General features: G+C 72.0%; 96 protein-coding genes, 1 tRNA gene and 1 pseudogene (1 of these 98 running past the window's edge). 19 read left to right on the plus strand and 79 right to left on the minus strand.

Going from position 1 to position 115,343, the window contains the following annotated elements; all coding sequences use genetic code 11:
- Nucleotides 1-711 precede the first annotated feature (711 nt).
- From GD632_RS08550 to uvrA, 11 genes are all read right to left on the minus strand, one after another.
- Nucleotides 712-1,068 carry an RNA polymerase-binding protein RbpA gene (locus tag GD632_RS08550; protein WP_152190973.1) on the minus strand — a complete coding sequence of 119 codons (357 nt, stop codon included), beginning with the start codon at nucleotides 1,066-1,068 and terminating at the stop codon, nucleotides 712-714.
- Between the two features lie 15 nt (nucleotides 1,069-1,083).
- Complete coding sequence (secG, locus tag GD632_RS08555) at nucleotides 1,084-1,326, minus strand: preprotein translocase subunit SecG (protein WP_152190975.1); 243 nt, start codon at nucleotides 1,324-1,326, stop codon at nucleotides 1,084-1,086.
- A 151-nt stretch (nucleotides 1,327-1,477) separates the two neighbouring features.
- Entirely contained in the window at nucleotides 1,478-2,263 is a 786-nt protein-coding gene (gene tpiA / locus GD632_RS08560; RefSeq protein WP_152190977.1) for a triose-phosphate isomerase, read from the minus strand.
- A 4-nt stretch (nucleotides 2,264-2,267) separates the two neighbouring features.
- The gene (locus GD632_RS08565) at nucleotides 2,268-3,458 is read right to left on the minus strand and encodes a phosphoglycerate kinase (protein WP_152190979.1); all 1,191 of its coding nucleotides are present in this window, start codon (nucleotides 3,456-3,458) and stop codon (nucleotides 2,268-2,270) included.
- 96 nt (nucleotides 3,459-3,554) lie between these two features.
- Nucleotides 3,555-4,562, minus strand: coding sequence for a type I glyceraldehyde-3-phosphate dehydrogenase (gap, locus tag GD632_RS08570; protein WP_152190981.1), 1,008 nt, complete (start codon nucleotides 4,560-4,562; stop codon nucleotides 3,555-3,557).
- Nucleotides 4,563-4,787: 225 nt separating this feature from the next.
- On the minus strand, nucleotides 4,788-5,768 hold the full coding sequence (whiA, locus tag GD632_RS08575; RefSeq protein ID WP_152190983.1) for a DNA-binding protein WhiA: 981 nt from the start codon (nucleotides 5,766-5,768) through the stop codon (nucleotides 4,788-4,790).
- A 91-nt stretch (nucleotides 5,769-5,859) separates the two neighbouring features.
- A complete protein-coding gene (locus tag GD632_RS08580) occupies nucleotides 5,860-6,858 on the minus strand; it encodes a gluconeogenesis factor YvcK family protein (RefSeq protein ID WP_193311412.1) in 999 nt (332 codons plus the stop codon).
- On the minus strand, nucleotides 6,855-7,823 hold the full coding sequence (gene rapZ / locus GD632_RS08585; RefSeq protein ID WP_152190988.1) for an RNase adapter RapZ: 969 nt from the start codon (nucleotides 7,821-7,823) through the stop codon (nucleotides 6,855-6,857). Before rapZ ends, GD632_RS08580 begins: the two co-directional genes overlap by 4 nt.
- Before the next feature lie 4 nt (nucleotides 7,824-7,827).
- The gene (uvrC, locus tag GD632_RS08590; protein ID WP_152190991.1) at nucleotides 7,828-9,933 is read right to left on the minus strand and encodes an excinuclease ABC subunit UvrC; all 2,106 of its coding nucleotides are present in this window, start codon (nucleotides 9,931-9,933) and stop codon (nucleotides 7,828-7,830) included.
- Nucleotides 9,934-9,938: 5 nt separating this feature from the next.
- Nucleotides 9,939-10,424: an OsmC family protein gene (locus GD632_RS08595; RefSeq protein WP_152190994.1), complete on the minus strand. Its 486-nt coding sequence runs from the start codon at nucleotides 10,422-10,424 to the stop codon at nucleotides 9,939-9,941.
- A 47-nt stretch (nucleotides 10,425-10,471) separates the two neighbouring features.
- Nucleotides 10,472-13,312: an excinuclease ABC subunit UvrA gene (uvrA, locus tag GD632_RS08600; RefSeq protein WP_152190997.1), complete on the minus strand. Its 2,841-nt coding sequence runs from the start codon at nucleotides 13,310-13,312 to the stop codon at nucleotides 10,472-10,474.
- Nucleotides 13,313-13,396: 84 nt separating this feature from the next.
- Here uvrA and GD632_RS08605 point away from each other — a divergent pair, with 84 nt between their 5' ends.
- Nucleotides 13,397-14,038 carry an MBL fold metallo-hydrolase gene (locus GD632_RS08605; RefSeq protein ID WP_152191000.1) on the plus strand — a complete coding sequence of 214 codons (642 nt, stop codon included), beginning with the start codon at nucleotides 13,397-13,399 and terminating at the stop codon, nucleotides 14,036-14,038.
- Between the two features lie 48 nt (nucleotides 14,039-14,086).
- Here the strand turns inward: GD632_RS08605 and GD632_RS08610 are convergent, their stop codons facing one another.
- The 8 genes from GD632_RS08610 to polA form a co-directional block, all read right to left on the minus strand.
- Entirely contained in the window at nucleotides 14,087-15,097 is a 1,011-nt protein-coding gene (locus tag GD632_RS08610) for a TerC family protein (RefSeq protein ID WP_152191002.1), read from the minus strand.
- Between the two features lie 199 nt (nucleotides 15,098-15,296).
- The gene (gene uvrB / locus GD632_RS08615; protein ID WP_152191004.1) at nucleotides 15,297-17,390 is read right to left on the minus strand and encodes an excinuclease ABC subunit UvrB; all 2,094 of its coding nucleotides are present in this window, start codon (nucleotides 17,388-17,390) and stop codon (nucleotides 15,297-15,299) included.
- A gap of 355 nt (nucleotides 17,391-17,745) precedes the next feature.
- Nucleotides 17,746-18,348 carry a dephospho-CoA kinase gene (gene coaE / locus GD632_RS08620; RefSeq protein ID WP_152191007.1) on the minus strand — a complete coding sequence of 201 codons (603 nt, stop codon included), beginning with the start codon at nucleotides 18,346-18,348 and terminating at the stop codon, nucleotides 17,746-17,748.
- A gap of 1 nt (nucleotide 18,349) precedes the next feature.
- Nucleotides 18,350-18,964: a pyroglutamyl-peptidase I family protein gene (locus GD632_RS08625; protein ID WP_152191009.1), complete on the minus strand. Its 615-nt coding sequence runs from the start codon at nucleotides 18,962-18,964 to the stop codon at nucleotides 18,350-18,352.
- Between the two features lie 77 nt (nucleotides 18,965-19,041).
- Nucleotides 19,042-20,544 (minus strand): 30S ribosomal protein S1, encoded by a 1,503-nt coding sequence (rpsA, locus tag GD632_RS08630; protein WP_152191011.1) that lies wholly within the window; start codon nucleotides 20,542-20,544, stop codon nucleotides 19,042-19,044.
- A gap of 172 nt (nucleotides 20,545-20,716) precedes the next feature.
- The gene (locus tag GD632_RS08635; protein ID WP_152191013.1) at nucleotides 20,717-21,742 is read right to left on the minus strand and encodes a 6-phosphofructokinase; all 1,026 of its coding nucleotides are present in this window, start codon (nucleotides 21,740-21,742) and stop codon (nucleotides 20,717-20,719) included.
- A gap of 161 nt (nucleotides 21,743-21,903) precedes the next feature.
- Entirely contained in the window at nucleotides 21,904-22,695 is a 792-nt protein-coding gene (locus GD632_RS08640; protein ID WP_152191015.1) for a class I SAM-dependent methyltransferase, read from the minus strand.
- Nucleotides 22,696-22,714: 19 nt separating this feature from the next.
- The gene (polA, locus tag GD632_RS08645) at nucleotides 22,715-25,393 is read right to left on the minus strand and encodes a DNA polymerase I (protein ID WP_152191017.1); all 2,679 of its coding nucleotides are present in this window, start codon (nucleotides 25,391-25,393) and stop codon (nucleotides 22,715-22,717) included.
- A 79-nt stretch (nucleotides 25,394-25,472) separates the two neighbouring features.
- On the opposite strand from polA, the gene GD632_RS08650 reads away from it, so the two are divergent.
- Entirely contained in the window at nucleotides 25,473-25,907 is a 435-nt protein-coding gene (locus GD632_RS08650) for a PaaI family thioesterase (protein ID WP_152191020.1), read from the plus strand.
- A 3-nt stretch (nucleotides 25,908-25,910) separates the two neighbouring features.
- Here GD632_RS08650 and GD632_RS08655 read toward each other — a convergent pair whose 3' ends face one another.
- Entirely contained in the window at nucleotides 25,911-26,531 is a 621-nt protein-coding gene (locus GD632_RS08655; protein ID WP_226924773.1) for an ANTAR domain-containing response regulator, read from the minus strand.
- 184 nt (nucleotides 26,532-26,715) lie between these two features.
- On the opposite strand from GD632_RS08655, the gene GD632_RS08660 reads away from it, so the two are divergent.
- Nucleotides 26,716-26,792 (plus strand) — tRNA-Leu (locus tag GD632_RS08660).
- Between the two features lie 12 nt (nucleotides 26,793-26,804).
- Here the strand turns inward: GD632_RS08660 and GD632_RS08665 are convergent.
- The 3 genes from GD632_RS08665 to GD632_RS08675 form a co-directional block, all read right to left on the minus strand.
- Entirely contained in the window at nucleotides 26,805-27,986 is a 1,182-nt protein-coding gene (locus tag GD632_RS08665) for an NAD(P)/FAD-dependent oxidoreductase (RefSeq protein ID WP_152191022.1), read from the minus strand.
- A gap of 69 nt (nucleotides 27,987-28,055) precedes the next feature.
- A complete protein-coding gene (locus GD632_RS08670; protein WP_152191024.1) occupies nucleotides 28,056-28,937 on the minus strand; it encodes a manganese catalase family protein in 882 nt (293 codons plus the stop codon).
- A 78-nt stretch (nucleotides 28,938-29,015) separates the two neighbouring features.
- Nucleotides 29,016-29,729, minus strand: a complete 714-nt coding sequence (locus GD632_RS08675; protein ID WP_152191027.1) for a hypothetical protein — start codon at nucleotides 29,727-29,729, stop codon at nucleotides 29,016-29,018.
- 105 nt (nucleotides 29,730-29,834) lie between these two features.
- On the opposite strand from GD632_RS08675, the gene GD632_RS08680 reads away from it, so the two are divergent.
- From GD632_RS08680 to GD632_RS08690, 3 genes are all read left to right on the plus strand, one after another.
- Nucleotides 29,835-31,073: a sensor histidine kinase gene (locus GD632_RS08680; RefSeq protein ID WP_193311413.1), complete on the plus strand. Its 1,239-nt coding sequence runs from the start codon at nucleotides 29,835-29,837 to the stop codon at nucleotides 31,071-31,073.
- The gene (locus GD632_RS08685; RefSeq protein ID WP_226924760.1) at nucleotides 31,057-31,743 is read left to right on the plus strand and encodes a response regulator; all 687 of its coding nucleotides are present in this window, start codon (nucleotides 31,057-31,059) and stop codon (nucleotides 31,741-31,743) included. Before GD632_RS08680 ends, GD632_RS08685 begins: the two co-directional genes overlap by 17 nt.
- Nucleotides 31,744-31,868: 125 nt before the next feature.
- Complete coding sequence (locus tag GD632_RS08690; RefSeq protein ID WP_152191031.1) at nucleotides 31,869-32,087, plus strand: hypothetical protein; 219 nt, start codon at nucleotides 31,869-31,871, stop codon at nucleotides 32,085-32,087.
- A 60-nt stretch (nucleotides 32,088-32,147) separates the two neighbouring features.
- Here GD632_RS08690 and GD632_RS08695 read toward each other — a convergent pair whose 3' ends face one another.
- Nucleotides 32,148-33,023, minus strand: coding sequence for a DUF1353 domain-containing protein (locus tag GD632_RS08695; RefSeq protein WP_193311414.1), 876 nt, complete (start codon nucleotides 33,021-33,023; stop codon nucleotides 32,148-32,150).
- A gap of 78 nt (nucleotides 33,024-33,101) precedes the next feature.
- Between GD632_RS08695 and GD632_RS08700 the strand changes: the two genes are divergently transcribed.
- A complete protein-coding gene (locus tag GD632_RS08700) occupies nucleotides 33,102-33,812 on the plus strand; it encodes a hypothetical protein (RefSeq protein WP_152191035.1) in 711 nt (236 codons plus the stop codon).
- Nucleotides 33,813-33,918: 106 nt separating this feature from the next.
- Here GD632_RS08700 and pyk read toward each other — a convergent pair whose 3' ends face one another.
- The 20 genes from pyk to GD632_RS08800 form a co-directional block, all read right to left on the minus strand.
- Nucleotides 33,919-35,343: a pyruvate kinase gene (pyk, locus tag GD632_RS08705; RefSeq protein ID WP_152191038.1), complete on the minus strand. Its 1,425-nt coding sequence runs from the start codon at nucleotides 35,341-35,343 to the stop codon at nucleotides 33,919-33,921.
- Between the two features lie 71 nt (nucleotides 35,344-35,414).
- The gene (locus GD632_RS08710; RefSeq protein WP_152191040.1) at nucleotides 35,415-36,911 is read right to left on the minus strand and encodes a glutamate synthase subunit beta; all 1,497 of its coding nucleotides are present in this window, start codon (nucleotides 36,909-36,911) and stop codon (nucleotides 35,415-35,417) included.
- Complete coding sequence (gltB, locus tag GD632_RS08715; RefSeq protein WP_152191042.1) at nucleotides 36,904-41,475, minus strand: glutamate synthase large subunit; 4,572 nt, start codon at nucleotides 41,473-41,475, stop codon at nucleotides 36,904-36,906. Before gltB ends, GD632_RS08710 begins: the two co-directional genes overlap by 8 nt.
- A 308-nt stretch (nucleotides 41,476-41,783) precedes the next feature.
- Nucleotides 41,784-42,212: a transcription antitermination factor NusB gene (gene nusB, locus GD632_RS08720; protein WP_152191044.1), complete on the minus strand. Its 429-nt coding sequence runs from the start codon at nucleotides 42,210-42,212 to the stop codon at nucleotides 41,784-41,786.
- Between the two features lies 1 nt (nucleotide 42,213).
- Nucleotides 42,214-42,777 (minus strand): elongation factor P, encoded by a 564-nt coding sequence (efp, locus tag GD632_RS08725; protein WP_152191047.1) that lies wholly within the window; start codon nucleotides 42,775-42,777, stop codon nucleotides 42,214-42,216.
- A 28-nt stretch (nucleotides 42,778-42,805) separates the two neighbouring features.
- Nucleotides 42,806-43,177, minus strand: a complete 372-nt coding sequence (locus GD632_RS08730) for a hypothetical protein (protein WP_152191049.1) — start codon at nucleotides 43,175-43,177, stop codon at nucleotides 42,806-42,808.
- On the minus strand, nucleotides 43,174-43,791 hold the full coding sequence (locus GD632_RS08735) for a hypothetical protein (protein WP_152191051.1): 618 nt from the start codon (nucleotides 43,789-43,791) through the stop codon (nucleotides 43,174-43,176). Before GD632_RS08735 ends, GD632_RS08730 begins: the two co-directional genes overlap by 4 nt.
- 47 nt (nucleotides 43,792-43,838) lie before the next feature.
- Nucleotides 43,839-44,915 (minus strand): 3-dehydroquinate synthase, encoded by a 1,077-nt coding sequence (gene aroB / locus GD632_RS08740; protein ID WP_452176649.1) that lies wholly within the window; start codon nucleotides 44,913-44,915, stop codon nucleotides 43,839-43,841.
- Entirely contained in the window at nucleotides 44,915-45,460 is a 546-nt protein-coding gene (locus GD632_RS08745) for a shikimate kinase (protein ID WP_152191056.1), read from the minus strand. The genes aroB and GD632_RS08745 overlap by 1 nt, the downstream gene beginning before the upstream one ends.
- Nucleotides 45,457-46,668 (minus strand): chorismate synthase, encoded by a 1,212-nt coding sequence (gene aroC / locus GD632_RS08750; RefSeq protein WP_152191058.1) that lies wholly within the window; start codon nucleotides 46,666-46,668, stop codon nucleotides 45,457-45,459. Before aroC ends, GD632_RS08745 begins: the two co-directional genes overlap by 4 nt.
- Nucleotides 46,669-46,727: 59 nt before the next feature.
- On the minus strand, nucleotides 46,728-47,249 hold the full coding sequence (locus GD632_RS08755; protein WP_226924761.1) for a prepilin peptidase: 522 nt from the start codon (nucleotides 47,247-47,249) through the stop codon (nucleotides 46,728-46,730).
- Between the two features lie 55 nt (nucleotides 47,250-47,304).
- Nucleotides 47,305-48,240, minus strand: coding sequence for a shikimate dehydrogenase (locus GD632_RS08760; RefSeq protein ID WP_319633110.1), 936 nt, complete (start codon nucleotides 48,238-48,240; stop codon nucleotides 47,305-47,307).
- Nucleotide 48,241: 1 nt separating this feature from the next.
- A complete protein-coding gene (gene mltG, locus GD632_RS08765; RefSeq protein ID WP_152191062.1) occupies nucleotides 48,242-49,411 on the minus strand; it encodes an endolytic transglycosylase MltG in 1,170 nt (389 codons plus the stop codon).
- Entirely contained in the window at nucleotides 49,408-49,902 is a 495-nt protein-coding gene (gene ruvX, locus GD632_RS08770; protein WP_152191065.1) for a Holliday junction resolvase RuvX, read from the minus strand. Before ruvX ends, mltG begins: the two co-directional genes overlap by 4 nt.
- Nucleotides 49,899-52,595, minus strand: coding sequence for an alanine--tRNA ligase (gene alaS / locus GD632_RS08775; RefSeq protein WP_152191067.1), 2,697 nt, complete (start codon nucleotides 52,593-52,595; stop codon nucleotides 49,899-49,901). The genes ruvX and alaS overlap by 4 nt, the downstream gene beginning before the upstream one ends.
- Nucleotides 52,596-52,631: 36 nt before the next feature.
- Nucleotides 52,632-52,865, minus strand: a complete 234-nt coding sequence (locus GD632_RS08780) for a hypothetical protein (protein ID WP_152191069.1) — start codon at nucleotides 52,863-52,865, stop codon at nucleotides 52,632-52,634.
- The gene (locus tag GD632_RS08785) at nucleotides 52,865-53,212 is read right to left on the minus strand and encodes a DUF948 domain-containing protein (protein ID WP_152191072.1); all 348 of its coding nucleotides are present in this window, start codon (nucleotides 53,210-53,212) and stop codon (nucleotides 52,865-52,867) included. The genes GD632_RS08780 and GD632_RS08785 overlap by 1 nt, the downstream gene beginning before the upstream one ends.
- 108 nt (nucleotides 53,213-53,320) lie before the next feature.
- The gene (gene rpsD / locus GD632_RS08790; RefSeq protein WP_152191075.1) at nucleotides 53,321-53,953 is read right to left on the minus strand and encodes a 30S ribosomal protein S4; all 633 of its coding nucleotides are present in this window, start codon (nucleotides 53,951-53,953) and stop codon (nucleotides 53,321-53,323) included.
- A 363-nt stretch (nucleotides 53,954-54,316) separates the two neighbouring features.
- Nucleotides 54,317-55,654, minus strand: a complete 1,338-nt coding sequence (locus GD632_RS08795; RefSeq protein ID WP_152191077.1) for a replication-associated recombination protein A — start codon at nucleotides 55,652-55,654, stop codon at nucleotides 54,317-54,319.
- Between the two features lie 185 nt (nucleotides 55,655-55,839).
- Nucleotides 55,840-57,300, minus strand: a complete 1,461-nt coding sequence (locus GD632_RS08800) for a threonine/serine exporter family protein (RefSeq protein WP_226924762.1) — start codon at nucleotides 57,298-57,300, stop codon at nucleotides 55,840-55,842.
- Nucleotides 57,301-57,385: 85 nt separating this feature from the next.
- Between GD632_RS08800 and GD632_RS08805 the strand changes: the two genes are divergently transcribed.
- On the plus strand, nucleotides 57,386-59,647 hold the full coding sequence (locus GD632_RS08805) for an MMPL family transporter (RefSeq protein WP_152191080.1): 2,262 nt from the start codon (nucleotides 57,386-57,388) through the stop codon (nucleotides 59,645-59,647).
- A gap of 136 nt (nucleotides 59,648-59,783) precedes the next feature.
- Here GD632_RS08805 and GD632_RS08810 read toward each other — a convergent pair whose 3' ends face one another.
- Both GD632_RS08810 and aspS read right to left on the minus strand, forming a co-directional pair.
- Nucleotides 59,784-60,509 (minus strand): GNAT family N-acetyltransferase, encoded by a 726-nt coding sequence (locus tag GD632_RS08810; protein ID WP_152191082.1) that lies wholly within the window; start codon nucleotides 60,507-60,509, stop codon nucleotides 59,784-59,786.
- A gap of 1 nt (nucleotide 60,510) precedes the next feature.
- Entirely contained in the window at nucleotides 60,511-62,301 is a 1,791-nt protein-coding gene (aspS, locus tag GD632_RS08815; protein ID WP_152191084.1) for an aspartate--tRNA ligase, read from the minus strand.
- Nucleotides 62,302-62,426: 125 nt separating this feature from the next.
- On the opposite strand from aspS, the gene GD632_RS08820 reads away from it, so the two are divergent.
- Nucleotides 62,427-63,806, plus strand: a complete 1,380-nt coding sequence (locus GD632_RS08820; RefSeq protein WP_152191086.1) for an MFS transporter — start codon at nucleotides 62,427-62,429, stop codon at nucleotides 63,804-63,806.
- Nucleotides 63,807-64,062: 256 nt separating this feature from the next.
- Nucleotides 64,063-65,835, plus strand: a complete 1,773-nt coding sequence (locus GD632_RS08825) for a DEAD/DEAH box helicase (RefSeq protein ID WP_152191088.1) — start codon at nucleotides 64,063-64,065, stop codon at nucleotides 65,833-65,835.
- A 57-nt stretch (nucleotides 65,836-65,892) separates the two neighbouring features.
- Here the strand turns inward: GD632_RS08825 and GD632_RS08830 are convergent, their stop codons facing one another.
- From GD632_RS08830 to GD632_RS08845, 4 genes are read right to left on the minus strand one after another with little or no spacing between them, the layout of a single operon-like run.
- On the minus strand, nucleotides 65,893-67,467 hold the full coding sequence (locus GD632_RS08830; protein ID WP_152191090.1) for a GTPase: 1,575 nt from the start codon (nucleotides 67,465-67,467) through the stop codon (nucleotides 65,893-65,895).
- Nucleotides 67,464-69,209 (minus strand): dynamin family protein, encoded by a 1,746-nt coding sequence (locus GD632_RS08835; RefSeq protein WP_152191092.1) that lies wholly within the window; start codon nucleotides 69,207-69,209, stop codon nucleotides 67,464-67,466. Before GD632_RS08835 ends, GD632_RS08830 begins: the two co-directional genes overlap by 4 nt.
- A gap of 2 nt (nucleotides 69,210-69,211) precedes the next feature.
- Nucleotides 69,212-70,540: a histidine--tRNA ligase gene (gene hisS, locus GD632_RS08840; RefSeq protein ID WP_152191094.1), complete on the minus strand. Its 1,329-nt coding sequence runs from the start codon at nucleotides 70,538-70,540 to the stop codon at nucleotides 69,212-69,214.
- 39 nt (nucleotides 70,541-70,579) lie between these two features.
- Nucleotides 70,580-71,290: an MBL fold metallo-hydrolase gene (locus tag GD632_RS08845; RefSeq protein WP_152191096.1), complete on the minus strand. Its 711-nt coding sequence runs from the start codon at nucleotides 71,288-71,290 to the stop codon at nucleotides 70,580-70,582.
- A 154-nt stretch (nucleotides 71,291-71,444) separates the two neighbouring features.
- Here GD632_RS08845 and GD632_RS08850 point away from each other — a divergent pair, with 154 nt between their 5' ends.
- Both GD632_RS08850 and GD632_RS08855 read left to right on the plus strand, forming a co-directional pair.
- Nucleotides 71,445-72,242, plus strand: a complete 798-nt coding sequence (locus GD632_RS08850; RefSeq protein WP_193311416.1) for a peptidylprolyl isomerase — start codon at nucleotides 71,445-71,447, stop codon at nucleotides 72,240-72,242.
- On the plus strand, nucleotides 72,235-74,070 hold the full coding sequence (locus tag GD632_RS08855) for a DUF349 domain-containing protein (RefSeq protein WP_319633111.1): 1,836 nt from the start codon (nucleotides 72,235-72,237) through the stop codon (nucleotides 74,068-74,070). The genes GD632_RS08850 and GD632_RS08855 overlap by 8 nt, the downstream gene beginning before the upstream one ends.
- Before the next feature lie 20 nt (nucleotides 74,071-74,090).
- Here GD632_RS08855 and GD632_RS08860 read toward each other — a convergent pair whose 3' ends face one another.
- From GD632_RS08860 to GD632_RS08975, 24 genes are all read right to left on the minus strand, one after another.
- Complete coding sequence (locus tag GD632_RS08860) at nucleotides 74,091-74,660, minus strand: hypothetical protein (RefSeq protein ID WP_152191099.1); 570 nt, start codon at nucleotides 74,658-74,660, stop codon at nucleotides 74,091-74,093.
- Nucleotides 74,661-74,755: 95 nt separating this feature from the next.
- Nucleotides 74,756-77,056 carry a RelA/SpoT family protein gene (locus tag GD632_RS08865; protein ID WP_152191101.1) on the minus strand — a complete coding sequence of 767 codons (2,301 nt, stop codon included), beginning with the start codon at nucleotides 77,054-77,056 and terminating at the stop codon, nucleotides 74,756-74,758.
- A gap of 47 nt (nucleotides 77,057-77,103) precedes the next feature.
- A complete protein-coding gene (locus tag GD632_RS08870) occupies nucleotides 77,104-77,640 on the minus strand; it encodes an adenine phosphoribosyltransferase (RefSeq protein WP_152191103.1) in 537 nt (178 codons plus the stop codon).
- Entirely contained in the window at nucleotides 77,640-78,716 is a 1,077-nt protein-coding gene (secF, locus tag GD632_RS08875; protein WP_152191105.1) for a protein translocase subunit SecF, read from the minus strand. The genes GD632_RS08870 and secF overlap by 1 nt, the downstream gene beginning before the upstream one ends.
- Complete coding sequence (gene secD, locus GD632_RS08880; protein ID WP_226924764.1) at nucleotides 78,713-80,680, minus strand: protein translocase subunit SecD; 1,968 nt, start codon at nucleotides 80,678-80,680, stop codon at nucleotides 78,713-78,715. Before secD ends, secF begins: the two co-directional genes overlap by 4 nt.
- A gap of 31 nt (nucleotides 80,681-80,711) precedes the next feature.
- Nucleotides 80,712-81,125, minus strand: a complete 414-nt coding sequence (gene yajC, locus GD632_RS08885; RefSeq protein WP_226924765.1) for a preprotein translocase subunit YajC — start codon at nucleotides 81,123-81,125, stop codon at nucleotides 80,712-80,714.
- Nucleotides 81,126-81,229: 104 nt separating this feature from the next.
- Nucleotides 81,230-82,252 (minus strand): Holliday junction branch migration DNA helicase RuvB, encoded by a 1,023-nt coding sequence (gene ruvB / locus GD632_RS08890; protein ID WP_152191108.1) that lies wholly within the window; start codon nucleotides 82,250-82,252, stop codon nucleotides 81,230-81,232.
- The gene (gene ruvA, locus GD632_RS08895; RefSeq protein WP_152191111.1) at nucleotides 82,245-82,844 is read right to left on the minus strand and encodes a Holliday junction branch migration protein RuvA; all 600 of its coding nucleotides are present in this window, start codon (nucleotides 82,842-82,844) and stop codon (nucleotides 82,245-82,247) included. Before ruvA ends, ruvB begins: the two co-directional genes overlap by 8 nt.
- 53 nt (nucleotides 82,845-82,897) lie before the next feature.
- Nucleotides 82,898-83,476 (minus strand): crossover junction endodeoxyribonuclease RuvC, encoded by a 579-nt coding sequence (ruvC, locus tag GD632_RS08900; protein WP_152191114.1) that lies wholly within the window; start codon nucleotides 83,474-83,476, stop codon nucleotides 82,898-82,900.
- A 52-nt stretch (nucleotides 83,477-83,528) separates the two neighbouring features.
- Nucleotides 83,529-84,287 carry a YebC/PmpR family DNA-binding transcriptional regulator gene (locus GD632_RS08905; protein ID WP_152191116.1) on the minus strand — a complete coding sequence of 253 codons (759 nt, stop codon included), beginning with the start codon at nucleotides 84,285-84,287 and terminating at the stop codon, nucleotides 83,529-83,531.
- A 55-nt stretch (nucleotides 84,288-84,342) separates the two neighbouring features.
- Entirely contained in the window at nucleotides 84,343-84,948 is a 606-nt protein-coding gene (pdxT, locus tag GD632_RS08910; protein WP_193311417.1) for a pyridoxal 5'-phosphate synthase glutaminase subunit PdxT, read from the minus strand.
- Between the two features lie 30 nt (nucleotides 84,949-84,978).
- On the minus strand, nucleotides 84,979-85,512 hold the full coding sequence (locus GD632_RS08915) for an NUDIX hydrolase (RefSeq protein WP_226924766.1): 534 nt from the start codon (nucleotides 85,510-85,512) through the stop codon (nucleotides 84,979-84,981).
- Nucleotides 85,509-86,459, minus strand: a complete 951-nt coding sequence (gene pdxS / locus GD632_RS08920; protein WP_405002529.1) for a pyridoxal 5'-phosphate synthase lyase subunit PdxS — start codon at nucleotides 86,457-86,459, stop codon at nucleotides 85,509-85,511. The genes GD632_RS08915 and pdxS overlap by 4 nt, the downstream gene beginning before the upstream one ends.
- Before the next feature lie 89 nt (nucleotides 86,460-86,548).
- The gene (locus tag GD632_RS08925) at nucleotides 86,549-87,607 is read right to left on the minus strand and encodes an aminotransferase class V-fold PLP-dependent enzyme (RefSeq protein ID WP_152191122.1); all 1,059 of its coding nucleotides are present in this window, start codon (nucleotides 87,605-87,607) and stop codon (nucleotides 86,549-86,551) included.
- A gap of 81 nt (nucleotides 87,608-87,688) precedes the next feature.
- Entirely contained in the window at nucleotides 87,689-88,918 is a 1,230-nt protein-coding gene (locus GD632_RS08930; RefSeq protein WP_152191124.1) for a PrsW family intramembrane metalloprotease, read from the minus strand.
- 79 nt (nucleotides 88,919-88,997) lie between these two features.
- Nucleotides 88,998-89,588: a hypothetical protein gene (locus tag GD632_RS08935; protein ID WP_152191126.1), complete on the minus strand. Its 591-nt coding sequence runs from the start codon at nucleotides 89,586-89,588 to the stop codon at nucleotides 88,998-89,000.
- Nucleotides 89,585-90,778 (minus strand): glycosyltransferase family 4 protein, encoded by a 1,194-nt coding sequence (locus GD632_RS08940; RefSeq protein ID WP_152191129.1) that lies wholly within the window; start codon nucleotides 90,776-90,778, stop codon nucleotides 89,585-89,587. The genes GD632_RS08935 and GD632_RS08940 overlap by 4 nt, the downstream gene beginning before the upstream one ends.
- A complete protein-coding gene (locus GD632_RS08945; protein WP_152191131.1) occupies nucleotides 90,778-91,728 on the minus strand; it encodes a phosphatidylinositol mannoside acyltransferase in 951 nt (316 codons plus the stop codon). The genes GD632_RS08940 and GD632_RS08945 overlap by 1 nt, the downstream gene beginning before the upstream one ends.
- Nucleotides 91,725-92,345 carry a phosphatidylinositol phosphate synthase gene (gene pgsA / locus GD632_RS08950; protein WP_319633112.1) on the minus strand — a complete coding sequence of 207 codons (621 nt, stop codon included), beginning with the start codon at nucleotides 92,343-92,345 and terminating at the stop codon, nucleotides 91,725-91,727. Before pgsA ends, GD632_RS08945 begins: the two co-directional genes overlap by 4 nt.
- Nucleotides 92,339-92,905: an HIT family protein gene (locus GD632_RS08955; protein WP_226924767.1), complete on the minus strand. Its 567-nt coding sequence runs from the start codon at nucleotides 92,903-92,905 to the stop codon at nucleotides 92,339-92,341. The genes pgsA and GD632_RS08955 overlap by 7 nt, the downstream gene beginning before the upstream one ends.
- Complete coding sequence (gene thrS / locus GD632_RS08960) at nucleotides 92,902-94,959, minus strand: threonine--tRNA ligase (protein WP_152191134.1); 2,058 nt, start codon at nucleotides 94,957-94,959, stop codon at nucleotides 92,902-92,904. Before thrS ends, GD632_RS08955 begins: the two co-directional genes overlap by 4 nt.
- Nucleotides 94,960-95,070: 111 nt before the next feature.
- Nucleotides 95,071-95,541 (minus strand): GNAT family N-acetyltransferase, encoded by a 471-nt coding sequence (locus GD632_RS08965; protein ID WP_152191137.1) that lies wholly within the window; start codon nucleotides 95,539-95,541, stop codon nucleotides 95,071-95,073.
- Nucleotides 95,542-95,563: 22 nt separating this feature from the next.
- A complete protein-coding gene (locus tag GD632_RS08970; protein WP_226924769.1) occupies nucleotides 95,564-96,172 on the minus strand; it encodes a class I SAM-dependent methyltransferase in 609 nt (202 codons plus the stop codon).
- 115 nt (nucleotides 96,173-96,287) lie between these two features.
- Nucleotides 96,288-96,908, minus strand: coding sequence for a maleylpyruvate isomerase N-terminal domain-containing protein (locus tag GD632_RS08975; RefSeq protein ID WP_152191140.1), 621 nt, complete (start codon nucleotides 96,906-96,908; stop codon nucleotides 96,288-96,290).
- Nucleotides 96,909-97,551: 643 nt separating this feature from the next.
- Here GD632_RS08975 and GD632_RS08980 point away from each other — a divergent pair.
- The 3 genes from GD632_RS08980 to GD632_RS08990 all read left to right on the plus strand — a co-directional run bounded on the left by GD632_RS08980 (nucleotide 97,552) and on the right by GD632_RS08990 (nucleotide 101,456).
- Nucleotides 97,552-99,927 (plus strand): AAA family ATPase, encoded by a 2,376-nt coding sequence (locus tag GD632_RS08980; RefSeq protein WP_152191142.1) that lies wholly within the window; start codon nucleotides 97,552-97,554, stop codon nucleotides 99,925-99,927.
- Nucleotides 99,928-100,042: 115 nt separating this feature from the next.
- Nucleotides 100,043-100,345: a type II toxin-antitoxin system RelE/ParE family toxin gene (locus GD632_RS08985; protein ID WP_152191144.1), complete on the plus strand. Its 303-nt coding sequence runs from the start codon at nucleotides 100,043-100,045 to the stop codon at nucleotides 100,343-100,345.
- A gap of 13 nt (nucleotides 100,346-100,358) precedes the next feature.
- On the plus strand, nucleotides 100,359-101,456 hold the full coding sequence (locus GD632_RS08990; RefSeq protein WP_152191147.1) for a HigA family addiction module antitoxin: 1,098 nt from the start codon (nucleotides 100,359-100,361) through the stop codon (nucleotides 101,454-101,456).
- Between the two features lie 276 nt (nucleotides 101,457-101,732).
- Here GD632_RS08990 and GD632_RS08995 read toward each other — a convergent pair.
- Nucleotides 101,733-101,861: pseudogene (locus tag GD632_RS08995) on the minus strand (transposase); the annotation flags it as partial.
- A 209-nt stretch (nucleotides 101,862-102,070) separates the two neighbouring features.
- Between GD632_RS08995 and GD632_RS09000 the strand changes: the two are divergent.
- Nucleotides 102,071-102,580 carry a hypothetical protein gene (locus GD632_RS09000; protein ID WP_152191150.1) on the plus strand — a complete coding sequence of 170 codons (510 nt, stop codon included), beginning with the start codon at nucleotides 102,071-102,073 and terminating at the stop codon, nucleotides 102,578-102,580.
- A 122-nt stretch (nucleotides 102,581-102,702) separates the two neighbouring features.
- Here the strand turns inward: GD632_RS09000 and GD632_RS09005 are convergent, their stop codons facing one another.
- A complete protein-coding gene (locus GD632_RS09005) occupies nucleotides 102,703-105,465 on the minus strand; it encodes a class I SAM-dependent DNA methyltransferase (protein WP_152191153.1) in 2,763 nt (920 codons plus the stop codon).
- Nucleotides 105,462-108,743, minus strand: a complete 3,282-nt coding sequence (locus GD632_RS09010; protein WP_193311418.1) for a helicase-related protein — start codon at nucleotides 108,741-108,743, stop codon at nucleotides 105,462-105,464. Before GD632_RS09010 ends, GD632_RS09005 begins: the two co-directional genes overlap by 4 nt.
- A gap of 419 nt (nucleotides 108,744-109,162) precedes the next feature.
- On the opposite strand from GD632_RS09010, the gene GD632_RS09015 reads away from it, so the two are divergent.
- Entirely contained in the window at nucleotides 109,163-109,459 is a 297-nt protein-coding gene (locus GD632_RS09015; protein ID WP_152191156.1) for a hypothetical protein, read from the plus strand.
- A 40-nt stretch (nucleotides 109,460-109,499) separates the two neighbouring features.
- Here GD632_RS09015 and GD632_RS09020 read toward each other — a convergent pair whose 3' ends face one another.
- Both GD632_RS09020 and mobF read right to left on the minus strand, forming a co-directional pair.
- On the minus strand, nucleotides 109,500-109,916 hold the full coding sequence (locus GD632_RS09020) for a hypothetical protein (RefSeq protein ID WP_152191159.1): 417 nt from the start codon (nucleotides 109,914-109,916) through the stop codon (nucleotides 109,500-109,502).
- Nucleotides 109,917-110,122: 206 nt separating this feature from the next.
- Entirely contained in the window at nucleotides 110,123-113,641 is a 3,519-nt protein-coding gene (gene mobF / locus GD632_RS09025; protein ID WP_226924775.1) for a MobF family relaxase, read from the minus strand.
- Nucleotides 113,642-113,925: 284 nt separating this feature from the next.
- Here mobF and GD632_RS09030 point away from each other — a divergent pair, with 284 nt between their 5' ends.
- Both GD632_RS09030 and GD632_RS09035 read left to right on the plus strand, forming a co-directional pair.
- Nucleotides 113,926-114,660 carry a hypothetical protein gene (locus GD632_RS09030; protein WP_152191163.1) on the plus strand — a complete coding sequence of 245 codons (735 nt, stop codon included), beginning with the start codon at nucleotides 113,926-113,928 and terminating at the stop codon, nucleotides 114,658-114,660.
- Nucleotides 114,642-115,343: the 5' portion of a hypothetical protein gene (locus tag GD632_RS09035; RefSeq protein ID WP_152191165.1), read on the plus strand. The gene runs 198 nt beyond the window's last position; 702 of the gene's 900 nt are visible here — the first part of the coding sequence; the start codon lies at nucleotides 114,642-114,644; the stop codon falls past the right edge of the window. Before GD632_RS09030 ends, GD632_RS09035 begins: the two co-directional genes overlap by 19 nt.

Consider the following 115,343-nt stretch of genomic DNA (forward strand, 5'->3'; position numbering starts at 1 on the left):
CGCCTGCACGGCGAGATCGGCCTCCTCCCACCCGCCGAGCTCGAAGCAACCTACTACCGTCAGATCAACGCCCCGGTGAAGGCCGAAGCGTCAGTTCCGAGCCTCCACTAAACCCGGCACGAGACAGAGTTACCGCCGACAGCTGAGTTGTCGCCGACAGCCGACTCGCCGGCGACAGCCGACCTACCCCCGACAGCCGACTTGCCGGCGACAGCCGACCTACCCCCGACAGCCGACTTACCGGCGACGGAGGGTTATCGCGGTACACGTGCCGCAGAAAGCGCACGCGTCGCCGGGCCCACGCTCCAGTGACCCTCAGCATCCGGCCGGCGGGCGGGCGGATGCGGCATCCGGTGCAGACGCGGGCGTGACCGCGCGCCGTGTCACCGGACGCTGGGCGACAGTGCAACGCGTGCGCCCGTCGCGGCACGCGCGATCGGCGACAACTTGGGTATCGGCGGCAACTCGGCTGTCGGCGACAACTCGGCTGTCCGCAACTCAGCTGTCGCCGACAACTCGGCTCTCGGCGACAACTCGGCTGTCGGCGACAACTCGGCTGTCGGCGGCAACTCGGCTGTCGGCGACAACTCGGCTCTCGGCGAGAACTCGGCTGTCGGCGACAACTCGGCTGTCGACGACAACTCGGCTCTCGGCGTCTGGGGCGGCCGGCGGCCGCCGAGAGCTGAGGGGAAGAGCTGGGAGCCGCGCTGGTCAGCGCGTGCTGCCGCCGCGGCGGGCGCGCAGGGCGGTGAGGGCCTCCTCGAGGAGGGCCTCACCGTCGGCGTCGGTGCGACGCTCCTTCACGTACGCGAGGTGCGTCTTGTACGGCTCGTTGCGCGGCGGCTCCGGCGGCGCCTCGCGGTCCTGGCCGGCGGGGAGCCCGCAGCGGGGGCAGTCCCAGGTCTCGGGGATGACGATCTCCGGCTCCTTGGCGAAGCTCGGGCTCGTCTCGTGGCCGTTGGCGCACCAGTAGGACATCCGCACCCGCGGGGCGGCCTCGCCGCGCTCGGCCTCGCCCATGGGCCCCGCACCGACGCGGGACCCCCGGATCGCACTTCCTCCAGCCATGGTGGTTCTCCCTGCTCAGACGAAACGCTGCATGAGGCCGAGCAGGACGATGGTCATCCCCCACAGCAGGGAGATGCCGATCGTGATGCGGTTGAGGTTCCGCTCGGCGACCCCGGAGGAGCCGATCGAGGAGCTGATCCCGCCACCGAACATGTCGGAGAGGCCACCGCCCTTCCCCTTGTGCATGAGGATGGACAGGATGAGGAAGATGCTGGTGAGGACCAGCAGCACCTCGAGAACGATCCGGAGGGCATCCACGAGCCGGAGGCTCCTTTCGGTGAACGGGCGGGCGGCGGCGCAGCCGCACAACTCGTCAAGGATAGGTGATGACGGCCTCGTCGTGGACCAACTTGGCCGAGACACGCCACGGTCCCCGGTCGCGGGACGCGCCCGGGGACCGTGGCGGGTGTCAGGCGTGCTGCTGGTAGCGGACGATCGCCGCGAACTCCTCGGCCTGGAGGCTCGCGCCCCCGACGAGCGCGCCGTCGACGTCGTCCTTGACCATGATCGAGGCGACGTTGCCGGACTTCACCGAGCCGCCGTACAGGACGCGGACGGAGTCGGCGACCTCCTGGCCGTAGAGCTCGGCGAGGCGGCCGCGGATCGCGCCGCAGACCTCCTGCGCGTCCTCCGGGGTGGCGACCTCCCCGGTGCCGATCGCCCACACGGGCTCGTAGGCGATGACCGTCTTGGCGGCGGCCTCCGCGTCGAGCCCGGCGTAGGCGCCGTCGACCTGCGCGAGGGTGTAGGACACCTGGTCGCCCGCCTGACGGACGTCCAGGCCCTCGCCCACGCAGATGATCGGGCAGATGCCGTGGGCCAGGGCGGCCTTGGCCTTGGCACCCACGAGGGCGTCGTCCTCGGCGTGGTACTGACGACGCTCGGAGTGCCCGACGACGGCGTAGCTGACGCCGAGCTTGGCGAGCATCGCCGCGGAGATCTCGCCGGTGTAGGCGCCCTTCTCGTGCGCGGAGACGTCCTGGGCGCCGTAGCGGACCTCGAGCTTGTCGCCGTCCACGAGGGTCTGCACGGAGCGCAGGTCGGTGAACGGCGGCACGACGACGACCTCGACGGCCGAGTAGTCGTGCTCCTTGTCCTTGAGCTCCCAGGCGAGCTTCTGCACGAGGTGGGTGGCCTCGTGGTGGTCGAGGTTCATCTTCCAGTTGCCCGCCATGAGCGGGGTGCGGTTCGTCATGGGCTCAGTCTTCCAGAACCGCGACGCCGGGCAGGACCTTGCCCTCGAGGAACTCGAGGCTGGCGCCGCCACCGGTGGAGATGTGGTCGAACCTCTCCTCGTCGAACCCGAGCACGCGGACCGCGGCGGCGGAGTCGCCGCCGCCGACGATCGTGAAGCCGGCGGCGTCCTGCATCGCCTGCGCGACGGCCTTGGTGCCGGCCGAGAAGGCGTCGAACTCGAAGACACCCATCGGGCCGTTCCACACGATCGTCTTCGCGTCGGCGATCTTCTCGGCGAACAGGCGGCCGGAGTCGGGTCCGATGTCCAGGCCCATCTGGTCGGCGGGGATCGCGTCGGCGGGGACGACGGTGGCGGGGGCGTCGGCCTTGAACTCCGGCGCCACGACGATGTCGGTGGGCAGGACGATCTCGACGCCGTTGGCCTCCGCGTCGCGCAGGTAGCCCTTGACCGTCTCGACCTGGTCCTCCTCGAGGAGGGACGTGCCGACGTCGTAGCCCTTGGCGGCGAGGAAGGTGAAGACCATGCCGCCACCGATGAGGAGGCGGTCGGCCTTGGTGAGGAGGTTGCCGATGACGCCGAGCTTGTCGGAGACCTTCGAGCCACCGAGGACGACGACGTAGGGCCGCTCCGGGTCACCGGTCGCGCGGCTCAGCGAGTCGATCTCCTTGAAGACGAGCTGCCCGGCCGCGTGCGGGAGGCGCTGGGCGACGTCGTAGACGCTCGCCTGCTTGCGGTGGACGACCCCGAAGCCGTCCGAGACGTAGGCGTCGGCGAGGAGGGCGAGCTCGTCGGCCAGCGCGCCGCGCTCGGCGTCGTCCTTGGAGGTCTCCCGGGCGTCGAAGCGGATGTTCTCCAGGAGGAGGACCTGGCCCTCCTCGATGTACTGGGCCTTGGCCTTGGCGTCCTCGCCCACGGTGTCCTCCGCGAGGAGCACCTCGCGGCCGAGCAGCTCCCCGAGGCGCTTGGCGACGGGCGCGAGGGAGTACTTCGGCTCCGGCGCGCCCTTGGGGCGCCCGAGGTGTGCCGTGACGATGACCTTCGCCCCGGCGTCGAGCAGGGCGGTGAGGGTGGGGAGGGCGGCGCGGATGCGGCCGTCGTCGGTGATGGTCGCCCCGTCGAGCGGGACGTTGAAGTCGGAGCGGACGAGGACGCGCTTGCCGCGCAGGTCGCCCAGGGTGTCGATGGTCTTCATGGCTCTCCTAGGAGTCGGTGCGGACGCACGAACGTCCGCGCGCCGCGTTCGGCGGCACGCGGACGTCCGTGTTCACTGCTGGGTGGAGGCGAAGCCTCAGAGACGCTCGCCCACGTAGCTGGCGAGCTTGACCAGCGAGCTGGAGTAGCCGAACTCGTTGTCGTACCAGCTGAGGACCTTGACCTGGTCACCGATCACCTTGGTGAGGCCGGCGTCGAAGATCGAGGTGTGCGGGTCACCGACGATGTCCTGGGAGACGATCGGGTCCTCGGTGTACTTGAGGATGCCCTGGAGCTCGGGGGTCTCGGCGGCGGCCTTCATCGCGGCGTTGACCTCCTCGACCGTCACCTCCTTCTCGACCGTGAGGGTGAGGTCGGTGGCCGAGCCGGTGGGGGTCGGCACGCGCATGGCGTAGCCGTCCAGCTTGCCCTTGAGCTCGGGGAGCACGAGGGAGACGGCCTTGGCCGCACCGGTGGTGGTCGGGACCATGTTGAGAGCGGCGGCGCGGGCGCGACGCAGGTCCTTGTGGGGGCCGTCCTGGAGGTTCTGGTCGGCGGTGTACGCGTGGATCGTCGTCATGAGGCCACGGACGATGCCAAAGTTCTCGTGCAGGACCTTGGCCATCGGGGCGAGGCAGTTGGTCGTGCAGGAGGCGTTGGAGAAGATGTGGTGCTGCTCGGCGTCGTAGTCGGTGTGGTTGACACCCATGACGAAGGTGGCGTCCACGTCCTTGCCGGGCGCGGAGATGATGACCTTCTTGGCCCCGGCGTCGAGGTGCGCCTTGGCGGAGTCACGGTCCACGAAGCGGCCGGTGGACTCGATGACGATGTCGACACCGAGGTCGCCCCACGGGAGCTGGGCGGGGTCCTTCTCCGCGGAGACGTGGATCTTGCGGCCACCGACGGTGATGGACTCCTCGTCGTAGGAGACCTCCTCGTCGAGCACACCCATGATCGAGTCGTACTTGAGGAGGTGGGCGAGGGTCTTGTTGTCGGTGAGGTCGTTGACGCCCACGATCTCGAGGGCCGAGCCGCTCTTGAGCGCGGCCCGGAAGAAGCTGCGGCCGATGCGGCCGAAGCCGTTGATACCGACGCGGATGGTCACTATGTCCTCCTCTAGTGCGCCGCTCGGCGCACACACAAGTCGACTGTCGAAGTAGCGCCCGAGGGGCGCCGTGGCGGGGCCCGCCGTGGAGACTGGGCCACCATCAGCACCAAACCTACACCGCGACAAAAGGGGTCGCAGGGACGTAGGTCCGACGTGGACACGACCGATGTGTCCGCTCTGGGCGAACCCTCCCCCGCCGTGGTGACAGGGGTCACTCCCGCCTCAAAGGTCGTACATGTCCGGTGTGAGGACGGCCTCGGTGTCGCCGATGCCGAGCTCCTGGGCGCGCTTGTCCGCCATGGCGAGCAGCCGGCGGATCCGGCCCGCGATCGCGTCCTTGGTGAGCGGCGGGTCGGAGAGGGCGCCGAGCTCCTCGAGACTCGCCTGCTTGTGCGCCAGACGCAGCTGACCGGCCTGGAGGAGGTGGTCGGGCACACCCTCGCCGAGAATCTCGAAGGCCCGCTCGACGCGGGCGCCGGCCGCGACGGCCGCGCGGGCCGAGCGGCGCAGGTTCGCGTCGTCGAAGTTCGCCAGGCGGTTGGCGGTCCCGCGCACCTCTCGGCGGGTGCGGCGCTCCTCCCAGATGAGGACGGCGTCGTGCGCGCCCATGCGGGTGAGGAGGGCGGAGATGTCGTCGCCGTCGCGGACGACGACGCGGTCGACGCCGCGGACCTCGCGCGCCTTGGCGGACACGTCCATCCGGCGGGCGGCGCCGACGAGCGCGAGTGCGGCCTCCGGGCCCGGGCAGGTGATCTCGAGCGCCGAGGAGCGCCCGGGCTCGGTGAGCGAGCCGCGGGCGATGAAGGCCCCGCGCCATGCGGCCACGGCCTCACCCACGCCGCCGGACACGACGCCGGGCGGGAGCCCGCGGACGGGTCGGCCGCGGCCGTCGAGCAGGCCGGTCTGGCGGGCCAGGGACTCCCCGTCCTTGACGACGCGCACGACGTAGCGGTTGCCGCGCTTGAGCCCGCCGCCGGAGACGACGACGACGTCGCTGGAGTGGCCGTAGATCTCCGCCATCGACTGGCGCAGGCGGCGTGCCGCCACGCCGAGGTCGAGCTCGGCCTCGATGACGATGCGTCCGGAGATGATGTGCAGCCCGCCCGCGAAACGCAGCGTGGCCGCGATCTCGGCCTTGCGCGCGGACATCTTGTCCACCTGCAGCCTGGCCAGCTCGTCCTTGACGGACGCCGTCAACGACATGGCCGACTTCCTCCCGCTCACCGTGCTCCCTCGTCCCACGGCCCCCGGTCGGGGGCCAGCCTGCACCTTCTCATGCCCTGCGGCCCGATCCTCACGGGGACCCCGTGGCCTCGCCCACATCGCCCAGCACGTCGTCGAACGCGTCGCGGTAGGCAGCGGCGAGCCGCAGGGGGTCGTGGCGGGGCGTCCCGTCGCCGGCCCGCACCTGCCGCAGCAGCACCCGCGCCCCCAGCGCCCGCGCGGCGGAGAGCAGCCCGTCGATGTCGTCGACGGCGGCCGGGTCGGCGAGGACGACGTCGATGCGCAGGTCCGGCGCGTGCTCGACGAGCGTGCGCAGGTGGTCGGCGGCCGACATGCCCTCCGTCTCCCCCGGCTGCGTCGAGAGGTTGAGCGTGACGGCGCGCCGCGCGTCGGTCTCGGCCAGCGCCCGGGCGAGGTCGGGGACGAGGAGGTGCGGGATGACCGACGTGTACCAGGAGCCGGGACCCAGGACGACCCACTCGGCCTCGCGCACGGCACGGACGGCCTCCGGGTGGGCCGGCGGCTCGTCGGGGATGAGGCGGACCGAGCTGATGTTGCCGCTGGTGACGGCGACCCGGGACTGGCCGCGCACCACCCGCTCCTGCTCCGAGCCGCCCATCCGGACGCGCGCCTCGATGTCGAGCGGGACCGCCGCCATGGGCAGCACCCGGCCCCGGGCGCCGAGGAGCCGGCCCACCCAGTCCAACCCGGCGACCTCGTCGCCCAGCAGGTCCCACAGGGCCACGATGAGGAGGTTGCCCAGCGCGTGCCCGTCGAGCGGGCCGGACGAGCTGAAGCGGTGCTGGAGGACGTCACGCCACGTGAGGCCCCACTCCGAGTCGTCGCAGAGGGCGGACAGCGCCATGCGCAGGTCCCCGGGAGGCAGCGCGCCGAGCTCGTGGCGCAACCGGCCGGAGGACCCGCCGTCGTCGGCGACGGTGACGACGGCGGTGAGGGCGCTGCACACGTGGCGCAGCGCCCCGAGGGTGGCGGCCAGGCCGTGCCCGCCCCCCAGCGCCACGACGCGTGGCCCCCGCCCGCCCGCCGAGGGCCACTGCTCGGCGCTCACTCCCGCCCCACGTCGCGGTGGAGGGTGCGCACCTGCAGCCCGCGGCTGCGCAGCTCCTCGCCCATCGCCTCGGAGACGGCCACCGACCGATGGCGCCCGCCGGTGCAGCCGACGGCGATCGTCACGTTGCTCTTCAGCTCGCGCTCGTAGCCGGCGAGCACGGGCTCGAGGGCGTCGACGTAGCGGTCGATGAACTCCTGGGCGCCGGGCTGGTCGAGGACGTACCGGTTGACCGCCTCGTCCTTGCCGGAGAGGTGCCGCAGCTCGGTCACCCAGTACGGGTTGGAGAGGAAGCGGACGTCGACGACGTGGTCCGCGTCGAGCGGCAGGCCGTGCTTGAAGCCGAAGGAGACCAGGGTGATCTGGACGGGCTGGGCCCCCGCCTCCCCCACGCGCTGGCGGATGTGCCGGGCGAGGTCGTAGGGGCTGAACGTCGTCGTGTCGATGATCGCGTCGGCGCGGCGACGCAGCTCGGCGAGCAGCTCGCGCTCCTCGGCGATGCCGTCGAGGATGCGTCCGTCACCCTGCAGGGGGTGGGTGCGGCGGACCTGCTCGTAGCGGCGCACGAGCTCGGCGTCGTCGGCCTCGAGGAAGATGATGCGGTAGTCCAGGCCGTGGTGGCGCAGGTCGTCGAGGACGCTGAGGAGCTCGGCGAAGAACTCCCCGCTGCGGACGTCGACGACGGCGGCGAGCCGCTTCACCCCGCCCCCGGAGGCGGTCATGAGGCGGGCGAGCGGCTCGAGCATCCGCGGCGGCAGGTTGTCGACGACGAACCAGTCCATGTCCTCGAGGGTGTTGGCCACCCGGGTGCGGCCGGCCCCGGACATCCCGGTGATGATGAGGAGCTCGCGTCGGTCCGCCTCGGGCGGCGCCGTCTCCGCCTCGAGCAGCGGGATGCCCTCCGGGACGGTCTGCGGTGCTCGCTCGTCGCCCTCACCCGGGCGCTGTCCTCCTGAGGTGCTCATCACCCTAGGATGCCAGGCCCGGCCCGTCCCCGTCGGCGTGCTCGGCGGCTGGGGCCCCGTCCGCGGCCTCGGCACCGGTGTCCGTGGCCGCGGCGTCGGGCGTGGCCCCGGTGGGCGCGCTCACCTCGTCGGCCGAGGGGCCCGTCGGCGCGGTGGGCGCCGTCCGCAGCGCGTCGACGACGGCCTGCGCCGTGCGTGGACCGACGCCCTTGACGGCCGCGATCTCCTCCGCCGTCGCCCTGCGCATGCCGGCGACCGACCCGAACTGGGCGAGGAGCGCCTTGGCCCGGGTGGGGCCGAGCCCGGGGACGTCGTCGAGGACCGAGCGGGTCATCGCCTTGCTCCGCCGTCCGCGGTGCGCGGCGATGGCGAAGCGGTGGGCCTCGTCGCGCAGCCGCTGGAGGAGGAAGAGCCCGGGACTGGTGCGGGGCAGCACGAGGGGGAAGTCCTCGCCCGGCAGCCACACCTCCTCGAGCCGCTTGGCCAGACCGACGAGGGCGACGTCCTCCACCCCGAGCTCCTCGAAGACCCGCTGCGCCGCCGCGACCTGTGGCTGACCGCCGTCGACGACGACGAGGTTGGGCGGGTAGGCGAAGCGGGTGGGACGCCCCGTCTCGGGGTCGACGGGGCCGGACACGAGCGGCTTGCCGTCGTCGTCGACCGCGCCCTCGCGCGCGGCGCGGTAGTGGCGGAAACGGCGGGTGAGCACCTCGGCGATGGCCTCGGTGTCGTCCCGCGCGCCGCTGCCGTCCGCGCCGCGGACGACGAACCGGCGGTAGGCGTTCTTCCGCGGCAGGCCGTCCTCGAAGACGACCATGGAGCCCACCTGGTGGGTGCCCTGGGTGTGGGAGATGTCGTAGCACTCGATGCGGAGGGGTGCCTCCTCGAGGTCGAGCGCCTCGGCGAGGTCGGCCAGCGCCTGCGACCGGGTGGTGAGGTCACCGGCCCGCCGGGTCTTGTGGAGCACGAGGGCGTGCTCGGCGTTGCGCTGCACGGTCTGCGCGAGGGCCCGCTTGTCCCCGCGCTGCGGCACCCGCACCGACACGGCAGAACCGCGCAGCCCGCTGAGCCAGTCCGTCACCTGCGGGAGGTCGGCGGGCAGGACGGGCACGAGCACCTCCCGCGGGACGGCCGAGGTGCGGGCCGACTCGGCCTCGTCGTCGGCGTCCGCGCCGAGGTCGCCGTAGACCTGCTGGAGGAGCCGCTCGACGAGCTCCGCGTCGGTGGCCTCCTCGACCTTCTCCACCACCCAGCCGCGCTGGCCGCGGACCCGTCCGTCACGCACGTGGAAGACCTGGACGGAGGCCTCGAGCTCGTCGGAGGCCATCGCGAAGACGTCGGCGTCCGTCCCGTCGGGCAGGACGACCTCGTTCTTCTCCACGACCCGCTTGAGCGCACCGAGGTCGTCGCGCAGGCGGGCGGCGCGCTCGAAGTCGAGCTCGCCGGCGGCGGCTTTCATGTCGCTCTCGAGACGGCGCACGAAGGGGCGGGTCTGACCACCCATGAACGCGCAGAAGTCCTCCGCGAGGCGGCGGTGGTCCTCCACGGAGATCCGCCCGACGCAGGGCGCCGCGCACTTGTCGATGTAGCCGAGGAGGCAGGGGCGCCCGGAGCGCTCGGCGCGCCGGTACACGCCGTTGGAGCACGTGCGGACCGGGAAGACCCGGAGCATGAGGTCGACGGTCTCGCGGATCGCCCACGCGTGGCCGTAGGGGCCGAAGTAGCGGTTGCCCTTGCGGCGTGCGCCGCGCATCACCGTGGCGCGAGGCACCGTCTCGGACATCGTCACCGCGAGGTACGGGTAGGACTTGTCGTCGCGGTACTTGATGTTGAAGCGCGGGTCGTACTCCTTGATCCACGAGTACTCGAGCGCGAGGGACGCGACCTCGGTCTCGACGACCGTCCACTCGACGGAGGCGGCCGTCGTCACCATCTGCCGGGTCCGCGGGTGGAGGTTGGCGATGTCCTGGAAGTAGCTGCCCAGACGCGAACGGAGGTTCTTCGCCTTGCCGACGTAGATGACCCGGCCGTGCGCGTCGCGGAAGCGGTAGACCCCGGGCGATGTCGGGATCTCCGACGGGCGAGGGCGGTAGGTGGACGGGTCGGCCATGCCCCTCAGCCTACGTGCGCCTCCCGGGCGGGCGGCGCCGGCTGCACCCGCACGGGGCAGCTGAGGGAGCGGGCGATGTGGTTCTGCACGCGGGCGTCCTCGTGGAGGCGAGCGGCCGCCTCCTCGCTGATGGGATCGGCGTAGGTCACCCGCGGGCGCAGCACGACGTCGGAGAACGGACCCGAGTTGGCCCCCTCGACGCGCTCGGTGGCCGTCGCGACGTCGGTGTAGCCGACGACGACGACGCCCCGCGCCGCCGCGGTGCGCAGGAACCACAGCATCTGCGACTGGGAGACGGCCCCGACGAAGAGCTCCTCGGCACGGTACCGGGACACGTCGGCAGCCACCTTGCGGTCGGAGGTGGCGAGCAGGGTCGGCTTGCCCTCCACCCGCACCTCGTGGTCGCGGGAGTAGGAGGTGTAGCTCCGCGTCCCGGTGTCGTCCGCGCCGGTCCAGTCGACGGTCACCGTGTAGGTGTGGAGTGCGCCCATGGTGTCACCCTAGCCCGGGGTGACCGTCGTCACGTCGGCTTCGCGGCTCAGCCGCCCAGCACCTCGGCGAGGAACCGGCCGGTGTGCGAGGCCTCGACCTTCGCGACGTCCTCGGGCGTGCCCTCGGCGATGACCGTGCCGCCGCCGGAGCCGCCCTCGGGGCCCATGTCGATGACCCAGTCGGAGTTCTTGATGACGTCGAGGTTGTGCTCGATGACGATGACGGTGTTGCCCTTGTCGACGAGGTTCTGCAGCACCTCGAGCAGCCGGCGGATGTCCTCGAAGTGCAGCCCCGTCGTCGGCTCGTCGAGCACGTACGCCGTGCGACCGTTGGTGCGCCGCTGCAGCTCGGAGGCGAGCTTGACGCGCTGGGCCTCACCACCGGAGAGGCTCGTGCCGCTCTGGCCGAGGCGCACGTAGCCGAGGCCGACGTCGACGAGCGTGTTGAGGTAGCGGGAGATCTTCTGGGACGCGGAGAAGAACTCCGCCGCCTCTGAGATCGGCATGTCGAGGACCTCGGCGACGGTCTTGCCCTTGAAGCGCACCTCGAGGGTCTCGCGGTTGTACCGCGCCCCGTGGCACACCTCGCAGGGGACGTAGACGTCCGGGAGGAAGTTCATCTCGATCTTCAGCGTGCCGTCGCCCTTGCACGCCTCGCAGCGCCCGCCCTTGACGTTGAAGGAGAAGCGCCCGGGCCCGTAGCCGCGGACCTTGGCCTCCGGGGTGTCGGCGAAGAGCTTGCGCACGTGGTCCCACACACCAGTGTAGGTGGCGGGGTTCGAGCGGGGGGTGCGTCCGATCGGGCTCTGATCGACGTGGACGACCTTGTCGAGGTGCTCGAGGCCGGTGACCCGGGTGTGGCGGCCGGGGACGCGGCGGGCCCGGTTGAGCTCGTTGGCCATCACCGTGTAGAGGATGCCGTTGACGAGACTGGACTTGCCCGAGCCGGACACGCCCGTCACGGCGACGAGGGTCCCGAGCGGGAAGTCGACCGTGACGTTCTTGAGGTTGTTCTCGCGGGCGCCGACGACGCGGACCTTGCGGTTCCTGTCGACCGGGCGGCGGACGTCGGGCTGCGGGATGGACCGCCGACCGGAGAGGTAGGCGCCGGTGAGGGACTCCTCGCTCGTCAGCAGCTCGGGCAGGTGGCCGGAGTGGACGATGTGCCCGCCCTGCTCCCCCGCTCCCGGGCCGATGTCGACGATCCAGTCGGCGACCCGGATCGTGTCCTCGTCGTGCTCGACGACGATGAGGGTGTTGCCGAGGTCGCGCAGTCGCACGAGGGTGTCGATGAGCCGGCGGTTGTCCCGCTGGTGGAGCCCGATGCTCGGCTCGTCGAGGACGTACAGGACGCCGACGAGGCCGGAGCCGATCTGGGTGGCGAGACGGATGCGCTGGGCCTCGCCGCCGGACAGCGTGCCGGCGGGCCGGGCGAGGGTGAGGTAGGTGAGGCCGACGTCGACGAGGAAGCCGAGGCGGGCGTAGATCTCCTTGAGCACCTGCCCGGCGATCGCCCGCTCGCGGGCACCGAGGTCGAGGGTGTCGAGGAACGGGGCGATGTCCTCGATGGGCATGGCGCACAGGTCGGCGATGGACATGCCGCCGAGCTTGACCGCGAGGACCTCGGGCTTGAGGCGGGCGCCCTTGCACACGGAGCAGGCCACCTCGCGCATGTAGCCCTCGTAGCGCTCCCGGGAGGAGTCGGACTCGGTCTCGGCGTGCTTGCGCGTCACGTAGGTGACGGCGCCCTCGAAGCCGGTCGAGTAGGCGCGCTCGCGGCCCCACCGGTTGCGGTACTTGACGTGGACCTCGTGGTCCTTGCCGTGGAGCACCGCCTCCTTGGCGCGGGCGGGCAGGCTGCGCCACGGGGCGTCGACGGAGAAGCCCAGCTCGTCACCGAGCGCACGGAGGAGGCGCAGGAAGTACTCCGAGGAGGCGCGCGCCCAGGGCTGCACGGCGCCGTCGGCGAGGGAGAGCTCCTCGTCGGGCACGATGAGCTCGGGGTCCACCTCGAGCTTGGACCCGATGCCGGAGCACTCCGGGCACGCGCCGTAGGGCGCGTTGAAGGAGAAGGTCCGCGGCTCGATCTCCTCGAGCTGGAGCGGGTGGTCGTTGGGGCAGGCCCGCTTCTCGGAGAAGCGCCGCTCCCGCTCGGGGTCGTCCCCCGGGAGGTCGACGAGCTCGACGACGAGGAGGCCGTCCGCCAGCCGCAGGGCGGTCTCGACGGAGTCGGTGAGGCGCTGGCGCATGGACTCGCGCACGACGAGACGGTCGACGACGACGTCGATGTCGTGCTTGATCTTCTTCTCGAGAGTGGGCGGCTCCGCGAGGGAGACGACGGCGCCGTCCACCCGCGCGCGCGAGAAGCCGGTGGACTGGAGCTCGCGGAAGAGGTCGAGGTACTCGCCCTTCCGGCCGCGCACGACCGGCGCGAGGATCTGGAAGCGGGTGCCCTCGGGCATCTCCTGGAGGCGGTCGACGATCTGCTGCGGCGACTGGGCCGTCACCCGCTCCCCGCACACCGGGCAGTACTGGGTGCCGGCGCGCGCGTAGAGGAGGCGCAGGTAGTCGTAGATCTCGGTGATCGTGCCGACGGTCGAGCGCGGGTTGCGGCTCGTGGACTTCTGGTCGATGGCGACGGCGGGGCTCAGGCCCTCGATGAAGTCGACGTCCGGCTTGTCCATCTGACCGAGGAACTGCCGCGCGTAGGAGGACAGCGACTCGACGTAGCGCCGCTGCCCCTCGGCGAAGATCGTGTCGAAGGCCAGGGAGGACTTGCCCGAGCCGGAGAGCCCGGTGAACACGACGATGCTGTCGCGAGGGAGCTCGAGGTCGACGTTGCGGAGGTTGTGCTCGCGCGCACCACGGACGAGTAGCTGATCGCTCACCCGGCGATGATACGAGCACCGCCGCTCGCGCGCCTGTACGTGTGTTCGACGTCACGGGCGTGCCGCGACTGGCAGGATCGGGTCATGACCGACTCGACCCCGCTGGGCACCGCCAGGCTGGAGCGGCTGGCCGTCTCCGCCATGGACAACAACGTCTACCTCGTCGTCGCGCGGACCGGTGAGCAGCTGCTCGTCGATGCCGCGGACGACGCCGAGGCGATCCTCGCGATGCTCGGCGCGGGGCCGCTGCGGACGGTCGTCACCACCCACGGCCACTGGGACCACCACCGCGCGCTGGCCGCCGTCGTCGCGGCGACGGGAGCCCGGACGGCGGCGGGGGCCGCTGACGCACCGGACCTCCCGGTGCCCGTCGACGTCCCCCTCGCCCACGGTGACCGCCTCGCCGTCGACGCGGCCGGTGAGCTCGTGCTCGACGTCGTCGCGCTACGCGGCCACACCCCCGGCTCCGTGGCCCTCGCCCTCACGGAGCCGCACGACGCGCCCCGGCCCGGCCGGGTCCACCTGCTCACCGGGGACAGCCTCTTCCCGGGCGGGGTCGGCAGGACGACGAGCCCGGCCGACTTCACCAGCCTGCTCGACGACGTCGAGGAGCGGCTCTTCGGCGTCTTCCCCGACGACACCGTCGTCTGGCCGGGCCACGGGCTCCCGACGACGCTCGGGGCGGAACGGCCCCACCTGGCGCGGTGGCGGGAGCGCGGCTGGTAGCGCGACGGCCCGGCACGCCCTCGGGGCGGGCCGGGCCGTCGGCGGAGGTCAGCGGGAGACCTGGTCTGCCTCTGCCTCGCGGGCGTCCTTCTTGTTCTTCGCGATGCTTGCCAGCACCGTGATCGTCAGGACGCCGACGATCCAGACGAGCGACACCGCGATACCCGGCTCGGGCAGGCCGTGCCACTCGTCGCCGCCGTTGATGAAGCCCAGCTCGTTGGTGTGCAGGGCGTGGATGATGAGCTTGACGCCGATGAAGCCGAGGATCGCCGCCAGGCCGTAGTGGAGGTAGACGAGCTTCTCGAGGAGCCCGTCGATGAGGAAGTAGAGCTGGCGCAGACCGAGCAGCGAGAAGGCGTTGGCCGCGAAGACGAGGTACGGCTCCTGGGTGAGACCGAAGATCGCGGGGATCGAGTCGACCGCGAAGAGGATGTCCGCGCTGCCGATGGCGAGGATCGCCAGGAGCATCGGGGTGATCATCCGCCTGCCGTCGATCTTGGCGACCAGCTTGCCGCCGACGTAGTCCTCGGTGACCGGCATGAAACGGCGCACGAGGCGCACGAAGCCGTTCTCCTGGTACTCCTCGTCCTCCGAGACCGTCTCCACGCCCTGGCGGGCCTGGGAGATCGCGGTCCAGACGAGGAACGCACCGAAGATGTAGAAGACCCAGGAGAAGTTGTCGATCGCGGCGGCACCGAGGGCGATGAACACGCCGCGCAGGACGATGGCGATGACGATGCCGGCCAGCAGCACCTCCTGCTGGTAGTTCCGTGGCACACGGAAGGCCGCGATGATGATGACGAAGACGAAGAGGTTGTCGACCGACAGGCTCTTCTCGGTGATGTAGCCGGCGAAGTACTCCCCGCCGTACGTCGAGCCCCAGACGAACCACACGATGACGCCGAACACGAGCGCCATGGCGACGTACGCGACCGACCACCAGGCGGCCTCACGCATCGTCGGTGCGTGGGGGGTCTTGACGTGGCCGACGATGTCGACGGTGATCATGACGAGGATGATGCCGATGAGAGCGATCCAGCCGAGAGCGTGGACGTCCACTGCGCCTCCGGTACGTAGGTTTGGGGTACCGGAGGTCTCTTCCGCGCACGTGGCGACGGGTCCGCCGGCGTGCGCCGGTGGCACCGAGCGGGCACTGACCCGCTGTGATGACGACACCACCGTTGGGGAATACTCCCCTCCGCCGCGTCACCTTACGCCAGGTCGGGCACCCCGGCACACAGCGGTCCGGTGAGCGTTGTCACTGCGCGGCCTGCATCTGGCGCAGCTCCTTCTTGAGGTCGCCGATCTCGTCGCGCAGCCGGGCCGCGAGCTCGAACTGGAGCTCCTCCGCGGCGCCGCGCATCTGCTGGTCGAGCTGGTGGATGAGGTCGGCGAGGTCGCTCGCGGCGGCGGTCCCCAACCGGTCGCGCACGGCCGAACCGGTGGCCTGCCGCTCCTTGGAGCCGGGGCCCTTGCCCGCCTTGCGGTAGCCGCCCTCGAGGAGCTCGGCGGTGTCGACGGCCTCGCGGGCAAGCATGTCGGTGACGTCCGCGATGCGCTTGCGCAGCGGGGTCGGGTCGATCCCGTGCTCCTCGTTGTAGGCCACCTGCTTGTCGCGACGCCGGTTGGTCTCCTCGATGGCCTCGGCCATCGCGGCCGTGATCGAGTCCGCGTACATGTGGACCTCGCCGGACACGTTCCGGGCCGCGCGCCCGATCGTCTGGATGAGGGAGGTGGCCGAGCGGAGGAAGCCCTGCTTGTCCGCGTCGAGGATCGCGACGAGGGACACCTCGGGCAGGTCGAGGCCCTCCCGCAGGAGGTTGATGCCGACGAGGACGTCGACGGTGCCCAGGCGCAGCTCGCGCAGGAGCTCCACGCGCCGCAGCGTGTCCACCTCCGAGTGGAGGTACTGGACCTTCACGCCCCGCTCGAGGAGGTAGTCGGTGAGGTCCTCGGCCATCTTCTTCGTCAGCGTCGTCACGAGCACGCGCTCGTCGCGCTCGGTGCGCGCCCGGATCTCGCCGAGGAGGTCGTCGATCTGGCCCTGCGTCGGCTTGACGACGACCTGCGGGTCGACGAGGCCGGTGGGGCGGATGATCTGCTCGACGACGCCGTCGGACTGGGACAGCTCGTAGGCGCCGGGGGTGGCGGAGAGGTAAACGGTCTGGCCGATGCGCTCGAGGAACTCCTCCCACCGCAGCGGACGGTTGTCCATCGCGCTGGGCAGCCGGAAGCCGTGCTCGACGAGCGTGCGCTTGCGCGACATGTCGCCCTCGTACATGGCCCCGATCTGCGGGACCGTCACGTGCGACTCGTCGATGACGAGGAGGAAGTCCTCGGGGAAGTAGTCGAGGAGCGTGTGCGGCGCGGTGCCCGGGCCACGGCCGTCGATGTGCCGGGAGTAGTTCTCGATGCCCGAGCACGTGCCGATCTGGCGCATCATCTCGATGTCATACGTGGTGCGCATGCGCAGCCGCTGCGCCTCGAGCAGCTTGCTCTGGGACTCCAGCTCCTCCAGCCGCTCGCCCAGCTCCTGCTCGATGGTGGCGATGGCGCGCTCCATGCGCTCCGGGCCCGCGACGTAGTGGCTGGCCGGGAAGAGGTGGATCGACTCCTCGCGCCGGACGACCTCCCCGGTGAGGGGGTGGAGGGTGTAGAGCGCGTCGATCTCGTCGCCGAACATCTCGATGCGGATCGCGAGCTCCTCGTACACCGGGATGATCTCGATCGTGTCCCCCCGGACCCGGAAGGTGCCGCGGGTGAAGGCGAGGTCGTTGCGGGTGTACTGCATCTGGACGAAGCGCCGCAGGAGGTCGTCGCGCTCGATCTGGTCGCCGACCTTGAGCTGGACCATCCGGTCGACGTACTCCTGCGGCGTGCCCAGGCCGTAGATGCACGAGACGGACGCGACGACGACGACGTCGCGGCGGGTGAGGAGGTTGTTCGTCGCGGAGTGGCGCAGCCGCTCGACCTCGTCGTTAATCGAGGAGTCCTTCTCGATGAAGGTGTCCGTGCTCGGGACGTACGCCTCCGGCTGGTAGTAGTCGTAGTAGGAGACGAAGTACTCGACGGCGTTGTTGGGCAGCAGCTCGCGGAACTCGGTGGCGAGCTGGGCGGCGAGGGTCTTGTTCGGCGCCATGACGAGGGTGGGGCGCTGGACCTGCTCGATCAGCCACGCCGTCGTCGCCGACTTGCCGGTCCCGGTCGCACCGAGGAGGACGATGTCCTTCTCCCCCGCGTTGAGACGCCCGGCGAGCTCGGCGATGGCCGTGGGCTGGTCGCCGGAGGGGGTGTACTCGGAGACGACCTCGATCGGCGCGACGGACCGCTGCAGGTCGGTGACGGGACGCATGGCACCACGGTACGTCGGGCCACCGACATCGGCGGGGCGACTTCGCGAGGGGCGGACGCGGCGCAGCGGGGGCGCAGCACCCGGCACCAGCCGCCCACGGCCATGCCCCAGGGGAGGAGCACAGCAGCGCGGTGACGAGCATCGCGGCGGGGACGAGCGAGAGCACGCTGTCGAGCCAGGCGTGCCGCCGGGTGGCCACGGGCTCGTCGGCCGGGAAGCGGGTGGCGTGCTCGTCGGCCGGTCCGTGCTCCGACTCCGCCTCGGTGCCCGCGTCCGAGGCGTGGGCACGGGTCTCCGCGCGGACGCCCGAGACCGCGGGCAGCGAGCCGCAGGTACCTAGGTACGTCGGCAGGACCTATCGTCGTGCGTCGGGCAGGAGCCGCTCGTGCCACAGCCGACGCACCTGGGAGAGCAGCGCCTCCGGGCTGCCGGAGTTGTCCAGCCACACGTCGGCCACCGCCCGCCGCTCGGCGTCGGTGGCCTGGGCGTCGATCCGGGCCCGCGCATCCTCGCGGGACATGCCACGGTCCCGGACGAGCCGCTCGAGGCGCACCTCCTCGTCCGCGCCGACGACGGCGACGAGGTCGTAGCGGTCGGCCAGGCCCCGCTCGACGATGAGCGGCACGTCGTGGACGACGACGGTCCCGGCCGGCAGGCCCGCCACCCGGCGCGCGGTCTCGGCGGCGATGAGCGGGTGGGTGATCTCCTCCAGGCGGGCGCGGGCCGCGGGATCGGCGAAGACGATGCGGCCGAGGGCCGCACGGTCGAGCGCGCCGTCCGCCGCGAGCACTCCCTCGCCGAACTCGGCGACGACGGCGGCCAGACCGGCCGCGCCGGGGGCGACGACCTCACGGGCGATCATGTCGGCGTCGACGACGACGGCGCCGAGCCGCTCGAGCTCGCGGGCGACGGTCGACTTCCCCGCCCCGATGCCACCGGTGAGCCCGAGCCGCAGCACCTCAGTCCTCCCTGCCGCCGGGGACGACGACGTCCACCGGGGTCGTGAGGACGGTGTCGAGCACGAGGGCCAGGGCCCGGGCGACGTCGGCGACGGGGACGACGTCGGCGGGCGGGACGTGGACGAACCCGGCGGGGACGCCCTCGGGCACCGCCTCCAGCGCGGCGTACATGACGGCGTTGCACACGTAGGTCCCGGCGGAGAGCGACAGCTCGGCCGGCAGCCCGGCGTCACGGAGGGCGGCGAGGGCCGCCTTGACGGGCAGCGTCGTGCCGCGGGCGAGCGGCGCCCCCGGCACGACCGGGACGTCCACCGGCTGGGCGCCGTCGACGTCGGGGATGCGGGCGTCGAGGAGGTTGAGGGCGACCCGCTCGAGGGAGATCCGGTCCCGCCCCGCGGCGAGCCCGGCACCGACGACGACGGCGGGCCGGTGCTCGGCGACCAGTGCCCTCACGCGCGCGGTGGCCCGGGCGAAGGAGACGGGGAGGGCCTCGGCGACGAGCGTGACGCCGTCGGGAGCGGACCACTCGCGGGCGAGGGCGTCGACGGCGAGGGCGGACGGGTTGTCCGCGTGGTCGGAGAACGGGCCGAAGCCGGTGACGAGGACGGTACGCACCGGCCGAGCGTAACCCTCGGCCGGACAGGCCAGCGGCCCGCCACCCTTTCGGGTGACGGGCCGCTGGTCAGCTCGGGTCAGTTGCCCGTGAGCTTCTCACGAAGCGCGGCGAGCGCCTCGTCGGAGGCCAGCGTGCCCGCCGCCTCGACCGGGGCCGAGGTGTAGGACGTGGCCGAGCCGGCGCCGGCAGCGGAGCTGCTGGAGCTGGAGCTGGAGCTGGAGCTCGTGGTAGTCGACGCCTCGACGTCGGCCTCCATCGCAGCGGCGACCTGCTGCTTGTGGGCCTCCCAGCGGGAGTGGGCCTCGGCGTACTGCGCCTCCCAGGCCTCGCGCTGGGTGTCGTAGCCCTCGAGCCACTCGTTGGTCTCCGGGTCGAAGCCCTCGGGGTACTTGTAGTTCCCCTGCTCGTCGTACTCCGCGGCCATGCCGTAGAGCGACGGGTCGAAGTCGTCGCTGCTCGGGTCGACGCCCTCGTTGGCCTGCTTGAGGGACAGCGAGATCCGGCGACGCTCGAGGTCGATGTCGATGACCTTGACGAAGACCTCGTCACCGACCTTTGCGACCTGCTCGGGCACCTCGACGTGGCGCACGGCCAGCTCGGAGATGTGGACGAGGCCCTCGATGCCGTCCTCGACACGCACGAAGGCGCCGAAGGGGACGAGCTTGGTGACCTTGCCGGGGACGACCTGCCCGATCGCGTGGGTGCGGGCGAAGGCCTGCCACGGGTCCTCCTGCGTCGCCTTGAGCGACAGGGAGACACGCTCGCGGTCCATGTCGACGTCGAGGACCTCGACGGTGACCTCCTGGCCGACCTCGACGATCTCGCTCGGGTGGTCGATGTGCTTCCAGGACAGCTCGGAGACGTGGACGAGACCGTCGACGCCACCGAGGTCGACGAACGCACCGAAGTTGACGATCGAGGACACGACGCCGGAGCGGACCTGGCCCTTCTGCAGGGTCTGCAGGAAGGTGGAGCGGACCTCGGACTGGGTCTGCTCGAGCCACGCACGACGCGAGAGCACGACGTTGTTGCGGTTCTTGTCGAGCTCGATGATCTTGGCCTCGAGCTCCTTGCCCACGTAGGGCTGCAGGTCGCGGACGCGGCGCATCTCGACGAGCGAGGCGGGGAGGAAGCCACGCAGGCCGATGTCGAGGATGAGGCCACCCTTGACGACCTCGATGACGGTGCCGGTGACGACGCCGTCCTCCTCCTTGATCTTCTCGATCGTGCCCCAGGCCCGCTCGTACTGCGCGCGCTTCTTGGACAGGAGCAGACGACCCTCCTTGTCCTCCTTCTGGAGGACGAGCGCCTCGATCTGGTCACCGACGGAGACGACCTCGTCGGGGTCGACGTCGTGCTTGATCGACAGCTCGCGGGAGAGGATGACGCCCTCGGTCTTGTAACCGATGTCGAGGAGGACCTCGTCCCGGTCGACCTTGACGACGGTGCCCTCGACGATGTCGCCATCGTTGAAGTACTTGATGGTCTCGTCGATAGCGGCGAGAAGCTCCTCGGCCGACCCGATGTCGTTGATCGCGACCTGCGGGGCAGTCGGCTGAGTGGGCGTAGTGATGGTCATGAAGTTACGGACTCCGATGCGGACAGGGAATAGTGCGGATATGGGTTGTCGGCTCGCACGCCGCGACCCACCACACGCCCGGCGGAGCTCCGTCCACCAAGGTGTCGCCAGCCGCGAGCACACGTCACCTCGGGTGAGCCTACTCGTCCCGACCTGTCGGGACAAGAATCGCTCAGGCCAGCGCGTTGGCCACCCGGATGAGCTCCGCGGGCACCGGCTTGGCCCTGCCGGCGACCTCCTCCAGCGGCACGAGGACGACCTCCTCGCCGCGGAGGGCGGTCATCACGCTCGTGCGGCCGTGCTGGAGGGCGTCGACGGCCGCGACGCCGAACCGGGAGCCGAGGATGCGGTCGGAGGGCAGCGGCGTGCCGCCGCGCTGGACGTGTCCGAGCACCGTGACGCGGGTGTCGAAGCCGGTGCGCGCGGCGATCTCCTCGGCGACCCGCTCACTGATGGCACCCGAGACGATCTCGCCGAACTTCCCGTACTTGGTCTCCCACTCCATCGAGGTGCCCTCGGCCGGGACGGCGCCCTCGGCGACGACGACGATCGAGAAGGAGGCATGAGCGCGGTGCCGGTGCTTGAGGTAGCGCGTCACCTTGTCGATGTCGAAGGGCTCCTCGGGGGTGAGGACGACCTCCGCGCCGCCGGCGATCCCCGCCTGCACGGCGATCCAGCCGGCGGATCGGCCCATGAGCTCGATGACCATGACGCGGTTGTGGCTCTCCGCCGTCGTGTGGATGCGGTCGATGGCGTCGGTGGCGATGTGGACGGCGGTGTCGAAGCCGATCGACCGGTCGGTGCCGGCGACGTCGTTGTCGATCGTCTTGGGGATCGCGACGATCTTGGTGCCCGTCTCGGCGACCTTGCTCGCGGCGTGGAGGGTGCCGTCGCCGCCGATGCAGATGAGCGCCTCGATCCGCTCGGCCTCGAGGGTGGCACGCACCGCGTCGAGGCCGCCGTCGGCGGAGTGCGGGTGGTAGCGGGCGGTGCCGAGGAGCGTGCCGCCGGTGTCGAGGACGCCGCGGATGTCGCCGCGGGTGAGCGGCATGACGTCGCCCTCGGCGACGCCCTTCCACCCGTTGCGGAAGCCGATGATCGAGTGCCCGTACTCCCCCAACCCGCGCTTGACGACCGCTCGGATCGCCGCGTTGAGGCCGGGGCAGTCACCGCCGCCGGTGAGCAGACCGATTCGCACGTTTGTGGCTCCTGGGTTCGGGGGGTGGCGCGGGGCGCCGGGACCACGAGCAACCCTAGCGGCGCCTCGTCCCCCGCCCGCCGCCGAAGGTCCCCCGCCGCGCCTCCGCACCCCTCTCGCCTTCGCCCGACGGCCGGACTCCTCCGAGCGCTGGCCCCGTGTCAGGCGCGGCGGGTGACGAAGATGGCGGTGCCCGGGACGTAGCGCCCGCGGTGCGGCCCCCACCCACCCCACACCTGCCGGTTCTGCTCCTGCCACTCCGGCTCGACGACGTCGTCGACGAGGAGTCCCGCGGCAGTCACCTCCCGGACGTGGTCCCCCATCGTCCGGTGGTACTCGGCGTAGAGGGGCGCGCCGTCGTCGTCGGTCTCGACGTACGGGGTGCGGTCGAAGTACGAGCGCAGCACCCGCATGCCCGCGGACGTCGGGTCGTCGGGGAACACCCACCGCACGGGGTGGACGACGGCGAACACCCACCGGCCCCCGGGCCGCAGCACGCGGGCCACCTCGGCGTGGATGCGCGCGGCGTCGGGGACGAAGGCGATCGCGCCGAAGGACGTGAAGGCGAGGTCGACGCTCGCGTCGGCCAGTGGCAGGGCGCGCGCGTCGGCGACGACGGCGGGTACCCGCCGGCCGGTGCGGCGGTCGAGCTCGGCGGACTGCGCGACCATGCCGGGGGCGATGTCCGTGGCCAGCACGTGCGCGCCGCGCCCAGTGAGCCACCGGGAGCACTGCGCGGCACCGGCGCCCACCTCGAGCACGCGGAGGCCGTGGACGTCGCCGAGCAGGCCGGCCTCCTCCTCGCGCAGCCCCTCGGGGCACCAGCGGAAGTCGGCGTCACCGAGGAAGTCGCCGTGCTCGTCGATGTACTCGGCCGCGTTCTCGCTCCACCACCGGCCGTTCGCCCGCGCCGCGGCGGCCGAGTCCACCTCCCAGAAGCCCACCCCGCTCATGTCCCCGTCCTCCGGTCCCTCAGTGGGCGGCCTCGTGCCAGGAACGACCGTGACCGACGGAGACGTCGAGGGGCACCTGGAGCTCGGCGGCGGCGGCCATCCGCTCGCGGACGAGGGTCTCGACGGCCTGCTCCTCCCCCGGCGCCACCTCGAGGACGAGCTCGTCGTGGACCTGGAGGAGCAGGCGGGAACGCAGCCCGGCGGCGAGCAGCCCGCGCTCCACCTCGACCATCGCGACCTTGATGATGTCGGCGGCGCTGCCCTGGATGGGGGCGTTGAGCGCCATCCGCTCGGCCATGTCGCGGCGCTGCCGGTTGTCGCTCGTGAGGTCGGGCAGGTAGCGGCGCCGGCCCATGATCGTCTCGGTGTAGCCGGTGCGGCGCGCCTCGTCGACCACCCCGCCGAGGTAGTCGCGCACCCCGCCGAAGCGCTCGAAGTAGTCGTCCATGAGCGTGCGCGCCTCGCCCACCTCGATCCGCAGCTGGCGGGAGAGCCCGAAGGCGGACAGGCCGTAGGCCAGGCCGTAGCTCATCGCCTTGATCTTCGCGCGCATCGCGCTGGTCACCTGGTCGGTGGGTACCTCGAAGACGCGCGAGCCGACGTAGGAGTGGAGGTCCTCCCCGCTGCGGAAGGCGTCGATGAGGCCCGGGTCCCCCGACAGGTGCGCCATGATGCGCATCTCGATCTGCGAGTAGTCGGCGGTGAGCAGCGAGGCGTAGCCCTCCCCGACGACGAACCCGCGGCGGATGCGCTGCCCCTCCTCGGTGCGCACCGGGATGTTCTGGAGGTTCGGGTCGGTGGAGCTGAGCCGGCCGGTGGCGGCGATCGTCTGGTGGAAGGTCGTGTGGATGCGGCCGTCGGGCGCGACGGAGCGCAGCAGGCCCTCGACCGTCTGCCGCAGCCGGATCGCGTCGCGGTGGGCCAGCAGGTGGGCGAGGAAGGGGTGCTCGGTCTTGGCGAAGAGGTCAGCCAGGGCGTCGGCGTCCGTCGTGTAGCCGGTCTTGGTCTTCTTCGTCTTCGGCATCTCCAGCTCGGTGAACAGCACCTCCTGGAGCTGCTTCGGGGAGGAGAGGTTGACCTCGTGCCCGATGACGGCGTACGCGGCGGAGGCGGCGTCGTCGACGGCGGTGCCGAAGCGTGCCTCGAGCTCGCGGAGGTACTCGAGGTCCGCGGCGATCCCCGCCCGCTCCATGCGGGACAGGGCCCCGAGGACGGGAAGCTCGAGGTCGGCGAGGAGGTGGCCGGCGCCACGGTCCTCGAGCTCGCCCTGGAGCACCGTGGTGAGGTCACGGACGGCGACGGCGCGCACGCCGGCCTGCCGTCCGGCGGCGGTGTCGTCCAGGACGAGCATGCCCTGGCCGCCGGGGTCCTCCTCGGCGAGGAGCTCCCGGCGCAGGTGGCGCAGCGTGAGGTCGGCGAGGTCGTAGCGGCGCTGGTCCGGCCGGCACAGGTAGGCGGCGACGGCGGTGTCGAAGGCGATGCCGTCGAGGGTGAGACCGCGCCCGGACAGCGCGTGGGCGGCGGCCTTGGCGTCGTGGAGGGTCTTGGGGGCGGCTGGGTCGGCCAGCCAGGCCGCGAGGACGGCGTCGTCCTCCGGCGTGACCGAGGTGAGGTCGAGTGTCACCGCGGTCGCGGCGTCGTCGGCGAGTGCGAGGGCCCAGGCGTCCCCGGTGCCCTGCGCGGCCGTGCCGGTGACCTCGAGGCCGAGCAGCTGGCCACGGCGGGGCTCGAGCCAGCCGGCGAGCTCGCCGGGACCGAGGGCGGTGACGGCGACGTCGACGCCCTGGTCGGCCGCGGGCGCTGCCTCGGCGGGCAGGTTGGCGAAGAGCCGCTCGCGCAGCACGGCGAACTCGAGGGCGTCGAAGACCGAGTGCACCGCCTCGCGGTCGACGGCCTTGCGGGTGAGGTCGTCGACCTTGACCGGCAGCTCGACGTCGGTGAGGAGGCGGTTGAGCTTGCGGTTGAGAGCGACCTGCTCGAGGTTGTCGCGCAGCGACTGCCCGGCCTTTCCGGAGACCTCCTCGGCGCGCGCGAGGATGCCCTCGAGCCCGTCGTAGGCGCCGATCCACTTCGCGGCCGTCTTGGGCCCCACCCCGGGCACGCCGGGCAGGTTGTCGCTCGTCTCGCCGACGAGGGCGGCGAGGTCGGGGTACCGCTCGGGCGGCACGCCGTACTTGTCGAGGACGGCCTGCGGGGTCATGCGCGCGAGGGAGGAGACGCCCTTGACCGGGTAGAGGACGGTGACGTCGTCACGGACGAGCTGGAAGGTGTCCCGGTCCCCGGAGATGACGAGGACGTCGAGGCCGTCCGCCGCGCCCTGGGTGGCGAGGGTGGCGATGATGTCGTCCGCCTCGAACCCCTCCTTGGTGAGGTGCGGGATGCCCATGGCCTCGAGCACCTCGACGATGAGGGCGACCTGGCCGCGGAAGGGCTCCGGCGTCTGGTCACGGGTGGCCTTGTACTCGCTGTACTGCTCGGTGCGGAAGGTGGTCCGCCCGGCGTCGAACGCGACGGCGATGTGGGTGGGCTCCTCCGCCGCCAGCAGGTTGATCAGCATCGAGGTGAAGCCGAAGACGGCGTTGGTCGGCTGGCCGGTCGTCGTCGAGAAGTTCTCCACGGGCAGCGCGTAGAAGGCGCGGAAGGCCATGGAGTGGCCGTCGACGACGAGGAGGCGGGGGCGATCGGTGCTCGTGCTCACGCCCCAACCCTAGGTGGCGCCACCGACACCGCGCTCCAGCGGCGGCCGGTGGGCGGGGGCGCCGTGGCAGGCTGGAGCCATGACGAGCACCGACCCCGACATCCTCGCGCGCCTCCAGGACACCGTCGGCGGGCTGGGCACGCTCACCGAGCGGCTCGGCATCGAGTTCCTCACCGCGAGCCCCGAGCACGTGTCGGCCCGCATGCCGGTGGAGGGCAACACGCAGGTCGTCGGGCTGCTCCACGGGGGCGCGTCGGCCGCGCTGGCCGAGACGATCGGCTCGGTGGCGGCGACGCTCCACGCCGGTGAGGGCCGCGGCGCGGTCGGCGTCGACCTCAGTGCCACGCACCACCGCGCGGTCCGCTCGGGCTTCGTCACCGCCGTCGCGACCCCGCTGCACCTCGGCGGGCGGCTGGCGACCTACGACGTCGCCGTGACCGACGAGGACGGGCGGCGCGTGTGCACCGCCCGTCTCACGTGCATGCTCGTCGACCGCCCGGAAGCGGCCGACTGATGACTACTTGGCGCCGACCTGGTCGATGACGGCGTCGGCGACCTCACGCATGGTGAGGCGGCGGTCCATCGACGTCTTCTGGATCCAGCGGAAGGCCTCGGGCTCGGACAGGCCCATCTTGGTCATGAGCAGGCCCTTGGCGCGGTCGACGCGCTTGCGGGTCTCGAAGCGCTCGTTGAGGTCGGCGATCTCCGACTCGAGGGAGCTGATCTCCTGGAAGCGCGAGATGGCGATCTCGAGCGCCGGCAGGAGGTCCGCCGTCGTGAAGGGCTTGACGACGTAGGCCATCGCACCGGCGTCGCGGGCGCGCTCGACGAGCTCGGCCTGGGAGAAGGCGGTGAGCATGACGACGGCGCAGGTGCGGTCGGCCATGATCTTCTCGGCGGCGGAGATGCCGTCCATCCCGGGCATCTTGACGTCCATGACGACGACGTCGGGCTCCAGCTCGGTGACGAGCCGCACCGCGGTCTCCCCGTCCGGCGCCTCGCCGACGACGTCGAAGCCCGCCTCCTTGAGGGTCTCGACGATGTCGAGACGGATCAGGGTCTCGTCCTCGGCGACGACGACGCGCCGCGCGTCACCCTCGGGAGCCTTCGGCACGTCCTCGCGGACGGGCAGGACGATGTCATCAGCGGTGGCAGCCTCGACGGGGCCGGCCTCGTTGTTCTCACTCACGGCGTCAACACTACTCGCCCGCCCGCCCGGACCGCCCGGCGGCGCCCCGGCGGGTGGCGTGATCCACCGCATCATCCGGCGGGCGGGTGGCTTGGGCCGGGGCGGACGCGCCCGCTAAGGTGACGGTGCGCTCGCCCCGGTAGCCCAATTGGCAGAGGCGGTTGACTCAAAATCAGCACAGTGCGGGTTCGAGTCCCGCCCGGGGCACCACGCGCGCGACGCTCAGACCTTCCCCCTGAGCAGCCGCCGGTAGTAGACGACCGGCTCGACGTAGCGGTCGAAGAACCACAGCGGTCGCCGCGGGACGGTGAGGTCGATCGCGCTGACGCTCGGCGTCGGCGTGCCGTGCCGGTCGAACTCCGCGAGCGAGAGGCGCCGGCGGTCGACGGTGACCGGGATGACGGTGTAGCCGTCGTAGCGGCTCAGCGGCCGACCCGTGCGGGCGGCCCGGATGTTGTCGGCGAGGACGCCGACCTGGCGGCGCAGCGCGCCACCTGACGGACGGGTGCCGGTGTCGGCGACGTCGCCCAGGCTCCACAGCCGGGGGACGCTGCGGTGCGCGAGCGTCTCGGGGTCGACGTCGACGAGCCCCGCGGGGTGCTCCCCCGCGAAGGGACGCACCCACTCCGGGGCGCGGTAGCGCGGCACGACGGACGCCCACCGGACGTCGGCGAGCTCCCGCGTGCCGTTGTCGCTCGACAGCGTCACGGCACGGCCCCGGGCATCGACGGCCGAGACCGTCGCGCGGTGGTGGACGGTGACGCCGAACCGCTCGAGGGCCGGCTCCAGGTGCCGGTCGACGAAGGGCAGGTCGAGGACGTCCTCGTAGGGCGTGACGAGGTGGACGTCGATGCGGTCGAGCACACCGCGGGCCCGCCAGTGGTCGCAGGCGAGGAAGAGCGGCTTGAGGGCGGTCCCGCCGGCCGGTGCCGGCTCCGGCGGGACGGTGAAGACGACGCGTCCGCTCCCGGTCTCACGGATGGCGTCCCACGTCGTCTCCGCCGTGCGGCGGAGGTAGGAGGTCCGTGCCCAGCCGAGGTCGATCGCCTCCCCCAGTCCCGGCGTCGCCGCGATGTCGGGCTCCAGGCCGGGGGCGAGCACGAGGTCGGTGTACCCGATGCGGGTGCCCGACGCGAGCGTCACCTCGCGGGCCTCGGGGTCCACGGCGACCGCGGGGCTCGCCTCCCAGGTGCACCCCTCGGGGATGACGTCCCGCATGGGACGGGTGAGCCGGTCGAGGGACACCTGGCCACCCGCGACGAAGTTGAGCAGCGGGCGGTAGAGGTGGTCCTGGTCCGGGGTGATCACGCAGACGTCGGGGCACCCGAGCCGGCGCAGGCGCGCCGCCAGCGAGATGCCGGCGTTCCCGCCGCCGACGACGACGACGTCGTGCCGTCTGGTCATGGGTGCTCCTGTCCTCGGGTGGTGACGGGGGCCGCTCGGCGCGGACCGGCCCCCGTCCACCGGTGGGTCCTACTCGCGGTGCAGCTTGTCCTGCACCGTGCCGGCGATCTTCTCCACGCGGTTTGGCACGTCGGTGGTGCCGTAGAAGCGCGCGTCCGGCCGGGTGGGCGGCGGCATGGGTGCCGACGTCGTCGGGCCGTCGTGGTAGGTGTGCTCGCCCTTGCCGTCGATGGACGGCCCCGAGGCCCAGCTGCCCTCCTTGGCGTGCTCGCCGTCGGAGAAGTTGAGGTACTGGTAGGAGACCTCGGTGTGCTCCTTCTTCTGCGGGAAGTTGCTCGGCGTGGGCAGCTCCTCCAACCCGTCGGCCTTGAGCTCCTCGACCGCCCGCAGCCACTGGTTCTGGTGCATGGTGTCGCGGGCGAGGAGGAAGGCGAGCATGTCCCGCACTCCGGAGTCGTCGGTCATGTGGTAGAGCCGGGCCACCTGGACCCGGCCCTGCATCTCGGCGTTGGCGTTGGCCGTGAAGTCGGCGAGCAGGTTGCCGCTCGCGGTGATGTACGAGCCCTGCCAGGGGTTGCCGTTGGAGTCGACCGGGCGGGCACCGGCCCCGGCGACGATGGCGTGCTGGACGTCCGTCCCACCGATGACCGCGGCGACCGTGGGGTCCGCCTGGACGGCGTCGGTCGTGATCCCGAGCGGCGACTTCTCGAGGAGCTGGGCGATCATGACGGCGAGCATCTCGACGTGGCCGAACTCCTCGGCCCCGATGCCGAACACGAGATCGCGGTACTTTCCGGGGATGTGCATGTTCCAGCCCTGGAACGCGTACTGCATGGCGACGCTGATCTCGCCGTACTGGCCGCCGAGCACCTCCTGGAGCTTGCGGGCGTAGACGGCGTCGGGCTTGTCCGGTGTGGCGCTGAACTGCAGCTCTTGCTTGTGGAAGAACATCCTGCCTCCTCGTGAGTCCACCCGGTCGGCGGTGTGGGCCGGGTTGTGGCCCTGCTCACTATCACGCGGGCGTCCGGGTCACGCACCCGGGCGGCGACGCCAGCGCGACGACGGGGACCACTGCCGCGACCGGACGTAGGCGGGGTCACGCACCAGCCGTACCCACGGGTACTGGCTCACGCCGGCGGGCAGGTGGCGCACGGGGTCGAACCGCAGCGGCGGGTCCGGGTCCGGCCGCACCGGCTGCGCCGTGGCGACGAGACGGCCTACGGGTTCCCAGGGACCACGCCCGCGAGCCGCGCTCAGCAGCCAGGTCCGGGCGGCGCCGTCGGGGGCGACCGGCGTGAGCCGCAGCTGGAGAGCGCCGGTGGGGGTGCGGACGGGGAGCAGCGACGTCATCGGCCGGCGTTCCGTGCGGCGCGGGATCAGGACGAACCGGGTGAGCGGGCCGACGCCGGTCGTCGAGACGAGGAGGTCGACCGTGCCCGTCGGCTCCTCGAGGCGGAGCGCCAGGCCGCGGGCGTCCGGGAGGGGTGGGGGCAGCCCCGCCGCTCGTGAGACGCGGACGACGCACCGGTGCTCGCCGGCGCGGTCGAGGAGCGGGACTCCCCACGGGCGCTCCGCTCCCCAGACGGTGAGGACCGCCTCGTGGACGGTGCCCCGCGGGTGCAACGACCTGCCCCGGCGGACCCGGCCGAGCGCGCCCAGCGCGACGCCGAGGACCTGACCAGTGGCCGCTGCGGCCGCGCGTGCCGCGGTGGCGGGGACGGAGGTGGGCACTCCTGCTGCCATCGGGCCAGGATCGGCTGCTCCGGCATGGTCCGCACCCGCACCGCGCGTCCGTGGGGTGCGGGAACCCGTACCAGGCTGCGCCCGGGTGTGGAACGATTTGGCGTGATGGACCTCATGCACCGTCTTCGCGGCACGACCGCACGCGCCGCGTCCAGGCTCGGCCGAGAGCCCGACGTCAAGACGCGGTGGGCCCGGCGCGCCCGCCTCCTCCTCTACGTCGGCGTGACGCTCCTGCTGGGCTGGGAGCTGTACGTCAGCGAGGTCGACAACCTGCCGACGGCGCTGACGCTCGTCCAGGTGGCGGCGGTCCTCATTCTCTACGGCCTGGCGCGCTGGCCGGTGATCGCCGCCGCGCTGTCCCTGCCGCTCGTCGTCGCCGAGGTCGTTCTCGGTTTCCACCCCTTCTCCCTGACGATCGTCGCCTCGATGCTCATCGCCGGTGTGCTCATCGCCTCACGGCCGCGGCAGATCGGCTACCTCTACGTCCTGTCCGTCGTCGTCATCCTCACGGTTGTGCAACCGACAGACATCCCGCTCGCCGATCTCGTGACCTGGCTGACGATCTTCCTGCTCCCCTGTGTCATCGGCGAGGCCGTCCGCTCGATGCTCAGATCCGTCGACCGTTTCCAGCAGAACTCGATGGTGCAGCTGGCGCGCCAGCGCCGTGATCTCGCGCGGGAGCTGCACGACACCTCGATCCACGACATCACCTCGATCATCATGGCGCTCGAGCGCGCGAAGCTGACCGGCATCCAGGACCCCCGGGTGCTCGAGGAGATCGACCACGCGATCGCCATCGGCCGCCAGTCGGTCGTGAGCATGCGCGGTGTGCTCAAGATCCTGCGCACCGAGGACAGCGGCGTGCGGCGGCCCGGCACGGAAAACGTGCCGGCGGCGATCGCCGCCGCCGCCCCCACCCTCCAGCGCGCGCTCGACGATGCCCGGGCCTCCCTCGAGCGCGCGGGCCACAGGCTCCAGGTGCACGTCGAGGACCACGTCGACCTCCCGCTGCCATTCTCCGTGCGCACCGCGCTCGTGCGCGTCATCCAGGAGTGCACGGCCAACATGGCGAAGTACGCCCGCCCCGGTGCGCCGTGCACGGTGATGATCGAGCGCACCGACGTCGAGACCCGCGCCCTGTTCCTCAACGACGCCCGCGAGGGCGCCGAGGCGGACAGTGCGCTCAGCTCGGGCGTGGGCCTCATCGGCGTGCGGGAACGTGTCGAGGCGGTCGGAGGCAGCCTGGTCGTACGCCATCATGATGGGAGATGGATCATCCAGGCATCCATCCCGACGATCAGTTCCGCGACCGAAGGACAGGTAGAGCGTGCCGCACAGCACTGAGGGTGCCGAGGGACCCACCGACAAGGCCACGATCCGCGTGCTGCTCGTGGACGACGACCCCATGGTCCTCGCGACGCTCCAGAGCTACGTGGCGACCGCGGACGACATCGACGTCGTCGGGACCGCCGACGACGGGTCGCAGGTACGCGACCTCGTGCGCGCGCACGACCCGGACCTCGTCATCATGGACATCCAGATGCCGGTCATGACGGGGATCGAGGCGACCGTCCAGCTCCGCAAGGAGTTCCCCCAGCTGCGCATCGTCCTCCTCACGACCTTCGACGAGGACGAGTTTCTCCTCGAGGCGCTCGACGCCGGGGCAGCCGGGTTCCTGCTCAAGAACACGAGCCCCCAGGACCTCGTCCAGTCGATCCGCCGGGCGCACAGCGGCAACCGGGTGGTCTCCCCCGGGCCGACCGACCGCCTCATCGACAACTACCTGCTGCGGACGCCGAGCTCCGCCGAGGCCGCGGACATCGGCCTCTCCTCGCGCGAGCACGAGGTCCTCGAGCTGCTCTGCCGCGGCCGGTCCAACGGCCAGATCGCCGAGGAGCTCTTCGTCGCCGAGACCACCGTGAAGACCCATGTCTCGTCAATCATGCGAAAGATGGGGGTCGGCTCGCGGCTCGAGATCGTCGTGTACGCCTACGAGCGGCGCCTTGTCCGCTGATCGGCACCTGACCACAAACCCTCCTCATGGCGGATCCTCTTCCTACTTCCGAAGGATGACTGCCGCGACGTTGGGCGGGGACGATGTGGGAAACCTCCACCCTTTCTCCAGAGAATGAGGATCTGATGAAGCGCACCATCGTCCGCACCGCGGCCGTCGCCCTCGCGGTCGTCGGCCTGTCCGTGGCCCCGGCCGCGGCGTCCGTGCCCGGGAGCCACGAGCTTCCTGGCGGCACGACCCCCGTCGTCACGCAGCCCGTGGTGTCGGCGCCCGGCGGCAGTGAGATCACCCCGCAGGTTTCCTTCTGCACCGCGGTGCCGTGGTGGATCTGGTGCCGCGTCTGAGCTGACAGGGAGACGACCGCGGAGCCGTGAGGACGGCTCCGCGGTCGTTGCCGTCCGAGCTCAGGGCTCCCGGCTCGGCGCAGGCCTCGCCTGGCCGGGGGAACGGGCGAGCAGCGGGGACCACGTGATCCGCGCCGTCGGCGCCGTCTCCTCCACGGGGCGCCCGGGGCCGGCCACCGGCTCCTCCCCCAGCTCGACGACGACGCGCACGAGAGTCGTGACGACGATGACGACGACGACCGGTGGTGCCGCGACGAGCACGAGCCCGCACGCCCCCACCAGGCCGCCGAGGCTGTCGGCCCGGACGTGCGCTCGCCCGTCGTCCCCCTCCTCGACGCCGGTCACGACGAGGGCGGCGAGCAGGGCGGCCGCTGCGGTGATGACGGCCGCCAGCGCGATCGCGGGAGCCGTCAGCCAGCCACCCAGCGCGAGTGCGCCGACCGCGAGCAGCACCACTCCCGTCACCACGAGCGGGACGACGACCACCGGGCTGCCGAACGTCCGCACCCCCGCCCACATGAGCCACTGCCGCACCGGTCCCGCCCCGGTGTCGCGCAGGGTGAGGCGGAACAGGGTGTCCGCCTCCCGGCGCAGGCGCCGGGTGCGGGGGGCTCGGGGAGCGGCGCGTGCGGCGGCGTAGAGCGTGGCGTGGAGGACAGCGGGCAGGGTCTGGCGACCGTAGCTCGCGATGACGCCCCACAGCACCGCCGGCACCGAGGCGAGGTCAGTGACGAAGCCGGGCGGTACGACGTGCTCGACGGCCGCCCGTGACCACGTGGGACCGGCGGCATCGCGTCCGTCCGGCGGCAGCCGGGTGTACCCGAACTCCTCGAGGACCTCGAACCGCGTCCGGGTCCGGTGCCGCTCGGGCAGCTGGCGCAGGTCCACGGTGGCGCACACGTGCCACCGACCCTTGGACTCCCTCACGAACGGCATGCCCCCACCCCCTTCGCCGTCGAGGCTACGGGGGCGCACCGACATCCACCCGTGCACCCCGTCGCTACACTCCCGACCGTGACCTTCTTCGAGTTCGTGGGCGCGTACTGGTGGCTCGTGTTCCCGCTCGGGGCGGCGTTCGGCGGCTCGGTCGGGGCGGTCGCGAAGAACGTGCGCACGTGGGACGAGCGGCGCCGTCGCGACCGGCTCGAGCTCGCCCGGATCAAGTACGGGGCCCGCGCCGCGGCGACCGACCAGGCCGCCGCCACGCGCACGGAGGTGGAGCGGACACTCGCCCGCCACGACGCCGTCAACGCCCGCTGGCTGCGTTACGAGCTCGACGTCGCCGCGCTCATCGACTACCCCCTCATCACCGACATGCGTGAGCCGCTCACCGTGGACTTCCACCGCGCGCGGCGGGACGCCGAGGCGGCCCGCCCGGACGACCCGGCCCTGCTCCTCGCCGAGCCGGCCGACCTCGCCGCCTACCGGGAGGCGGTCCGCCGCTACGAGACGGCGTTCGACCGGGCCGAGCAGGAGGCCCGCCGGCGGCGCGCCTCCGACTTCTCCCCGGGCGAGCAGCAGGCGCTCCTGCGCGCCAAGCGCTTCCTCGCGCTGGCGGAGGACCCGGCCGCCGGTCACGCCGAGCGGCAGTCGGCCTACCGTCGTGCCACGCGGGAGCTCGAGGGCCTCGTCGTCCTGCCCACGGCCGCCACCGACGCCGTCGAGCAGCGCATCGCAGGCGCACTCGGTGCGCCCCCCGCCGCCGGCGAGGCCACCACCGCCTGAGCGCGGCGTCGCGCCGGCGTCCTCGTGCGGCGTGCCGACGTCCCCGTGGGACGACTCAACCCCGCCGGGCGAACCCGACGGGGCTGAGATCGGTGGGTGACGCGGGTCAGCTGGGGCTCGGGAGCTCGCCGACCTTGTGGACCCGGATGGAGTTCGTGCTGCCGACCTGGCCCGGGGGCATGCCCGCGACGATGACGATGCGGTCACCGTCCTCCGCGAGGCCCGAGCTGGTGAGGACCTTGTCCACCTGCGCGACCATCTCGTCGGTGTGGGCGACCTCGGGGACCTCGTAGGTCTGCACACCCCAGCTCAGCGCCAGCGTGCTGCGCGTGGCCGTGAGCGGCGTGAAGGCAAGCAGCGGGATCGAGGAGCGCAGGCGCGACATGCGGCGCGCGGAGTCCCCGGACTGGGTGAAGGTGACGAGGTACTTCACGCCGAGCAGCTCACCGATGTCGGCGGCGGCCCTGGTGATGACACCGCCGCGGGTGTGCGGGGTGGTGCCCAGCGGCGCGATGCGCTCACCGCCCTCCTCCTCGGTGTGCTCGACGATGCGGGCCATCGTGCGGACGGCCTCGATCGGGAACTGGCCCACCGAGGTCTCACCGGAGAGCATGACCGCGTCGGCGCCGTCGAGGATGGCGTTGGCGCAGTCGGAGACCTCCGCGCGGGTGGGGCGGGGGTTGGTGATCATCGAGTCGAGCACCTGGGTGGCGACGATGACCGGCTTCGCGTTGCGGCGGGCGAGCTCGACGGCGCGCTTCTGGACGATCGGCACCTCCTCGAGCGGCAGCTCCACGCCGAGGTCGCCGCGGGCGACCATGATGCCGTCGAAGGCGTCGACGATCTCGACGAGGTTCTCCACGGCCTGCGGCTTCTCGATCTTGGCGACGACCGGGACGCGGCGTCCCTCCTCGTCCATGATCGCGTGGACGTCGTCGATGTCCGCGGCGAAGCGGACGAAGGACAGCGCGATGACGTCGGCGCCGAGGCGCAGCGCCCAGCGCAGGTCCTCCTTGTCCTTGTCGGACAGGGCCGGGACGCTGACGGCGACACCGGGCAGGTTGAGGCCCTTGTTGTTGGAGACGGGGCCGGCGACCTCGACGCGGGTGACGACGCGGGGGCCGTCGACCTCGAGGATCCGCACGGCGACACGGCCGTCGTCGATGAGGATGCGGTCACCGGGGGTGCAGTCGCCCGGGAGGCCCGCGTACGTCGTCGACGCGATCTCGGCGGTGCCGGGGACGTCCTCGGTGGTGATGGTGAAGGTCTGGCCCTCGCTGAGCTCGACCTCCCCCTCGACGAACCGCCCGAGGCGGATCTTCGGCCCCTGCAGGTCGACGAGGACGGCGACGGCGCGGCCGGAGGCCTGCGCGGCGTCCCGCACGCGGTGGTAGACGGCCTCGTGCTCGGCAGCGGAGCCGTGGCTTCGGTTGATCCGGGCCACGTCCATGCCGGCGTCGACGAGCGCCTGAATCTGGTCGGCCGACTCTGTAGCCGGTCCAAGGGTGCACACGATCTTTGCTCTACGCATGGTGATCAGCCTATAGCCCGATTCGTCGTCGCGAGAGGGACGTTCGCCCGGCGAACGCCCCTCTCGGCCGGCTAGGAGCCGAGGCTCGCGATCCCGGCCCCCAGCGGGGCGCTGGACGCCGTCACGGGGACGGGCAGGCCACTGCCTCCGTCGAGGTAGTGGTCCACCGCTGCCGCGCAGGACCGGCCCTCCGCGATGGCCCAGACGATGAGCGACTGGCCGCGGCCGGCGTCGCCGGCGACGAACACTCCGGGCACGGACGTGGCGAACATCTCGTCGTGGACGACACGCCCACGCTCGTCGACGTCCACGCCGAGCTGGTCGACCAGCCCGCCGCGGGGCACGCCCTCGAAGCCGATGGCGATGAGGACGAGCTGGGCGGGGATGAGCCGCTCGGTGCCCTCGACGGGGGTCGTGGAGCGGTCGGCGTGCCGGACCACCTCGACCATCCGGATGTGGGTGACCTGGCCCGCACCGGCGCTCCCGTCGGAGACGAACTCGAGGGTCGCGGTGCCGAAGATCCGCTCCCCGCCCTCCTCGTGGGAGGTCGAGACCGTGAAGACCCGCGGGTCCATCGGCCACGGCTCCCCCGGCGCGCGGTCCTCGCCGCGCCGGACGTTGATGTCGATCTGGGTGACCGAGCGGGCTCCCTGCCTGCGGGCGGTGCCGAAGCAGTCCGAGCCGGTGTCACCGCCGCCGATGATGACGACGTCCTTACCGGCCGCCGTCACCTGGTCCGGGACGTCGTCACCGGCGACGACCCGGTTGGACTGGACGAGGTAGTCCATCGCGACGTGGATGCCGCCCAGGTCGCGACCGGGGACGGGCACCTCGCGCGGGACCGTGGCCCCGAGCGCGAGCACGACGGCGTCGTACCGCTCCCGCAGCTGCTCGCCGGTGACGTCGGTGCCGACGTCCACGCCGGGGCGGAAGACCGTGCCCTCGGCCTCCATCTGCGCCACCCGGCGGTCCACCTGGACCTTCTCCATCTTGAAGTCGGGGATGCCGTAGGTGAGCAGGCCGCCGATGCGGTCGTCGCGCTCGAGCACGGCCACGGTGTGGCCGGCCCGCGTGAGCTGCTGGGCGGCGGCCAGACCCGCCGGGCCGCTGCCGATGACGGCGACCGTGCGGCCGGTCTGCCGGTCCGGCACCTGCGGGGTCACCAGGCCCTGGTCCCAGGCGGTGTCCGCGATGGACTGCTCGATGTTCTTGATCGTCACCGCGGGCTGGTTGATGCCCAGGACGCACGCGCTCTCGCACGGCGCGGGGCACAGCCGCCCGGTCCACTCCGGGAAGTTGTTCGTCGCGTGGAGCCGGCCGATCGCCGCCTCCCAGTCCTCGCGTCGGGTGAGCTCGTTCCACTCCGGGATGAGGTTGCCCAGCGGGCAGCCGGCGTGGCAGAACGGCACACCGCAGTCCATGCAGCGGGTGGCCTGGCGGACGAGCGCGGGCGCGTCCTCCTGCCGCCGCTCGTAGACCTCGCGGAAGTCGAGGATCCGCACCGGGACCGGGCGGCGGGCGGGCAGCTCGCGCTCCCGGTAGTTCAGGAAACCGCGGGGGTCAGCCATTGGACACCTCCAGGATGGTGCTCCACACGTCCGGGGAACCGGCGTCCAGGCCCTCCTGGGCGGCGTCGGCGAGGGCGGCGGAGACGGCCGCGAAGCGGCTGGGCAGGACCTTGACGAAACGGGCGCACGCGGCGTCGGCGTCGGCGAGGAGCTCGGCGGCCACGGCAGAGCCGGTGTGCTCGTGGTGGCGTCGGAGCAGGTCGAGGACGATGGAACGGTCCTCGGCGTCGAGGTCGACGAGGAGGAGCTCGCCGTCGGCCACGGCGGGGGCGTTGACCCGCCCGCGGTCGAGGTCGAGCACGTAGGCGGTACCGCCCGACATGCCCGCCCCGAGGTTGCGGCCGGTGGGGCCGGCGATGAGCACGGTGCCCCCGGTCATGTACTCGAGAGCGTGGTCGCCCACCCCCTCGACGACGGCGGTCGCGCCGGAGTTGCGCACGCAGAAGCGCTCACCGACGCGCCCGGAGAGGAACAGCTCCCCCGACGTCGCGCCGTAGCCGATGACGTTGCCGGCGATGGTGTTGTCCGCGGCGACGAGCCGCGACTCCTCCTCCGGCCGGACGACGACGCGCCCGCCGCACAGCGACTTGCCGACGTAGTCGTTCGCGTCACCGAGCAGGCGCAGCGTGATCCCCGGCGGCAGGAGCGAGCCGAAGGACTGGCCGGCGGTCCCGCGCAGAGTGATCTCGATCGTGCCGTCGGGCAGGCCGGCCGCGCCGTGGCGCTTGACGACCTCGTGGCCCAGCCGCGTGCCGACGGTGCGGTTGACGTTGCAGACCGGCAGGTCGAGGCGGACCGGGGCGCCGTCCTCGAGGGCGGGGCGGGCCCGCTCGATGAGGGTGACGTCCAGGCTCTTCTCCAGCCCGTGGTCCTGCGCACGGATACGGCGGCGGGCGGTGCCGGGCGCCGGGTCGACGTCCGCGAGGATCGGCGACAGGTCCAGGCCCGCGGTCTTCCAGTGACCCACGGCCTCGTCCGTGTCGAGCAGGTCGACGCGGCCCACCGCCTCGTCGAGGGAGCGCAGCCCGAGGGAGGCGAGCATCTCGCGCACCTCCTGGGCGACGAACTCGAAGAACGCGACGATGTGCTCGGCCTTGCCGGTGAAGCGCTCACGGAGCTCGGGGTTCTGCGTCGCGATGCCGACCGGGCAGGTGTCCAGGTGGCACACGCGCATCATGATGCAGCCGGCGACGACGAGCGGCGCAGTGGAGAAGCCGTACTCCTCCGCCCCGAGCAGCGCGGCGATGACGACGTCGCGACCGGTCTTGAGCTGGCCGTCGGTCTGGACGGTGATCCGGTCGCGCAGGCCGTTGACGATGAGCGTCTGCTGGGTCTCGGCCAGGCCCAGCTCCCAGGGTCCGCCGGCGTGCTTGAGCGAGGTCAGCGGACTGGCGCCCGTCCCGCCGTCGTGCCCGGAGACGAGGACGACGTCGGCGTGCGCCTTGGCGACCCCGGCCGCGACCGTGCCGATGCCCACCTCGCTCACGAGCTTGACGTGCACCCGCGCCTCGGGGTTGGCGTTCTTGAGGTCGTGGATGAGCTGGGCGAGGTCCTCGATCGAGTAGATGTCGTGGTGGGGCGGCGGGGAGATGAGCGAGACGCCCGGGGTGGAGTGCCGGGTGCCGGCGACCCACGGGTAGACCTTGGTGCCCGGCAGCTGACCACCCTCACCGGGCTTGGCGCCCTGGGCCATCTTGATCTGGATGTCGTCGGCGCTCGTGAGGTAGTCGGCCGTCACGCCGAAGCGCCCGGACGCCACCTGCTTGACCGCGGAGCGGCGCCGCGGGTCGTGGAGACGGTCGGTGTCCTCCCCGCCCTCCCCGCTGTTGGAGCGTGCACCGAGGGAGTTCATCGCGATCGCGAGCGTCTCGTGCGCCTCGGCGGAGATCGACCCGTAGGACATCGCACCGGTGGAGAAGCGCTTGACGATCTCGCTCACCGGCTCGACCTCGTCGACCGGGATCGGTGCGCGCTCGCGCAGCCGGAACAGCCCGCGCAGCGTCATGAGGCGCTCGGCCTGCTCGTCCACCCGGCGGGTGTAGTCGCGGAAGACGTCCATACGGCGGGCGCGCGTGGCGTGCTGCAGCCGGAAGACCGTCTCCGGGTCGAAGAGGTGCGGCTCGCCGTCGCGGCGCCACTGGTACTCCCCACCGGACCGCAGGCTGCGGTCGGCGGGCGAGATCCCCGAGGGCGGGTAGGCCGTCGCGTGCCGGGCGGCCACCTCCGCCGCGAGCACGTCGAGACCGACGCCGTCGAGCGGGGCGGGGGTGCCGGTGAAGTAGCGGGCCACGAGCTCGCGGGACAGGCCGAGGGACTCGAAGACCTGGGCGCCGCGGTAGGAGGAGACCGTCGAGATCCCCATCTTGCTCATCACCTTGAGCACACCCTTGCCGAGCGCACGGATGACGTTGGAGACGGCCTGCTCCGTGGTGAGGCCGGTGACGGCGCCCGTGTGGACGAGCTCCTCGGCGCTCTCCATGGCGAGGTAGGGGTTGACCGCGGCCGCGCCGTAGCCGACGAGCAGGGCGACGTGGTGGACCTCGCGCACGTCGCCGGCCTCCACGAGGAGGCTGACCTTGGTGCGCGTGCGGCGACGCAGCGTGTGGTGGTGCACGGCCGCGGTGAGGAGCAGCGAGGGGATCGGGGCGAGCGCGGCCGTGGAGTGGCGGTCGGACAGCACGATGAAGCTCGCGCCGTCCTCGATCGCGGTGTCGACCTCCGCGAAGATCTCCTCCAGGCGCTGCTCGAGCGCCGCTCCCCCGCCGGCCACCGGGTACAGGCCGGAGACCACGACCGAGCGCAGGCCCTTGCCGGCGCGGGCGCTGCCGACGTGGGCGATCTTCGCGAGCTGGTCGTTGTCGATCGTCGGGAAGGGCAGCACGAGCTTGCGGGCGTGCTCGGGGACCTCGGCGAGGAGGTTCGGCTCGGGGCCGATCGCGCCGCCCAGCGACGTGACGAGCTCCTCCCGGATCGCGTCCAGCGGCGGGTTGGTCACCTGGGCGAACTGCTGGGCGAAGTAGTCGAAGAGCATCCGGGGCCGGGTGGAGAGCACGGCGATCGGCGTGTCGGTGCCCATCGACCCGAGGGCCTCGGCACCGGTGCGCGCCATCGGTGCGAGGAGGACGCGCAGCTCCTCCTCGCTGTAGCCGAACACCTGCTGGCGCCGCGTCACCGAGGAGCGGGAGTGCAGCACGTGCTCGCGGTCGGGCAGGTCGGCGAGGTGGAGCGTGTGCTCGGCAAGCCAGTCCGCGTACGGGGCGGCGGCCGCGAGCTCGTCCTTGAGGGCGTCGTCGTCGACGACCTCCCCCGCGGCGGTGTCGACGAGGAACATGCGGCCCGGCTCGAGGCGGCCCTTGCGCACGACGGTCGCGGGGTCGATGTCGAGGACGCCGGACTCCGAGGCGAGGACGACGAGCCCGTCCTCGGTGATGACGTAGCGGGCCGGGCGCAACCCGTTGCGGTCCAGGACGGCGCCGATGACGGTGCCGTCGGTGAAGGTCATCGCCGCGGGGCCGTCCCAGGGCTCCATGATCGTCGCGTGGTACTCGTAGAAGGCGCGCCGCGCCGCGTCCATCTCGCCGTGGTTCTGCCACGCCTCGGGGATCATCATGAGCACCGCGTGGGGCAGCGAGCGTCCGCCGAGGTGGAGCAGCTCGAGCACCTCGTCGAAGGAGGCGGAGTCGCTCGCGCCGGGCGGGCACACGGGCAGCAGCGGCTCGAGGTCGCCGAGCAGCTCGCTGGACGCCACGCCCTCGCGCGCGCCCATCCAGTTCCGGTTGCCGCGGACGGTGTTGATCTCGCCGTTGTGCGCGACCATCCGGAAGGGCTGCGCCAGCGGCCACGAGGGGAAGGTGTTGGTCGAGAACCGCGAGTGGACGAGCGCCAGCGCGCTCACGAGGCGCGGGTCGGCGAGGTCGGGGAAGAAGCTCCCGAGCTGCTCGGTGGTGAGCATGCCCTTGTAGACGAGCGTGCGGGAGGACAGCGAGGCGAAGTAGACGCCCAGCTCGTGCTCGGCGCGCTTGCGCAGCCGGTAGGTCAGGCGGTCCAGCGCGACGCCGGAGCGCTCGCCGTCCGCGTCCGTGACGACGAGGTGGCGGAAGGCCGGCATCGTGGACCGGGCCATCTGCCCGACGAGGTTCTCGACGACGGGCACCTCGCGCCAGCCGAGCACGCGCAGCCCCTCCTCGACGGCGATGCGCTCGATGGTGGCCACAGCCGCCGCCCGCTCGGTGGACGCCCCGTTGCCGCCGGGCAGGAAGGCCAGGCCGGCGGCGTAGTGACCGGGCTCCGGGAGCGCGAAGGGCAGCTCGGCACGGAGGAAGGCGTCCGGCACCTGAAGGAGGATGCCGGCGCCGTCGCCGGTGTCCTGCTCGGCACCGACGGCACCGCGGTGGTCGAGGTTGGCGAGTGCCGTGAGAGCGGCGTCGACGATGTCGCGGCCCGGAGTCCCGCGCAGCGTGGCGACGAAGGCGACGCCACAGGCGTCGTGCTCGTACGAGGGGTCGTAGAGACCCTGGCGCGGCGGCGCCCCCGGCTGCGGCGTGGTTCCGTGGATCGGGCCCATGGTGCTTTTCCCCTTGTTCCGTGATGACTTGACCAGAAGTGGGGCGCCGTTGACCCAGCGAGCGGGAACTTTACTCCCCGGTGACTCGATGGTGAACTCATCGGCCCCCGACACGCGCGCTGTCTTGCATGTTGGACGGTGTACGTGTGACCGCCCTGGACAGCATTCTGTGCACAGACACGGCCGCGTGGGAAGACGTCGGGCGCGGAGGTGCCGCCGACCCCGCGCCACCGACGACGCGGCCGACAGGTCCGACCGCGGCCGGAGCCGGGCCCCCACGGGGATCCCGGCTCCGGCTCGGTCGCGGCTCAGCGGCCGCCGGCCTCCAGCTGGAGGATGCGGCCGAGGAGGCCGTTGACGAAGCGGGGCGACTCGTCGGTCGACAGCTTGGTGGCCAGGGCCACCGCCTCGTCGACCGCGACGGCGCCCGGCACGTCGTCGTTGAACATGACCTCCCACACGCCCAGGCGCAGGATGGCCCGGTCGACCGCAGGCATCCGCGGGAGGGTCCAGTCCTGGGCGTAGGTCGTGATGAGCTCGTCGATCTCGGTGGCATGGTCGGCCACGCCCTCGACGATCTCCACCGCGTACTGCGGCAGCGCGGTCTGGGCCGCCGTGTGCTGCAGGCGCTGGGTGAGCAGCTCGCGCAGCTCGACCTCCCAGCCGGCCAGCGCGCGCTGGTCGGCCTCGTAGAGGACGTCGACGGCGCGGGTGCGCGCCTTGGAGCGTGCCGCCATGTCAGTCGTTCACGCGGCCGAGGTAGTCCCCGGTGCGCGTGTCGACCTTGACCTTGGTCCCCTGCTCGAGGAAGAGCGGCACCTGGATCTCGTAGCCGGTCTCGACGGTGGCGGGCTTGGTGCCGGCGGAGGAGCGGTCGCCCTGGAGACCCGGCTCGGTGTAGGTGATCTCGAGGACGACGGAGGCGGGCAGGTCGATGTACAGGACCCGGCCCTCGTGCGTGGCGACGGTCGCCATCTGCCCCTCGAGGAGGAAGTTCGCGGCGTCCCCGACGATGTCCGCGCCGATGAGGATCTGGTCGTACGTCGACGTGTCCATGAACACGTAGTCGTCACCGTCCTGGTACAGGTACTGCATGTCGCGGCGGTCCACCGTGGCGGTCTCGACCTTGACGCCGGCGTTGAAGGTCCTGTCGATCGTCTTGCCGGAGAGCACGTTCTTGATCTTGGTGCGCACGAAGGCGGGGCCCTTGCCGGGCTTGACGTGCTGGAACTCGACGACGGACCAGAGGTTCCCGTCGATGACGAGGACCATGCCGTTCTTGAGGTCGTTCGTGGTGGCCACTGAGGTGTTCCTTTCGAGAGAGCGGCAGTCAGCCTATCGCGTCGAGCGCCCACAGACCCAGCACGGCGCACGCCCCGGCCCACGTGTAGGAGATGAGCGTGCCGATGATGAACCGCTCGGCGGCCGGGCTCACCTTGTCGGGGTGGCTCTCGCGCAGCTCCGGGTAGCGGCCCAGGCCCTTGACCGCGAGGACGACGGCGACACCCTCCGGGAACCCTGCCAGGACGGCGCCGGTGATGGCCGCACGCTCGAGCATCCCGATCCAGGTGCCGCCGCGGAGCACCCCGTTCGCGGGCGGGGCCGACTGCACGCGGCGCAGGACGAGGCCGGTGACGACGCGCCCGAGGAGGATGGAGACGACGAGCGCCGCGACGACGACACCTGCACCGGCCCAGCTCATGAGGACCCCTCCTCGGCGGCGACGAGCAGCCGGGCTGCCAGCGGGTGCAGCCGCACCTCCTCCTGCCACAGCGCGGCGTCGAGCCGCTGGCTGACGGCCTGGGCGCTGATGCCCAGACGCTCGGCGGCCGCGCGCTGGGTGCCGCCCTCCGCGACGAGGTCGACGACCTCCCAGCCGGCGCCACTGCGGCGGCGGACCACCGCGGCGAGCAGCTGGAGCAGGGCCTCGGCCTCCTCCGCGGCCCCGGGGGCGGCGCCGTCGACGGCGAGGGGCACGCTCGCCGACCGCCCCCGGGCCCGCTCGACCGCGGTGCGCGCGAGGATGAAGGCCTCCCCGGAGCTGGCCGGCGCCGACTCGGCGAGCGGCTCGACGACCGGGCCCGCACCGATGCCCACGCTCCAGCCACCCAGCCGCTGGAGCAGCAGGGCGAGCGCGACCACGGCGCGCGCGTCGGAGAGCACACCCTGCACCTCGTCCCCGACGGTGCGCTCGACCGGCAGGACGAAGGGGTCGGACGGCTGCCGGTCGCGCCACGCCGCGACGGCGTCGAGGAGCCCGGGCACGGCGTCGCCGCGCCGGCGGCTGGACTTCTGGTCGGCGGTCATGACGAACATGAGACAAGGCTAGACTCTTGATACGGCGAGATCAAGGCCTCACCCTTTCAGAGCGCGAGTGCGGCGTAGGCCGTCTCGAGGAGGCCAGGGGCGGGACCCTCGAGCCGTCCGGGCCGCCCGATGCCGTCGAGGACGACGAAGCGGAGGGTGGCGCCGCGCGTCTTCTTGTCCCGGCCCATCGCCTCGAGGAGCAGCGGCCAGCGGTCCTGGCGGTAGCCCACGGGCAGGCCGAGGGACCGCAGGACGTCACGGTGCCGGGCGACGTCCGCGTCGGGGAGCCGGCCGGCGGCGCGGGCCAGCTCGGCCGCGAACACCATGCCGACGGCGACGGCGTCCCCGTGGCGCCAGCGGAAGTCCTCGCTCAGCTCGATCGCGTGGGCGAGCGTGTGCCCGTAGTTGAGGAACTCCCGGCGCCCCGCCTCGCGGAGGTCGTCGGAGACGACCTCCGCCTTCACCTGGACCGCCCGGGTGACGAGCTCGGCGAGCTCCGGGGAGCGGGCGTCGCGCGCGGCGGCGCCGGAGTCGGCCTCGACGAGCTCGAGGATCCGGGGGTCAGCGATGAAGCCGGCCTTGACGACCTCGGCGAGCCCGGCGGCGTGGTCCTCGGCCGGCAGCGTGAGGAGCGCGTCGAGGTCGCAGACGACGGCGCGCGGGGAGTGGAAGGCACCGACGAGGTTCTTGCCCTCGGGGGTGTTGATCGCGGCCTTGCCGCCGACGGCGGCGTCGACCATCCCGAGCAGCGTGGTGGGCACGTGGACGACCGCGACCCCGCGCAGCCACGAGGCGGCGACGAAGCCGGCGAGGTCGGTGGCGGCGCCGCCACCGAGGCCGACGACGAGGTCCTGGCGGGTGAATGCCGCGCGGCCCAGGCGCGACCACAGGTCGGTGAGGACGGCCGCCGTCTTCGCCTGCTCGCCGTCCGGCACGAGCGCGAGGTGGACCTCGTGACCGGCGGACTCGAGCGTGGCGCCGAGCCGGCCGGCGCGCTCGGCGAGGGGTGCCTGGTGGACGAGGAGCACACGCCGCTGCTCGGCGCCGACGGCGCCGGCCACCTCGCCGTCGAGCCCGCGGCCGATGACGACCTCGTAGTCGTGCTCGGCCCGCACCGGCACGCGCGCCTCGATCACGCGTCGCTCCTCGGGCGCAGGTCGCCACGCTCGAGCGCCTCGGCGACGAGGGTCGCGAGCCGCTCGACCGGCTCGGTGTCGGTGTCGACGACGAGGCCGGCGACCTCCTGGTAGAGCGGGCGGCGGGCGTCCATGAGGGCCTTCCACCGGGCGCGCGGACTCTCGACGAGCAGCGGCCGGGCGCCGGACAGCCCGACGCGCGGCAGCGCCTTGGCCATGGAGACCTCGAGGTAGGCGACCGGCACGGTGAGCAGGGCCGCGCGCGTGTCGGGGTGCTCGACCGCTCCCCCGCCCAGGGCCACGACGCCGTCGTGCTCGGCCAGCGCCCGGAGGACCTCGGCGTGCTCGAGCTCACGGAAGTACGGCTCGCCGTCCTCGATGAAGATGTCGCTGATCGTGCGGGCCTCGCGGCGCTCGACGGCGTCGTCGGTGTCGAGGAGCTCGACGCCGAGCAGGCGGGCGAGCACCTGGCCGACCGTGGACTTCCCCGCACCCGGTGGGCCGACGAGGACGACGCGGGCACGGGAGACGCGGCTACTCATCGCATGCCCTCGGGGATCGACTCGAGGTAGGTGGCGAGGTTGCGGGAGCACTCGGCGACGGAGTCGCCGCCGGTCTTCTCCAGGAGCGCTTCGGCGAGGACGAGCGCGACCATCGCCTCGGCGACGACGGCGGCCGGCGCCACCGCGCAGACGTCCGAGCGCTGGTGGATGGCTGTGGCGGCCTCCCCGGTGGAGACGTCGATGGTGCGCAGCGCGCGGGGCACGGTGGAGATGGGCTTGAGCGCGGCGCGCACGCGGAGCACCTCGCCGTTGCTCATGCCGCCCTCGACGCCGCCGGCCCGGTTGGTGGTGCGCTGCACCCCGCCGTCCTCGCGGACGATCTCGTCGTGCGCGACGGACCCGCGGCGGCGCGCGGTGCGGAAGCCGTCCCCGACCTCAACCCCCTTGATCGCCTGGATGCCCATGACGGCGCCGGCCAGGCGGGCGTCGAGCTTGCGGTCGCCGTGGACGAAGGAGCCGAGGCCCGGCGGCAGGCCGTAGGCGAGGACCTCGACCACGCCGCCGAGGGTGTCCCCGTCCTTGCGGCAGGCGTCGATCTCCTCGACCATCGCGGCCGACGTGGAGGGGTGGAAGCAGCGGATCGGGTCGGCGTCGAGCGCCGCGACGTCGTCCGGGCCGGGTGCGGGGGCGTCGTCGGGCACCTCGACGGGGCCGACGGCGACGACGTGGGACACCAGCCGCACCCCGGAGACCTGCTCGAGGACCGCCGCGGCGACGGCGCCCAGGGCGACACGTGTGGCGGTCTCGCGCGCGCTGGCGCGCTCGAGGACGGGGCGGGCGTCGTCCAGCGCGTACTTCGTCATGCCGACGAGGTCGGCATGGCCGGGCCGCGGCCGGGTGAGGGGTCGGTTGCGGGCGATCTCGCGCTGGTCACCGGTGCCGGCGTCGACCTCGAGGAGGCTGGGGTCCACCGGGTCCGCCGACATCACCGTCTGCCACTTGGGCCACTCGGAGTTGCCGATCTCGATGGCGACGGGCCCGCCCATCGTGCGGCCGTGGCGCACCCCGCCGAGGAGGCGCACCTCGTCCTGCTCGAACTTCATCCGCGCGCCGCGGCCGTACCCGAGACGCCGCCGCGCGAGCACGGCGCGCAGCTCCTCGGTGCCGAGCTCGACGCCCGCCGGCACGCCCTCGACCACGCCGACGAGGGCCTCGCCGTGGGACTCCCCTGCTGTCAACCAACGCATGCCTGGCATCCTGCCACGGCCCGCCCACACGCCCGGGAGGCGTCCGGCAGGCGGCGCGCTCACAGACCCAGCACGGGCCCCAGCCGGACGGTGAGGGCGCCGGCCACGGCGGCCCCGAGGAGCATCCACGGACCGAACGCGATCGCCGTCGTCCGGGTCGCTCGCCCCGCGACGAGGAGGACGAGCCCCGCCACCCCGCCGAGGACGAAGCCGGCCAGCACCCCGAGCACGACGGCTCCCCACCCGAGCCACCCCAGCCAGGCCCCGAGCAGCGCCCCGAGCTTGACGTCGCCCATCCCCAGACCCGCCGGGCGCAGCAGGGCGAGGGCGAGGTAGCCGAGCGCGCAGGCCACGGCGGCGACGGCGGCGCGCACCAGCCCGTCCCAGGCGCCGGAGACGAGCGTGGCGACGAGGAGCAGCAGTGTGAGCGCGAGGCCGGTCGGTGCGAGCACCGCGTTGGGCAGCCGGTGGCTGGCGAGGTCCTCGGCCGCGAGGAGCACCCCGGCGACGGCGAGGACGAGGGCGGCGGGCAGGTCGGCGCGCCAGCCGTGGACCAGCACGGTGAGGACGACGGCGAGCACGCAGGCTCCCGCGAGGGGACGCGGTGCCCGCCACCGGCGCGCGGTGGCGGCCGGCTCAGCCGCCACGGCGGGCGAGGGCGTCGGTGAGCGCCCCCCGCATCGCCTCGAGCGGGGCCGCGCGCCCGGTCATGAGGCGCACCTGCTCGGCGGCCTGGTGGAGGAGCATCGCCCAGCCCGGCGCCACGGTGCCTCCCCCGGCGGTGAAGCCGGCAGCCAGGCGGCTGGGCCACGGGTCGTAGGCGACGTCGAGGAGGACGCGTCCGGACGTGCCGCCGCCGGAGGCGAGGTGGTCACCGAGCTCGTCGCCCGCGCCCGCGGGGAGGGTGGAGACGGTGACGTCGGCCGAGGTGACGGCGTCGGCGGCCTGCTTCACCGTGGACCAGCGGCGCAGGGTGGCGTGGACACCCATCCGGTGGGCCGCACGCTGCAGCGCACCGGCGCGGGCAGGGTTGCGGACGAGGACGAGGGAGTCGGTGATGCCCAGCTCGGCGAGCGCGGCGAGGGTGGACGCGGCGGTGGCCCCTCCCCCGAGCACGACGGCGCCCGTGGGCCGCCAGCCCGCCGTCCCCGCGGCCTCGCGCAGGGCGGCGACGATGCCGTGGACGTCGGTGTTCGCCCCGACGACCAGCCCGCGCCCGGGACCGGGCTGGACGATGAGGGTGTTGACCGCGCCGACGACCTCCGCGAGCGGGTCGACGACGTCGGCCACCTCGAGCGCGACGTGCTTGAGAGGCATGGTGAGCGAGAGGCCCGCCCACTGCGCGTCGAGGGACGCGACGACGCCGGCGAGCTCGTGCGCGTCGACCTCCGCCAGCCCGTACACCCACTCCAGCCCCAGGGCCGCGTAGGCGGCGCCGTGGAGGACGGGTGAGAGGGAGTGGCGCACCGGCTTGCCGAGGACGGCGGCCCGCCGGGCCCCGGCCGGCAGCGCGCCGGCCGGGAGCACGTCGTAGGTGGGCAGCGCGGGGCCGCCCGGCTCACCGCCGTTCACGTCAGCCCTCGTCGTCGCTCGGGTTCGTCGCCAGCCACTCGCGGAAGAGCTCCTGGTTCTGCAGGTGCTCGGAGTAGTCGCCGGTGAAGCGTGTCTCGCCGGTGTCGAGGTTGACGGTGACGAAGTAGCACCAGTCGCCCTCGGGCGGGTCGAGGACGGCCTCGATGGCCGCGACGCCGGGGGCGCCGATCGGCGTGGGCGGCAGCCCGGGGTGGATGCGGGTGTTGTAGGGGTTGTCCGCGTTGTCCAGCTCCGAGCGCTCGGGCACGCCGCCGGAGCGGCCCACGCCGTAGTTGATCGTCGAGTCCATCCCGATGAGGCCGTCGTCGCTGCAGTTCTGCAGGCGGTTCTCCAGGACGCGGGCGACCTTCCCCTGGTCCTCCTCCCGGTTGACCTCGTGCTCGATGATCGAGGCGCGGGTGAGGACGTCGTGCTGCTGGTCGGCGGGCACGTCGAGGGACTCGAGCGTGGTCCTCGTCTGCGCGACCATGGCGGCGAGGATGGCGGTGGCGTCCGCGTCGGGCTCCAGGGTGTACGTCGCGGCGGCGAACCAGCCCTCGGGGTTGTCCGCGGCCTGCTCGGGCAGGCCGATCGCCTCGCGGTCCGCGGCGGCGGCCTCGACCTCCTCGAGGGGGATCTGGGCGACGCTGGCGATGCGCTCGAAGATCTGCTCGGCCCGCCAGCCCTCGGGCACGGTGATCCGCAGCTCGGACTTGTTCGCGGGGTTGAGGAGCGCGGTGACGGCGTCCTCCGCGCGCATCTGACCGAGGAGCTCGTAGGTGCCGGGCTGGATCTGCGCGGCGTCGGGGTTGGCGCTGAAGGCCTGGACGAAGGCCTGCTGGGAGGCGACGACACCGGCCTCGACGAGGGTGCTGCCCATCGCGGCCCCGGTGGCGCCCTCCTCGATGACGACGGGCACGCTGCCCGAGCCCGGGCCGGGGTAGTCCTCGGCGACGGGCGCGTCGGAGCCGTCGAAGAGGGGCCGCAGGACGAGGAAGCCGCCGACGCCGAGGGCCACGACGAGCAGGAGGCTCAGGACGACGGCGACGGCGGTGCGCCGACGGCGACGACGCTTGCGCTCGGCCCGGTCGCGTCGAGCGGAGCGTCGCTCGACGGACGAGCGGGGCTCTGGCTCGTCGGCCAGCAGGGCCTGGTCGAAGAGGTCGCTCACGCCTCAGCCTCCATTCCGTGGTCGACGAGCTCCCCCGCCGGCTGACCTGTCCGGCGCTCCTGGTCCAGGGCTGCCTGGAGGATCATGACGGCGGCGACCTGGTCGACCACCGCCCGGTGGCGTCGCCCCGGCCGGCCCGACCGGTGCAGCGCCTGGTGGGCGCTGACGGTCGTCAGCCGCTCGTCGACGAGCCTGACGGGCACGGGGTCACACACCCGCGCCAGCTCCCCAGCGTACTCCCGCGCCAGCGCGGCAGCATGCCCTTCGCCGCCGGAGAGCTGGCGGGGCAGGCCGACGACGACGGCCACCGCCTCCAGCTCCCGGACGATGTCGGCGACCCTCCGCAGCTGGACGGGGCGGTCACCGGTCACCGTCTCGACCGGGGTGGCGAGCAGACCGTCCGCGTCGCTGCGTGCGAGGCCGACCCGCACCGCACCGACGTCGACGCCGATCCGCGTGCCGCGGACGAAGGCCGAGGCCTGGTCACTCATCGAGCGACCACGCCCCGCACGTCGTCCACGACCCCGTCGAGGGCAACCGGGACCGCGGCCGGGTCGGTGCCACCGCCCTGCGCGACGTCGTCCTTGCCGCCGCCCCCGCCGCCGAGCCGGCCGGCAGCACCGCGGACGAGCTGCCCGGCCCGGAGGCCGGCCTCGCGCGCCGGGGCGTTGGTCGCGATGACGACGGCCGGGCGGCCGTTGCTCGTGCCGGCGACGGCGACGACGGCGGGACGGGAGTCACCGAGACGTCCCCGGACGTCGAGCACGAGGGTGCGCAGGTCGTCTCCCCCGGCGACCTCGCCGGCGTCGTGGGCGACGACGAGGGTGCCGTCGACGTCCCGGGCGCTGTCGGCCAGAGCCCCGGCGCCGGCCAGGAGCTGCTGGCGCCGGACGGCGGCCAGCTCCTTCTCGGCGGCCTTGAGGCGGCTCATGAGGGAGGAGACACGCTCGGGCAGCTCCTCGGGGCGACCGCCGAGCAGGCTCGTGACCTGCCCGACCAGAGCGTGCTCCCGGGCCTGGAAGCCGTAGGCACCCGCCCCGACGAGGGCGTCGACGCGGCGCACACCGGAGCCGATGGAGGACTCCCCGAGCAGCGTGATGCGGCCGATGTTGCCGGTCCGCGGCACGTGGGTCCCCGCGCACAGCTCGCGAGACCAGTCCCCGCCGATCGACACGACGCGTACCCGCGAGCCGTACTTCTCCCCGAAGAGCGCCATCGCGCCCGAGGCCTTGGCGTCCTCGATGTCCATGACCTCGTCGGTGACGTCGAGGTCCTCGGCGAGCTGGCTGTTGACGCGCTCCTCGATCTCGCCGATGACCGCGGACGGCACCTGGGCTCCGTGCCGGAAGTCGAGGCGCAGCCGCGAGGGAGCGTTCTCCGAACCGGCCTGCGTGGCCTGCTCGCCGAGCGACTCGTGCAGCGCCTTGTGGACCATGTGGGTCGCCGAGTGCGCGCGCGCGATCGCGGTGCGGCGGGCGGTGTCGATGCTCGCGACACCGGTCTCGTCGACCGTGACGGTGCCCTCGGTGAGGCGGCCGCGGTGGACGACGAGGCCCTTGACCGGGGCCTGGACGTCGTCGACCGCGACGATGCCGCCGCCCTGGAGGCTGATGGTGCCCTGGTCGGCGAGCTGGCCGCCCGCCTCGGCGTAGAACGGCGTGCGGTCGAGGACGACCTCGACGTCGGCGGGTGCCGTGGCGGCGGGCACCGGCTGCCCGTCGACGAGGAGGCCGACGAGGCGGGCCTCCGCCGTCGTGTCGGTGTAGCCGAGGAAGAGCGTGCTGCCGCCCAGGCGGTCCTGCAGCTCGCGGTAGTGGGCCGGGTCGACGTGACCGGACTTCTTCGCCAGCGCGTCGGCGCGCGCACGCTCGCGCTGCTCGGCCATGAGGTCCCGGAAGCCCTGCTCGTCGACGGCCACGCCCTGCTCGGCGGCCATCTCGAGGGTGAGGTCGATGGGGAAGCCGTAGGTGTCGTGGAGCGCGAAGGCGTCGGTGCCGGGCAGCTGCGCGCGGCCGGTGTCCCGGGCGGCGGCCTTGGCGCGGCTCACCGCGGTGTCGAGGATCGTCGTGCCGGCGACGAGGGTGCGGCGGAAGGCCTCCTCCTCGCCGTAGGCGACGTCGCTGATGCTCGCGAAGTCACGCTCGAGCTCGGGGTAGGACGGGGACATCGCGTCCTTGACCACGGGGAGCAGCGCGGGCAGGACGGGCTCGTCGACCCCGAGGAGGCGCACCGAGCGCACCGCGCGGCGGATGAGGCGGCGCAGGACGTAACCGCGCCCGTCGTTGCCCGGGCGCACGCCGTCGCCGATGAGCATGAGGGCCGAGCGGACGTGGTCGGCGACGATGCGCATCCGGACGTCGTCCTCGCCGTCGGCGCCGTAGCGGCGGCCGGTGAGCTCCTGGGTCGTCGCGATGAGCGGGTAGACCTCGTCGGTCTCGTACATGTTCGCCTTGCCCTGGAGGAGGTAGGCGATGCGCTCCAGGCCGGCGCCGGTGTCGATGCTCTTGTGCTCGAGCTCGCGCAGCAGCGGGTAGTCCTTCCCGGTGCCCTCACCGCGGAGGTACTGGTCGAAGACGAGGTTCCAGATCTCGAGGTACCGGTCACCGCCCGGGTCGACCGTGCCGCCCTCGGCCTCCGGGCCGAACTCGGGACCGCGGTCGTAGTGGAACTCCGCGCAGGGGCCGGCGGGGCCGGGCTGACCGGTGTCCCAGAAGTTCTCCTCGCGGGGCAGGCGCACGATGTGCCGCTCGTCCACACCGATGTGCTGGAGCGCGGCGTGGGCCTCGGTGTCCTGGTCCCACGTGGTCACCCACAGGCGGTCCCCGTCCAGCCCGTAGCCACCGTCGGCCTGGGACGTGGTGAGGAGGTCCCAGGCGAAGCCGATCGCGCCCTCCTTGAAGTAGTCACCGAAGGAGAAGTTGCCGTTCATCTGGAAGAACGTGCCGTGGCGCGTGGTGCGCCCGACGTTCTCGATGTCGTTGGTGCGCAGGCACTTCTGGACCGAGGCGACGCGCGGCCACGGCGCCTCCTGCGTCCCGACGATGTAGGGGATGAAGGGCACCATGCCGGCGATCGTGAAGAGGATCGACGGGTCCGGCGACACCAGCGGCACGCTCGGCGCGATGTGGTGGTCGTGCTTGGCGAAGTACTCGAGCCAGCGGGAGCGGATCTCGGCGGTGCGCAATGGGACCTCGGGGGAAGGGTCGGGAGGGACGGAGGGTCAGTGCTGGCCGTCGCGGGCGCGGGCCGCGGCCTCGACGACGGCGTCGTCGGGCAGCAGCCGCTCGCGCAGCTCGGCCTCGCGGGCGGCGTAGTCGGCGCGGAAGCCCTCGACCCGGGCCCGCACGCCGGCGGCGACGGCATCGAGCCGGGCGCCGACACCGCGGCGCACGGCGGGGGTGGCGAGGACGACGACGGCGACGAGCGTGACGCCGACGGCAGCGGTGCGACGCATCAGGCGCCCCGCCGGAAGGCCCGCCGCACGGCGTAGGAGAACGCGGCCACCTTGATGAGCGGTCCCCCGACGGTCGCGGAGACGAGCGTGGTCAGCGCCGAGACGTTCTGGGACACCTCGGTCGCGGCCGTGGTGACGGCGTCGACCTTCACCAGCTGGGCGTTGCTCGCCGCGATCGTGGCGGCGGCCTCGTCGACGACGGGCAGGGCGTGGGCGGTGACCTCACGGACCGAGTCGGTCGCGGCGTCGAGCACCTTGCCGACCTTGAGGAGGGGGACGGCGAGGAAAGCCACGAGCGCGAGGAACGCGACGGCTGCCACGATCCCGGCGATGTCGCCGATGTTCATCTGCAGGCTCCTAGGTCTGGCGGGTGCTGCGGGAAGGCTACCCGGAAATGTCCGCGCCCCGGGTACCGGCGTGGCCGGCGCCCGGGGCGCGGTGTCGTGCAGGGTGGGTCAGCGCGAGTAGTACTCGACGACCAGCTGCACGTCACAGGTGACGGGGACCTCGTCGCGCTTGGGGCGACGGACGAGCTGGACCCGGAGCTTCTCCAGCGCGACGTCGAGGTAGCCCGGGACGTCGGGCAGGACGTCGCGGTGGGCACCGGCGGCAGCGATCTGGAACGGCGTCATGGTCTGGCTCTTCGGCTTGACCTGGATGACCTGGCCCGGCTTCACGCGGAAGGAGGGGCGGTCGACGAGCTTGCCGTCCACGAGGATGTGGCGGTGCACGACGGCCTGGCGGGCCTGGGCGATCGTGCGGGCGAAGCCGGCGCGGAGCACGAGGGCGTCGAGGCGCATCTCGAGCAGCTCGACGAGCGACTCACCGGTCAGGCCGGACTCCTTGCGGGCCTCCTCGAAGACGCGGGTCATCTGGGCCTCGCGCAGGCCGTACTGCGCGCGCAGACGCTGCTTCTCCTTGAGCCGGACGGCGTAGTCGGACTCGGTCCGACGACGGGCGCGGCCGTGCTCACCGGGCGGGTAGGGACGCTTCTCGAAGTGCTTGACCGCCTTGGGGGTCAGCGCGATGCCGAGGGCGCGGGACAGGCGCACCTGGCGGCGCGACCGTGCCTGGTTGTTCTTGCTCATGCGTGTACTTCCTGTCGTTGTGACGTCACGCGAGCGGGAGAGCTCCCGCCGCGCGGGGCCGACCATCAAAGGCTGGGACCCCAGGTGGCTGCCCGAAGGCAACCGGTCCAGACTACCAGCGCCCTCCCGCCGCCGACGTAGCCGCCCTGTGACCTCCGCCGCACCCCGGCACCCAGGCACCCACCCCGATGGCACCGACAGCCGACTTACCGCCCACAGTCGAGTTCTCGCCGACAGCCGACTTACCGCCCACAGTCGAGTTCTCACCGACAGCCGACTTACCGCCCACAGTCGAGTTCTCACCGACAGCCGACTTACCGCCCACAGTCGAGTTCTCACCGACAGCCGAGCTGTCGGCGACGGTCAGCCGCTGCCGAGTATGTCGCGGATGCGCTCGAGCCGGGTGGCGATGTCCCGCTCCAGTCCGCGGGGGCGCGGCTCGTAGTACCGGCGCCCGACCAGCTCGTCGGGCAGGTACTGCTGGGAGGCGATCGCGTGCGGGACGTCGTGGGCGTAGACGTACTCGGTGCCGTGGCCGAGCTTCTTCGCCCCTGCGTAGTGCGAGTCGCGCAGGTGCGGCGGCACCGGCCCAGCCTTCCCAGCTCGAACATCGGCAATGGCCTCGCCGATTGCCCGGTAGGAGGCGTTGGACTTGGGCGCCGTCGCGACGTGGACCACGGCCTGCGCCAGGACGAGGCCACCCTCGGGCATGCCGATGAAGGCTACGGCCTCGGCGGCGGCGACGGCGGTGTGGAGCGCGGTCGGGTCGGCCATGCCGACCTCCTCGGACGCGGCGATGACGATGCGCCGGGCGATGAACCGGGGGTCCTCGCCCGCGACGATCATTCGGGCGAGGTAGTGGAGCGCAGCGTCGACGTCGGAACCGCGCATCGACTTGATGAACGCGCTCGTGACGTCGTAGTGCTGGTCGCCGTCGCGGTCGTAGCGCACGGCCGCGACGTCGATGGCGCGCTCCATCGTCGGCAGGTCGATGTCGCCGTCGTCGTCCGCGGCACCGGCGGCGGCCTCGAGGATCGTCAGCGCCTTGCGGGCGTCGGCCCCGGCGAGGCGCACGAGGTGATCGAGCGCGTCGTCGGCCAGCTCGTACCGGCCGTTCAGGCCGCGCTCGTCCTCCAGCGCTCTGGCGACGAGGGCGCGGATGTCCTGCTCCTCCAGCGGCTGGAGGGTGAGGAGGAGGGACCGGGAGAGAAGCGGGGAGATGACCGAGAAGCTCGGGTTCTCCGTCGTCGCCGCTACGAGGGTGACCCAACCGTTCTCGACGGAGGGCAGGAGCGCGTCCTGCTGCGTCTTGGAGAAGCGGTGGACCTCGTCGATGAACAGGACAGTCTCCCCGCCGGTGCTCACGAGCCGGCGTCGGGCGTCCTCGACGACCTGCCGGACGTCCTTGACGCCGGCCGTCACCGCGGAGAGCTCGACGAAGCGGCGCCCGGAGGCGTGGGCGACGAGGTAGGCCAGCGTCGTCTTCCCCGTCCCCGGCGGCCCCCAGAGGATGACCGAGGACGCCCGCGAGCTCCCGCCCGGCTCGACGAGCCGCCGCAGCGGCGCGCCCGGCTTCAGGAGGTGCTCCTGGCCGACGACCTCGGCGAGCGAGGCGGGACGCATCCGCACGGCGAGCGGCGCGTCCGGACGGGCGGCGGGGGTGCCGGCGTCGTCGGCGCCCACGGAGTCGAAGAGGTCCACGACCGGAGCCTACGTCGGGCTGCCGGGTGGGGGCGCCGACGGTAAGTAGGCTGTCGGCGACAACTCGGCTGTCGGCGACAACTCGGCTGTCGGCGACAACTCGGCTGTCGGCGACAACTCGGCTGTCGGCGACAACTCGGCTGTCGGCGACAACTCGGCTGTCGGCAGGGAGGGGGCGGCGGCGGTCAGATGCGGGCGCCGCGGGCGCGGCTGCGCACCCGGCGCTCCCAGCGGTCCATCTCCGACCGCAGCGGGGAGGCGAGGAACTCCCCCAGCGTGACCCCCGCCGCCAGCGCGAGGCCCACTGAGAGCGCCCGGATCGCGAGCTGGCCTCCACCGATGACGTCACCGCCCTCGATGAAGTCGAACATCGCGGCGTAGATCGACAGGCCGGGCAGCATCGGGGTGACCCCGCACACCGACACGACGAGGCTGGGCAGGCGCCCCCGGTCCCCGATGACGCCGGCGAGCAGGCCGACGAGGAGGGCGGCGAAGAAGGCGGCTCCCGCCGGCCCCAGCCACAGGGCGTCGACGGCGTAGTAGACGCCGGCCGCGACCGCGCCGACGAGCGAGATCAGCCAGATGTTGGACGCCCGCGTGTAGGACGCCACGGCCCAGGAGCCGGCGATGACGCCGCCGCAGACGATCTGGACGAGGCCCGGCGGCGCGTTGCCGAAGACGTCACCGATGTACAGCGGCACGCCCAGCCGCCGTCCGAGGTCGAGCACGAACCCGATGCCCACGACGAGACCGACCGTGTAGAGCGCCACCTCGAAGGACTTGGCGGCCGCGGTGAGCGGGTAGCCCGAGATCGCGTCCTCGGCGGCGCCGACGAGCTGCATCCCGGCGAGCAGCACGACCATGCCCGAGGCGACGACGAGCGACGGCGGCAGCACTGCCCGGTCCCAGCCGAAGGTGTCCTGGCCCCACAGCAGCGCGATCGCCACGAGTGTGGCGATGCCCGCGCCCATGGCCTGCTGGAACAGGTATGGCAGGCCCCAGCGGCGCAGCACCCGCAGCGCCCGGTCGATGAGCGCCGTCGTGCCGGCGGCCACGACGGCGACCTGCCACCCACCCCCGAGCAGCCCCGCCACCCCGGCCGCCATGACGCCCAGCGCGAGCGTGACGACCCAGCGGCGGTAGGGGTGCGGCGAGTCGAGGACCTCCTCGAGGCGCGCGTGGGCACGCTCGAGCGGGAGCCGGCCCGCGGCCGCCGCGTCGACCATGGCGAAGAGGTCGGCCAGACGGCTGTAGTCGGAGGTGCGGACGTTGATGACCCGCATCTTGGTGATCGGGTCGTCGTCGCGGTCGATGGACGCCGAGATCGAGATGAAGGTGATGTCGACGTGGCAGTTCGTCACTCCGTAGGCGGCGGCCAGCCGGAGCAGCGCCGCGGTGACGTCGGCGACGGGGGCACCGGTCGCGATCATCGCCTCCCCGACCCGCAGGACGAGGTCGAGGACCGAGCGCTCGGTCTCCGCGGCGAGGTCGGACTGCCGACGGCGCGCGGACAAGGCGAGCGTGGGCGGGCCGCTCCCGGCCACCACCCGGCGCGCGCGTTCCCGCAGGATCGACTCGCGGCGGACGTGTCCCGCGGCGCGCGGCGGGCCGTGGGACACGGTGTCGGGTTCGGGAGTCGTCGCCACGACCACGACGCTACGTCACCGTCGCGCCCCGCGACGAGCGTCGACGACCCGCTGTGACGGCGTCCACGGTGAGAGACTGACCGCCGTGTTCGATGCACTCGCCCGCGGCGTCATCCGTCGCCCCCGAACGACGCTCGCCGTGTGGGCGGTCCTCGTCGTGTCCTGCCTCGCGCTGGCCCTCGGAGCGGTCGGCGACGGCCTCTTCCCGAGCCTCCACTCCGGGGAGCCGAGGGTGCCCGGGGCGGAGAGCCAGGAGGGACGCGACATCCTCGTGTCCTCCGCGGTGGGCGGTGAGGAGGTGACGCTGCTCGTCCAGGGCACCGACCTCGCCGACCCCGACGTCACCGCCGGCCTCGCCACGGCGCTCATCCCGGTGCGCCAGGACGTCGAGGGCCTCGACGGCGTCGCCAGCGTCATCGACCCCTTCCTCGCCCCGGAGGGGCCGCAGGACCCGCTCGTCGCCTCCCTCGTCTCCACGTCGGGTGACGGGTTCCTCCTCATCGCCGAGCTCGAACCGGGGCTCGACGACGTCGGTGCGGTCCGCACCGCCGTCGAGGAACGCCTCGAGGAGGTCCCCGCCGAGCTCGCCGAGGTGGCACCGGACGCGAACGGCATCGTCTCGAGCACGGAGCGGGTGGTCTCGGCCATCACCGAGCGGGTGGAGGCCGACCTCGCCCGGGGCGAGGTCATCGCGCTGCCGCTGTCCCTCCTCGTCATGGTCGTCGTCTTCGGCGGTTTCCTCGCCGCGAGCATGCCGCTCGTCGGTGCGCTCGCCTCCATCGCCGGCGGGCTCGGCGTGCTCCTCGGCTTCGCCCAGGTCATCGAGCTCGACGCCGTCGTCGTCAACGTCGTCACGGTGCTCGGGCTGGGCCTGTCGATCGACTACGGCCTCCTCATCGTCTCCCGCTACCGCGAGGAGGCAGCCGGCCTCGTCGCCTCGACCGCGAGCACCGGCCTGCCGCTACGGCGCCGCCGGCGCCGCACGCACGGGCGGGCCGTCGTCGAGGAGGCCGTGCGCCGCACCGTGCGCACCGCCGGCCGCACCGTCACCTTCTCCGCCGTGACCATCGCGGTCGCGATCAGCGCCCTCATGCTCCTGTCGCCGGACATCCTGCGCTCGCTCGGCGCCGCCGGGGTGTCCGTCGTCGTCATCGCCCTCGCGACGGCGCTCGCGCTCGTGCCCGCTCTTCTCGTCCTGCTCGGAGGACGGCTGCAGCGTCCCTCGGTCCTGTCTCGCGTGCCCGCCTTCGACCGGCTGCTCGGGCGCCTCGGTGACGTCGCCCCGGAGGACGGGGTCTTCTCGCGCCTCGCCCGTGTCGTCCACCGCCGCCCCTGGTGGGTCATCGTCGGCACGGTCGCCGTCCTCGGGCTGCTGGCCTCCCCGGTCCTGGGGCTCCAGCTGCGCAACTCGACGACCGACCTCATCCCCGCCAGCTCCGACCAGCGCGAGTTCATCACCGTCCTTGGCGAGGACTACCCGGCCGCGACGACCCCGCCCGTCCTCGTCGTCGCCGAGACGGACGTCGCCACCGCGCAGGCCTGGGCGCAGGACGTCGCCGCGCTCCCCGACGTCACGGGCGTGGGTGAGGTGACGCCGACGGAGTCCGGCGAGCACGTCGTCCTCGGTGTCGACATCGCGTCCACCGACGCCGGCGGTGAGGTCGCGACCGACGTGGTCCACGCGGTGCGCGACCTCGACCCCGGGTTCCCCACGTGGGTCGTGGGCCAGGCCGCCAACCAGATCGACTTCCTCGGGGCCGTCGCCGACGGTCTGCCGCTGGCCGGCGGCCTCGTCCTGCTCGCCGTCGGCGTGCTCCTGTTCCTCATGACCGGCTCGGTGCTGATCCCGGTCAAGGCAGTCCTCGTCAACGCGCTCGGGCTCGCCGCGGCACTCGGCGTGACGACGTGGGTCTTCCAGGAGGGGCACCTGTCAGGCCTCCTCGGCTTCACGCCGATCGGCGGCCTGGAGACCTACGTCGTGGTCGTCGTCGTCGCCTTCGGCTTCGGCCTGGCGATGGACTACGAGGTGTTCCTCCTCGCCCGCATCAAGGAGTACTGGGACGCCGGGCACGACAACGACGCCGCCGTCGAGCACGGCCTGCAGCGCTCGGGCCGGATCATCACCTCAGCGGCGCTCATCATCACCCTCGTGTTCCTCGGCTTCGTCGCCGGGGAGCTCATGGTCATCAAGCAGGTGGGTCTCGCGCTGGCGGTCACCGTGCTCGTCGACGCGACCCTCGTGCGCATGCTCCTCGTGCCCGCGACGATGACCGTCCTCGGCAGGTGGAACTGGTGGGCCCCGGCGCCGCTGCGCCGCCTCCACGAGCGCATCGGGATCACCCACTGACCGGTGTGTCCCCCGTGGACGGCCAGCGCGAGGGCGAGGCCTGGGTGTGGACTTGTCGACCTCTGGGGTTCACACGTCCACACCCAAGCCGGAAGCCGTCGGGCGCGTCAAGGGTTGAGCCTTGACGCAGTGCGATCTAGGCCTCCGGCTTGCCGACGACGTTCTCGACCTCGTGGCCGACGGCGTAGCCCAGGCGCGTGTAGATGCTCCGGGCGGCGTCGTTGTCGGTCCAGATGCCGTAGTGGACGAGCGGGTGCTCCCCGAGCGCCCAGCGGGTGACACCGGCCATCATCGCGCTACCGACGCCGCGGCGGCGCCAGCTCGTGTCGGTGCCCAGCCCGGACAGGTGGACGGGCCCGCCGGGGGGCGCGTTGACGGCGACGACGCCGCGCAGCACACCGGCGTCGTCGCGGTACCCCCACCACGTGAGGTCGGGGTCGGCGGGGTCGGCGCTCGTGTCCGGGTTGGCGCGCGACAGGCAGGCGCGCACCTCCTCGGCGGCGTCAGGCCCTGTCACCGGGCCGACGCGCTCCTCCCCCGGCTGGCGCGGGGGCACGGTGCGCGACCACATCCAGTCCCAGACGGGACCGGCCTCCAGGGCCAGGTGCTCCCGGGCGGCCAGGTCGACGAGGTGCCACGTGCCGCGGGTGAGCAGGCCGAAGCCGACGGGCGGCACCCCGTCCGTCGCGGCCTGCGCGGCCGCGGCGGCGAGCGGCGCAGGCTCGCCGGCACCGACGAGCTGGAGGCGTTCCCCGGAGGCACGCCGCACCCGCACGAGGAGGAGCGTGGCGCCGTCGGCGTCCCACGCGGCCTCCTCGTGCCAGCGGTCGGCGTTGGCGCGGAGGAAGAGCGGGCGCTCCACCTCAGGAAGCGGTGGGAGCGGCCGGCTCCGCCTTCTTCGGCCTGGCGTCCACCCCGGCCTCGCGGCGCTGCTCGGGGGTGATCGGCGCGGGCGCCTGGGTGAGCGGGTCGTAGCCGCCGCCGGACTTCGGGAACGCGATGACCTCGCGGATCGAGTCCGACCGGGTGAGCAGGGCGACGATCCGGTCCCAGCCGAAGGCGATGCCGCCGTGCGGCGGGGCGCCGTAGGCGAAGGCGTCGAGCAGGAAGCCGAACTTCTCGCGCGCCTCCTCCTCGCCGATCCCCATCATCGCGAAGACTCGCTCCTGGACGTCGCGGCGGTGGATACGGATGGACCCGCCGCCGATCTCGTTGCCGTTGCACACGATGTCGTAGGCGTAGGCCAGGGCGTTGCCCGGGTCCTCCTCGAAGCGGTCGACCCACTCCGGGGTCGGGGACGTGAACGCGTGGTGGACGGCGGTCCAGGAACCGGAGCCGACCGCGACGTCGTCGTCCTCGCCCGTGGGCTTGAAGAGCGGCGCGTCGACGACCCAGACGAAGGACCAGGCGTCCTCGTCGATGAGCCCGGTGCGGCGACCGATCTCCAGGCGCGCGGCGCCGAGGAGGGCGCGGGCCTCGCTCTGCTTGCCGGCGGCGAAGAAGATCGCGTCGCCCGGCTGCGCGCCGGTGGCGGCGGCCAGACCGGCGCGCTCCTCGTCGGTGATGTTCTTCGCGACCGGCCCGCCGAGGGTGCCGTCCTCACCCACGGTGACGTAGGCGAGTCCCTTGGCGCCGCGCTGCTTGGCCCACTCCTGCCACGCGTCGAACTGGCGGCGGGGCTGGCTCGCGCCTCCGGGCATGACGACGGCGCCGACGTACGGGGCCTGGAAGACCCGGAACGGCGTCGCGGCGAAGTACTCGGTGAGCTCGGTGAGCTCCAGGCCGAAGCGCAGGTCGGGCTTGTCGCTGCCGTAGCGGGCCATCGCGTCGGCGAACGTCATCCGCGGGATGGGGGTCGTGATCTCGTGACCGATGAGCGCCCACAGCTCGCGCAGGACCTCCTCGGCGACACCGATGACGTCCTCCTGGTCGACGAAGCTCATCTCGACGTCGAGCTGGGTGAACTCCGGCTGGCGGTCGGCACGGAAGTCCTCGTCCCGGTAGCAGCGGGCGATCTGGTAGTAGCGCTCCATGCCGGCGACCATGAGGAGCTGCTTGAACAGCTGCGGGGACTGCGGCAGGGCGTACCAGGCGCCGGGCGACAGCCGCGCGGGCACGAGGAAGTCGCGGGCACCCTCGGGGGTGGAGCGGGTGAGGGTGGGGGTCTCGATCTCGACGAAGTTCTGGTCGTCGAGCACGCGGCGGGCGGCCTGGTTCACCTTGGCCCGCAGGCGGAGGGCGTGCGCGGGGTCCTTGCGGCGCAGGTCGAGGTAGCGGTACCTCAGGCGTGCCTCCTCGCCCACCTGGCCGCCGTCCTCGGCGTGCTCGGAGACCTGGAAGGGCAGCGGGGCGGCCGCGTTGAGGACGACGACGTCGCTCGCGATCACCTCGATCTCACCGGTCGCCAGGTTGGGGTTGGCGTTGCCCTCGGGCCGCTGGGCGACCTCCCCGGTGACCTGGATGACGAACTCGGCGCGCAGCTCGTGGGCCACGTCCTCGTCCCGGATGACCACCTGGGCGATGCCCGAGGCGTCTCGCAGGTCGATGAAGGCGACCCCGCCGTGGTCACGGCGGCGGTCCACCCACCCGGCGAGGGTGACGGTGGTGGCGATGTCGGCGGAACGCAGCGAACCTGCGTCGCGAGTGCGGAGCACGAGGATCCTTCCCTTGGTCGGGCGCACCGCTAGACGGGCGGGCGCTCGGGCAATCCTAGTTGGCCCGCCGGGCCCGGCGACCACCCGGTTACCGCGGGTGGCGCCCGAGGCGGAATGATCCGGGTATGACCCGCCCGTCCGCCCGGACGACCGCTCCGCCCGACCTCGTGCGGCTCCTGCTCGTCGCCTCCGTCACCCTCATCACGCTCGTCGCCTTCGAGAACCTGGCCGCCAGTGCCGCCCTGCCCGCCGTGAGCGAGGAGCTGCGGGGCCTGCGGCTCTACCCGGTCGCGGCCGGTGCGCCCCTCGCAGCGCAGCTCGTCGCGACGGCGGTGGCCGGCCGGTGGGCCGACGCCCGCGGCCCGCGGCCGGTCCTCCTGCTCGGGCTCGTCCTGTTCCCCCTCGGCCTCGTGCTCGCGGGCACCGCCCCGACGATGGAGGCCCTCGCCCTCGGGCGGGGCGTGCAGGGGCTGGGCGGCGGGTTCCTCATCGTGCCGCTGTACGTGCTCGTCGGTGCCATCGTGCCCGCCGCGCGCCAGCCGGGGTTCTTCGCGTGGTTCTCGGCGGCGTGGGTGCTGCCGGCGCTCGGGGGTCCGGCCCTCACTGGGCTCGTCGTGGACCACGCCTCGTGGCGGTGGGTGTTCCTCGGCGCGGCACTTCTCGTCGCGGCGGCCGCACTCGCCTTCGCCCCGCTCCTGCGTCACATGCCCGGCCGCGGGACCGCACGCGCGGCCGGCGCCGCCGCGCGCGGCCTCGTCCTCGCCGCCACCGGCGCGGGTGCCGCCGTCGCCGTCCTCCAGGTGGCCGGCAGCGCCCAGGACGAGTGGTCGCTGCCCGCCGTGGGGGTGGCGCTCGTCGTCCTCGCCCTGTGCCTGCCGCGGCTGCTGCCGGCCGGGACCGTGCGGCTGCGGGCCGGCGTCCCGGCCGCCGTCGCCTGCCGGGCGCTGCTCAACGCGACGTTCATGACGAGCCAGACGTTCCTGCCGCTCCTCCTCGTGCGGGAGTACGGGTGGTCGGTGACGGCGGCCGGCTTCGTCGTCGCGGCCTCCTCCCTCACCTGGGCGGTCGGCGCCTTCGTCCAGGGGCGCGTGACGAGCGCCGCGGGACGGGCGCGGCTCACGTGGGCCGGGCCGCTCGTCCTCGCGCTCGGGACGCTCGTGACGGCGGGCGCGGCGCTCCCGGGCGCGAGCCCGTGGCTGGCGGTGCCGGGCTCCGCCGTCGCCGGCCTCGGTATCGGGTTCGTCTACCCGGCACTCACCGTGCTCGCGCTCGGGCTGACGCCTGCTGAGCAGCACGGTGAGGTCAGCGCCTCCCTCCAGGTGGCCGACGCTCTCGGTGCGGCCACTGGCCTGGCGGCGTCGGGGGCGATCGTCCTCGCGCTCATCGACTCGGGCGGGACGGTCGCCTACCTCGCCGGCCTGCTCCTGGCCACCGCCGTCGGGCTCCTCGCCACCGCCGCCGGTGCCCGTGCTCCGGGGAAGAGCCCCGCTCTCGGCGCCAGGTGAGCTGTCGGCAAGTCGGCTGTCGGCGGCAAGTCGGCTGTCGGCGGCAAGTCGGCTGTCGGCGGAGGGGGTGGTCGGGCGTGTGCGGAGGGTCACCGCGGTCTCTCCCGCCGCTCGGGGCACCGTGCCGGTAGGCTGGGGGCTTCCTGGAGTGTGTAAGTGCCGCCTCAGGTCCCGTGCGGAAGTGTCGCTGGTCGGGGCCCATCGCGGAGGGTGCGTCGCCTGCCTGGCGAACGCGTGAGCCCCACTCCGCTACCTGATGGGTTGTCTTTTCTTGACTGCTGTTCTCACTGACCTTGCCCCCGCACGCCCGGAGACCGGTTTCGCCGACCTCGGGCTGCCCGCTGACCTCCTCTCCGCGGTCACCGACCTCGGCTTCACCACGCCCACCGGCATCCAGACCGAGGCGATCCCGCTGCTGCTCGCCGGACGCGACGTCGTCGGCGTCGCCCAGACCGGTACCGGCAAGACGGCCGCTTTCGGCCTGCCGCTGCTCGCCGCCGTCGACCCCAAGCTCCGCGCCGTCCAGGCCCTCGTCCTGGCCCCCACCCGTGAGCTCGCGCTCCAGGTGAGCGACGCCATCGCGACCTTCGCCTCGCACCAGCGCGGCCTCACCGTGCTGCCGATCTACGGCGGCTCGAGCTTCACCCCGCAGCTGCGCGGCCTGCGCGACGGCGCCCAGGTGGTCGTCGGCACGCCCGGCCGCGTCATGGACCTCATGGAGAAGGGGAGCCTCGACCTGTCGAGCGTCCGCTTCCTCGTCCTCGACGAGGCCGACGAGATGCTGCGCATGGGCTTCGCCGAGGACGTCGAGCAGATCGCCGCCCGCGTCCCCGCCGGCCGCCGCACCGCCCTCTTCTCCGCGACCATGCCGGCCGCCATCAAGCGCGTCGCCGCCACCCACCTCACCGACCCGGTCCGCGTCAGCGTCACCCCGGCGTCGTCCACGGTGAGCAACATCGAGCAGACCTACGCCGTCGTGCCTTTCCGGCACAAGACCGGCGCGCTGGCCCGTGTCCTCGCGATCAGCGACGCCGACGCCGCCATCGTCTTCGTCCGTACCAAGTCCGCCGCCGACGAGGTCGCCATCGAGCTCGCGGGCCGCGGCATCCAGGCCGCCGCGATCTCCGGTGACGTCGCCCAGAAGGACCGCGAGAAGCTCATCGACCGGCTCCGCTCGGGCACCCTCGACGTCCTCGTCGCGACCGACGTCGCCGCCCGCGGCCTCGACGTCGAGCGCATCGGCCTCGTCGTCAACTTCGACGTGCCGCGCGAGACCGAGACCTACGTGCACCGGATCGGCCGGACCGGCCGCGCCGGCCGCAGCGGCGCCGCGCTCACCTTCCTCACCCCCCGCGAGCGGGGCCAGCTGAGCCAGATCGAGCGCGCGACGGGTAGCCGCCTCAAGGAGGCCGACATCCCCAGCCCGGCGGACGTCTCCGCCCACCGGGCCACCTCCATGCTCGCCAAGGTCGGGGACCGGCTCGCCGCCGGCCGTCTCGACCTCTACCGCGAGATCCTCGACGGGTCCGAGCACGACCTGCGCGAGATGGCCGCCGCCCTCCTGGCGATCGCCGTCGGCGACGCCGGCCCCGCGCCCCGCGAGGAGCGGAGCGTCGAGGAGACCGGCCCGCGCAAGCGCCGCGAGGAGCGCTACGACGCCTCGGGCGAGTTCGTCGGCGCCACCTTCGAGGAGGGCCGCGACAACAGCCACCGCCACACCGGCCCGCGCACCGGCCGCGCCGGCACCCGTTCCCACCACCGCGACGGCTCGGGCACCCGCTACCGGGTCGAGGTCGGCCACCGCGACGGCGTCCAGGCCGGCGCCATCGTCGGTGCGATCACCGGCGAGGGGGGCCTGCGTGGCCAGGACCTCGGCAAGATCGACATCTTCCCGAGCTTCTCCCTCGTGGAGATCAGCCAGGAGCTGAGCCCGGAGACGAGCCGGCGCATCGCCGCCGCGCGTGTCGCGGGCCGCCCTCTGCGGATCCGTCCCGACACGGGCCCCGGGCCGCGCAAGCCGCGCCGCTGACTCGTCAGCGTCCCTGAGAGCCGGTCGTCCGCAGCAGCGGGCGGCCGGCTCTCGGCGTCACCGGGCGGCGAGCTCCACCGCGGCGGAGAACTGGCCGTAGCGGTCGAGGTCCTCGCTCAGCGGCTCGACCATCACCCGACGCACCGTGTCCTCGACGGCGGAGGACAGCCGCCCGCGTGCGCGACGTGCCGCGCGCCGCGCGCCGACCCGCGCGAGCAGGCGCCCCGCCACGGCGAGCAGCAGCCCGGCGGCGAGGCCGCCGAGGAGCAGGGCGGTGGGCCACGGCAGCGGCCCCGCCATCGGCGTCTGCGGCTCGGGCAGACGCAGGTAGCCCATCAGCGCGAGCGCACCCAGCCACGCCGCCCCGGCCAGCGCCGTCGCGAAGAGGAGGATCCCGAGCGCCGACCACAGCCGCCACCAGCGCGGGCGGTGCTCGGCGCCCAGGTCGGTGCCGGCGACGGCGGTGTCGAGCGCGTCGACGAGCACCGGCACGCGGTCCTCGACCCGCTGGGTGACGGCAGCCCGCCAGGGTTCGGCCATCCCCTCGGTCGCGGTCCAGGCGAGGTCGTGGACGCCGGTGCGCACGCCTGCCGCCTGGACCGGCGTGGGAGCGGGCAGCGACGAGGCACCTGCTGCCGTCTCCAGGTGCAGGCGCCGCAGCGGGTCGGGGCGCAGCCGTCCCAGCCAGCGCAGCGGCGGCCAGCCCACGTGCCGGCCCGCGCGGCGGCGGGAGGACCGCTCGACGGCGGTGACGACCTCCCGCACGCCGGCCGCGGACGCGCACGCGGCGACCAGCGTCCCGGGGTCCGGTGCTGCGGCTCGTCCGCCGGTCGCGTCGCGGAGGGCCCCGGCGACGGTGCGCACGTCCGCCTCGAGCCGGTCCCGCGCCGCCCGGCCCTCCTCCGCCAGGCGGGCGAGCCGGGCACGGAGCTCCGGCACGCCGACCCCTGTCCGGGCGGAGGTGGTGAGGACCTCGACACCAGCCATCCCGTCGTCGGCCAGCACCCGACCGAGGTGGGCGAGCACGCCGGGCAGCTGGTCGGCGGGCAGCCGGTCGGCCTGGTTGAGGACGACGACGCTCACGGTCGCGTGCTCGCGCAGCGGGCGCAGGTACTCCTCGTGGACGACGGCGTCGGCGTACTTCTGCGGGTCCAGCACCCACACCAGGGCGTCCACCCGCTCGGCGAGGCGTGCGGCCACGGCGCGGTTCTCCACCCGGGTCGAGTCGATGTCGGGGAGGTCGAGGAGGACGAGACCGGACAGCCGTGGGTCGGCGGGCCGCAGCCGCCGGTCGGGGACCTCGAGCCAGTCGAGCAGGCCGGCGGCGCCGGCGCCCGGCGCGTCCCAGACGGCGGCCAGCGGCCGGGTGGTCGTGGGGCGGCGCGCGTGGACGGCGGCCAGCGGCTCGCCGACGAGCGCGTTGAACAGGCTCGACTTCCCCGAGCCCGTCGCGCCGAGGAGCGCGGCGACCGTGACGCCGGGCGCGAGTGCGCTGCGGGCACCGGCCCTCTCCAGGACCTCGCGGGCCGGCAGGAGACGGGCCGGCGGGACCACGCCCTCTGCCGACTCCACCGCTGCTGCCAGGGCGGTGAGGCGCTCCTCGAGGAGGGGCGCACGGGAGCGACGCCTCATCGGGCGCCCTCGCCGGTCCGCACGGCGTCCGCGGCGGCGCGCAGGCCGTCCGCGGCGTCGGGGTCCACCCCGAGCGCTGCCACCCGCTCGAGCCAGGGGCGGCGGTGCTCGTCGAGGAGACGGCCGACCCGCTCGCCGAGGTCGCGCTGCGCGTGGCGGGCGAGCTCCCGCACGGCCTGGTCCCCGAAGACCATCTCGAGCACCTTCTGGCCGACGACGGCCGTGCCGCCCGCCACGCCCACCTCGATGCCGGTGAGACCGCCGGAGAACGCGAAGACGACGAGCATGAGCGTGACACCGGAGACGTTGACGCCGAGCGAGAGCATGCGGGCCCGCACGCGACGGTCCTCGCCCTCGGCGCGGACCCGCTCGAGCAGGGCGCGCTGCCAGTCGCGGACCTCGGCGGCGACCTCATCAGCGAGGCGGGGACGGTCGGCCGCGGCGGGGCGCGGCGGCAGCCCCTCGAGGGCTGTCGTCCCGCCGGGCAGGGTCTGCCAGGCCCGCCGGGTCTCGTGCTCGGCGCGCTCGACCTCGGAGACGACGAGGGTGACGAGCCCGCTCTCGATCGCCTCCTCGGCGCGCGCCTGCGTGGCCGGGCGCCCACGCAGGAACCCGGCGACGCGGTCGCGCAGCCGGCCGATCGCGGCCTCGACGCCGCGCAGCCACTCCCCCGTGCCGACGAACTCCTGCCACCGGGCGAGCACCTCCCCGCGCAGGAGCGTGCCGTCCTCGGTGGCCTCCATGACGGCCCGCGACGCCGCCGCGTGGTGCTCGACGGCGGCCGCCGAGAGGCCGTCCGCGGCGTGTGCCTGGGCGCCCGCGGCGGCGGCGACGCCGGCGGTGCCGCGCAGCACCCCGGCGACCGCGCCCGCGAGGGTCTGGCGGGCGACGCTCGCGCGGGTGCCCGCGTCGGCGACGAGGCCGGTGAGCCAGCTGCGCACGGGGCCGATGTCCGCGTCGGGCAGGCGGCGTGCGGTCTCGGCGGGCTGCTCGGAGACGACGAAGAGCGGGGCGTGCGCGAGGCCCTCGGCGGCGAGCCGGTCGGCGAGGTCCGCACGGACCTCCCCGGCCGTGCCGGGCGGGACCCGGTCCAGGACGACGGCGACGACGACCCGCCGGGCCGCCGCCTCGTGCAGCAGCTCCCACGGCACGGCGTCGGCGTAGCGGGCCGCCGTCGTGACGAAGATCCACAGGTCGGCGGCCGCGAGGAGCTGGGTGGCGAGCCGGCGGTTCGCGGCGACGACGGAGTCGATGTCCGGCGCGTCGAGCAGCGCGAGCCCCCGCGGGACGGTGTCGGCCGCGACGAGGCCGAGCTCGGTGATCGGGCCTTCCTCGGCGGTGTGCGGCGTGGCCGGTGCGACGCCCTGGACCCGGGCGAGCCCGGGCAGGACGCGGTCCCCGGTGAACCAGGCGGCGTCGTCGGGGTGGTGGACGAGGACGGGGCGGCGCGTCGTCGGCCGGATCGCCGACGCGCGCGACACCTCCTGCCCGACGAGGGAGTTGACGAGGGTGGACTTGCCGGCACCCGTCGAGCCGCCGACGACGGCGAGCAGGGGCGCGTCGAGGCGCTCGGCCCGGGGCAGGACGTAGTCCTCGAGCTGGTCGACGAGACTGCGCTGCAGCCGCCTGGACTCCTCCGCACCGGGCAGGTCCAGCGGGAGCGCCGTGCGAGCGAGACGCTCGTCCAGCGTGCGCAGGCGCGTGACGACGTCGTCACGCGGCTCCCCGGAGGCCTGGCTCATCGTCAGGTCCGCTGCACCGTGGGCAGGAGGTCCTCCGCGGGTGGGGTCCAGCTCGCGGGGTCGGCGGGCGCCTGGTCCCCGGAGCGGATGTCCTTGACCTCGTCGCCCTCCGCGCCCGGGAACCACACGTAGGGGATCCCCAGCCGGTCCGCGTGGCGGATCTGCTTGCCGAACTTCGCGGCGGTCGGGGCGACGTCGGTCGGGATGCCGCGGGCCCGCAGGGCGGCGGCGACGTCCTCGCTGCGGCGGCGCTCCTCCTCCGAGCCGACGGCGACGAGGACGGCGGTGGGCACGGCGCGGCTGGCGGCGGCCAGGCCCGCGCCGAGGATGCGGGCGACGAGGCGCGACACCCCGATCGACAGGCCCACGCCGGGGTAGGTGCGCGAGCCGTCGGAGGCGAGGGAGTCGTAGCGGCCACCGGAGCAGATCGAGCCGAGGTCCTCGTGGCCGACGAGCGTGGTCTCGTAGACCGAACCGGTGTAGTAGTCCAGCCCGCGGGCGATGGACAGGTCGGCGACGACGGTGCCCGGGACGCGGTCCTCGGCCGCCTCGACGAGGGCGACGAGCTCGGCCAGGCCCTCCTCCAGCAGCGGGGTGGTCACGCCGAGCGCACGGACACGCTCGGCGACGCTCGCGTCGCGGCCGCTGATCGCGGCGAGCTCGAGGGCCTGGCGGGCCTGCTCGGGGGTGGCGCCGGCATCCTTCACCAGGAGCTCGGCGACGGCGTCGGGGCCGATCTTGGCGAGCTTGTCGATGGCACGGAGCGCGCCCTCGACGTCGCTGAGCCCGATGCCCGTGTAGAAGCCCTCGGCGATCTTGCGGTTGTTGACGGCGATGCGCACCGGCGGGACGGGCAGCGCGGACAGCGCCTCGGCCATGACGAGGGGCAGCTCGACCTCGTAGTGGAAGGGCAGCGTCTCGGAGCCGACGACGTCGACGTCCGCCTGCGTGAACTCCCGGAAACGGCCCTCCTGCGGGCGCTCCCCGCGCCACACCTTCTGGATCTGGTAGCGCTTGAACGGGAAGACGAGCTTGCCGGCGTGCTCGAGCACGTACCGGGCGAGCGGCACGGTGAGGTCGAAGTGCAGGCCCAGACGCTTCTCGGAGGAGGCGCCGCCGTCCTCGTCGTGGAGGCGGCCGACCGCGTAGACCTCCTTGGAGGTCTCCCCCTTGCGCAGGAGCTCCTCGACGGGCTCGACGGCGCGGGTCTCGATGCCCGCGAAGCCGTGCAGCTCGAAGGTGCGGCGCAGGACGTCGAGCACGTGGGTCTCGACGGCACGCTCGGCGGGCAGCCACTCGGGGAAGCCGGACAGGGGGGTGGGACGGGCCATGGGTGCGATCCTAGTGACGTTCGGAGGCTGGGCCCGTGCTCAGGCCAGCGCGCGGGCGATGAAGGGGTTGGTCGCGAGCTCGCGCGCCGTCGTCGTCGCCGGTCCGTGGCCGGGCACGAGCAGGGCGTCGGCGGGCAGCGTGGAGGCGAGCTCGCGCAGCGTCCGGCGCATCGTGGCCTCGTCCCCGCCCGGGAGGTCGCTGCGCCCGACGGAGCCGGCGAAGACGACGTCACCGGTGAGGACGACGGGACCGTCGTGGGAGGTGACCCCGGCCTCGGCGAACGCGGGCCCGGCCAGGGAGGCGACGCCGTCGAGCCGCCACACGGTGCTGCCGGGCGTGTGGCCGGGCGCCGCGACGGCGTGCAGGACGACGCCGGGGACCGGCTCGTGGCGACCGGGGGCGACGGGCCGGACCTCGGCCACCGGCTGCCACGGTCCACCCGCGAGAGCGGCGAAGGAAGCGCCGACGACGCCGAGGTGGGCAGCGGGGTCGACGAGCCGGTCGGCGTCGCCGGCGCCGACGAGGACGGGGGCGTCACCCGCCATCGCGGCACAGTCCCACAGGTGGTCGGCGTGCCCGTGGGTGAGGACGACGGCGCCCACGTGGAGGCCGTGACGGTCGAGCACCTCACGGAGCAGCGGGGCCGAGCCGGCGCCGGGGTCGACGACGACCGCGGGGCCGTCGGCACCCGCCGCGAGGACGAGGGTGTTGGTGCCGAAGACCGGCGAACGCAGGCCGTGGAGGAGCATCCGACCACCCTAGCCAGCGGTCCGGACGACGCCCGCTGCACGGGTCACTCGCCCCTCGAGCGTGAGGACGGTCACGGCGGGGCCCGGTTCCGCCTAGACTTGACGGCGTTCGTGACGTTTGCGGTGCCGCCGGGCACCACCACCAGGAGAATTCGTGACCCGCAGCAGCAAGCAGGAGCGCGCGTACCAGAAGCGTCGCCAGGAGAGCTGGGACAAGCGCAGCCGCGAGAAGGCCGCGCGCCGCAGGCGTACGACGATGGTCGTCGCCACGATCGTCGGCCTCGCTGTCGTGGCCGCCGTCATCGCCCTCCTCCTGGTCAACCGCCCCGACGACGAGCCGAGCACGCAGCCGACGGACGCGGTCCCGACGGAGACCACGACGACGGCGCCCGCGGACGAAGCCGCTCCGTTGCCGACGACCGACCCGGAGCTCTACGACTCCGCTCCCGATCCCGCGGAGGCGGAGGGGCGCACGTGGCAGGTGACCGTGCAGACGAGCGCCGGTGACATCGGGATGGAGATCGACGGGGTGAACGCGCCTCAGGCGGCGGCGAACTTCCTGCGGCTGGCGCGCGACGGCTTCTACGACGGCACGGCCTGCCACCGCCTGCTGCCGTCCTCCCTGCTCCAGTGCGGCGACCCGACCGCGACGGGGACGGGCGGTCCCGGCTACGGCTTCGGCCCGGTGGAGAACGCTCCCGAGGACGACCTCTACCCGGCGGGCACGCTCGCCATGGCACGACAGAGCAACAATGCAGAGTCGATGGGCAGCCAGTTCTTCATGGTGTTCGCCGACGTCCCACTTCCGTCGGACACCGCCGGCGGTTACAGCGTCTTCGGTCGTGTGACCGAAGGGCTGGACATCCTCCAGCAGGTCGGCTCGGCGGGCACCGTCGAGGGCACCGAGCAGCCGGCCCTTCCCGTCACCATCGAAGGAGTGACCATTGACTGAGCAGCAGACCCCGCACCCGGCGGACGAGCCGACAGCGGACGCGATCGAGAGCGTCGCGCTGACGGAGCAGGGGGGATTGCCGCCCGCGCCTGCTGCCACGCAGGACGCTCCCGCCGAGCAGCCCGAGGCTGCCGGGCAGCCCGAGGCACCCGCCGAGCAGGCCGAGGCTGCCGAGCAGCCCGAGGCACCCGCCGAGCAGGCCGAGGCTGCCGAGCAGCCCGAGGCACCCGCCGAGCAGGCCGAGGCTGCCGAGCAGCCCGAGGCACCCGCCGAGCAGGCCGAGGCTGACGAGCAGCCCGAGGCACCCGCCGAGCAGCCCGAGGCTGCCGAGCAGCCCGAGGCTCCCGCGGAGTCGCCCGAGGTTCCTGCCGAGCAGGCCGACGCCTCGAGCGAGCCGGCCACGGCCGAGCCGGGCGGCACATCCGGGACGGAGGCCGCGCAGGCCCCGGCGCCGGCCCCGCGCCCCGCTGCCGTCCCCCGGCCGCTGCCCAAGCCGTCCGCGCTCCGCAAGCCCGCGGCGCGCGCACCGCAGGGTGCCGCACCCGCGCCTGCCGTGGTCGCCCCCGTCCTCGACGACGCCAAGGAGGCCGCGGCCGCGGCCGCCTGGGGCCGGGTGGACCCGGACGGCACCGTCTGGGTGCGCGAGGCTGCCGGTGAGCGGACGGTGGGCCAGTACACCGGTGCGGACATGGAGGAGGCCCTCGCCTTCTACGTGCGCCGTTTCCTCGACCTCCAGGCCCAGGTGCTGCTCTTCGAGACCCGCCTGCCGCAGCTGCAGACCAAGGAGATCGACCAGACGCTGGCCACCCTCACCGAGGCGCTGGCCGAGCCTGCAGCCGTCGGTGACCTCGACGGCCTGCGCGCCCGTGTCGAGACCCTGCGGGAGCGGGCCGCGGCGCGCCGCAAGGAGGTCAGCGCCGAGCGCGAGGCCGCCAAGGCCAAGGCGCTCGAGGAGCGCACCGCGGTCGTCGAGCGCGCCGAGGCCATCGCCGCCGCGGACCCGGCGAGCACCCACTGGCGGTCGAGCGGCGACGAGCTGCGCACGCTGCTGGACCAGTGGAAGCAGGCCCAGCGGTCGGGCCCGCGCCTGGACCGCCCCACCGAGGACGCACTGTGGAAGCGCTTCTCGCGGGCGCGGACGACCTTCGACCGCAACCGGGGCCACTTCTTCTCCCAGCTGGACGCCACCCAGTCGGAGGTCAAGCGGGCCAAGGAGCAGCTCATCGCCGAGGCCGAGGCGCTCTCGACCTCGACCGACTGGGGGCGCACGTCCGCCGCGTACCGCGACCTGATGGACCGGTGGAAGGCCGCGGGCCGCGCCAGCCGCAAGGAGGACGACGCGCTGTGGGCCCGCTTCCGCGCCGCTCGGCAGGCGTTCTACGAGGCTCGGGAGAACGAGAACGCCCAGATCGATGCCGAGTACGCGGCCAACCTCGAGGTCAAGCTCGCGCTGCTCGAGCAGGCGGAGGCGCTGCTCCCGGTCACCGACCCTGAGGCCGCCAAGGCGGCGCTGCGCCCCATCCAGGACAAGTGGGACGAGGCGGGCAAGGTCCCGCGCAACGACGTCCAGCGGGTGGAGGGCCGCATGCGCGCGGTCGAGCAGGCCGTGCGTGACGCGGACCAGGAGCGGTGGAGCCGCAGCGACCCCGAGAAGAAGGCCCGCGCCGAGGGCGCGGCGGCCCAGCTCTACGAGGCGATCGAGGCTCTCGAGCAGCAGCTGGCCCAGGCGCGTGCCGCCGGTGACGCCCGGGCCGAGAAGGAGGCGGCGGCAGCGCTCGAGGCCCGCAAGACCTGGCTCGACCAGATCCTGCGCTCCACGGGAGCCTGAGCGCCGGCGAGGCGGCGGCGTCACGGACGCCGCCGCCTCGCTGCGTCCTCGGCCACCGTGAGGAGGGCCGTGCCGCGCCGGACCGGCGCCCGGCGGCCGGGACGTGTGAGCGCCTCGTGGACGAGGGCGGGGGCGAGCCCGGCGAGGACGAGGGCGCACGTGCCGGCGACGGCGTCCTCCTCCTCCGCGAAGCACAGCAGGTCCACGGCGGTGCGCAGCGGCGTCGTCGTCGGTACCCCGCCGAGGACCACGACGTCCGCCTCCTCGACGCGCTGGCGGTGGACGACGGCGCCGGCGTGCAACCGGCGAGCGGGGTCGATGACCACGTCGGCCCGCTCCGGCCCCAGACGCCCGGTGTGGACCCACACCGCAGACCGCCGCGCCAGCGCCGCCCCCGGCGGTACCGCGCCGCGCAGGGACCACGCCCTGCCCGCCGGGCTCACGAGCAGGTCCGCGGGGGCCAGGCCGCCGCCGGGTGTGTCGACGAGCAGGCCGTCGTACCGCTCGCCGGAGAGGCGCGCCTGCACGGGGAGGACCGCCTCCACCGGGGTGGGCCGGGGCGGCTCCAGCCAGGCCAGCGCACGCGTCATGCACCGAGCGTGCCCCCGTCCGCGGACGACCCGCCGCGTCGTCACCGGCCGCTGTGGACGGCACCGCCTCCAGGCGGGCGCTGTGGAGGAGCCGGCTACGTCGCCCGGGCGTCCGAGCGGGCGCCGGTGATCCGGTAGACGTCGAAGACGCCGTCGATACGCCGCACCGCGGCCAGGACGTGCCCGAGGTGGGACGGCTCAGCCATCTCGAAGACGAACTTCGACAGCGCCACACGGTCACGGCTCGTCTGCACCGACGCCGAGAGGATGTTGACGTGGTTGTCCGACAGCACCCGGGTGACGTCGGAGAGCAGACCGGCGCGGTCGAGCGCCTCGACCTGGATCTGGACGAGGAAGGAGCTCTGGCCGTGCAGCGACCACTCGACGTCGACCATGCGCTCGGGCTCGTTGCGCATGCTCTCGAGGTTGCCGCAGTCGGTGCGGTGCACGGAGACGCCCGAGCCGCGCGTGACGAACCCGACGACCGGGTCCCCGGGTACCGGGGTGCAGCAGCGGGCCAGCTTGACCCACAGGTCGCCGGAGTCCATGCCCTTGACGACGATCCCCGGGTCTCCCGCACGCAGCCGGGGCCGGGTCTCCCCCGGCATGGTGGCCTCGGCGAGGTCCTCCTCGGCCCCGGACTCCCCACCCATCGACTGGACGAGCTTCTGGACGACGTTCGTCGCCGACACCTGGCTCTCACCGACCGCCGCGTACAGCGCCGACACGTCGGCGTAGTTCATCTCGTGCGCGAGAGCGGTGAGGCTGTCGTGGGACATGAGCCGCTGGATCGGCAGGTTCTGCTTGCGCATCGCCCGGGCGATGAGGCCCTTGCCGGCCTCGATGGCCTCCTCGCGACGCTCCTTGGTGAACCAGGCCCGGATCTTGTTCCGGGCTCGCGGGGTGGTGACGAAGTTGAGCCAGTCTCGGCTCGGGCCGGCCGACTCCGACTTGGAGGTGAAGACCTCGACGGTGTCACCGTTCTCGAGGCGGGACTCCAGGGAGACAAGGCGTCCGTTGACGCGCGCGCCCACCGTGCGGTGCCCCACCTCCGTGTGGACCGCGTAGGCGAAGTCGACCGGTGTCGCACCGGGCGCCAGGGCCATGACGTCACCCTTGGGGGTGAAGACGTAGACCTGGGAGCCCGAGATCTCGAAGCGCAACGAGTCGAGGAACTCACCGGGGTCGGCGGTCTCCCGCTGCCAGTCGACGAGCTGGCGCAGCCAGCCCATCTCCTCGGCGCCCTTGGGGGCGTCGACCGTGCGCCCGCGGGCGGCCTCCTTGTACTTCCAGTGCGCCGCGACGCCGTACTCCGCGCGCCGGTGCATGTCGTGGGTGCGGATCTGGATCTCCACCGGCTTGCCACCCGGGCCGATGACGGTCGTGTGGAGCGACTGGTAGAGGTTGAACTTCGGCATCGCGATGTAGTCCTTGAACCGCCCCGGCAGGGGGTTCCACCGCGCGTGCATCGTCCCGAGGACGGCGTAGCAGTCCTTGACCGAGTCGACGAGCACCCGCACGCCGACGAGGTCGAAGATGTCGTCGAAGTCGCGGCCGCGGACGATCATCTTCTGATAGATCGAGTAGTAGTGCTTGGGCCGGCCGGTGACCGTCGCGCGGATCTTGTTCGAGCGCAGGTCCGACTCGATCTGACTGCGGACGGAGGACAGGTACTCGTCGCGCGCCGGTGCCCGCTCGGCGACGAGGTGGACGATCTCGTCGTAGACCTTGGGGTACAGGGTCGCGAAGGACAGGTCCTCCAGCTCCCACTTGATCGTGTTCATCCCCAGCCGGTGAGCGAGCGGGGCGTAGATCTCGAGTGTCTCGCGAGCCTTGCGGCTGGCGGACGTCGCAGAGACGTACTTCCACGTGCGGGCGTTGTGCAACCGGTCGGCGAGCTTGATGACGAGGACGCGGATGTCGCGTGCCATCGCCACGACCATCTTGCGCACGGTCTCGGCCTCGGCGGCCTCCCCGTAGGTGACCTTGTCGAGCTTGGTGACGCCGTCGACGAGGAGGGCGATCTCCTCCCCGAACTCGCTGCGCAGCTGCTCGAGGGAGTAGTCGGTGTCCTCGACCGTGTCGTGGAGCAGTGCGGCGGCCAACGTCGGCACCGTCATCCCGAGCTCGGCGAGGATCGTCGTCACCGCGACGGGGTGGGTGATGTACGGGTCACCGCTCTTGCGCATCTGCCCGCGGTGGGCACGCTCGGCGACCGTGAACGCCCGCTCGATCAGCGCCGTGTCGGCGCGCGGGTGGTTGGACCGCAGGGCGTGGAGGACCGGCTCGATCGCCGGGGAGGAGGTGTGCCCACGCGAGCCGAGCAACGCGAAGCGCGACCGCACCCTGGGTCCGCGTGCGTCCGGGCCTGCGCCGGTGACCGTCTCCTCCGTCATCGCCCCATTCTAGGCAGCGTCGCGGCGGATCCGAGCACCGGGGCGTCTCAGTAGCGCAGGATGCTGTCCAGCGAGTAGCCCGTCAGCTGCTCACGGCCGCGCAGCTCGTCGAGCTCGAGGAGCATCGTCAGGCCGGCCACCCGCGCGCCGGCCCCTTCGACGAGCTCGATCGCGGCCCGGGCGGTGCCGCCGGTGGCGAGGACGTCGTCGATGATGAGGACGCGCTGGCCCGCCGTCACGGTCTCCGGGCGCACCTCGAGGCGGGCCGTGCCGTACTCGAGGGTGTAGTCGACGCCGGTCACCGGACCCGGCAGCCGCCCGGCCTTGCGGATGGTGATCATCCCGACGCCCAGGGCGTGGGCCAGCGGCGCCGCGAGGATGAAGCCGCGCGACTCGAGCCCGGCGACGGCGTCGACCCGGCCGCGGTACCGCTCGGCGAGCGCGTCGACGAGCGCCGCGAAGGCGGGACCGTCGGCGAGCAGCGGGGTGATGTCGCGGAAGAGGACACCCGGCTCGGGGAAGTCGGGCACCTCACGCACGTGGGAGTCGAGGAGCTCGGTCAGCTCCGCGGGGAAGTCGGTCATCATCGCCCTTTCCGGCGCTTGGGCTGGGCCGCCTGCCCACGGTGGGTCCCGGCGACGATGCTCTCCTCGGCCACCGCGGCGGACACGGCGTCCCCGCCCGTCCGGCGCCGGCGGCGCTCGTGGACGTCCTCGGTGTGCTGGCGGATCTCCTCGCTGCGCTGCTGGAGGACCACCTGCAGCGGCGTCGCGACGAAGACCGAGGACACGGTGGAGACGAACATGCCGACGAACAGGGCGAGCGCGATGTCGCGCAGCGTCCCGGCCCCGAGCAGGAGGGCGCCGACGAAGAGGATCGAGCCGACCGGCAGCAGCGAGGTGAGCGAGGTGTTGATCGACCGGACGAGCGTCTGGTTGACGGCGAGGTTGGACAGCTCGGCGTAGGTCCGCTCGTCCTGCTCGGCCAGGTCCTGGGTGTTCTCACGGACCTTGTCGAAGACGACGACGGTGTCGTACAGCGAGTACCCGAGGATGGTGAGCAGGCCGATGACGGTGGCCGGCGTGACCTCCCAGCCGATGAGGGCGTACACACCGACCGTCAGCACGAGGTCGTTGACGAGCGAGACGAGCGCCGCGCCGGCCATCTGCCAGCTGCGGAAGTACACCGACAGGACGATCGTCACGAGGACGATGAAGACGAGCAGACCCTGCAGCGCCTGGCGCGTGATGTCCTGCCCCCAGGACGGGCCGATGAAGGTCGAGGCGACGTCCGCCTCCGGCACGTCGTACGCCTCCGCGAGGCCCTGACGCACGGCGTCGGTCTGCTCGGTGGTCAGCTCCTCGGTCTGCACGCGCACCGACGACGACCCGACGGTCGTCACCCGGGCCACCTGCCCCGTTCCCACCTCCGCGACGACGTCGTGGGCGGGCTGCTCCTCCACCGTCTCGGTACCCGTGACGGTGAACTGAGAGCCCCCGGTGAACTCGATGCCGGCGTTGATGCCCTTGAACGCGACGAGCAGCACGGAGACCAGGACGAGCACGGCGGCCGCGGTGAGCCACGTGCGACGGCGCTCGACGAACGGGAAGGAGCGCTCTTCGGTGTGGAGCTTGTTGCCCAGCTCGGACAGGCGGCTCATCGGCCCTCCTCCTCGGTGGTCGCCTGCTCGGCGGCGCGGCGCTCGGCCGCCCGCCTCTCCGCGATGGTCGTCCGGCCGGCCCCCACGGGCTGCTTGTCGCGCGCGGGCTCCTTCCGGGACGTCGGCTCGGGACGCCGACGTGGCTCGCCGACGCGCCCGCGCCCGCGGTAGCGCGACGGGTCGACGCCGATGCTCTCGGGGTTGAGCCCCGACAGGCGGTGCCCCTCCCCGAAGAAGCGGGTGCGGATGAGCAGCTGCATGGTCGGGTGGGTGAACAGGAACACGACGACGAGGTCGATCAGGGTCGTGAGGCCGAGGGTGAAGGCGAAGCCTCGCACCCCGCCGACGGCGAGGAAGTAGAGGATGACCGCGGCCAGCAGCGTGACGAGGTCGGAGACGACGATCGTCCGCTTGGCGCGGCTCCAGCCGTGCTCGATGCCTCCCTCGAGGGTGCGTCCGTCGCGGATCTCGTCGCGGATGCGTTCGAAGTAGAGGATGAACGAGTCAGCCGTGATACCGACGGCGACGATGAGGCCCGCCACGCCGGCGAGCGACAGGCGGTAGCCCTGCAGCCACGAGAGCACGATGATCGCACCGTAGGTGGTGAGGGCGGCGATGAGCAGGCTGCTCACGGCCACGACCGCGAGCCCGCGGTACTGCCACAGGAGGTACAGCGCCACGAGCAGCAGGCCGCCGATACCGGCGATGAGGCCGCTGCGCAGGTGCTCCGCGCCGAGCGTCGCGGAGATCTGGTCCTCGCTCTGCACCTCGAAGTTGAGCGGCAGGGAACCGAAGTTCAGCTGGTTGGCCAGGGTGTTCGCGCTTTCGCGGGTGAAGCTGCCGGAGATCTGGGCCTGGCCGTCGGGGATCACCACGTTCATCCGGGGTGCGGAGACGACGAGCCCGTCCAGGACGATGCCGAACTGGTTCTGCGGGCTGGGCTGGGCGACGAGCCGCTCGGAGACCTCTCGGAAGATCTCGGTGCCCTCGCGGTTGAACCTGATGTCGACGACCCAGTTGTTGGTCGTCACCCCGCCCTGGGTCACCTCGAGTCCGGAGCCCGCGGAATCGACCTGCGTGCCCTCGACGTCCACCGGGCCGAGGACGAACTTCGTGGTGCCGTCCTGGGCACAGGACACGAGCGGCTGCTCGGGGTCGTCCAGCACACCACCGACGAGGTTCGCCGGATCGGTGCAGTCGAGTGTGTAGAGGTCGTAGACGAGCTGCTCGGTGATCCACGCGACGTCGCTGTTGCTCGTCGGCTCCGTCGCCGGCGTGCTCGCGAGCTCCCCGTCGCCGTTCTCGTCGGCGACGGCGAAGGCCGCCTCCTCGATCGCCGCGCGGTCCGCGTCGGCGGGCTCCTCGCCCTCGGCGGGCTCCTCCGCGCCGTCCTCGGTGGCCGCGCCCTCGGCGGGCTCCTCGGTCGCCTCGTCGGTGGCGGTCTCCTCGGCGGCGGCCCCCTCATCGTCCTGCGGCGTGCCGGCCTCGGCGTCGCCCTCGGGCCCGGTGGGCAGACCCTCCTGGCCGGGGTCGATCGGCGTGGGGTCCGTCATCGTGAGGACCGGGCGGAAGCGCAGCTGCGCCGACTGGCGCACGAGGTCGAGGGTGGCCTCGTCAGGCCGGCCGGGCAGACCGACGACGATGTTCGCCGAGCCCTGGCGGGTGATCTCGGCCTCGGCGACGCCGGAGGCGTCCACGCGCTGGCGGATGATCTCGATCGCCTGGTCGATGTCGTCGTCGGTGATCTCCCCGTCGCCTCCCTCGGCGTCAGGGTCGAGCCGCGGGGTGAGGATGAGCTGGACGCCGCCCTCGAGGTCGAGGGCGAGGCCGGGCGCGAAGGACGCGCCCCCCTCGCCGTCGTCGTCGCCCAGCTGCTGGGCGATCGCGACGGATCCGAACATCGCCGCGACGATGACGAGCAGGACGATGATCCTGCGCAGGGGGCGTGGGGCGGTTGTCGCCAACGCGGTCTTCTCTCTGTGTGGAGGGGCGCGCTCAGGCGCGGCGCTCGTCGCTCTCGTCGCCGGGGCGCTCGTCGTTCACGACGGGCTCGTCCGCGCTGGTGAGCGAGGAGGCGTCGTCGGGGACCTCGACCGTCGCGTCGTCGGGGACCTCCACCGTCGTGTCGTCGTCGGCGGTGTCCTCGTCCACGACGGCGAAGGGCGGCTCGGTGACGGAGTGGATCGCCTCGCGCTTCCACATGGTCTCGACGCCGGGGGTGGACTCGAGGGTGATGACGTCGCCGTCGACGTCGACGATCGTGCCGAAGAAGCCGGACGCGGTCATGACCTGCTGGCCGACCTCGAGGCTGTTGCGCACGGCTGCGGCTGCGTCACGCTGCTTCTTCGCCCCTCGGGACATCATCCACATCATGAGTCCGAACACGGCGATGAGGATGAGGAACTCCACGGCACTACTCCCTTGGTGGCGGTGGGATCGCGACAGGGCACGTCACACCGGCGGCAAAATACTGATTGAGTCTAGGTGACGGGGCTGACAGGACGAAACCGTCCTCAGCCCCACAGGGCGCCGTCGTCGGGGCGGGCGAGACCGAGGTGCTCGTACGCGGCGGCCGTGGCGACCCGTCCGCGGGGGGTGCGGGAGACGAGCCCCTCGCGCACGAGGAAGGGCTCGGCGACCGTCTCGACGGTCTCCGGCTCCTCCCCCACGGCGACGGCGAGGGTGGACAGGCCCACCGGTCCCCCGCCGAAGCGCTCGCACAGGGCGCGCAGCACGGAACGGTCCAGGCGGTCCAGGCCGCGCTCGTCGACCTCGAAGAGCGCGAGGGCGGCGTGGGTGGCCGCCAGGTCGAGGGAGCCGGTCCCCCGGACCTGCGCCCAGTCCTGGACGCGCCGCAGCAGGCGGTTGGCGATCCGGGGTGTGCCGCGGGAGCGGCCGGCGAGCTCGGCGCCCGCCGCCGGCTCGAGCTCGGCGCCGAGGAGCCGGGCGCTGCGGCCGAGCACCTGCTCGAGCTCGGCGGGCGTGTAGAACTCGAGGTGGCCGGTGAAGCCGAAGCGGTCCCGCAGCGGGGCGGGCAGCAGGCCGGCGCGGGTGGTGGCGCCGACGACCGTGAAGCGCGGCAGGGTGAGCGGGATCGCGGTGGCCCCCGGGCCCTTGCCGACGACGACGTCGACGCGGAAGTCCTCCATCGCGAGGTAGAGCATCTCCTCCACCGGGCGCGCCAGGCGGTGGATCTCGTCGATGAACAGGACGTCATGCTCCTGGAGGGAGGACAGGATGGCGGCGAGGTCCCCCGGGTGCTGGACGGCGGGCCCGGACGTGAGCCGCAGGGAGCCTTCGAGCTCGGCGGCGATGATCATCGCGAGCGTCGTCTTGCCCAGCCCGGGCGGCCCGGAGAGCAGGACGTGGTCGGGTGCGGAGCCGCGTGCCTTGGCGGCGTCGAGGACGAGCGCGAGCTGGTCGCGCACCACGGCCTGGCCGACGAAGTCTGCGAGTCGGCGCGGGCGCAGGGCGGCCTCGGCGGCCCGCTCGAGCTCATCGGCCTCGGCGTCGAGGAAGGCGGCGTCGTCAGCCACGGCCGTGGCCTCCCAGGTGCTGGAGCGCGCCGCGCAGCACCGCGGCGACGTCACGGTCCGCGGCGGGCTCCGCGAGGACGGCGCTGACGGCGTCCTCCGCGGCCTTGGCGGACCAGCCGAGCTGGACGAGCGCGTCGACGACCTCGGGCTGGGCGTCGGTCGGCGCCGGGGCGGCGCGCACCTCGCCCCGCGCGGGTCCGAGCTTGTCACCGATCTCGAGGAGGATGCGCTGGGCTCCCTTCTTCCCGATGCCGGGCACGCGGGTGAGCGCGACGACGTCCTCGGCCGCGACGGCGGTGCGCAGCTCGTCGGGCTGGTGGACGGCGAGCACCGCGAGGGCCAGGCGCGGGCCCACGCCGCTGACGGTCTGGAGGATCTCGAAGACCTCACGCTCGTCGTCGTCGGCGAAGCCGAACAGGGTGAGGGAGTCCTCCCGCACGACGAGGGCCGTGGCGAGGCGGGCGTCCGAACCGGGACGCAGACCGGCCAGGGTGGCGGGGGTGGCCTGCAGGCGCAGCCCGATCCCGCCGACCTCGACGACGGCGGAGTCGAGCCGCACGGACTCGACGGTCCCCCGGACGCTGGCGATCACGGCTGCTCCAATCCCGACCCGGAGCGGACCGGGCGAACGTGTGTGCGAAAAGGTTACCGGCTGCGGGTGACAGGCCGGGACCGACGCGCCGCGAGCTCGGCCCGGGCCCAGGCCTCCTGGGCCGGCGTCGCGTGCCGGGCCGCCGGGCCGGCGGCGGGCGCGCCGCCGCGCCACAGGTGGCACACCGCCAGGGCCAGGGCGTCGGCCGCGTCCGCGGGCTCGGGCCGCTCGGCGAGGCGGAGGATGCGGCGCACCATCTCCTGCACCTGGGGCTTGTCGGCCCGGCCGGAGCCGGTCACCGCGGCCTTGACCTCGCTGGGGGTGTGCATCCCCAGGGGCAGGCCGGCGCGTGCGGCGGCGACCATGGCGAGCCCGGCGACCTGCGCCGTGCCCATGACCGAGGCGACGTTGTGCTGGGCGAAGACCCGTTCGACGGCGACGGCGTCGACGTCGTGGCGCACGATCCACTCCTCGATGCCGGCCGAGATGGTGAGCAGCCGCTGCTGGATCGGCATGTCGGTCGGGGTGCGCAGCACGCCCACCTCGACGAGCGACAGGGAACGCCGGGAGTCGGAGTCGACGATGCCCAGGCCACAGCGGGTGAGGCCGGGGTCGACTCCGAGGACGCGCATGGCCCCAGTGTCGCAGCCGGGTGGGACGTGCCGCGGGAGCGACACCGCCGGGTCAGTCCTCGTCGAGCGCGGCGAGCACCTCGTCGGAGGCGTCGAAGTTCGCGAAGACGTTCTGCACGTCGTCACAGTCCTCGAGGGCGTCGATGAGGCGCAGCACCTTGCGGGCGCCCTCGACGTCGACCTCGACCTCCATCGAGGGGACGAACTGTGCCTCGGCGGAGTCGTAGTCCAGGCCCGCCTCCTGCAGCGCCGTGCGCACGGCGACGACGTCGCTGGCCTCGCTGAGGACCTGGAAGGCCTCGCCGTGGTCGTTGACCTCCTCGGCACCGGCGTCGAGGACGGCGGAGAGGACGTCGTCCTCGGTGAGGCCGTCGGTCTTCGGGACGATGACGACGCCACGCCGGGTGAACAGGTAGGAGACCGAGCCCGGGTCGGCGAGCGTGCCGCCGTTGCGCGTGAAGGCGACGCGGACGTCGGAGGCGGCGCGGTTGCGGTTGTCGGTGAGGCACTCGACGAGCACGGCGACACCGCCGGAGGCGTAGCCCTCGTACATGATGGTCTCGTAGTCCGCGCCGCCGGCCTCGGCTCCGGAGCCGCGCTTGACCGCGCGGTCGATGTTGTCGGCTGGGACCGAGTTCCGCTTCGCCTTCTGGATGGCATCGAAGAGGGTGGGGTTGCCGGCCGGGTCGCCTCCGCCCGTGCGGGCGGCCACCTCGATGTTCTTGACGAGGCGCGCGAAGAGCTTGCCCCGCTTCGCGTCGATCGCGGCCTTCTTGTGCTTGGTGGTTGCCCACTTGGAGTGACCGGACACTGTGTGCTCCTTGCTGACGACGGCGTCCCCGCGGGGACGGTGGGGACAGGTGGCGCTAGGCGTGCGCACGCACCAGGTCGACGAACGCACGGTGCACCCGTGCGTCGTCGCTGATCTCCGGGTGGAAGGCGGTGACGAGCAGCGCGCCCTGTCGAGCTGCCACGATCCTACCGGCGGCGGGTCCCGACCTCACGCGTGCGAGGACCTCGACGCCCTCACCGGCCTCCTCCGCCCACGGTGCCCGGATGTACACCGCGCGGAGGGGGTCGCCCGTGATGCCGAGCCCGGGGGCCAGGAGGTCCTCCTCGAAGGAGTCGACCTGGCGCCCGAAGGCGTTGCGCCGGACCGTGACGTCCATCCCGCCCACGAGGGGGCCGTGCGCGTCGGCCACCCGGTCGGCGAGCAGCACCATCCCGGCACACGAGCCGTAGACGGGCAGGCCCGCGCCGATCCTCTCGCGCAGCTGCTCGAGGAGCCCGAAGGCGACGAGCAGCTTGCCGATCGTCGTCGACTCCCCGCCCGGGAGAACCAGCCCGTCGACGGCGGCGAGCTCACCCGCGCGCCGCACCGGCACGCCGCGGGCGCCGGCGGCGTCAAGTGCCGCGATGTGCTCGCGCACGTCACCCTGGAGAGCAAGCACGCCGATGGTCGGGGAGGTCACGAACCACCAGTCTACGACGCCGCGGGAGTGCTACTCGACGACGTGCTCGCTCGTCCCGTCCCACCCGCCGGCCAGGCGGCGCGCGAGCCCAGGCAGCAGGCGCGGGTAGACGACCGCGCCGGCCGCCACGGCGGCGTCGAGCTCGTCGAGCCCCCACCAGCGCAGCTCGTCGAGGACGTCGCGCTCGAGCTCGGTCCAGCCGGTGTCGTCCAGGTGCGTGTCTGTGCCGCGGGCGACGAAGAACTCCTCGTCCTGGCGGCAGGTGACGGCCGCGAAGTCGAAGACCGCGCTGCGGGTGAGCACGGGGCCCTCCAGCTGCGTGGCCGACAGCCGGAGGCCGGTCTCCTCGCGCAGCTCCCGCAGGGCGCCCGCGCGGGGGTCCTCCCCCGGCTCGAGCCCTCCCCCGACCGTGAACCACCAGGAACGGCTCGTCTCGGCCGAGTCGTGGCCACGGACGAGGAGCACCCGGTCGGCGTCGTCGAGGAGGATGACGCGCGCGGCGCGCCGGAACGGCACGCCGTCAGGGCCGGGCACCCAGTCGGGGCCCAGCCCGTAGGTGGTCACCAACCGCGCTCGGCGAGGCGGTGCGGCACGGGGACCTCGTCGACGTTGAGGCCGACCATCGCCTCGCCCAGCCCCCGGGAGACGTCCGCGACGACCGAGGGGTCGTCGAAGAACGTCGTCGCGCGGACGATGGCGGCGGCGCGCTGCGCCGGGTTGCCGGACTTGAAGATGCCCGAGCCGACGAAGACGCCCTGGGCGCCCAGCTGCATCATCATCGCGGCGTCGGCCGGGGTGGCGATGCCGCCGGCGGTGAAGAGGACGACGGGCAGCTGCCCGGTCCGCGCCACCTCGACGACGAGGTCGTAGGGAGCCTGCAGCTCCTTGGCGGCGACGAAGAGCTCGTCCTCCGGCAGCGAGGTGAGGCGGCGGATGTCCTGGCGGATGCGCCGCATGTGGGTGGTGGCGTTGGACACGTCGCCGGTACCGGCCTCGCCCTTCGAGCGGATCATCGCCGCGCCCTCGGAGATGCGGCGCAGCGCCTCACCGAGGTTGGTCGCGCCGCACACGAAGGGCACGGTGAACTGCCACTTGTCGATGTGGTGCTCGTAGTCGGCGGGGCTGAGGACCTCGGACTCGTCGACGTAGTCGACACCGAGGCTCTGGAGGACCTGCGCCTCGACGAAGTGCCCGATGCGGGCCTTGGCCATCACGGGGATCGAGACGGCGGAGATGATCCCGTCGATCATGTCCGGGTCGCTCATCCGCGACACCCCGCCCTGGGAGCGGATGTCGGCGGGCACGCGCTCGAGGGCCATGACGGCGACGGCGCCGGCGTCCTCGGCGATGCGGGCCTGCTCCGGGGTGACGACGTCCATGATGACGCCACCCTTGAGCATCTCGGCCATGCCCCGCTTGACGCGGGCGGTGCCGACCTGGGGCGCGGCGGGCGTGCTGGGCTCTTGCGACACGGTTGACCTCTGTGCTGTGTGAAGGAGGGACAGAAACATTCTAGGTGAGCGGCCGGTCCCGCAGGGCACGTGGTCAGCTGCTGGGTCACGTCCGGGTCCGGGAACCGGATGCCGGCGGCCGACGCTGCTCAGACCGCTGTTCGCGAACGGTGGAGCGCGCGCGCCACCCGCTCGACGTCGTCCTCGTCGTTCCACAGGTGGTAGGCGAGCCGCAGGCGCCCGGCACGACCGCTCGCCCGGATCCCCGCGGTGGCGAGCGCCCGGAGCTTCTCCCCGCGCTCGTCCGCGACGGTCACGATGGCCTGCTGCTGCGCCGGCTCGCCGAGCGCCTCGAGGGTCATCGCCCCCAGGCCCGTTGCGTGCCGCCAGACCGCGCCGATGTCCAGCGACGTGAAGAGCTCGAGCGCGGGCACAGCCCCCACCCAGGCGGACCAGACCGGCGACACGTCGAAGCGGCGTGCACCCGGCGCCAGGTCCATCGTGGTGCCGTAGACGGACGACCACACGTCGCGTCCGGCGTACCACCCCGCCTGGACGGGTCTGATGAGCTGCTGCAGCTCCTCGCGGACGGTGAGGAACGCCGCACCGCGCGGGGCGCAGAGCCACTTGTAGGCGTGGCACACGGTGAGGTCGAGCTGCGTGGCGTCCACGGGGTGGATGCCCGCCGCCTGCGTGAGGTCGCAGAAGGTGCGTGCGCCGTGCCGCGCTGCCTCCCGCACGACGGCGTCGACATCGGCGGCGTCACCCGTCGCGGACTGGATGTAGGAGAAGGCGACGAGCGTCGTCCCGCTGTGGACGGCCGTAGCGAGGTCGGCAAGCGGGACCGCCCGGACGGTGAGGTCCGGACGGACGAGGAAGGGGTAGGTCATGGAGGTGAACTCGCCCTCGACGGTCAGGACCTCCGAGCCCGCCGGGAGCCAGGCGGCGACCACTCCGGCGAGCACCGACGTCTGGGAGCCGATCGCGACGTCCTGCGCGTCGACCCCGACGAGCGCGGCGTACAGCGACCGCCCGGTGGCTACGACCTCCTCGTAGTCGGCCGGCGTGCGACGGCCGTCGAAGGTGGCGGAGAGCTCCTCGCGGAGGGCCGTGACGGTCCCCCGGCACGGCAGCCCCATCGAGGCGGAGGCCAGGTAGCCGGCCGTACCGCCGAACTCCGCGCGGGCGCGGTCGAGGTCGAGTGCCATGGGTCCAGAGTGTTCCCACCCGGGCCCGCGCACAAGCATGTCGACCTCGGGCGGCGCCCGTCCTCGCGCGAGCGGAGACTGTCAGCGAGCCTGGGTGAGCGCCTGGAGAAAGGCGCTGCGTGAGGTGGTGACGCGGTCGAGGAGGACCCTCTCGTCATGGTGGTAGCTGGCCTCGCCGCGGCCGGTGGCGAAGCGCTGGCGGCCCAGCGCGAGGGAGGTCGCCGACCGCTGGAAGGTCCTCATCGCGGCCTTCGCGGAGGGGCCCCCGCGCGCGGCCCACGACATGGCCGCCCGCCGGCCCGGGAAGGAGCCGAGCATGGTCACCTCGTGCGGGGCCAGCCACCCGGCGCGGGCGTACTCGGCGAGCCGCCCGGTGATGACGCTCCGCTCCCGGCGCCGCAACCAGACGACGAGGATGATCCCCGCGACGAACAACGGCACCTGGACGATGACGTAGAGCCCGAAGAACGAGCCGGTGAAGGTGCTGCCGTTCCACAGCCCGTGGAGCAGCACCGCCACGAGCCACCCGAGGGGCAGCGCCCCGACCCACGCGACGGAGGAGCGGCTGCGGGCCGCGAGCCCGAGCGCGATGCCGATCGCGACCGTGAACATCACGTGGGCGAAGGGGGACAGGATCCCGCGCATGACGAAGATCTGCGGGAGGATCTCGATCGAGCGGCCGAAGTAGAGGATGTTCTCGACGAAGGCGAAGCCTGCCGCGACGGTCGCGGCGTAGACGATCCCGTCGACCGGCCCGTCGAAGTACCGGCGCCGGGCGAGGAAGAGGACGAGCACGCCCAGCCCCTTGGCGGTCTCCTCGATGACCGGAGCGCCGAGCGCGGCGCCGAGGACCTCGGCCGTCTCGACGTTGCCGGTGCTGTAGTAGACGGCGGTGGAGAAGGCGGTGTTGAGCCAGATCGACACGAGCGTCGACACCCCGGCACCCCAGAGGAACGCGAAGAGCAGCGCGTACCGCGGCTCCGGCTCCCACCGGTCGATCCAGCGGATGCCGAGGAGGACGGCGACGAGCGGGACGAGCGCCACGATCCCGCCGGTGAGCGCCGCCCCGGCGCTCGTGAGGCTCGCGATCTGGGCGATCGTGGCGATGAGCGCGAGGACGCCGACGCCGGTGCCGACGACGACGAACACGGTCCCGCCCCGCCGCGCCCGCGGGGGCTGCCAGGGCGCCTGGGCGGGTGCCGGCGGCCCGCCCGTTCCCCAGGGCGCGGTCTGCGGGTGCTGGCCGGCGAGGGAGGCGGTGGGCTGCGCCGGGCGCCCGGACGGCGGGTAGGGCTCAGGGGGGAAGGCCATGGCGATCAGCGTAGGGGCAGCCGCCGACGGCGCCCGCGCGGGGCGCCGGTCGCGCCCACCGCGGGGCAGCGGACCGTGCTCAGCGTGCGGGCCGGGCGTCGTCCATGTCGAAGGCGTGTGGCATCGGCGCCCTGCCGGCGAGGTGGAGGACCCGCACAACGGGGTTGGCGCGCATGCGCCGCACCTCGGCGACGTGGGCGTTGTGGAACCGGCGGGCGAGCTCGAGCCGGTACCAGGCGGCGTCGAGCCGGTGGAGCGGGTCGACGGCCAGCGGGTTCTCCCCCAGCGGCTCGGTGTCGGCGTGGGACTCGAGCAGGGCGCGCAGGGTGCGGGACAGCTCGGACTCCACGAGGGAGCGGTCGACGTCCGCGGCGGGCTCGTCGACGTCGGACTCCCCCTCGAGCCCGTCTCGGACGACGGGGCCGGGGGCGACAGCGCTGGCGCGCTGGGCGACGTCGGCGAGGAGGACGGCCTCGACGGGGTCCAGGGCCCCGCTCATCGCGAGCTCGTGGGCAGCGGCGGTGCGCTGGGCGAGCTGGAGCTCGAGGGTGGCGCGGGAGCGCAGCACCTTGCGGTGCAGGCGGTCCACCCGCGAGGCGAGCAGCCACAGCACCCACCCGAGCACGAGCACGAGCAGCACGACGACGAGCGTCCAGCCCTCCCAGGTCACTCGGCCACCTCCGTCCGGCCGTCCAGCGCCGCACGCAGGCGGCCCACGACCGTCTGGGAGCGGGGGTCCTCACGCACCTGCCCACCGCTCGCCGTCACCATCTCGTAGACGGCGAGCACCTGCCGGGTGACGACGGACCAGTCGAAGCGGCGCACGCCCTCGCTGGCCGCCTCACGCACCTCCCGGGAGGCGTGCCGGTCGCGCAGGGCGGGGACGAGCGCGGCGGCGAGTGCGGCCGCGTCACCGGTCGGGAAGAGCGTGCCGAAGCGCCCGCCGTCGAGCACGGCGCGGAAGGCGGGGATGTCGCTGGCGACGACGTGCGCGCCCGCGCTCATCGCCTCGACGAGGACGATCCCGAAGCTCTCCCCGCCGGTGTGCGGGGCGACGTAGACGTCGGCGGATGCTAGGAGGGACTCCTTCTCCGCGTCGCTCACCGGGCCGAGGAAGGTGACGGCGTCACCCAGGTGACCAAGGGTGCTGCGGTACTCGGTGACGTCCCCGCGGCCGGCGACGAGGAAGCGGGCGCCGGGAACCTGGGCGAGCACCTGCGGGATCGCCTCGGCGAGGATGGGCAGGCCCTTGCGCGCCTCGTCCAGCCGGCCGAGGAAGGCGACGGTGGGCCGCTCGTCGGTCCCGCACCACGCCTCGGCGCGCGGGGCCTGGGCGAAACGGTCGACGAAGACGCCGTTGGGCACGACGACGGCGTCCCCGCCGAGGTGCTCGACGACGGTGCGGCGAGCCTCCTCCGACACCGCGATGCGGCCGGCGATCTTCTCCAGCAGCGGCCGCACGAGCGGGGAGGCGACCTGCAGGGCGCGCGAGCGGTCCATGGCGGTGTGGAAGGTGCCGACGATCGGGCCGTCGGCGATCCACAGCGCGAGCATCGACAGGCTCGGGGTGATGGGCTCGTGGAGGTGGAGCACGTCGAAGTCTCCCTCCTCGAGCCAGCGGCGGGTGCGGGCGGCGGAGACGGGCCCGAAGTTGAGCCGGGCCACCGAGCCGTTGTACGGCAGCGCGACGGTCCGCCCGGCGGGCACGACGTAGTCGGGGACGGGGGTGGTGTCCTCCGCCGGGGCGAGGACGCTGACGTCGTGCCCGGTCGCGATGAGGTGCTCGGCGAGGTCCCGGACGTGGAACTGCACGCCGCCCGGCACGTCGAAGGAGTAGCCGCAGACGATCCCGATGCGCATCAGGCCACGCTCCCCGCGGGCGTGAGGCGCGTGGGGTCGAGGTCGCGCACGAAGAGCGGCTGGAGCATGTGCCAGTCCTCCGGGTGGGCGCGGACCGCCGCACCGAGCTCGTCGACCCACGCCTGGGTGAGGGCGGCGACCGTCCTCTCCCGGGAGGCGCCGTCCGGCGGGGTCAGGGGGTCACCGAAGGTGATGACGATGCCCCACCGGCTGCCTGCCGCCTGGCGGCGGGGCCCGCGGAGGCGCTCGTAGTGGATCCCGACGAAGGCGATGGCGCTGCCGGTGGCGACCGCGAGCGTGGCGGGGCCCGGTGCCACGCGGGCGCGCTCCCCCAGCAGCTCGACGTCGACGTTCGTGCGCGACAGGTCACGGTCGGCCAGCAGCGGTACGAGCGGGGCGCCGGCCCGGGTCTCGCGCAGCAGCTCGCGGAACGTGGAGCCGTCGCGCTCGAGCGGGATGATCGTCATCCCCAGCCCGCGCCGGAAGTCGAGGAAGCTCTGGAAGAGCTCCTCGGGCTCGAGGTGCTCGGCGACGGTGACGACAGGAGCGAGGAAACGGGTGGCCCAGGCGCCGGCGAGGTCCCAGTTGCCCAGGTGTCCCAGGGCGACGACGACCGGTCTGCCGGCAGCGAGCTCGGCGCGGACCCAGCCGTCGTTGACGGCTCGCACGCGCTGGCCCAGCTGCGCCTCCGAGACGGTGGGCAGGCGCAGGGACTCCTCGTAGTAGCGCATGTAGGAGCGCATGCCGCGGCGGGTGAGGCGCCGCAGCTCTCGCGGGGACGCCTCGGGGACGGCGCGCGCGATGTTGGCGCGCAGCTGCCCCACCCCGGCCACGCCGGTGAGGGCGGCGAGCTCGGCGGCGCCGGCGAACAGGCCGGCGGACAGCCAGGCGGGCAGCCGGGGCACGACGCGGGCAGCGGTGAGCAGCAGGGCTGCCGGGTCCGGGCTCATGCCGTGTCCCCCAGGTCCCCGCGGGTCTGCCGGTGCACGGCCACCATCCGCTGGCCGACGGTGTAGAGGCTGGCGAGGGCGAGCAGCCCGAGCGCGGCGACGAGCACGACGACGGGCGCACCCAGCCCCACGGCGAGCACCGCTGCGAGGGCGACGAACAGGCGGTCGGCGCGCTCGGCGATCCCGCCCGAGGCGGTCATCCCCAGGCCCTCGGCGCGGGCCTTGGCGTAGGGGACGACGCTGCCGAGGACGAGGCAGGCCAGCGCGGTGCCGAGCACCCACATCTCCTCCGCGCGGATGCTCCACAGGAGGATCCCGGAGAAGATCGCGGCGTCGGCGAGGCGGTCGAGGGTGGAGTCGAGGAAGGCGCCCCACCGGGTGGAGCGGCCGAGCATCCGGGCCATGAGCCCGTCGACGCTGTCGATGAGGACGACGACGGTGATGGCGAGCGGGCCGGCGACGAAGTGCCCGGACGGCAGCAGCCACAGGGCCACGGCGACGGTGAGGACCGTCCCGGTGGCGGTGACGGTGTCGGGGCTGACCCCGGCGCGGACGAGGGTGCGCGCGACGGGACCGAAGATCGCGTTGGTGACCACGCGCCCCTTGGAGCTCAGCACGTCGCCCCCGGCCACGCCGCGGCGAGCAGCTCCCGGGTCTCCCCGAGCACCTGCGGCAGGGCCTTGGTGCCGGCGACGATCGGGAAGAAGTTCGCGTCCCCGCCCCACCGCGGGACGACGTGCTGGTGGAGGTGGGCGGCGATCCCGGCACCGGCGGCCGCGCCCTGGTTCATCCCGAGGTTGAACCCGTGGGGGTGGCTCACCTCGCGCAGCACGGTCATCGCGGTGGCGCTGAGCGCGCCGACCTCGTCGCGCTCCGCCGTCGTCAGCTCGGTGAGGTCGGCGACGTGGCGGTAGGGGCACACGAGGAGGTGCCCGGGGTTGTACGGGTAGAGGTTGAGAACGACGTAGGCCTGCTCGCCCCGGTGGACGATGAGCGCGTCGGCGTCCTCCCGCCGTGGTGCGAGGCAGAAGGGGCACTGGCCGGTGCTCGCGTCGTCGGGCCTGTCGTGACCGTCGACGTAGACCATCCGGTGCGGGGTCCACAGCCGCTGGAACGCGTCGGGGACGCCGACGAGCCCCTCCGCCGGCTCGCCGCTCGGCGGCGACACGTCACTCACGCCGTCGACACCTGCCGGCGCTCGGCGATGGCCGCGGTGATGAGCTCGACCGCCTCGGCCACGGGGACCCCGTTGCGCTGGGAGCCGTCCCGGAAGCGGAAGGAGACCGCTCCGGCGTCGGCGTCCTCCCCGCCCGCGATGAGGATGAAGGGGACCTTCTCCTTCGTCGCGTTGCGGATCTTCTTGTTGAAGCGGTCGTCACTGCGGTCGAGCTCGGCGCGCACACCACGCGCCCGCAGCTGGGCCACGACGTCGGCGAGGTAGTCGTCGAAGACGTCCGCGACCGGCACGGCGACGGCCTGGACGGGCGCGAGCCACGCGGGGAACGCGCCGGCGTAGTGCTCGAGGAGCACGCCGAAGAAGCGCTCGATGGACCCGAAGAGGGCGCGGTGGATCATGACCGGGCGCTGGCGGGTGCCGTCGGCGGCCTGGTACTCGAGGTCGAAGAGCTCGGGGAGGTTGAAGTCGAGCTGGATGGTCGACATCTGCCAGGTGCGGCCGATGGCGTCCTTGGCCTGGACGGAGATCTTCGGTCCGTAGAAGGCGGCGCCGCCCGGGTCGGGGACGAGGTCGAGCCCGGAGGCGGTGGCGACCTCCTCGAGCACGCGGGTGGCCTCCTCCCACGTCGCCTCGTCACCGACGGACTTCTCCGGGTCACGGGTGGACAGCTCGAGGTAGAAGTCGTCGAGCCCGTAGTCCTTGAGGAGGTCGAGGACGAAGGTGAGCAGGGAGTCCAGCTCGTCCTTCATCTGCTCGCGGGTGCAGTAGATGTGGGCGTCGTCCTGGGTGAAGCCGCGGGCGCGGGTGAGGCCGTGCACCACCCCGGACTTCTCGTACCGGTAGACGGTGCCGAACTCGAAGAGCCGCAGCGGCAGCTCGCGGTAGGACCGGCCGCGGGAGCCGAAGACGAGGTTGTGCATGGGGCAGTTCATCGGCTTGAGGTAGTAGTCCTGCCCCTGCCGCTTGACGTTGCCCTCGGCGTCGCGCTCCTCGTCCAGATGCATCGGGGGGTACATGCCCTCCCGGTACCAGTCGAGGTGCCCGGAGACCTCGAAGAGGTGGCCCTTGGTGATGTGCGGGGTGTTGACGAAGGAGTAGCCGGCCTCGACGTGGCGGCGGCGGGAGTACTCCTCCATCTCCATCCGGATCATCGCGCCTCTCGGGTGGAAGACCGGCAGGCCGGAGCCGATCTCGTCGGGGAAGGAGAAGAGGTCCATCTCCGAGCCGAGACGGCGGTGGTCGCGCCGCTCGGCCTCGGCCAGGCGCTCCTGGTAGGCCTTGAGCTCGTCCTTGGTCGGCCACGCGGTGCCGTAGATGCGCTGGAGCTGGGGGTTCTTCTCGCTGCCGCGCCAGTAGGCGGCGGCCGAGCGCATCAGGGCGAAGCCGTTGCCGATGAGCTTGGTGCTCGGCAGGTGGGGGCCGCGGCACAGGTCCTTCCAGGCGACCTCTCCCCCGCGGCGGACGTTGTCGTAGATCGTCAGCTCGCCGGCACCGACCTCCACCGAGGCGCCCTCGGCGGCGTCCTCGGCGCTGGAGCCCTTGAGGCCGATGAGCTCGAGCTTGTACGGCTCGTCGGCGAGCTCGGCGCGGGCCTCCTCGTCGGTGACGACGCGCCGCACGAAGGTCTGGCCCTCGCGGATGATCCGGTTCATCTGCTTCTCGAGGTCCTTGAGGTCCTCGGGCGTGAACGGCGTCTCGACGTCGAAGTCGTAGTAGAAGCCGTCCGTGATCGGCGGGCCGATGCCGAGCTTGGCGTCGGCGCGCACCTGCTGCACGGCCTGGGCGAGGACGTGGGCGGCGGAGTGGCGCAGGATGGCCAGGCCGTCCTCGCTGGCGATGTCGACCCGCTCGACGACGGCGCCGGCCGGGAGCCGCGACACGTCGGTGGCGAGGTCCGTGAGCTCGCCGTCCACCCGGAGGGCGACGACGGCGCGGTCCTCGCCGAACAGGTCCGTCCCGGTGGCGCCCTCGGTGACCGTCCGCTCGGCGCCGTCGACGACAAGGACCTGCTCAGAGACGGATGACACAGTGCGCTCCCGCTGACGTTCGGACATGACTGACCGATCGTACTCAGGTTGCCCGCGCCGCCCCGGCCTCGTCCCGCGCACGCGCCGAATCGTCACCGATCCGTTGCCGGAGTAGCGCGGGTCACGGATTGGCCACGGTCACAGCACGAGCTTCAAGCCCTCGTGGCTCGCGTCGTAACCGAGGCGCCGGTAGAACCGCTGGGCGTCCGCTCGTCGTTTGTCCGTGGTCAGCTGAGCCACGCTCGCGCCCCGGCTGCGTCCGTACTCGTGCGCCCACGCGAACAGGGCCGAGCCCACCCCCGCACCGCGGACGTCCGGGGCGAGCCGGACCGCCTCGATCTGCAGCCGGGTCGCGCCCGCCCGGGCGAGGCTCGGCAGCAGGGTGAGCTGCATCGTGCCGACCACCCGGTCCCCGTCCCGGACGACGACAAGGAGGTGCCGCGGCTCCGCGTCGATCTCACGGAACGCCGTGAGGTACGGCTCCAGGTCCGCTGTCTCCCGCTCCGCACCGAAGGCGTCGTCGGCGAGCAGCCCGACGATCGCCGGCACGTCCTGGGCCGTCGCCCGCGCGACGGTGTAGGACCGCCCGCCGGCCAGCAGTGTCTCCATGCCCGCGAGCATGCCAGCACCGTCACGTCCCTCGCTCGTCACGCAGCCGCAGCCGGTACCACTGCGGCCTGGTCCGGTTCATCGGGAAGCCCAGGCCCGCGGTCTCGGCAGGGTCCACGGCGAGGAGCTCCCACCGCGGGAAGGCGGCGACCACCTCCGCCTCCGAGACGCCCCCGGCCAGCCGGCGGAACCACGTGGGCCCGAAGGCCAGCATGAGCAGGGTGGCGCCCGGCTCGGCAAGGGCGGTGACGCCGCGGCCCTGGGCACGCCGCTGCTCCTCCGTGAAACCCTGGAAGCATCCGACGTCGAGGAAGAAGTCGAAGCGCCCGAGCCCGCGGCCACCGAGGTTCGTCGCGTCCCCGACGACGTACGTCACCTCCGGTGGACCCGCGCGCCTGGCGGCCTCGATCGCGGCCGGCACGAGGTCGACACCGACGGCCTGCCAGCCGCGCCGGGCGAGCCCAGGGGTGTACTGCCCCCGCCCGCAGCCGATGTCCAGAGCACGGCCCGGTGGCCGTCCCCTCTCCGCCTCCTCGCGGTCCAGGAGCGCGTTGACACTGCCCGACGCGCGCTCCCGGTACCCCTCCCAGGGCGTGAGGCCGAGCCGGTACATGCGGTGGTAGTTCGTCATGGGCACCCCGGCGGAGCGGGCGCGAGGTGGCGCCTGCCCCCCGAGCGTACGGCGCCCTACCGGGCGGATGGAGGTCCGACCTCGCCGCGCCGCCACCACCAGCCGCGGACTGCCGTCAGAGCAGCGAGAAGCCGTCGGGCAGCGGCGTGCGGCCGGTGAGCGCGGCGAGCACCGCCGGGCCACGTCCGGAGGCGGCCGCTGTCTGCGCGGCGAGCCCGAGGGCGGCCGCGACCCCGTCGCGCGGCACGAGGTCCGCCGGCGCACCGACCGCCCGTACGAGGTCCAGCCCGTGGACGACCAGCTCGAACGTCCGGGTGCGCAGGTACTCCTCGAGCCGCAGCGTCCCGAACCGGGTGGCGACCAGCTGCTGCGGGCGGGCCCCTGCCAGGGCACGCTCCGCCTCGGACACGAGCGAGGACACGGCGAGTGCGGGGTCGACGCCGAGCTCGGTCCCGGCGAGGTGCCCGCGCACCGCGACCGCCTCGTCGGCAGCGGCCTTGTCGTCCGACGCCACGAAGCGGGCGAAGTACTCCGGTGCGGTGATGACGTCGGCGCTGTCCGGTGCCGCGCCGGCGAGGTACTCGACGACGGTGGTCAGCGCTCGCGTCGTGTGCCCGACGAGCGCGCGCACGTCCCACTCCCCGAGTCCGGGACGGGTCCAGTCCGCCGGGCCCACGGCCCGGACGAGCTCGACGTAGGCGCGGGCACACCGCAGGAACAGGTCGGTCTCGTTCATCGCACTCTCCGATCAGCCGTGGCCGGACGTGCTCGAAGGCCCCCGACCTGCTGGTCGGGGGCCTTCTCTGGTGGGCGATACTGGGATCGAACCTGATACCTGTAGCTCGCTCACCTGCATCTTTGCTGCCTCTGGAACCTCCGTGGGCCCCTGGTGGGCCTACGTCTCGATCGTTACCGAGCGCGAAGTCGCCGAACTGGTGTTCCCACGCACAGCGTGCGCTGGAACCGTCTCCCAGACTACCGCGGGGAATCGGACCGGTCAGAACATGATCCTGCGAACCCCCTGACCGCCCGGACGGATCCGGGTCACCACACATCCTCGGAAACTCGCGGATTTCCTTGGGGCTAGAGGGAACCGGACGGTTCATTCGCTCCGAGTGTCGTTGGTTCGCGTGTCGCCAACGGTTGATTTCGCTGACTAAGCGGTAGGCCGTGCCTTGCACAGAGCAGGCTTCGTCAGGCCGAGCGAGTGGCAGTAGAACTCGGCACACCGCTCCCCCGTCGCCGCCTAAGCCGCACTGTCAGCCGACCTGTGGGTCTACCGAGGCCTTCGGGAGACGTGCGGCGCCCGCGGGTTATGGCCGCAATTTGTCGGTGCCCCTCCATAGACTCACCAGAGGCACGGTTCTTAGGCCGGTCTCATGATGAGCAAGGGAGCGTTCGTGCGAGTACGACAGGTCTGGGTCCGGTTCTACAAGTCGTTCAACTTCGACTACGAGCTGAAAGCACTGCCAGGTGCGAAGCCCGTTCCGTGGCAGCAGGTTGAGGGCGTCTGGATGCCGCACGTGCGGATCCCGATCGAGCCCGACATCACGGCCGTCGTCGGTGCGAACGAGTCGGGCAAGACCCACTTGCTCGACGCCATCAGGATCGCGCTCACAGGGGCTGGTCTCCGCCAGCGCGACTTCTGCAGGTCGTCGACGCTGTTCTCGGTCGAACACGGCTCCCGTCGGTTTCCGGAAGTCGGCTTGACTCTCGAGCTCGACGCCGACGAGGCGGACGCAGTGGACGAACAGGACATCCCGCGACGCAAGAACGGGGATCTCGTGCTGCTGCGTCCGGAGCCAGACGTGGTTGCGGTGGTGAACCGCGATGAGGAGCGAGTCACCCTCACGGACGAGCAGGCAGCCGCCCTCCAAGACCTTCTGCCGCACCCGCATGAACTGAACACCGAGATCGCCCTCCCCGACTCCGTCTCGATTGCGAAGCTCGCCAACAACGGCGGCGACCTCGCCGGCCGGAAGAAGCGATCCGAGCTCCTCGCGCTGTTCACCTCTGCCACCACAGCCGACGACATCACGAGGAACGCGTCGAGCGTGCTGGCGCTCGTCAACGAGGGCGAGACGACGGAGTGCGCGAAGAGGCAGCAGGAGCAGCAGCTCGGTATCGATCTGCTCGTGAAGATCGCGCGGATCGAAGAGTCGAGCTTCAAGGAACTCCAGAGCGCAATCGTTGACGAGCGCGAAGGTCTGGTCAACGGCCTCATCCAGGAGATGAACAACTCGATCGCTCGCCACCTGAACGTCTCACGGTGGTGGAGTCAGGACGCGGAGTTCCAGCTCCGCATCTCGCCGAGAGAGCACGAGCTCGTGTTCACGATCCGCGACCGCACCGGAACCGACTATTCGTTCACGGAGCGGAGCCGGGGGCTGCGGTACTTCCTCAGCTACTACGTGCAACTGCTCGCCCATGACCGGCCTGCCGCGAAGCCGGAGGTTCTCCTTATGGACGAGCCCGATGCTTACCTCTCCGCCTCGGGGCAGCAAGACCTACTCCGCGTGCTCGAGCATCACGCACGGCCGGACGACAAGCACCGCGAAGATCAGGTCGTGTATGTGACGCACTCGCCGTTCCTAATCAACCGTAACGCCGGCCACCGGGTGCGAGTGGTCGACAAGGGGTCGCGCGACGAGGGCACCCGGCACGTGAAGGACGCGACGCGCAACCACTACGAGCCGCTGCGCACGTCTCTCGGGGCGTTCGTCGCCGAGACCGCCTTCATCGGCGGCGACAACCTCTTCGTTGAGGGCATCGCCGATCAGGTCCTCCTCGCTGGCATGAACATGCGGCTGCTGCGCGCGGGGACGGCGCCCAGTAGATGCCTCGACCTCAACCAGGTGACCATCGTCCCGGGCGGGTCGAATGTGCCCTACATGCTCTACCTCGCTCGTGGTCGCGATCAGGTCAGGCCGGCGTGCGTCGTGCTGGTCGACGGCGACCCCGCCGGCGAGACGGCACGCAAGCAGATCAGAAGGGGCGGCGCGCACGGCAAACCTTCTGTCGCCGACGACCTGGTCGTTCAGGTGGCCGAGTGGTCGGCCACCGTCTCCCTAGAGGTCACAGAAGGCGTCGTCGTCCGCGAACCCGAGGACCTGGTTCCCGCGTCGGTCGCGGTCACAGCCGCTAGACGGTACGCGCGCGCGTTCCTCGGACTCGACGAAGAGTCTGCGAAGCGGCTCAGTGAGAACGACGTGACAGGCGGGCTCGAGGCCTCGGACGGGAGCCTCTGGGACGCACTGGACAAGGCGTTCGAGTCCGCCTTCGACACGCGGATCAGCAAGGCGGGGTTCGCGAAGGAGCTCCTGGCCTTCCTGGGCGATTCAGAGGGAGACGCGAGCCGCCCCGCCGGAGTCCCGGCGCTGGACAGGAACTTCGGCCTACTGATCGAGCATCTCGCTGACAAGCTGGGCCTGGCGCGGGAGCGCGAGTCCGAGAGCCGCCGCGACCAGCGTCTCGATCGCATCATCGACACCTTCACCGCGGACTATTCAGGCGGCTGCACGCGCGACCGAGCCCTTACGGTGCTCAAGCGCATCGACGGGGCTGTGGACGACAGCACAGCAGGCGACGTCGTCCGCGCCGAGACCGCACGGATGCGGCGCGAGTTCAAGCTCACCTCCGAGCCGCTCAAGAGCGTCGACGAATACACGGACTTCCTGGAGCGGCTCGGCAACGTGCGCCACCTCGAACGTCTCCGGGATCAGGGTGTCCTGGCTGGAGCCCGACAAGACCGGTGAAATTGTCGCACGCGACGCAAATCCGTCTCATCGTGTGTCCGGCGTGTGAGCCGCACAACTCGGGCATACTCTCAAACAGGATCGGGTTAGACTGTAACGAGATCGGTGACACTGAGTGCGCGTAGACTACAAGGACAACAAGCTCGCGAAACTGTGCACTGACGAGCGCGAGATGCAGAAGAAGCGGCCTGACCTCAAGAAGAAGCTCCGACTGCGGATCAAGGCGCTCGAGAACTCGGACACGCTCGGCGACCTGCCCGAGGACGACCCGGGAGGAGCATGGCACGACCTCACAGGCAAGCGTGCGGGGACATGGGCCGGCGAGCTCAGCGGAAACTGGCGGCTGCTCGTGGAGCCGAATCCCAACTCGCTGAGCGCGGTCGCCGCGACCGTTGTCGGCATCGAGGACTACCACTGAGGAAGGAGTGACCATGACCGCCACCAACTACGCTGTCGCTCCCGGGGAGTACCTCGAGGAGTGGATCGACGATCATGGCCTGTCCCAGCAGCGAGTGGCCGAGCTCCTCGGAAGCAGCCGCAAGCAGGTGAACGAGATCGTCAATGGACGTGCACCGATCACGAGCGACACCGCGATGCGCCTCGAGCGAGTCGTCGGCATCCCCGCGAGGACTTGGCTGAAGTACGAGGCGCTGTACCGAGCCGACCTCGCCCGCATCGCCGACGAGGAGCACCTCGCCAAGTTTGTCGACGAGATCGCGCCGTCTGCGGTCACGTACCTGCGCAGCATCGGTGCGACCACGGCAACCAAGCGGTCCCCCGGAAGGCTGGTGTCCGACTTCCTCGCGTTCCACCGTTGCGGGACGTGGGATGCGTATGTCCACCTGCACGAGGAGGCGTCCACGGGCGACTATGCGCTGGCGGCGCTGAAGGACGCGGGCACGACGTTGGACAGGACGCTACTGACGACGTGGCTGCGGGCCGCCGAGCTGCTGGAGCCCTTCGAGCGCGGCCGCGGGTTCGAGTACGACCCCGATCGGCTCCACGCGGCCCTTCCCGAACTCCGTGCCCGAGCGGCGGCGCCCGACACCACGATGCTCCGGGACCTCGCGAACATGCTTGCCGACGTAGGTGTCGTCTTCATGGTGGTCGAGCCCCCGAAGAAGCTCCCTTTGCTCGGTATTACGCGCTGGATCGACAAGCGGGTACCCGTCATCCAGCAGACCGGACGGTGGGGCAAGGACGGATTCGTCATCTGGACGCTCTTCCACGAGATCGGCCATCTCCTCAATGACCCCCGTGGCGAGATGCACGTGGAGTACAGCACGGAGAAGAAGCGGAACTCCGCAGCGGAGAAGGCGGCGAACGCGTTCGCTATGGACATCCTTTTCGGAGATGGCGGAGTCTCGCAGTTCAGCGGCTTGACCTACGACCGCGACATCGCCGCCAAGGCTCGGGAGATCGGCATAGCACCCGGGGTTGCCGTTCACCAGATGCACCGCCGCAGGCTGCTGGACTACAGCTTCGGCAATCGACTCTGCGTCGACCTTGCCGGCAGTTTCACCGAGTGACGAGTCACAGCTGGTCCCGGGAGTCCTCGAACCTGGGTCTTCTCGATACCAATGTGCCGCGACGACGCCATCGCGGCTCCCTGGCGAACCAGTTCGTCCACAGCGGTCAGACTTGACTCTTCGAACCGACCCTCATCTGCAGGTTCGCCATTAGCCGGGAGGCTGTGGGGGAACCATGGGGGAATCGGGCCGTGTGCGCTCCCCCGCCAAGACGGAGGTGGCGAGACCCTGACGGTAACGTCGTGATCTCGGGTGGGCAGCGCACCCACCATCGACCACCCCAGCCAGGCCGCGGGCGACCAGGTCGGCGAAGAACTCGTTCCATGCCGCCCCGGTCTCCGAGGTGGCAACCCGCATGCCCAGGACCTCGCGGTGGCCGTCGCCGTTGACACCGGTGGCGATCAGAAAGCGGTAGCCGAACTCCGGGTCGTCCCCCGGTGAGCGCATTATGACGTATCGGCGGCGACGGGGCGGGGCCCTGGTTTCCATTCTTGGCTCGCCCCCCTCGCTCGCTGAGCGATCACACGAGCCCGGGTCGCCACCAGCCCAACATCGCGCCCGCCCGCCGGCTACGGGCCAGTGCAGAACTCCGCACCCGAGTACAGTCCACGAACATGGCGAGTATCACAGTGCAGACAGCCACCTGGCCTCCTCCCGTTGACGCAGCCCGTCTCGAGCGCCTCGCGCAAGCTATCAACGCCGCCGGCCACGCCGTCAAGGTTGCGGAGCGCCCTAAACAGGTTGAAAGGCCTCCCATCAGTCATGGCGCAGACTATCTTGATGTGCTGATTTATATCGGATCAGGAATGGGGGGAGCCGCTCTTACCCTCCTCACACAAGACCTCTACCGGGTAACGAAGAACTGGTTTCGAAAAGAGCAACGAAAGCCTGATGCGCCCAAGAGTGAGCAGGGCTTCTTACGGTTCTCCATCATGGACCCCGACGGACAGATCTTACGCTGCTGGCAAATGGACGATGTCGGAACAAAGGTCGGAATTGAGTTCGGCTTGACGCTTGGCAGGGGCGTAAACGATCCGGTGCGAAACGGAGAACCCACGGGTCTCATCGAGGATGACGATGGCCGCCCGAGCGACGGTGACGGCACCCCCTGGAAGGCGCCATGATATCCGATCCACCGAAGGCGGCATCGAGCCGGGACATCCACGTCCGGGCTGGTGCGCCGTCTCATAAATGATCGTTATTGGACTATCCTTCCTTCCTTTCGGGAGTCGCCAGCCACGTCGGCTCAGATGTCAAGCACTTCCTGACCTGTGAGCTTGGCGTAGCGTCGAAAAAGGTGCTTTTGGCGGTCGTCCTCCGTGGCGCCAGGCTTAAGGTCGAAGATCCGGTCCATCACCCGGTCGAGTTCAGCATGGGCCTCCAGGAGGTCAGCTGGTATCCCATCCGGCGCGTAGAGGTCCGCGAGGGAGGCACTCAAGTGTTGGCTGCGGGCGTCCACGATGCCTTGGGCTGCGGCGACCACGGCGCCCCGCTGGCGGTCACTGAGGGGCGGCAGCGGGAAGGTGTTGTAGGTGAAGGTGTTGGAGAACCGCAAGTCCGACTTGATCCGCCCGCCGATCGCCCGCATCCAGGCGATGAACATGGACGAAGACAGGACGCCCAGGACGAAGCCGTCCGGATCGGCCACCATGAAGTTCGCGTTCCCGTTGATGACCTCGCTGTCGTATCGGGCTGCGGTGAAGTAGCGGCGATGTTCGCCGACGTGCGCGGGGATCGCCAGATAGCTCGTATCGGGCTGCCGTCGTTCATCGAACAGGTGGGGCGTGGCTGCCTTCTTCCTCGTGGCGGCCTTTGAGCTGGCCTGACGCATCGCGCGCACTGCCGCGACACGGCTTCGCAGGACCGGACTGGAGTTGATCTCTTCCTGCGTGGCTCCCACGAGCCATAGGCACCAGCGGTCCTTGTCGTGGAGGAGTTCCTTGGCGCCGACGAATCGGCGCAAGTACTTACTTGCGGTGGGGTCGGCCTGGACAATGGGGAGGTCTGTCGCCGAGACGAAGAAGTGGCCGCCGTCGGTGGGCTTGTTGCCATACCCGACCGCCGGCATGGACGGGGAGATAGGTCGGGTTCGACTGCTGACGAGGAGGATCGGGGCGTCTGCCACGAGGTAGGGGTTAATCTTGCTCGCGACGTGGGGCGTTCCCTTGCCAACGCCACCCCATGGGTATGTCCAAAGCGTAGGTCTGGGGGTCGTTGCCTTGTCGAAACCGATGATGGAGACATGCACCGCGGCCCCGCCTTTGGCTTCTGTCACCCAGCGGAAGGAGCGGTGGGCGAAGCGGCAGCGCCACCCTGCCTCGAGGATGGGGCGCCAGAGGAACTCGACGGCTTCGCCTTGGCAGATGGAGTTGGTGGAGACGAAGGCCCACCGGCCCTTGTGGGAGCCGTAGTGGTCGATGGCTTTGGCGTACCAGCAGGTAACGTAGTCGAGGTAGCCGTTGTACCGCGGTCCCCAGATTGCCTTGGTGTCGGCGGTCTGCTGGGCGGTTTTGGTGTACTGGCCGATGAATGGCGGGTTACCCACGACGATGGTGTCGTCACTTGGCGGCACGATGTGGCGCCAGTCCAGGTGTAGCGCGTTGTCGTGCACGATCGTGGGGGCGATTTTGATAGGGAGCCGGTCGGGAGGGTTGCCGAACTCCTCCTGCATCGCCTGGTTGGCCAGGTGATCGACCAGCAGCATCGCGACTTCGGCGATCCGGGCCGGCCATTCCTCGATCTCGATGCCGTAGAAGTGATCCAGGGTGACCTTGATGTCGCCGGTGACGTCCAGTGTCATCTGTGACCGGCTCCAGTTGAGGTCGGCCTCATCCAGCTGGCGCCGGCGCTTGAGGATTTCTAGCTCGATGGCGCGCAGTTCGCGGTAGGCGACGATGAGGAAGTTGCCGCACCCACAGGCGGGGTCCATGATCCTGAGCCGGCCGAGGTCGTTGTGGAGCCGAGTGAGCTGGCCCTTGTCGTCCCATGCCTGGTCGAGGCGGTCGCGGTACTCGTCGAGGAAGAGCGGGTTGATGGTTTTGAGGATGTTTTCCTCGGTGGTGTAGTGCTCTCCGCCTTCGCGGCGGGCTTCCTTGTCCTTCACGACCTGGAACATGGACCCGAAGACGGCGGGAGAGATGAGTGACCAGTCAAAGTCGCACGCATCAAGGAGGCCAGCTCGAAAGCCGGCGCTCAATTCGCTCAGGTGGAGCTGGTCGCGGTACAGACCGCCGTTGACATATCGGAACTCAGCAAGGGGAGAGCCCGGCGGCAGGCCTCGCAACTTCTCGTCCTTGTTCAACACGTCGAACAGGTCGATGAGGTCGGTGTGCAGGGTGGTGTCAGTGGTGTAGGTGGCGAGCCAGTCGCGGAACATGTTGGTGCGCCACATGCCGGAGTCGTCACCGAAGAGCAGGAAGAGCAGGCGCGCGAGCAGGAGCGTGGCGTCGTGCGTGCTGAGCTCGGATGCCTCGAGCTCGGTGTACAGGCGTGCCATGAGCCGGGCGGCCGCCACAGAGGCGGCCTCGGCCTCGACGTCGAAGGCTGACCGCATGCGGGCTAGGACCTCAACGAGGGTTGGGTCCTCATCAAAGTCGATGGTGATCGCATCGAGCTGGTCAATCAGGTGGGTGTCGTCCTCACCGACCTTGTGGGCGTGGACGAGCAGCTTGGCGTTGACGCCGCCGGTCTGGGCTCGGCGTGGCCAGCGCCATTCCTGCTCGGTGTCGCTGGTGAAGATCACCAGACGTTCGAAGTTGTCCTTCTCCAAAGCCTGGTCGAGGGCGCGCTGGATGCGCCGGCCGGGCAGTTCAGAGCAGTGCCAGATCCGCATGCCCTTGTAGCCGGCCACCTGGGTGAGGGTGTAAGTGGAGTTCTCGAAGGCGACGGTGCGGTCGGGCTGGTCAGGGTTGTCCCAGCCAAGCTCCTCGATGAACAACTTGCGGAAGTCGCGGCGGTCGACCAGTGGCAGCAGACGGGCGGAGGTGAGCGTCGCGGAGGTGGCGGTCATCGGATTCCCATGCTGGAGACGATGCGGATCGGGTCGTTGCTGGTGCGGCTCTCAATCACAAGCTGGTCATCGCGGTGTAAGGCGGTGACGCGGGCGGCGAGAGCCTCATCGTTGACGGCGGAGCGGATCGCGCTGCGGAGGCGCCGCTCCGCCTCTCGCGTCAGGGGATGCTGGTAGAGAGCTTCCAAGGCGGCCTGGGTGTCGGGGCTGCGGGTGGCATACTCCAGGGTTTCCCCGAGCCGGTTCCACACCTGTCGGCGCACCCCGCGCAGTCGGCCCGCGATGGCCTGGGGCGTGGCGAGTGGGCCGCGCACGAGACCGACGATCAGGTCCTCGTGGTCCTCGCGGAGTTCGAGCCCTTCCTCGGTGGGGGCCGCTTCGAACAGGCGCAGTGCCTCGTGACCGGTGAGGAGCCGCGGCTCTTTCCCTAGGGGTGCGAATCCGAACCCGTCGATGCCGCTGGCGGTGCGCACGAAGCACACCACACCGGCCTCTCGGTCGGTCACGCGTTGGGCGCGGGTGGCGTCGATGAGGTCTGGTAGTTGCGCGATCTTCTTCGCCAGGGCCGGGTCGGCCTTCTCGGCGTTGGACCAATACTGGAACGCGAGCGAGGAGGCATCGACGTCGTCGATACTGTCGGTGCCGTCGTGGTCGTCGAGGTTGCCGTTGTACAGGTCGCTGATGACGTGTACCTCGCCTTCGGTGCCGAAGAACTGCTCATCGGAACCAAAGGCCTCAGCATTCGCGGACAGTCGTGCAGCGATCCGCCGGCGCAGCGAGATCACGTTCTCGAGGGACTCGTGGAAGAAGGAGTAGATGAACACCTCGTCGGCGCTCTGCCCGACCCTGTCGACACGGCCGGCGCGCTGGATGAGCCGGATGATGGCCCACGGCAGGTCATAGTTGACGATGATGTGAGCGTCCTGCAGGTTCTGGCCCTCGGACAGGACGTCGGTGGCGACCAAGACCCGCAACTCATCCTCAGGCGCCACGCCCGGGTCCTTGCCGGGCAGAGAGTTGGACCGAGGCGAGAACCGGTGGGCCAGCCGGGTGGGATCTTCACTGGCACCAGTCACAGCGGCGACATCGGTGATGCCGACCGCGGCGAGCTCTGCAGCGACGTAAAGCGCGGTGTCCTTGTACTCGGTGAACACCAGGATCTTGTCGTGCGGGTGGCGCTGTGTGAGCAGGTCGATGAGGGCGTGGAGCTTCGAGTCCCGGCTGGCGTCCCAGTCTCCGAAGGAGTCCAGCAGCTCGGATAGAGCGGTGGTGTCACGTTCCAGTGCATCGCGTAGTGCAGGGGTAAAGAGCCCAGGACGGACCCAGGTGACCCCCGTGGGACTTGCCGCCTGCAGAGCTTCGTACCGCCTGGCTGGCTCCGCCCCGAGCACATCAGCACCCTCGGCGTCAGCGGTGGTTTCGTCCTCGTCCCACGCCATGTTCACGTCCAGGATCGTCCCGGTCGGCACGGGCAAGCCTTTGTCGATGGCATAGAGGAACAACTCGTTGCGGGCCACGTGGCGGTGGAGGGACAGGGTGAAGGCATACCCACCGGAGGACAAGCGCTTGTAGAAGGTGGTCTTCACGAACCCAGCTACCTGCCCGCGGCCACGAGCGATGTCCTCCACCCACGCGCGCTCCTCCTCCGTCAGGAGAACCGACCGGTTCAGGTACCGCGCTAAGTCATAGCGGGGTAGGGAAAGCGCGTCGATCGTCGCGAGCGCCTCGTCTGATGCCATGGCGCGAGCTGGGTCGCTGGCTCCGAAGTCGTGCGCGAGGGGGCGCGCCACCCGGTCGGGGAAGGTGAAGCGGGTGCCGTCGGCGAACTCGAGATAGTCCCGACCGTGCTCGTCTTGGGCGGTGTAGTTGGACCTAATGAAGGACCGCGTCCGGCGCACCAGGTGCTCGGACATGAGCCGCTTCCAGTCATCGGGGTCTTCTGAGCGGCGGAACGCGGCCAGTGTGCTGATTTTCCCGTCGACCTTGTCACGCAGCTGAGGGTCAGCGGCCAGCGCGTTTGTCGGAGAGATGCCAAGGTCGTCGTCCTCTTCGATGTAGAGGCCGAGCTGGTTGGCGACGTCGGTGAACTGGATGTTGTAGGGGGTTGCGGTCAGCCCCAGGACCTTGGAGTCGTTCGCGCGGATGTAGTCGCGGATGGCGGCATAGTCGCGTCGTTCGTTGTTGCGCAGTGTGTGGGACTCATCGACGATCACGAAGGGGTAGCGGCGCAGTTCCGGTAGGACGTTGTGGACCATGGAGTACGGCACGACTTTGCCGTGCAGGTCGTACGCCCCGAGGTGTTCCTCCCACATACGCACCAAGTTCTTCGGGCAGACCACCAACGGCATGTATCCGTGCTCGTCCCTGAGCATCAACGCGACCGCGATGGCAGTGAGTGTCTTACCGAGGCCCACGACGTCACCGAGCATGGTTCCGCCCCGGGTGACGATGCGTCGGGCGAGCGTGCGCACCGCGGTGGTCTGGTAGTCGAGCAGCAAGGAGGCGATCTCCGGCGGGATGGAGTACTCAGCTTCGCCATCGCGCACGTCGCGGGACAGGTCGTAGCAAACCTTGAGAAACACCTCGTACGGCCGGCGCGGCTCAGGTGTTGCCCAGGACTCGTCGATCAGGTCCAGCAGCTCTGTGGTTACTGGCCGGCTGAAGCGGTCGTTCCACCGGTCCTCGAACCACTGCGCGAGGTCGGCCGACGCGGCCGAATCGACGACGTCGACGTTCAGCTCGAGGTTCGACGTCAACCCGGGGGCAGTCAGGTTGGATGAGCCGACGAATCCGATGATCGGGGTATTGAGGTCCTGACGATGGAAGACGTAGGTCTTCCCGTGCAGCGGCCTGCGGGTGAAGACCTTCACCTCGACCTTCCCCTCGGCGAGCAGGTCCCGTAGGGACCGCAGGGTGCTACGGTCGGCGGCGGTCGGCAAACCCCGCATCAGTTGGACGCGCAACTGCTCCAGCAACTGGTCACGTCGAGCGCGCGCCGCGGTGTTGTCCGCCTCGTGGCTCGGGGCGTCATCCACTTCCGATTGCAGGGAGTCCAACGCCTCCTGCTGAGGTCCACCGGTGACCATCCCGATCAGAATCCGGGCTACCGGCTTCCCACCACCCCCCGGTTCAACCTTCTCGCGGACGAGGTCATCAAAGGCACTCCACCCGCGCAGGTTGAAGTAGCCCACCGCCACGTCGAGCCGGTCAAACTCCTGCAGCGTGGCCTGAAGGTGCGTGCCCAGCTGGTTGTGGATGTTGTCGAAGATCCGCGTCACGCCGTCAGCCCGCCCGTTCTCATTGCCTCTTTGGTGCTCTACAGCGAGCACGCCTGCTGAGCCGATTCTGCCCGACAGGTGTGGCACATCGCTGGGTCGTTCCGCCTTGAGTCTTCCACCATGTTGCCCGAACTCTCGACGCGGCCACATCGAGTTCGCCACGATGCGTCTGATGCATGTCGGCGATGAAGACGGCCACGGCCGTTACGGCGTACTCGACGGAGACGTCGAGGGTCTCCTAAGCCATGAGGGAGCCCGGCAGTCACGCCATTCTGCCGACGTCGCGTACGTGGTGTGCCCTAGCTTCGCTTGCCTAGACCAGGCAGTCCCCCACTGACCGTCCTGACCGAGGTGGACGCGGCCCCATCGAAACGCCCCGGACGGCTGACGCCGGCTGCCGACCGAATCACCGCCGCATCTTGCGCGGCAGCTCGCTGGCGGGCTGCGCGCCGAGCCTGCGCCTTCTTCTTGGCACGATTGCGCTCACGTTGCCTACTGCCCCGCAGGACGGCCAAGATGCGTCGATCGTCGTCACGGTCAAGGTTCCCCGGGATTCCGCGTTGAGCGCGCAGCCAGCGCATGACGTGCTTGACCGTGTCGCCGGCGTCGAGCCGCCGGCCGACGGCCGCAACCACATCGAAGCCCGCACTCCGACTAAGCTCCGCGCACATCGTCTTGGGCAACATCGCGGCGCGGACAGCACGGTCATGCACTGAGGTCGCGGGGGCGTCTGGTGCTTGACTCATCTGGATAACACTATTGCTGAGCGTCGACACTCTCGACGGATACCCGTGCGTTGGGCACCATTGGCGAGTGCCCGGGCCACCGCGGGTATGCCCCGAACTGGCGCGCGGCGGGCTGGCGTAGCGTCCGGCGAACCCAGACGAACGGGCTGCGGATTGCGACGTGTGCGAACTTGATTGTGTTCATCGCGCCCCACAGCGTCGGGACCCACCACCAGCCGGAGTTGTCGACGTTAAGGTGCCCTCCGCTCCAGGTCATCGCTATGTAGTACAGGGGTGTGAGAGCGGCACCGATGGGAAGGCCCCACTTGATCCCGCGGTCGGTCTTGACCCAGCGGACCAGGTGGCTGGTCGGCATCCACGCACGGACGTAGGCGTAGACGCGGAGTGCGAGCGCGAACCAGAACCGGAGGATGAGGTAGAAGAGCACGATGCCGCCTCTCGCTCATGGCCGGCTGGGGATGAGCCAGCCTCTAGCGGTGAAGGGTGGGCGCTACCGGTTCGCTGTGCGTCGGTAGACGGTGAGGTTGTGGACAACTCGTGTATCCACAGATTCCTTGCCAGTGGCCCCGTGGTCGGGCACTTTCGCCCACGCTGGGTTCCATGCGTGCGATTACGGCAGGGGCGTGGGGCGTCCTAGAGACTGCACGCGTGCGTGTGCGAACGGCTCGCTGCGCGCCTGCGGGCCTGTGCGGTGGCCTCGGCTCGGCGGAGTGCTTCGGCGGCGCGGCCCCGGTCGCGTTCTTGGACGAGTGTCTGGGACGAGGCGCCGAGTGGCGCGGGCCCGGTGATGCCGTGACGGTCACGATAGGCCGCAACGACCGCCAGTTCGTCGAGCCACCGTTCGCGATCGCCGGCACTGAGCGGTCGCTCACCGATACGAGACAGCCACGGCGCCTGTTCGCGGACTGCAGCCTCGGCGAGCGTACGGGCGCGGGTTTCGATGAGCTCGCGGCGTTCGGCCAGCGCGCGAGCTGCGTCGGCGCGCAGCGGACCTATGACGGCGGGGATGAGTCCGGTGATGAGATCCGGCCTCGTACCGGGTGCGGGCCTTGCTGTGGCTCGGGCGAGGCGGGCGGTGAGAACGGCAGCGACGTCGCCGGCGTCGAGCAGCGTGCGCTGGGCGACGAGCCGCGGAAGCAGGGTGTCGACGTCGTAGCGGTTCGCCTCGGCGCGGCGCAGCTCGGCCATCAAGACGGTGAAGGCTCCGGAGGCGATGACCTGGCCGGCTTCGGCGGTCGTGAGCGCGCCCGCGCGTACGAGCGCGTCGGTGACGAGCCCTGTCCAGCGGTCGCGTTGGGCGGTGGCGGCGATGGTCTCGTACTCGGCCGCGACCTGCGCGATGCCGGTCCACCGCTCCTGCTCGGCGGTGATGGTCTGGTGCGCGGTCAACTCGAGCCCAGAGTGGCTGAGGACGCCGAAGAGGACGGTGCGCGCGGAGGTGTCGGCGTCGGCCGGGGTGGCATGCAGCGGGTCGGGCTTGTCGAGGGCGACGTAGGCGGTGTTGGCGCGTCGGCCGCGGGTCATGGAGACGTACAGGTTTTCGCGGGTGGTCGACGGGGAGACGACGACGTGCGCGGTGTCGACGGTGATGCCCTGGGCACGGTGGGCGGTGACGGCGTAGCCGAGGTCGACGTGTCGGCCGACGTACCCGGCCGGGAGCGTCAGGCCCGCCCCGCTGGGGTCGCCGACTCGGCGCACGTCGAGCGTCCCGTCGCTTCCGACGTGGGTGACGGTCCAGCGGTCACCGTTACGGACCCACGTGTCTGGGCTGGGCCGCAGGCGACGGTCGTTGCGGCGCGTGATGATGACATCACCGGCAGACGCCCGGACGTCGTCGCGCAGAGGGACCTCACGCCGCGCGGATGTGAGGCCCGACTGGATGCGTTCGGCACGGGCACGCTCATTGAGGTGCCGCACGGACTCGGCGGCCTCGGTGACGAGGATGGACGAATGCCCGACGCGCAGGTCCTCCTGCCATGCCTCGTACGCGGCGTCAATCATGGCCTCGGTGGTGCCCTCGAGGATGCGGCCGTGGCTCTCGTACGCATCGATCGCAGCGACGTCGCCGTCACGCAGCGCGAGGGACGCGTCCTTCTCCCACTCGTGCATGAAGCGTCGCACCTCGACCAGCCGTGCGATGTCGCCGTCGCGGGCCTCGACGAGCAGGGAGAACGCTCCGCCGGCGTCGACGGACTGGAGCTGGGCCGGGTCACCGACGAGCACGACCTTCGCGCCGACCTCGGCCGCGCGGGTCGCGATGGTCTCCAGGGTCCGCGTGGAGGCGAGGGTGGCCTCGTCGAGGATGACGAGTTGCCCAGGGCGGAAGTCGGCCTTGCCGCGCCGGTGGTCGTGAACCCACTTGGCTGTGTTGTCGCAGCCGATGCCAAGGTCTTCGGCGAGCACCTGCGCGGCGGCGGCCGACGGCGCCATGCCGACTACGGACCCAGGCCCGTGCTGGGCGGTCCAGGCACCGAGAAGGGCGGCCATCGCAGTGGACTTACCGGTGCCCGCCGGGCCGACCAGCAAGTCCAGGCGCCGTCCAGACGCGAGGACCCGGGAAAGCGCGGCGGCCTGCTCGCCGTCGATCGCCACGCCATCGACACGGGCGCTGGGCACGTTCTCGACGATGTGCTGCGGGCCGACGAGGGCCGGGAGTCGGTCCTCGGACAGCGCGAGCAGCCGATCCTCCGCGGTGAGCAGGTGCTCGCTCGTGTAGTACGTCGAGTGTCGAGGTCGCAGGGTGCTGGTGCCGTCCTCCCGCCGCATGGCGGCCGGCGTGATGGTGGCCTCGCCTGGGGTGAGGGGGACCGACTGCCGGGTGGCGGCATCGGTGATGAGCGCGACGACGAGGTCGCGGTGCTCCACGGTCTCGAAGCGCCAGCCCATCGTGCGGCGCGAGGCCTCGGCCCACAGGTTCCAGTGCCGCCAGGTCGACCGCTTCTCAGCGACCGCGTCCACGACGTCGGCAGCGGCCTGGTCGATCAGGTACATCGGCACGGAGTCGTGGGTGAGGACCTGCGCGGGCGGACTCTTGGTGAGTTCGCGCGCCCACTCGGTCGGGTCGCCCCGGACGATCTTCTGTGCGCGTGCCCGCCACTCGGCGGTCAGATCCGCCAAAGCGCGAATGTTCTTCTCCGGCCGCGTGTCGAGCGTGGCCTGGGCGCGCATCCGCACGATGCGCCGGTCGGAGGGGTAGTGGCCGTGCTCGCCGACGTAGTCGGCGATCTTGGCGTCGGTGGCAATGTCGATCGCGCGGGCACGGCTGGAGAATGCGGCGACGAGGTCCTCGCTGACGCCCTGGATCTCCCACTGGGCGCAGCGGTCCTCACCACGCTCGCGCCGCTCCCACGACAGGCCAAAGGTCCCGGTGAGCCGGTCGGCCAGGACGGCGTTGTAGTGCTCGGACAGCGCGACAATCGAGTGGTGGACGGCCTTGCTGTCCAGCGTGCGCCACTGCCCGTCATGAGCGGTCAAAACCTTATTGGACACGACCACGTGGGTGTGGAGCTGTGGGTCGTTGGCGCGGGAGTCCCAATGGTCGTACGCCGCGGCGGCGATCCCGACGACGGGCACCTGCGCGATGCCGGCGTGGCCGGTGCGGGTGGCCGCGACCTCGCGCTCGAAGAGGTCGAGGACCTGGGCGACGGCGGCGTGGTGGGCCGCGACGATCAGCTCCTGGGTGTTCGCGTCGGCGACGCCCCACAACACGGAGACCGACTTGGGCACGGAGAAGGTCAGGTCGAACCCGGCGGTCGCGGTGCGCGGTCCGCGGACGGCTTGCTCGGCCTGGATGCGGGTCACTTCGGTGTCGAACTCCTCGACAGGCAGGGTCCGGTCGATGCGAGAGATCATCGCGGAGGTGCGCTCAGTCACGGTCGGGTACTCCCGAAAGGGCTGGCCGAGGTTCTCTCCGGTGACCGGGTCGTCGCCACGTCCCAGAAGCGCCTGGAGGTGCTCGGGCCTTACCGTCATGCCGGGGCGCAGCTCACCTGTCCCGAAGTACGCCACGCCTTTGCCCATCCACACACCGGGCGGGGTGCCGGCCTCCGTGAAGTACCGCGTAAACCCGGTCGCCTGGGCAGCGTCTCCGTCGCCTTGCACGACCGAGCGGAGCAGGTAGCCGTAACCGCTACCCGCCGAGACCACGCGCATCGAGACCGTCACACCACCCAGGTGCGCCTCGGGTGCCAGAGGTGTGAGGACCACGAAGGCCACCGCGCTCAGGGCTGTTGTTGGCGGGCTCCTGCGGTCGGTTCGGCCGCGGGGCGGATTCCGACAAGGAAGGGTTCGAGCCCTCTCGCGAGGTCGTGCGGTGACGACTGTCGGCGGCGCCACGGCGGTCCCCGCACACCTAGTCATCGGACGAGCTCGCTGCTGCTCGTTGGAACGCGGGATGGGCTGGCTTGGATCGCGGCAGGAGGGTGGTAATCGGACCCATGGATCTGCAACACTTCACGCGTCGGCCTCCGCGCGAGGTCGTCCGCGTACACAGGGCACGCAAGAAGTACTCGAACAAGGGCGTCGAGGGCATGCACCTTGGGGGTCGAGGTAGGGCACTAACAGCGGCGACGATCCTGGCGCTCGTCGTCACCTCCGCCTGCTCAGGCTCGCCCGAACCGACAACCACGCCGACTCCCACAGTAGCGACCTCCGCGCCTCCTTCGCCCACACCGTCGCAGAGCCCGTCATCAACTTCCGCTTCGGCCTCCGAAATCGCGGCGCGGGATGCCGAGGCGGTGCTACGGGAGTACTACCAGGTCATCGATGAGCTCCGTGCCAATCCGAACGCGGATCTCTCCATCCTTGACAACGTCGCGGTCAGCGCCGCCCTGGTGTCGCGTCAGCGACAAGTTGAGCGTGAGCGCGGCGAAGGTTGGCACCAGACCGGCGAGACGAGGATCGTCGAGCTCGAACCCAAGGGCGTCAACCTCGACAACACGGACGGCGGAGGCACGACGGTACCGGTGGTCCAGCTCGATGTCTGCATCGACGTCGGCGATGTCGATATCGTCGACGCGAACGGCAGCTCCGTCGTTGCTGATGAACGGCCAACCCGGGGATGGGAACGGCACACCGTCGCGAACTACGACTGGGAGAACGACCCAGCCGGTGGGTGGCGAGTGTCGACTAGCCAGACTCTTGAGCAGCAGCCATGCGACTCCGCCGACTGACGCGTGGCGTCGCCACACTTCTCGCCTTGCCGTGCTTCTTCGCGTTCGGTGTCGGAGCCACTGAGGCCGCTCCTAAGTGCCTCCAGGTCGACCTCGTTACAGGCATCTGCGTTATCAGGATCGACGTACCGGCGGCTCCTCCCTCGAACGAGAACATCTCCGATGAGCGGGGACCGGCTGATACTGGCTCGGACTTGCCATGCTGGCAGGACCCTTCCAGTTTCACGAGGCTTGATCCGCAACCTGAACCTGGTGACCCCCTCTGGGGCGGGCGTGATCCGGCTGACGGTGGGGCGATCTACCACTGTCATATCCCCGACCCAGAGTCGCTTATCAGCAACATCTTCATCTGGCTCGCCGAGCCACCCGCGGCGGTGGCACCGGTGCCCTCCCCGCGGGACCTTGCCCAGACCGCGGTGGACTCGATGGGGCTGGAAGCGATTGAGATCGGGATCGTCCCCGAGCCGGGTGCCGGGTCTCTCGGTCTGGTGGGCATGCCGGTGTGGATGTGGGCGGCGGAGCCGGGCCCAAGCACGGTGGGACCCATCTCGGCGTCGGCGTCGGCCGGCGGCGTCACGGTGACCGCGACCGCACGCGTCAGCACGATCACCTGGGACATGGGTGACGGCAACACGGTCGTGTGCCACGGAGGCGGTACGGCGTACCACCCGAGCCACGGACGG

Source organism: Georgenia satyanarayanai (assembly GCF_009193135.1).
In the GTDB taxonomy this organism is placed as follows: domain Bacteria; phylum Actinomycetota; class Actinomycetes; order Actinomycetales; family Actinomycetaceae; genus Oceanitalea; species Oceanitalea satyanarayanai.

What these genes read in the sequence shown, in the direction of transcription:
- GD632_RS08550 (WP_152190973.1), bottom strand. Translation starts at nt 1,068, where the DNA reads ATGGCTGGAGGAAGTGCGATCCGGGGGTCCCGCGTCGGTGCGGGGCCC.
- tpiA (WP_152190977.1), bottom strand. Translation starts at nt 2,263, where the DNA reads ATGACGAACCGCACCCCGCTCATGGCGGGCAACTGGAAGATGAACCTC.
- GD632_RS08565 (WP_152190979.1), bottom strand. Translation starts at nt 3,458, where the DNA reads ATGAAGACCATCGACACCCTGGGCGACCTGCGCGGCAAGCGCGTCCTC.
- whiA (WP_152190983.1), bottom strand. Translation starts at nt 5,768, where the DNA reads ATGTCGTTGACGGCGTCCGTCAAGGACGAGCTGGCCAGGCTGCAGGTG.
- rapZ (WP_152190988.1), bottom strand. Translation starts at nt 7,823, where the DNA reads ATGAGCACCTCAGGAGGACAGCGCCCGGGTGAGGGCGACGAGCGAGCA.
- uvrC (WP_152190991.1), bottom strand. Translation starts at nt 9,933, where the DNA reads ATGGCCGACCCGTCCACCTACCGCCCTCGCCCGTCGGAGATCCCGACA.
- GD632_RS08595 (WP_152190994.1), bottom strand. Translation starts at nt 10,424, where the DNA reads ATGGGCGCACTCCACACCTACACGGTGACCGTCGACTGGACCGGCGCG.
- GD632_RS08605 (WP_152191000.1), top strand. Translation starts at nt 13,397, where the DNA reads ATGACCGACTCGACCCCGCTGGGCACCGCCAGGCTGGAGCGGCTGGCC.
- uvrB (WP_152191004.1), bottom strand. Translation starts at nt 17,390, where the DNA reads ATGCGTCCCGTCACCGACCTGCAGCGGTCCGTCGCGCCGATCGAGGTC.
- rpsA (WP_152191011.1), bottom strand. Translation starts at nt 20,544, where the DNA reads ATGACCATCACTACGCCCACTCAGCCGACTGCCCCGCAGGTCGCGATC.
- GD632_RS08640 (WP_152191015.1), bottom strand. Translation starts at nt 22,695, where the DNA reads ATGAGCGGGGTGGGCTTCTGGGAGGTGGACTCGGCCGCCGCGGCGCGG.
- GD632_RS08650 (WP_152191020.1), top strand. Translation starts at nt 25,473, where the DNA reads ATGACGAGCACCGACCCCGACATCCTCGCGCGCCTCCAGGACACCGTC.
- GD632_RS08665 (WP_152191022.1), bottom strand. Translation starts at nt 27,986, where the DNA reads ATGACCAGACGGCACGACGTCGTCGTCGTCGGCGGCGGGAACGCCGGC.
- GD632_RS08670 (WP_152191024.1), bottom strand. Translation starts at nt 28,937, where the DNA reads ATGTTCTTCCACAAGCAAGAGCTGCAGTTCAGCGCCACACCGGACAAG.
- GD632_RS08675 (WP_152191027.1), bottom strand. Translation starts at nt 29,729, where the DNA reads ATGGCAGCAGGAGTGCCCACCTCCGTCCCCGCCACCGCGGCACGCGCG.
- GD632_RS08680 (WP_193311413.1), top strand. Translation starts at nt 29,835, where the DNA reads ATGGACCTCATGCACCGTCTTCGCGGCACGACCGCACGCGCCGCGTCC.
- GD632_RS08690 (WP_152191031.1), top strand. Translation starts at nt 31,869, where the DNA reads ATGAAGCGCACCATCGTCCGCACCGCGGCCGTCGCCCTCGCGGTCGTC.
- GD632_RS08695 (WP_193311414.1), bottom strand. Translation starts at nt 33,023, where the DNA reads ATGCCGTTCGTGAGGGAGTCCAAGGGTCGGTGGCACGTGTGCGCCACC.
- pyk (WP_152191038.1), bottom strand. Translation starts at nt 35,343, where the DNA reads ATGCGTAGAGCAAAGATCGTGTGCACCCTTGGACCGGCTACAGAGTCG.
- GD632_RS08710 (WP_152191040.1), bottom strand. Translation starts at nt 36,911, where the DNA reads ATGGCTGACCCCCGCGGTTTCCTGAACTACCGGGAGCGCGAGCTGCCC.
- gltB (WP_152191042.1), bottom strand. Translation starts at nt 41,475, where the DNA reads ATGGGCCCGATCCACGGAACCACGCCGCAGCCGGGGGCGCCGCCGCGC.
- nusB (WP_152191044.1), bottom strand. Translation starts at nt 42,212, where the DNA reads ATGGCGGCACGCTCCAAGGCGCGCACCCGCGCCGTCGACGTCCTCTAC.
- GD632_RS08730 (WP_152191049.1), bottom strand. Translation starts at nt 43,177, where the DNA reads ATGAGCTGGGCCGGTGCAGGTGTCGTCGTCGCGGCGCTCGTCGTCTCC.
- GD632_RS08735 (WP_152191051.1), bottom strand. Translation starts at nt 43,791, where the DNA reads ATGTTCGTCATGACCGCCGACCAGAAGTCCAGCCGCCGGCGCGGCGAC.
- GD632_RS08745 (WP_152191056.1), bottom strand. Translation starts at nt 45,460, where the DNA reads ATGAGTAGCCGCGTCTCCCGTGCCCGCGTCGTCCTCGTCGGCCCACCG.
- aroC (WP_152191058.1), bottom strand. Translation starts at nt 46,668, where the DNA reads ATGCGTTGGTTGACAGCAGGGGAGTCCCACGGCGAGGCCCTCGTCGGC.
- ruvX (WP_152191065.1), bottom strand. Translation starts at nt 49,902, where the DNA reads ATGAGTGACCAGGCCTCGGCCTTCGTCCGCGGCACGCGGATCGGCGTC.
- GD632_RS08780 (WP_152191069.1), bottom strand. Translation starts at nt 52,865, where the DNA reads ATGCGTCGCACCGCTGCCGTCGGCGTCACGCTCGTCGCCGTCGTCGTC.
- GD632_RS08785 (WP_152191072.1), bottom strand. Translation starts at nt 53,212, where the DNA reads ATGAACATCGGCGACATCGCCGGGATCGTGGCAGCCGTCGCGTTCCTC.
- rpsD (WP_152191075.1), bottom strand. Translation starts at nt 53,953, where the DNA reads ATGAGCAAGAACAACCAGGCACGGTCGCGCCGCCAGGTGCGCCTGTCC.
- GD632_RS08820 (WP_152191086.1), top strand. Translation starts at nt 62,427, where the DNA reads ATGACCCGCCCGTCCGCCCGGACGACCGCTCCGCCCGACCTCGTGCGG.
- GD632_RS08825 (WP_152191088.1), top strand. Translation starts at nt 64,063, where the DNA reads ATGGGTTGTCTTTTCTTGACTGCTGTTCTCACTGACCTTGCCCCCGCA.
- GD632_RS08830 (WP_152191090.1), bottom strand. Translation starts at nt 67,467, where the DNA reads ATGAGGCGTCGCTCCCGTGCGCCCCTCCTCGAGGAGCGCCTCACCGCC.
- GD632_RS08835 (WP_152191092.1), bottom strand. Translation starts at nt 69,209, where the DNA reads ATGAGCCAGGCCTCCGGGGAGCCGCGTGACGACGTCGTCACGCGCCTG.
- hisS (WP_152191094.1), bottom strand. Translation starts at nt 70,540, where the DNA reads ATGGCCCGTCCCACCCCCCTGTCCGGCTTCCCCGAGTGGCTGCCCGCC.
- GD632_RS08845 (WP_152191096.1), bottom strand. Translation starts at nt 71,290, where the DNA reads ATGCTCCTCCACGGCCTGCGTTCGCCGGTCTTCGGCACCAACACCCTC.
- GD632_RS08860 (WP_152191099.1), bottom strand. Translation starts at nt 74,660, where the DNA reads ATGACGCGTGCGCTGGCCTGGCTGGAGCCGCCCCGGCCCACCCCGGTG.
- GD632_RS08865 (WP_152191101.1), bottom strand. Translation starts at nt 77,056, where the DNA reads ATGACGGAGGAGACGGTCACCGGCGCAGGCCCGGACGCACGCGGACCC.
- GD632_RS08870 (WP_152191103.1), bottom strand. Translation starts at nt 77,640, where the DNA reads ATGACCGACTTCCCCGCGGAGCTGACCGAGCTCCTCGACTCCCACGTG.
- secF (WP_152191105.1), bottom strand. Translation starts at nt 78,716, where the DNA reads ATGAGCCGCCTGTCCGAGCTGGGCAACAAGCTCCACACCGAAGAGCGC.
- ruvC (WP_152191114.1), bottom strand. Translation starts at nt 83,476, where the DNA reads ATGCGCGTCCTCGGAGTCGACCCCGGCCTCACCCGCTGTGGCCTGGGC.
- pdxS (WP_405002529.1), bottom strand. Translation starts at nt 86,459, where the DNA reads ATGTTTCTGTCCCTCCTTCACACAGCACAGAGGTCAACCGTGTCGCAA.
- GD632_RS08925 (WP_152191122.1), bottom strand. Translation starts at nt 87,607, where the DNA reads ATGGCACTCGACCTCGACCGCGCCCGCGCGGAGTTCGGCGGTACGGCC.
- GD632_RS08930 (WP_152191124.1), bottom strand. Translation starts at nt 88,918, where the DNA reads ATGGCCTTCCCCCCTGAGCCCTACCCGCCGTCCGGGCGCCCGGCGCAG.
- GD632_RS08940 (WP_152191129.1), bottom strand. Translation starts at nt 90,778, where the DNA reads ATGCGCATCGGGATCGTCTGCGGCTACTCCTTCGACGTGCCGGGCGGC.
- GD632_RS08945 (WP_152191131.1), bottom strand. Translation starts at nt 91,728, where the DNA reads ATGAGCCCGGACCCGGCAGCCCTGCTGCTCACCGCTGCCCGCGTCGTG.
- thrS (WP_152191134.1), bottom strand. Translation starts at nt 94,959, where the DNA reads ATGTCCGAACGTCAGCGGGAGCGCACTGTGTCATCCGTCTCTGAGCAG.
- GD632_RS08965 (WP_152191137.1), bottom strand. Translation starts at nt 95,541, where the DNA reads ATGGAGACACTGCTGGCCGGCGGGCGGTCCTACACCGTCGCGCGGGCG.
- GD632_RS08970 (WP_226924769.1), bottom strand. Translation starts at nt 96,172, where the DNA reads ATGACGAACTACCACCGCATGTACCGGCTCGGCCTCACGCCCTGGGAG.
- GD632_RS08975 (WP_152191140.1), bottom strand. Translation starts at nt 96,908, where the DNA reads ATGAACGAGACCGACCTGTTCCTGCGGTGTGCCCGCGCCTACGTCGAG.
- GD632_RS08980 (WP_152191142.1), top strand. Translation starts at nt 97,552, where the DNA reads ATGATGAGCAAGGGAGCGTTCGTGCGAGTACGACAGGTCTGGGTCCGG.
- GD632_RS08990 (WP_152191147.1), top strand. Translation starts at nt 100,359, where the DNA reads ATGACCGCCACCAACTACGCTGTCGCTCCCGGGGAGTACCTCGAGGAG.
- GD632_RS09000 (WP_152191150.1), top strand. Translation starts at nt 102,071, where the DNA reads ATGGCGAGTATCACAGTGCAGACAGCCACCTGGCCTCCTCCCGTTGAC.
- GD632_RS09005 (WP_152191153.1), bottom strand. Translation starts at nt 105,465, where the DNA reads ATGACCGCCACCTCCGCGACGCTCACCTCCGCCCGTCTGCTGCCACTG.
- mobF (WP_226924775.1), bottom strand. Translation starts at nt 113,641, where the DNA reads ATGCGCGTGGTCTCGGCGGGTAGCGGTTACGGCTACCTGCTCCGCTCG.
- GD632_RS09030 (WP_152191163.1), top strand. Translation starts at nt 113,926, where the DNA reads ATGGATCTGCAACACTTCACGCGTCGGCCTCCGCGCGAGGTCGTCCGC.